The 84,442-nt window shown below is 32.6% G+C and carries 82 protein-coding genes and 1 riboswitch; of the genes, 20 read left to right on the forward strand and 62 right to left on the reverse strand.

Going from position 1 to position 84,442, the window contains the following annotated elements; all coding sequences use genetic code 11:
• The first annotated feature begins 52 nt into the window (after positions 1-52).
• The gene (locus tag HMPREF2715_RS04900) at positions 53-1,078 is read left to right on the forward strand and encodes a tyrosine-type recombinase/integrase (RefSeq protein WP_070839563.1); all 1,026 of its coding nucleotides are present in this window, start codon (positions 53-55) and stop codon (positions 1,076-1,078) included.
• A 481-nt stretch (positions 1,079-1,559) separates the two neighbouring features.
• Here the strand turns inward: HMPREF2715_RS04900 and HMPREF2715_RS04905 are convergent, their stop codons facing one another.
• From HMPREF2715_RS04905 to zapA, 12 genes are all read right to left on the reverse strand, one after another.
• The gene (locus HMPREF2715_RS04905) at positions 1,560-2,069 is read right to left on the reverse strand and encodes a YfcE family phosphodiesterase (RefSeq protein WP_070440215.1); all 510 of its coding nucleotides are present in this window, start codon (positions 2,067-2,069) and stop codon (positions 1,560-1,562) included.
• Positions 2,069-2,650, reverse strand: a complete 582-nt coding sequence (locus HMPREF2715_RS04910) for an XTP/dITP diphosphatase (protein ID WP_070581268.1) — start codon at positions 2,648-2,650, stop codon at positions 2,069-2,071. The genes HMPREF2715_RS04905 and HMPREF2715_RS04910 overlap by 1 nt, the downstream gene beginning before the upstream one ends.
• 16 nt (positions 2,651-2,666) lie before the next feature.
• On the reverse strand, positions 2,667-3,467 hold the full coding sequence (gene racE, locus HMPREF2715_RS04915) for a glutamate racemase (RefSeq protein WP_037549449.1): 801 nt from the start codon (positions 3,465-3,467) through the stop codon (positions 2,667-2,669).
• 177 nt (positions 3,468-3,644) lie between these two features.
• Positions 3,645-4,493 (reverse strand): succinate dehydrogenase iron-sulfur subunit, encoded by an 849-nt coding sequence (gene sdhB, locus HMPREF2715_RS04920; protein ID WP_070440219.1) that lies wholly within the window; start codon positions 4,491-4,493, stop codon positions 3,645-3,647.
• Positions 4,493-6,259, reverse strand: coding sequence for a succinate dehydrogenase flavoprotein subunit (gene sdhA, locus HMPREF2715_RS04925; protein ID WP_070581269.1), 1,767 nt, complete (start codon positions 6,257-6,259; stop codon positions 4,493-4,495). The genes sdhB and sdhA overlap by 1 nt, the downstream gene beginning before the upstream one ends.
• Positions 6,260-6,382: 123 nt before the next feature.
• A complete protein-coding gene (locus HMPREF2715_RS04930; RefSeq protein ID WP_011276091.1) occupies positions 6,383-6,997 on the reverse strand; it encodes a succinate dehydrogenase cytochrome b558 subunit in 615 nt (204 codons plus the stop codon).
• A 380-nt stretch (positions 6,998-7,377) separates the two neighbouring features.
• A complete protein-coding gene (gene uvrC, locus HMPREF2715_RS04935; RefSeq protein ID WP_070581312.1) occupies positions 7,378-9,165 on the reverse strand; it encodes an excinuclease ABC subunit UvrC in 1,788 nt (595 codons plus the stop codon).
• Positions 9,166-9,262: 97 nt separating this feature from the next.
• A complete protein-coding gene (gene trxA, locus HMPREF2715_RS04940; protein WP_011276093.1) occupies positions 9,263-9,577 on the reverse strand; it encodes a thioredoxin in 315 nt (104 codons plus the stop codon).
• 195 nt (positions 9,578-9,772) lie between these two features.
• Positions 9,773-12,124: an endonuclease MutS2 gene (locus tag HMPREF2715_RS04945; RefSeq protein WP_070581270.1), complete on the reverse strand. Its 2,352-nt coding sequence runs from the start codon at positions 12,122-12,124 to the stop codon at positions 9,773-9,775.
• Between the two features lie 9 nt (positions 12,125-12,133).
• On the reverse strand, positions 12,134-13,846 hold the full coding sequence (gene polX / locus HMPREF2715_RS04950) for a DNA polymerase/3'-5' exonuclease PolX (RefSeq protein WP_070581271.1): 1,713 nt from the start codon (positions 13,844-13,846) through the stop codon (positions 12,134-12,136).
• A 74-nt stretch (positions 13,847-13,920) separates the two neighbouring features.
• Positions 13,921-14,442 carry a CvpA family protein gene (locus HMPREF2715_RS04955; protein WP_070839566.1) on the reverse strand — a complete coding sequence of 174 codons (522 nt, stop codon included), beginning with the start codon at positions 14,440-14,442 and terminating at the stop codon, positions 13,921-13,923.
• Positions 14,443-14,709, reverse strand: coding sequence for a cell division protein ZapA (gene zapA / locus HMPREF2715_RS04960; protein ID WP_011276097.1), 267 nt, complete (start codon positions 14,707-14,709; stop codon positions 14,443-14,445). It lies immediately after the preceding gene.
• A 280-nt stretch (positions 14,710-14,989) separates the two neighbouring features.
• On the opposite strand from zapA, the gene rnhC reads away from it, so the two are divergent.
• Positions 14,990-15,922: a ribonuclease HIII gene (gene rnhC / locus HMPREF2715_RS04965; protein ID WP_070581272.1), complete on the forward strand. Its 933-nt coding sequence runs from the start codon at positions 14,990-14,992 to the stop codon at positions 15,920-15,922.
• 51 nt (positions 15,923-15,973) lie between these two features.
• Here rnhC and pheT read toward each other — a convergent pair whose 3' ends face one another.
• The 5 genes from pheT to HMPREF2715_RS04990 all read right to left on the reverse strand — a co-directional run bounded on the left by pheT (position 15,974) and on the right by HMPREF2715_RS04990 (position 21,550).
• Positions 15,974-18,376, reverse strand: a complete 2,403-nt coding sequence (pheT, locus tag HMPREF2715_RS04970; protein WP_070581273.1) for a phenylalanine--tRNA ligase subunit beta — start codon at positions 18,374-18,376, stop codon at positions 15,974-15,976.
• Complete coding sequence (gene pheS, locus HMPREF2715_RS04975; protein WP_070581274.1) at positions 18,376-19,434, reverse strand: phenylalanine--tRNA ligase subunit alpha; 1,059 nt, start codon at positions 19,432-19,434, stop codon at positions 18,376-18,378. Before pheS ends, pheT begins: the two co-directional genes overlap by 1 nt.
• Positions 19,435-19,797: 363 nt before the next feature.
• On the reverse strand, positions 19,798-20,538 hold the full coding sequence (locus tag HMPREF2715_RS04980) for a TrmH family RNA methyltransferase (protein ID WP_070581275.1): 741 nt from the start codon (positions 20,536-20,538) through the stop codon (positions 19,798-19,800).
• A 201-nt stretch (positions 20,539-20,739) separates the two neighbouring features.
• Positions 20,740-20,913: a 50S ribosomal protein L32 gene (gene rpmF, locus HMPREF2715_RS04985; RefSeq protein ID WP_002435373.1), complete on the reverse strand. Its 174-nt coding sequence runs from the start codon at positions 20,911-20,913 to the stop codon at positions 20,740-20,742.
• An 82-nt stretch (positions 20,914-20,995) separates the two neighbouring features.
• Entirely contained in the window at positions 20,996-21,550 is a 555-nt protein-coding gene (locus HMPREF2715_RS04990) for a YceD family protein (RefSeq protein WP_070581276.1), read from the reverse strand.
• 126 nt (positions 21,551-21,676) lie between these two features.
• Between HMPREF2715_RS04990 and HMPREF2715_RS04995 the strand changes: the two genes are divergently transcribed.
• Positions 21,677-22,819 (forward strand): nucleotidyltransferase, encoded by a 1,143-nt coding sequence (locus HMPREF2715_RS04995; RefSeq protein ID WP_070581277.1) that lies wholly within the window; start codon positions 21,677-21,679, stop codon positions 22,817-22,819.
• A gap of 125 nt (positions 22,820-22,944) precedes the next feature.
• Here HMPREF2715_RS04995 and coaD read toward each other — a convergent pair whose 3' ends face one another.
• Both coaD and rsmD read right to left on the reverse strand, forming a co-directional pair.
• Positions 22,945-23,430, reverse strand: a complete 486-nt coding sequence (gene coaD, locus HMPREF2715_RS05000) for a pantetheine-phosphate adenylyltransferase (protein WP_070440237.1) — start codon at positions 23,428-23,430, stop codon at positions 22,945-22,947.
• Positions 23,423-23,974 (reverse strand): 16S rRNA (guanine(966)-N(2))-methyltransferase RsmD, encoded by a 552-nt coding sequence (gene rsmD / locus HMPREF2715_RS05005; RefSeq protein WP_070440239.1) that lies wholly within the window; start codon positions 23,972-23,974, stop codon positions 23,423-23,425. Before rsmD ends, coaD begins: the two co-directional genes overlap by 8 nt.
• Before the next feature lie 69 nt (positions 23,975-24,043).
• Here rsmD and HMPREF2715_RS05010 point away from each other — a divergent pair, with 69 nt between their 5' ends.
• Positions 24,044-24,433 carry a DUF7147 family protein gene (locus tag HMPREF2715_RS05010; protein WP_070581278.1) on the forward strand — a complete coding sequence of 130 codons (390 nt, stop codon included), beginning with the start codon at positions 24,044-24,046 and terminating at the stop codon, positions 24,431-24,433.
• Positions 24,434-24,435: 2 nt separating this feature from the next.
• Here HMPREF2715_RS05010 and HMPREF2715_RS05015 read toward each other — a convergent pair whose 3' ends face one another.
• On the reverse strand, positions 24,436-24,687 hold the full coding sequence (locus HMPREF2715_RS05015) for a DUF2129 domain-containing protein (protein WP_037536213.1): 252 nt from the start codon (positions 24,685-24,687) through the stop codon (positions 24,436-24,438).
• Between the two features lie 167 nt (positions 24,688-24,854).
• Between HMPREF2715_RS05015 and HMPREF2715_RS05020 the strand changes: the two genes are divergently transcribed.
• Entirely contained in the window at positions 24,855-25,784 is a 930-nt protein-coding gene (locus tag HMPREF2715_RS05020) for a glycerophosphodiester phosphodiesterase family protein (RefSeq protein WP_070581279.1), read from the forward strand.
• 60 nt (positions 25,785-25,844) lie between these two features.
• On the opposite strand, the gene HMPREF2715_RS05025 is transcribed toward HMPREF2715_RS05020, so the two are convergent.
• From HMPREF2715_RS05025 to cyoE, 4 genes are all read right to left on the reverse strand, one after another.
• Entirely contained in the window at positions 25,845-26,282 is a 438-nt protein-coding gene (locus tag HMPREF2715_RS05025; RefSeq protein ID WP_070581280.1) for a YlbF/YmcA family competence regulator, read from the reverse strand.
• A gap of 27 nt (positions 26,283-26,309) precedes the next feature.
• Positions 26,310-27,368 (reverse strand): CAP-associated domain-containing protein, encoded by a 1,059-nt coding sequence (locus tag HMPREF2715_RS05030; protein WP_070581281.1) that lies wholly within the window; start codon positions 27,366-27,368, stop codon positions 26,310-26,312.
• A 195-nt stretch (positions 27,369-27,563) separates the two neighbouring features.
• On the reverse strand, positions 27,564-28,025 hold the full coding sequence (locus HMPREF2715_RS05035) for a DUF420 domain-containing protein (protein WP_011276111.1): 462 nt from the start codon (positions 28,023-28,025) through the stop codon (positions 27,564-27,566).
• 29 nt (positions 28,026-28,054) lie between these two features.
• Positions 28,055-28,966: a heme o synthase gene (gene cyoE / locus HMPREF2715_RS05040; RefSeq protein WP_070839569.1), complete on the reverse strand. Its 912-nt coding sequence runs from the start codon at positions 28,964-28,966 to the stop codon at positions 28,055-28,057.
• A 247-nt stretch (positions 28,967-29,213) separates the two neighbouring features.
• On the opposite strand from cyoE, the gene HMPREF2715_RS05045 reads away from it, so the two are divergent.
• Positions 29,214-30,128 (forward strand): COX15/CtaA family protein, encoded by a 915-nt coding sequence (locus HMPREF2715_RS05045; protein WP_070581283.1) that lies wholly within the window; start codon positions 29,214-29,216, stop codon positions 30,126-30,128.
• Positions 30,129-30,250: 122 nt separating this feature from the next.
• On the opposite strand, the gene HMPREF2715_RS05050 is transcribed toward HMPREF2715_RS05045, so the two are convergent.
• From HMPREF2715_RS05050 to HMPREF2715_RS05060, 3 genes are all read right to left on the reverse strand, one after another.
• A complete protein-coding gene (locus HMPREF2715_RS05050) occupies positions 30,251-33,700 on the reverse strand; it encodes a pyruvate carboxylase (protein WP_070581284.1) in 3,450 nt (1,149 codons plus the stop codon).
• Positions 33,701-34,046: 346 nt separating this feature from the next.
• Positions 34,047-35,273 (reverse strand): cell division peptidoglycan polymerase FtsW, encoded by a 1,227-nt coding sequence (ftsW, locus tag HMPREF2715_RS05055; RefSeq protein WP_037536194.1) that lies wholly within the window; start codon positions 35,271-35,273, stop codon positions 34,047-34,049.
• 324 nt (positions 35,274-35,597) lie between these two features.
• Entirely contained in the window at positions 35,598-35,876 is a 279-nt protein-coding gene (locus HMPREF2715_RS05060) for an Fpa/YlaN family protein (RefSeq protein ID WP_070581285.1), read from the reverse strand.
• A gap of 140 nt (positions 35,877-36,016) precedes the next feature.
• On the opposite strand from HMPREF2715_RS05060, the gene HMPREF2715_RS05065 reads away from it, so the two are divergent.
• Entirely contained in the window at positions 36,017-36,502 is a 486-nt protein-coding gene (locus tag HMPREF2715_RS05065) for a hypothetical protein (RefSeq protein WP_070581286.1), read from the forward strand.
• Position 36,503: 1 nt separating this feature from the next.
• Positions 36,504-36,695: a YlaI family protein gene (locus tag HMPREF2715_RS05070; protein ID WP_070581287.1), complete on the forward strand. Its 192-nt coding sequence runs from the start codon at positions 36,504-36,506 to the stop codon at positions 36,693-36,695.
• Between the two features lie 119 nt (positions 36,696-36,814).
• Here the strand turns inward: HMPREF2715_RS05070 and typA are convergent, their stop codons facing one another.
• A complete protein-coding gene (typA, locus tag HMPREF2715_RS05075; protein WP_070839572.1) occupies positions 36,815-38,659 on the reverse strand; it encodes a translational GTPase TypA in 1,845 nt (614 codons plus the stop codon).
• Between the two features lie 97 nt (positions 38,660-38,756).
• Between typA and HMPREF2715_RS05080 the strand changes: the two genes are divergently transcribed.
• The gene (locus HMPREF2715_RS05080; RefSeq protein ID WP_011276120.1) at positions 38,757-38,948 is read left to right on the forward strand and encodes a DUF5325 family protein; all 192 of its coding nucleotides are present in this window, start codon (positions 38,757-38,759) and stop codon (positions 38,946-38,948) included.
• 71 nt (positions 38,949-39,019) lie between these two features.
• Here HMPREF2715_RS05080 and HMPREF2715_RS05085 read toward each other — a convergent pair whose 3' ends face one another.
• Positions 39,020-39,835: an inositol monophosphatase family protein gene (locus tag HMPREF2715_RS05085; RefSeq protein WP_037536186.1), complete on the reverse strand. Its 816-nt coding sequence runs from the start codon at positions 39,833-39,835 to the stop codon at positions 39,020-39,022.
• Between the two features lie 179 nt (positions 39,836-40,014).
• Between HMPREF2715_RS05085 and HMPREF2715_RS05090 the strand changes: the two genes are divergently transcribed.
• Entirely contained in the window at positions 40,015-40,626 is a 612-nt protein-coding gene (locus HMPREF2715_RS05090; protein ID WP_070440256.1) for a YktB family protein, read from the forward strand.
• 466 nt (positions 40,627-41,092) lie between these two features.
• Positions 41,093-42,433 carry an Nramp family divalent metal transporter gene (locus HMPREF2715_RS05095; RefSeq protein ID WP_070581289.1) on the forward strand — a complete coding sequence of 447 codons (1,341 nt, stop codon included), beginning with the start codon at positions 41,093-41,095 and terminating at the stop codon, positions 42,431-42,433.
• A gap of 57 nt (positions 42,434-42,490) precedes the next feature.
• Here the strand turns inward: HMPREF2715_RS05095 and HMPREF2715_RS05100 are convergent, their stop codons facing one another.
• The 13 genes from HMPREF2715_RS05100 to HMPREF2715_RS05160 form a co-directional block, all read right to left on the reverse strand.
• The gene (locus HMPREF2715_RS05100; RefSeq protein WP_070440260.1) at positions 42,491-42,976 is read right to left on the reverse strand and encodes a DUF4064 domain-containing protein; all 486 of its coding nucleotides are present in this window, start codon (positions 42,974-42,976) and stop codon (positions 42,491-42,493) included.
• Positions 42,977-43,116: 140 nt separating this feature from the next.
• Positions 43,117-44,319, reverse strand: coding sequence for a lipoteichoic acid stability factor AuxB (auxB, locus tag HMPREF2715_RS05105; protein WP_070440262.1), 1,203 nt, complete (start codon positions 44,317-44,319; stop codon positions 43,117-43,119).
• 72 nt (positions 44,320-44,391) lie between these two features.
• The gene (locus tag HMPREF2715_RS05110; RefSeq protein ID WP_070581290.1) at positions 44,392-45,465 is read right to left on the reverse strand and encodes an ABC transporter substrate-binding protein; all 1,074 of its coding nucleotides are present in this window, start codon (positions 45,463-45,465) and stop codon (positions 44,392-44,394) included.
• The gene (locus HMPREF2715_RS05115) at positions 45,462-46,274 is read right to left on the reverse strand and encodes an ABC transporter permease (RefSeq protein WP_070581291.1); all 813 of its coding nucleotides are present in this window, start codon (positions 46,272-46,274) and stop codon (positions 45,462-45,464) included. The genes HMPREF2715_RS05110 and HMPREF2715_RS05115 overlap by 4 nt, the downstream gene beginning before the upstream one ends.
• Complete coding sequence (locus HMPREF2715_RS05120) at positions 46,271-47,083, reverse strand: ABC transporter permease (protein ID WP_070581292.1); 813 nt, start codon at positions 47,081-47,083, stop codon at positions 46,271-46,273. The genes HMPREF2715_RS05115 and HMPREF2715_RS05120 overlap by 4 nt, the downstream gene beginning before the upstream one ends.
• A complete protein-coding gene (locus HMPREF2715_RS05125) occupies positions 47,076-48,170 on the reverse strand; it encodes an ABC transporter ATP-binding protein (RefSeq protein ID WP_070581293.1) in 1,095 nt (364 codons plus the stop codon). The genes HMPREF2715_RS05120 and HMPREF2715_RS05125 overlap by 8 nt, the downstream gene beginning before the upstream one ends.
• Positions 48,171-48,185: 15 nt before the next feature.
• Positions 48,186-48,725: a helix-turn-helix domain-containing protein gene (locus tag HMPREF2715_RS05130; protein ID WP_011276130.1), complete on the reverse strand. Its 540-nt coding sequence runs from the start codon at positions 48,723-48,725 to the stop codon at positions 48,186-48,188.
• A 170-nt stretch (positions 48,726-48,895) separates the two neighbouring features.
• Positions 48,896-49,168, reverse strand: a complete 273-nt coding sequence (locus HMPREF2715_RS05135; protein ID WP_037535602.1) for a UPF0223 family protein — start codon at positions 49,166-49,168, stop codon at positions 48,896-48,898.
• Between the two features lie 187 nt (positions 49,169-49,355).
• The gene (gene lpdA / locus HMPREF2715_RS05140) at positions 49,356-50,762 is read right to left on the reverse strand and encodes a dihydrolipoyl dehydrogenase (RefSeq protein ID WP_053019394.1); all 1,407 of its coding nucleotides are present in this window, start codon (positions 50,760-50,762) and stop codon (positions 49,356-49,358) included.
• A gap of 3 nt (positions 50,763-50,765) precedes the next feature.
• The gene (locus HMPREF2715_RS05145; RefSeq protein WP_070440276.1) at positions 50,766-52,067 is read right to left on the reverse strand and encodes a dihydrolipoamide acetyltransferase family protein; all 1,302 of its coding nucleotides are present in this window, start codon (positions 52,065-52,067) and stop codon (positions 50,766-50,768) included.
• A gap of 202 nt (positions 52,068-52,269) precedes the next feature.
• A complete protein-coding gene (locus HMPREF2715_RS05150) occupies positions 52,270-53,247 on the reverse strand; it encodes an alpha-ketoacid dehydrogenase subunit beta (RefSeq protein WP_011276134.1) in 978 nt (325 codons plus the stop codon).
• A 3-nt stretch (positions 53,248-53,250) separates the two neighbouring features.
• Complete coding sequence (gene pdhA / locus HMPREF2715_RS05155; protein ID WP_011276135.1) at positions 53,251-54,363, reverse strand: pyruvate dehydrogenase (acetyl-transferring) E1 component subunit alpha; 1,113 nt, start codon at positions 54,361-54,363, stop codon at positions 53,251-53,253.
• A gap of 172 nt (positions 54,364-54,535) precedes the next feature.
• Positions 54,536-55,159, reverse strand: a complete 624-nt coding sequence (locus HMPREF2715_RS05160) for a YkyA family protein (protein ID WP_070581295.1) — start codon at positions 55,157-55,159, stop codon at positions 54,536-54,538.
• A gap of 130 nt (positions 55,160-55,289) precedes the next feature.
• Here HMPREF2715_RS05160 and def point away from each other — a divergent pair, with 130 nt between their 5' ends.
• The 3 genes from def to rnjA all read left to right on the forward strand — a co-directional run bounded on the left by def (position 55,290) and on the right by rnjA (position 58,224).
• A complete protein-coding gene (def, locus tag HMPREF2715_RS05165; RefSeq protein ID WP_011276137.1) occupies positions 55,290-55,841 on the forward strand; it encodes a peptide deformylase in 552 nt (183 codons plus the stop codon).
• A gap of 485 nt (positions 55,842-56,326) precedes the next feature.
• Complete coding sequence (locus tag HMPREF2715_RS05170) at positions 56,327-56,545, forward strand: DNA-dependent RNA polymerase subunit epsilon (protein ID WP_002448185.1); 219 nt, start codon at positions 56,327-56,329, stop codon at positions 56,543-56,545.
• Complete coding sequence (gene rnjA, locus HMPREF2715_RS05175; RefSeq protein WP_011276138.1) at positions 56,545-58,224, forward strand: ribonuclease J1; 1,680 nt, start codon at positions 56,545-56,547, stop codon at positions 58,222-58,224. The genes HMPREF2715_RS05170 and rnjA overlap by 1 nt, the downstream gene beginning before the upstream one ends.
• A 78-nt stretch (positions 58,225-58,302) precedes the next feature.
• Here rnjA and HMPREF2715_RS05180 read toward each other — a convergent pair whose 3' ends face one another.
• From HMPREF2715_RS05180 to HMPREF2715_RS05195, 4 genes are all read right to left on the reverse strand, one after another.
• Entirely contained in the window at positions 58,303-58,689 is a 387-nt protein-coding gene (locus tag HMPREF2715_RS05180) for a YbaN family protein (protein WP_037549350.1), read from the reverse strand.
• A gap of 158 nt (positions 58,690-58,847) precedes the next feature.
• Entirely contained in the window at positions 58,848-59,507 is a 660-nt protein-coding gene (locus tag HMPREF2715_RS05185; RefSeq protein WP_011276142.1) for a potassium channel family protein, read from the reverse strand.
• Positions 59,508-59,635: 128 nt separating this feature from the next.
• Complete coding sequence (locus tag HMPREF2715_RS05190; protein ID WP_053024630.1) at positions 59,636-60,652, reverse strand: cytochrome d ubiquinol oxidase subunit II; 1,017 nt, start codon at positions 60,650-60,652, stop codon at positions 59,636-59,638.
• Positions 60,652-62,004: a cytochrome ubiquinol oxidase subunit I gene (locus tag HMPREF2715_RS05195; protein ID WP_070581296.1), complete on the reverse strand. Its 1,353-nt coding sequence runs from the start codon at positions 62,002-62,004 to the stop codon at positions 60,652-60,654. The genes HMPREF2715_RS05190 and HMPREF2715_RS05195 overlap by 1 nt, the downstream gene beginning before the upstream one ends.
• Before the next feature lie 203 nt (positions 62,005-62,207).
• On the opposite strand from HMPREF2715_RS05195, the gene HMPREF2715_RS05200 reads away from it, so the two are divergent.
• Complete coding sequence (locus tag HMPREF2715_RS05200) at positions 62,208-62,441, forward strand: glutaredoxin family protein (RefSeq protein ID WP_070581297.1); 234 nt, start codon at positions 62,208-62,210, stop codon at positions 62,439-62,441.
• A gap of 110 nt (positions 62,442-62,551) precedes the next feature.
• Here HMPREF2715_RS05200 and ptsP read toward each other — a convergent pair whose 3' ends face one another.
• From ptsP to auxA, 5 genes are all read right to left on the reverse strand, one after another.
• Positions 62,552-64,267 carry a phosphoenolpyruvate--protein phosphotransferase gene (gene ptsP, locus HMPREF2715_RS05205; RefSeq protein ID WP_070839575.1) on the reverse strand — a complete coding sequence of 572 codons (1,716 nt, stop codon included), beginning with the start codon at positions 64,265-64,267 and terminating at the stop codon, positions 62,552-62,554.
• A 2-nt stretch (positions 64,268-64,269) separates the two neighbouring features.
• Positions 64,270-64,536 carry a phosphocarrier protein HPr gene (locus HMPREF2715_RS05210; RefSeq protein WP_011276148.1) on the reverse strand — a complete coding sequence of 89 codons (267 nt, stop codon included), beginning with the start codon at positions 64,534-64,536 and terminating at the stop codon, positions 64,270-64,272.
• 334 nt (positions 64,537-64,870) lie between these two features.
• Positions 64,871-65,413, reverse strand: coding sequence for a hypothetical protein (locus tag HMPREF2715_RS05215; RefSeq protein ID WP_053024628.1), 543 nt, complete (start codon positions 65,411-65,413; stop codon positions 64,871-64,873).
• Between the two features lie 57 nt (positions 65,414-65,470).
• Positions 65,471-66,643 (reverse strand): class I SAM-dependent rRNA methyltransferase, encoded by a 1,173-nt coding sequence (locus HMPREF2715_RS05220; RefSeq protein WP_070581299.1) that lies wholly within the window; start codon positions 66,641-66,643, stop codon positions 65,471-65,473.
• A gap of 189 nt (positions 66,644-66,832) precedes the next feature.
• Positions 66,833-68,128: a lipoteichoic acid stability factor AuxA gene (gene auxA / locus HMPREF2715_RS05225; protein WP_070581300.1), complete on the reverse strand. Its 1,296-nt coding sequence runs from the start codon at positions 68,126-68,128 to the stop codon at positions 66,833-66,835.
• 149 nt (positions 68,129-68,277) lie between these two features.
• Here auxA and graF point away from each other — a divergent pair, with 149 nt between their 5' ends.
• From graF to HMPREF2715_RS05240, 4 genes are all read left to right on the forward strand, one after another.
• A complete protein-coding gene (graF, locus tag HMPREF2715_RS12145; RefSeq protein ID WP_107609884.1) occupies positions 68,278-68,397 on the forward strand; it encodes a glycopeptide resistance-associated protein GraF in 120 nt (39 codons plus the stop codon).
• 286 nt (positions 68,398-68,683) lie between these two features.
• Positions 68,684-68,783: riboswitch (TPP riboswitch) on the forward strand.
• Between the two features lie 88 nt (positions 68,784-68,871).
• Complete coding sequence (locus HMPREF2715_RS05230; protein ID WP_053017839.1) at positions 68,872-69,447, forward strand: ECF transporter S component; 576 nt, start codon at positions 68,872-68,874, stop codon at positions 69,445-69,447.
• 12 nt (positions 69,448-69,459) lie between these two features.
• Positions 69,460-70,863, forward strand: coding sequence for an ABC transporter ATP-binding protein (locus HMPREF2715_RS05235; RefSeq protein ID WP_070581301.1), 1,404 nt, complete (start codon positions 69,460-69,462; stop codon positions 70,861-70,863).
• A complete protein-coding gene (locus HMPREF2715_RS05240; RefSeq protein WP_070440293.1) occupies positions 70,856-71,665 on the forward strand; it encodes an energy-coupling factor transporter transmembrane component T family protein in 810 nt (269 codons plus the stop codon). The genes HMPREF2715_RS05235 and HMPREF2715_RS05240 overlap by 8 nt, the downstream gene beginning before the upstream one ends.
• A 306-nt stretch (positions 71,666-71,971) precedes the next feature.
• On the opposite strand, the gene purD is transcribed toward HMPREF2715_RS05240, so the two are convergent.
• From purD to purE, 11 genes are read right to left on the reverse strand one after another with little or no spacing between them, the layout of a single operon-like run.
• Positions 71,972-73,210: a phosphoribosylamine--glycine ligase gene (gene purD, locus HMPREF2715_RS05245; protein WP_070581303.1), complete on the reverse strand. Its 1,239-nt coding sequence runs from the start codon at positions 73,208-73,210 to the stop codon at positions 71,972-71,974.
• Between the two features lie 34 nt (positions 73,211-73,244).
• Positions 73,245-74,723, reverse strand: a complete 1,479-nt coding sequence (gene purH, locus HMPREF2715_RS05250) for a bifunctional phosphoribosylaminoimidazolecarboxamide formyltransferase/IMP cyclohydrolase (RefSeq protein WP_070678564.1) — start codon at positions 74,721-74,723, stop codon at positions 73,245-73,247.
• Between the two features lie 15 nt (positions 74,724-74,738).
• A complete protein-coding gene (gene purN, locus HMPREF2715_RS05255; protein ID WP_070581305.1) occupies positions 74,739-75,305 on the reverse strand; it encodes a phosphoribosylglycinamide formyltransferase in 567 nt (188 codons plus the stop codon).
• Positions 75,305-76,336, reverse strand: a complete 1,032-nt coding sequence (gene purM / locus HMPREF2715_RS05260; RefSeq protein WP_070440301.1) for a phosphoribosylformylglycinamidine cyclo-ligase — start codon at positions 76,334-76,336, stop codon at positions 75,305-75,307. Before purM ends, purN begins: the two co-directional genes overlap by 1 nt.
• Complete coding sequence (gene purF / locus HMPREF2715_RS05265) at positions 76,329-77,813, reverse strand: amidophosphoribosyltransferase (protein ID WP_070581306.1); 1,485 nt, start codon at positions 77,811-77,813, stop codon at positions 76,329-76,331. Before purF ends, purM begins: the two co-directional genes overlap by 8 nt.
• On the reverse strand, positions 77,792-79,981 hold the full coding sequence (gene purL, locus HMPREF2715_RS05270; protein WP_070581307.1) for a phosphoribosylformylglycinamidine synthase subunit PurL: 2,190 nt from the start codon (positions 79,979-79,981) through the stop codon (positions 77,792-77,794). Before purL ends, purF begins: the two co-directional genes overlap by 22 nt.
• Entirely contained in the window at positions 79,974-80,645 is a 672-nt protein-coding gene (gene purQ / locus HMPREF2715_RS05275; RefSeq protein ID WP_070581308.1) for a phosphoribosylformylglycinamidine synthase I, read from the reverse strand. The genes purL and purQ overlap by 8 nt, the downstream gene beginning before the upstream one ends.
• A gap of 1 nt (position 80,646) precedes the next feature.
• Entirely contained in the window at positions 80,647-80,907 is a 261-nt protein-coding gene (gene purS, locus HMPREF2715_RS05280; protein WP_033079949.1) for a phosphoribosylformylglycinamidine synthase subunit PurS, read from the reverse strand.
• The gene (gene purC, locus HMPREF2715_RS05285; protein ID WP_070581309.1) at positions 80,907-81,611 is read right to left on the reverse strand and encodes a phosphoribosylaminoimidazolesuccinocarboxamide synthase; all 705 of its coding nucleotides are present in this window, start codon (positions 81,609-81,611) and stop codon (positions 80,907-80,909) included. Before purC ends, purS begins: the two co-directional genes overlap by 1 nt.
• A 3-nt stretch (positions 81,612-81,614) precedes the next feature.
• A complete protein-coding gene (purK, locus tag HMPREF2715_RS05290) occupies positions 81,615-82,739 on the reverse strand; it encodes a 5-(carboxyamino)imidazole ribonucleotide synthase (protein ID WP_070581310.1) in 1,125 nt (374 codons plus the stop codon).
• The gene (gene purE / locus HMPREF2715_RS05295; protein WP_037549288.1) at positions 82,726-83,208 is read right to left on the reverse strand and encodes a 5-(carboxyamino)imidazole ribonucleotide mutase; all 483 of its coding nucleotides are present in this window, start codon (positions 83,206-83,208) and stop codon (positions 82,726-82,728) included. The genes purK and purE overlap by 14 nt, the downstream gene beginning before the upstream one ends.
• 211 nt (positions 83,209-83,419) lie before the next feature.
• Between purE and folD the strand changes: the two genes are divergently transcribed.
• Entirely contained in the window at positions 83,420-84,277 is an 858-nt protein-coding gene (folD, locus tag HMPREF2715_RS05300; protein ID WP_070581311.1) for a bifunctional methylenetetrahydrofolate dehydrogenase/methenyltetrahydrofolate cyclohydrolase FolD, read from the forward strand.
• Positions 84,278-84,442: the final 165 nt, after the last annotated feature.

The raw sequence follows: 84,442 nt of genomic DNA on the forward strand, positions 1-84,442 counted from the left end.
TTATTGGGTACCTAGTACCCTTATTATTTTTTACCTTTTTAGGAGGGATAACATGCAAACACGATGTTATGACGGTAAAAAATGGCAATATGAATTTAAATATGAAGGCAAACGGTATCGTAAGAAAGGTTTCAGAACGAAACGTGAGGCTAATTCTGCTGGGTTAGATAAGTTGAATGAGTTAAAACAAGGCATCGAGTACGAACCTAATTTAACATTGTACGAGTATTTTAAAACCTGGTGTGAAACGTTTAAAAAATCAACAGTGACACCTAAAACATATAAGTCCTATACCTCTGCAATTGAACATATCAACAATCATCCTATCGGTAAAAAGAAACTGAAAGACTTATCCAGATATCATTATCAAGATTTTATTAATGAATTTTCAAAAAATCATTCTAAAGAGTCGATAAGGAAATTGAATGGTTATATTAGAACGTCATTAGATGATGCAGTATATGAGGGACTTATATCTAAGAACCCAACTTTTAAAGTGAGTTATAGAGCCAACAACCCAAATAAAAGTGAAGATAGCAAATATATCAATCTAAAAGATTACGAAGTGTTAAAACAGCATTTGATGACTAAAGATAATGCATCATCACTTGTACTATTTATCATGATATGTACTGGTTGTCGTATAAGTGGTGCTTTGAATCTAAAACGTGAATATATTAATCAAGTTAAAAGCGAAATATATATTGATGAGCATAAAACAGATTCGTCCCCTCGCTATGTATCTATTAGTCAAAAAGACATGAACCATATCATCAAATCAATTGATCAGTTACCTAGAACTATCGACGGTACTGTATTTGGAGAATTGACAAACAACGCAGTTAACAAACGATTGAAAGTATATTGTAATAATCTAGGTATCAAAGAAATTACTTCACATGCATTACGTCATACTCACTGTTCATATTTATTAGCAAAAGGCATTTCTATTTATTACATTTCTAAAAGATTAGGTCATAAAAATATATCAGTAACAACAGAAGTATATTCACATTTACTTGAAGAAACATATAAAGAAGAAGATGAAAAAGCAACACAAATTATAAGTGCAATGTGATTTTTAGGGACCCATTAGGGACTCGAAAGCCCATGAAACCCGTCGTTATAAGGTTTATAGTATCCCTCCCAGGACGTCATTAACTAAAAATTACATATATTTTTAGGTTGAGAACGCTGTTATGACGGCGTTCTTTTTATTTTGTCTTGTAACTAAGCTAAACTGCACCAAAAATAGAAAAACCCGCCATGTTATGACGAGTTTCTAAGATAATATTATTATGTTGTTAGTTTAAAAATTTTTGACACGTATTTGACACGTGATCAACAACTTTTTTACCTAAAAAATTTAGTTTTTAAATGTAAGTATTAAATTAATTATTGAAATGACCAAAGTGACTATTGCAAAATAAAACGTTAAAGACGTTAGTTTTTCACTTCTCAATTTAAAAACTCCATTCAATATTAATATTCTATTAACCAATATTATATGTATTGGAATAAACACTTAGGAGTTAATTAAATGCTTAAGTGTCTATATATCAAAGTTCAAATTCAATCGTTTCTATAATATGATTATCTCGATTTCTATAATTTAGAATAGCCCTACCATTCACTTCATCAATAATGAGTTCGGCAAACGTTTCTTCAATACCACTGCGAGATTGTGATATACTGCCTGGATTTATGACATGTACACCATCTAAATGCTCATATTTTGCAACATGAGTATGACCATAAAATGCAAATTGACATCCCTGAGATTTAGCTTTTTGTGCTAAATGCATACGAGTTTGATTTACTGAATACAAATGTCCATGAGTATATAGAGCCTTTAAACCTTTAATTTCCACTTCTTCTTCATTAGGAAATTCAGGATAAAAGTCACAATTCCCTTTTACTCTTCTATATAGGCTTAGTTCAGTATCATTATATTCAAATTCTGAATCCCCTAAATGTAATAAAACATCAGCATCCTTATGCGCTTCATATAAGTGATATAAAATACCAGATTCTGTATGATTGTCACTGACGATAAGCCACTTTGTCATTACTTTTCACTCTCCAAATAAGCATTCAATTTTTTAATTGCATTACCTCTATGACTGATTTTACTCTTTTCTGTTGCAGTAAGTTGAGCCATAGTTTTACCTTTTTCAGGCACATAGAAAATAGGATCATAACCAAAACCATGCTCGCCCTGTCTTTCAGTAGTAATCACTCCAGAAACAGTACCTTTGAAAGTTTGAGTAGTTTCATTAGGTGCACTCATACTAATGACGCAAACAAATTGTGCATCTCGATTTTCGATACTATCTAAATTCTTTAATAATTTATCAATATTAGCATCATCACTCTTATCTAATCCTGCATATCTAGCTGAATAAACGCCAGGTTCGCCATTTAGAGCAAATACCTCTAATCCACTATCATCTGCTATCACACGTTTATTCAATACTTTTGCAGCTTCTTCAGACTTTAATCGTGCATTCTCTTCAAAAGTTGTTCCCGTTTCCTCTACATCAAAGTCTTTTATTAGTTCTGATATACCTATCACATTGTCATTGGGAAAAATTGATTTAAAATCATTAATTTTACCTTTATTATTTGTAGCAATTACGATGTCTGTCATTCATATTCCTCCTTGATTATTCATCTACACTGATGCGTTCAACTTCAACATCTAATTTTAACCATTGTAGAATGATATTTTTAATATGTACTGTATCTCCAGTAGCAAAGAATCTATGCTCTGGATGTTGTGTATAGCTCGCATGTTCATTACTAAAAGTTAATAAAGCACTAACTTCACGTGCTGTTTCTAATCCAGAGGAAATAACTTTTTTCTCTCCTCCAAAATAATCATTTATAGGCTTATATAACAATGGATAGTGTGTGCATCCTAAAATTATCGTATCTGCATCAGTATTTCTCCACTGCTTTAACGTTTGATGAATGACAATACTTGTAATTGTAGGGTCATCGTAGCGCATTTGTTCAACTAGTGGAACAAACCCAGGGCAAGCTACACCATAAACATGTACGTTTGGGTTAATGCGCTTAATATGATGTCTATACGCCTCAGATTTAATTGTTCCTTCAGTCCCTAAAATTAAAACATTTTGATTTTTAGTAGTCATAATGGCTGTTCTTGACCCTGGCTCAATAACTCCAATAACTGGAATAGGCAGCAATTGTTGCAAATGTTCTAATGCTACAGCGGTAGCTGTATTACAAGCTATTACAAGCATTTTAATATCAAATTGCATTAATTTATTAGCAAGTTGAGTAGTAAATTGTTTAACTTCATCACCAGGTCTTGGACCATAAGGACATCTTGCAATATCCCCTAGATAGTAAATTGTTTCGTTGGGTAATTGACGCATGATTTCTTTAGCAACTGTCAAACCACCTACACCTGAATCTATAACACCAATTGGTTTGTTCATCTTCATTCATCCTTATAACACATAATACATTTATTTTATCATATACATGCTAAGAGTTTGACTAATCCGATTAAGCATTCATATACATATCTTAAAAAGCTTTATAAAGAAAAAAGTAGTTAATCAATTCAATTAAGAATCATTAACTACTTTTCAAATTATAATTAAATGTATATATTAATCTACTTTGTGGTCTGAACCGAAGAATGATTTAAACATATGGAATGTTGTTTCTCTATTCATAGCTGCGATAGAAGTTGTCAAAGGAATACCTTTCGGACAAGCATTTACACAGTTTTGAGAATTACCACATTCTTGCAAACCGCCAGCACTCATTAAAGCGTCTAATCGTTCGTCTTTAGTCATTGCACCAGTTGGATGTAAGTCGAATAAACGAACTTGAGAAATTGCCTGAGCACCAACGAATTTATTATTTTGAGTAACATTAGGACAAACTTCTAAACAAACACCACACGTCATACATTTAGATAACTCATAAGCTGTTTGACGTTTTTTCTCAGGCATACGTGGTCCTGGTCCTAAATCATACGTACCATCAATAGGAATCCAAGCTTTCATACGTTTTAAGTTATCAAACATTCTAGTACGATCCACTTGTAAGTCACGAATAACAGGGAAAGTACTCATTGGTTCAAGACGTATAGGTTGTTCTAATTGATCAACAATTGCTGAGCATGATTGTCTAGCACGTCCATTGATGACCATTGAACAAGCACCACAAACTTCTTCTAAACAGTTCATATCCCATGTAACAGGTGTTGTTTTTTCACCTTTATTATTTACTGGATTACGTCTGATTTCCATTAAACATGCGATTACGTTCATATTTTCTTTATAAGGAATTTCAAACGTTTCTTCATACGGTTTAGAATCTTGATTATCTTGTCGTTTGATAATCAACTTGATTGATTTTTGTTTTGGTTCTTTTTGCTCTTTTTCATTTGTATTATTATCGTTTTGGCGAAGTTCTTCGGGAGTGTCTTTTACTGATTGATTGTCAGCCATTATTTTTTACCTCCTTTAGACTTACTTGTATAGTCACGTTTACGTGGTGGAATTAAACTTACATCAACTGGTTCATAAGTGAATTTAGGCGCTTCTTCTCTACCTTGATATTCAGCTAATGTTGTTTTTAACCATTCATCATCATTACGGTCAGGGAATTCTGGTTTGTAATGTGCGCCACGAGATTCGTTACGATTGTAAGCCCCAATTGTAATTACACGTGCTAAAACTAACATATTCCACAATTGACGAGTGAAGAATACAGCTTGGTTACTCCAAGTTTGTGTATCTTCCATATCAATATTTTCATAACGTTTCATTAATTCAACGATTTTTTTATCTGTTTCTAATAATTTATCGTTTTCACGAACAACTGTTACGTTCGCTGTCATAATTTCACCAAGTTCACGGTGAAGTTTATATGCATTTTCAGTTCCACGCATATTTAATAATTTATCAAAGCGTTCTTGCTCTTCATCGACACATTTTTGATAAATGCTGTCATCTAATTCAGTATATGTTGTTTCTACATTCTCAACATATTTTATTGCATTAGGACCAGCTACAGTACCACCGTAGATTGCAGATAATAATGAGTTGGCACCTAAGCGGTTACCACCATGTTGAGAGAAATCACATTCCCCAGCTGCAAATAATCCTTTAATATTAGTCATTTGATCATAGTCTACGTATAAGCCACCCATTGAATAGTGAACGGCAGGGAAAATTTTCATTGGAACTTTACGTGGGTCATCACCCGTAAATTTCTCGTAAATTTCAATAATACCACCAAGTTTAACATCTAATTCATGTGGATCTTTATGAGATAAATCAAGGTAAACCATGTTTTCCCCGTTTATACCTAATTTCTGATTGATACAAACATCAAAGATTTCACGCGTTGCAATATCACGAGGTACTAAGTTACCATAATCAGGATATTTCTCTTCTAAGAAGTACCAAGGTTTACCGTCTTTGTATGTCCAAATACGACCACCTTCACCACGTGCTGATTCACTCATTAGGCGTAATTTATCATCACCAGGAATAGCTGTTGGGTGAATTTGAATAAATTCACCATTTGCATATTTAGCACCTTGTTGGTATGCAATTGATGCCGCTGAACCTGTATTAATCATTGAGTTTGTTGTTTTACCGAAAATGATACCAGGTCCACCAGTTGCCATAATAACGGCATCTGAACCAAATGATTTAATTTCAGAAGTTGTCATATTTTGAGCTACGATGCCTCTTGCAGCATTGTCCTCATCTTTGACAATTCCTAGGAATTCCCAACCTTCATACTTAGTTACTAATCCATCTACTTCAAATGAACGTACTTGTTCATCAAGCGCGTACAATAATTGTTGACCAGTAGTTGCACCTGCAAAAGCAGTTCTGTGATAAAGCGTACCACCGAAACGTCTAAAGTCTAATAGCCCTTCTTTTGTTCTACTAAACATAACGCCCATACGGTCCAATAAATGAATGATTGATGGAGCAGCTTCAGCCATAGCTTTAACAGGTGGTTGGTTTGCTAAGAAGTCCCCACCATAAACTGTATCATCAAAGTGAATCCAAGGAGAATCCCCTTCACCTTTGGTATTTACCGCACCGTTAATACCACCTTGGGCACAAACAGAGTGCGAACGTTTAACAGGTACAATTGAGAATAAATCTACATGCGCACCTTGTTCTGCAGCTTTAATTGTTGACATCAGACCAGCAAGTCCTCCACCGACAACAATAATTTTTTTCTCTGCCATAGAAAAGTCACTCCCCTAAAATATATCGATAGCTTAACGTAATTGCTTAAGCTCATTTGATAAGTACGTGATATAAATACTTATCTAAAATTCAACGTACTATATATGATTACAAATTGTGTTTTATACAAATGCGAAAATTGCAGATACTCCAATGTATCCTAGAACTAAGAATACGATTAAAGAGATCCAAGTAAATACACGTTGTGATTGTTTAGATTGTAAGAATCCCCATGTTACAAAGAATGACCATAAACCATTTGAGAAATGGAAAATAACACATAATACACAAACGATATATACGATAACCCAAATTGGATTTTCAAGTGTTTTGTGCATCAATTCAAAATCAACTGCTTTACCAAAGAAGTATTTTTGAATTGTAGTTTGCCATAAATGCATGAAGATAAATACGAATGTCACAATACCTGAAAATCTTTGTAATGCAAACATCCAGTTTCTAAATAAAGAATAATGACCGATATTTTCTTTAGCTGTAAATGCAATGTGAATACCATACAAACCGTGATATAAAATTGGAATATAAATTAATAAAAATTCAACTGCTAATAAAAATGGAATTGATTCCATAAAGCCAGCCGCCTTATTAAAAGCCTCTGCCCCTTGTGTTGCTTGATGGTTCACAATTAAATGAACAACTAAAAATGCACCAATTGGAATAATACCTAGTAATGAGTGAACACGTCTAAGGTAGAATTCATTTTTAGACTTTGCCAAAAGGAGTCCCCCCTGTAAAACTATTGATTTAAATAGTTTATTTATAAGAAAGTCTTTACAATCAAGAAACATCATAATGATTTACTATTTTTTTTAGTACTTGTCCATTGTTAAATTATTGTGACAATAATCAATAAATATCGGTTCAATTAAGAACTATGTAAACAAGTAGGACTTAAAAAAGTAAATAAATCATATTTGTTTTAATGAGGAATGCTAGTATTACATTAATCATTAATAAAAACACTTTAATGATAATGTTTCTCAATTAGAAAACGCTTCCATACTTTCTTAAAAAAATAAACTTTTTGTTAACTGTATTGTAACATTTTTTATATGTTTTTGGGCTATGAGAATAATTCTCATAGCCCTTTTTTTAATTAATCATTTGATAATGCTTGCTGCAAGTTTAGTGCAACCTTTTCAGGAAGTCCTGCTTTCTTCAAATCCTCTACACTCGCTTCCTTCATTTTCTTAATCGATCCAAATGTTCTTAACAAACTTGTCTTGCGTTTACTTCCAATTCCATCAACAGTGTCCAATACTGATTGTAATCCTGTTTTTTGACGTGTTTGACGATGGAATGTAATTGCGAAACGGTGTACTTCATCTTGAATTCGATGTAATAAATAGAATGCTTGACTATTCTTCTTCAATGGTACAACTTCTGCATTTGTTCCATAAAGTAACTCTGACGTTTGGTGTTTATCATTTTTTCTTAATCCAGCGACCGGAATATCCAGTCCTAGTTCATTCTCTAGAACATCTAATACACCTGACATATGTCCTTTCCCACCATCAACTATAATCAAATCAGGTAACGGTAAGCCTTCATTTAGAACACGTGTGTATCTACGACGAACAACTTCTCTCATTGATTTGTAGTCATCAGGTCCATCAACTGTTTTAATTTTATATTTTCTATAACCTTTTTTATCTGATTTTCCATCAACAAAGGTTACCATAGCAGACACAGGGTCTACACCTTGTATGTTTGAGTTATCAAATGCTTCAATACGAATAGGTGTTTGTATACCCATTCGTTCACCGAGCTCCTCTATTGCCTTTATCGTACGTGATTCATCTCTAGCAATTAGCTCGAATTTATTTTCAAGAGCGACTTCCGCATTATGGTTTGCTAAATCTACCATTTCTTTTTTTGTGCCACGAGCTGGCTGTACAATTTTAGTATCTACTACAGATTGAATCATATCTTTATCTAAATTTTTAGGAACATGTACTTCTTTGGGTAATATATGCTGATTTAAACTATAGAATTGACCTATAAATGTATAAAATTCTTCTTCTTCAGATTGCTGTTGTAAAGGAATCATTGTAGCATCTCTTTGTATCAAATTACCTTGACGAATAAAGAAGACTTGAATGCACATCCATCCTTTAGAGACACTATAACCAAACACATCTCGAATCGTATTATCAGATGACATAATTTTTTGTTTTTTAGTTAAATTATGAATATGTTGTATTAAATCACGATATTCTTTTGCACGTTCAAAATCTAATTTTTCACTAGCATCCATCATACGATCTTCTAAATTTTTAAGTATAGTTTTATCTTCACCATTTAAAAAATCACTTATTTCACGAGTCATTTGTGCATAAACTTGTTGATCAACATCATATACACATGGTCCCATACACTGTCCAATGTGATAATAAAGACATAATTTATCAGGCATTTTATCACATTTTCTAAAAGGATAAATACGGTCTAATAACTTTTTTGTCTCTTGAGCTGAATAAGCATTAGGGTATGGTCCAAAATATTTTCCAGTACCTTTTTTAACTGTACGCGTAACAATTAACTTTGGATGCTTTTCTTTAGTAATTTTTATAAATGGATAACTTTTATCATCTTTTAATAGAATATTGTAGCGAGGCTGATACTGTTTAATTAAATTTAATTCTAAAAGCAAGGATTCAGTTTCACTTGAAGTTACTATAAATTCAAAATTTTGGATTTCTCCTACCAACCGAGTAGTTTTTGCATCATGTGCACCTGTGAAGTATGAACGTAATCTATTTCTTAAACGCTTGGCTTTGCCGACATAAATCACTAGATCATTACGATCTTTCATTAAGTAACAACCCGGTTCAAATGGAACTACACTTAATTTATTTTTAATTTTCTCTTTGTAGTCTAACAACATTTATCCTCCTTCCCATAAAATTAACTACATATAAAAAAGACGGAGCTATTACATTCTATGTAATGCCCCAGTCTCATATACGTTCAAATTATTCTTAAAGATGTTTATCTAATACTTCAGCTAAGTTTTCTTTAGGTTGGAAACCTACTACTTTATCAACTGGTTCACCGTCTTTAAATACGATTAAAGTTGGGATACTCATTACTTCAAATTTAGCTGCTGTTGATGGATTTTCATCAACATCTAATTTTAAAATATCAGCTTTTCCATCATAATCTCCAGCTAATTCTTCTAAAACTGGTGCGATCATTTTACAAGGTCCACACCAAGTTGCCCAGAAATCAACTAATTTAACGCCTGATTGAATATTTTCATCAAAGTTTGAATCCGTTACTTTTACGATTGCCATAAATGCCAATCCTCCTTAAATTTTGAATGATGAGCAAATTATAACAGACTTTAGTAGTACGTGCATTGGAGTTGCTCACTTATTAACTGTCTGTCAATAATTATCGAATCTCACTCATTTCCTTTTATTTTCACTGGCTTAATTGTACGTTATTTTCTAAAAAAATCAACAACACTGCTTACACTTTATTATGCCTTATTTAAGTTCAGCTACTGTCACACCAAAACCACCTTCACTTGGCATACCACCACGATATGATTTAACACTTTTATGTTTTTTCAAGTGATTCTGTACGGCTTTTTGGAGTGCACCGGTACCTTTACCATGAATAATATAAACTTGCTCATAATTACTCAAGACAGCTTGGTCAATATATTGATCTAATTCGCCAACCGCTTCCTCATAACGATAACCTCGTAAATCTAATTCAGTTTTAATTGTTTGACGATTTTGTCGAGTTACCATCTTAGTTGGTTTCTCTTTTTTCTTTTTAGTTTTTTCAAGGTCTTCAATAGGTAATTTCATTTTAATAATACCCATTTGAACAACTGCTTCTTCTTCATTTACAAGTTCTAATACTTCGCCCTTTTGACCATATGATAATACTTTGACCTCGTCACCTTCATGTATTTCATCATATTTTTGTTTTTGTACATCTTGTTTTATTGATCTCTCTTCATATTGATCATCTAATTGTTTCTTTTTATCAATAAGTTCGTGTTCTTTGACATCTGCACCTTTTTGATCACGTAATGTTCTTAACTCTTTTAAGATTGAATCCGCTTCTTTAGTAGCAGATTTAACACGTTGATTTGCTTTTTCTTTAGCTTCATCCATCAATCTTTTCTCATAATTTTTATACTGCTCGTATTGTTGCTCTAAATCGTCATGTGTTATTTCGGCTTCTTTTAAAAGTCTATCTAACTCTATTCGTTGTTCATCAACACGTTTTGAATTCTTTTCAAGAGATTCAATCATTGAATTAATTTCTTGTTCATCTGTCCCAATCATGGTCTTAGCTTTATTAATAATACCTAAGCTAAGTCCTAATTTGCGGGAGATATCAAATGCATTAGAACGACCAGGTACACCCATCAACAATTTATACGTGGGACTTAACGTATTAACATCAAATTCAACACTAGCGTTCATGACACCTTTACGATTATAGCTATATGCTTTCAATTCTGGATAATGTGTTGTAGCCATTACTAATGAACCTATTTCACGAACGTGATCTAAGATACTCATCGCCAACGCTGCACCTTCACTTGGATCAGTACCTGCACCTAATTCATCAAATAAAACTAAACTATTTTTATCTGTCTCTTGCAAAATTTCCACAATATTCTTCATATGTGAAGAAAAAGTGGATAGTGATTGTTCAATTGATTGCTCATCACCTATATCACAATAAACATTTTCAAAGACACTTAACTGACTACCATCTAATGTCGGAATTAGCAATCCTGATTGTGCCATAATAATAATTAATCCAAGTGTCTTTAATGTAACCGTTTTACCACCCGTATTTGGACCTGTAATTATGACAGTTTCAATATCATCAACAAATTCAATTGTATTAGCTACAACCGTATCTTTATTTAATAGTGGATGATATGCATTAGGTAAATAAACGGTTCTATCTTTGTAAAACGTAGGTTTCGTTCCTTTAATTGAGCGTGCATATCGTGCTTTAGCTGTTAAAAAGTCAATTTGTCCCATGACTGATTCAGCAATTAAGCAACCATCTGCTTCGGCAGCAACCATACCTGTTAATTCTGTTAGAATTCGCTCACGTTCTACTGCCTCATCATTTCGTAAACGACTGATTTGATTATTCATTTCTACAATCGATGATGGTTCTATATAAAGCGTTTGTCCAGAGGCAGATTGATCGTGAACAATCCCTTTGAAATCTTGGCGATATTCAGCTTTAACCGGTATAACATTACGATCATTGCGTACCGTTATAATAGCATCAGATAATTTTTTCTGATTGGATTGGCTTTTAACGATACGGTCTAAATTTTGTCTTATGCGTTGGTTTGTACTTGAAATTTTACTTCGTATACCTTGCAATTCATAACTTGCGCTATCATATAAATCGTGTGTATCACATTTTTCATTTATCTCTTGGAAAAGATCCGATAAAATTGGTAATTGGTTCATTTTATCATTCAAAATTGGATACTTAACAACTTGTTCATCTTCTTCTAATAATTGATTATAAAATGTCTTAAATTGATTTTGAACTTGAATTAAACGTTTAACTAAATTTAGCTCTGTAACATTTAATACGCCACCTATATTTGCACGATGAATCAATGGTGAAATTTTGGCTAAACCACTTAAACTTGGCAAACGATGTTTATTATAAATTTGTGAAATTTCATCTGTCTCATTCATTTGAAATTCTACTGTTTCAAAGTCAGTGGCTGGAGACATCTTAGACACTTTTTCACGCCCTAAGTCACTTATTGTTTCCGAAGCTACAAATGACTTGATTTTATCAAATTCTAAGACGTCTAATGTTTTTTGTCTCATACAATCCCTCTATTTCTTCAACTTTTTATTATTTCCAACAAAATCCTTAAATGCTTGACGAGACATTGTGTTAATTACTCGATCTTTATTTACAAACCCTTTTTGAGCAGTGGCTACACCATATTTCATAAAGTCTAAATGATCAATATGATGAGCATCTGTATTAATTGTTAATTTTACATTAGGATATTTTTTAACTGTTTCAGCATTTAAGTCTATTCGCTTAGGATTTGCGTTAATTTCCATTATTGTATTTGTTTCTTCTGCTAACTTCATTAATCGATCGATATTCGGTTTGTACCCTTCTCTACGACCGATAATACGTCCTGTTGGATGAGCGATGTGTCGTACATATGGATTTCGACATGCATTTTCCAAACGTTTCATAATCTCTTCTTCTGATTGATTAAAGCTTTGGTGAATCGCAGCTATAACATAGTCAAGTTGTGATAACACATCATCATCATAATCTAACGAGCCATCAGGAAGAATATCCATCTCTGTGCCTGAAAAGATATCTATTTCTGCATATTCTTCATTTAGCTTCTTAATTTCTTCATTTTGACGTAATAAACGTTCAACTTGTAACCCATTTGCGACTTTAAGGCTTTGTGAATGGTCAGTAATCACCATGAATTGATAGCCTTTTTTTATATTTGCTTCAATCATATCTCTAATAGAAAAAGCACCATCACTATATGTGGTATGCATATGAATATCTCCGTTAATATCATCCAAAGTAATAATTTCACTTAAATCTTTATCAAATTCGCTACCGTCTTCACGTAAGGCAGGTGCAATCCATTCACTACCGAAATGTTGATAAATCTCTTCCTCACTCTGTAACTGAAGTAAAGTGCCATCTTGCTGTTCAATTCCATATTCACTTATTTTTTCATTTTGCGCTTTAGCCATTTGTCTTATACGAATGTTATGATCTTTAGAACCTGTAAAATGTTGTAATGTGTGATAGAACGCAACTGGCTCAATAAGGCGAAAATCTACGCCAATAGTCTCATCATCGTACGTCAACTCTAATGAAACTTTCGTTTGGCCAACAGCAACATCTTTAACTTTATTAGGTATATTTAAAAGTTGTTGTTGTACTTCGTCTGGATGCTCCGTACTAATAATATAATCCAAATCTTTACTCATTTCTTTATAACGACGGAAGCTTCCTGCTTCTGAGTATCTCTCAATACTATCAATTGTTTCTAAATAATCGATTATGATACGATTTAAACCTCGCATAGTGTCTATTGGATAGCTATCTTTTTTTGCTCCTAAAGCTTTAACTGCTTCAAGTATATTTTGTTCAGTTTTTTTAGCAAAACCACTTAGTTCGCTCACTTTTCCACTTTCACAAGCCAATTGTAAACTTTCTTTATCTGTAATATTAAGTTCTTTATATAATTTAGCTATTTTTTTACTACCTAATCCTTGAATCTTCATTAATGGAATCAAGCCTTCTGGAACAAGTTGTTGTAATTCTTTTAAATAACTTGATTCACCTGTTTTACGATATTCATCAATGACTTCCCCTACACCTTTACCAATACCTTTTAATTCAGTAACATCTTTAATATCATCAAGTGGTCGTTCATCAATTTCTAAGCTTTGAGCTGCTTTTCTATACGCAGATACTTTAAACGTATTTTCCCCATTTAATTCCATATATATAGCAATTTTTTCTAATAATTGAATTACATCTTTTTTTGTCATTCTAATCACTCCATAAAAAGAAGACCAGGACATTTAACAAAGAAGCCTTGTCCTGACCTTATATCAGTTTTGTTTTATAAATTTAAAATATAAGACGAGAAAAATGGTGTATGAAACAAGATAAGTTTGCCTATGTACGCATGTTGTAAATTGTGTTGTAACCACTCAATTGGATACAATGCTAACACATAGATTGATAACTGTATCGCAACAACTGCCATCACTACACTTATTAAACTACCAAATAGTCTACTGATTTGGTTAATCATTCGATACGTCACTATATTATCAAAAGTAATTATTATAAGATATAAAATCAACTTACAAAGTGAGGCAATTAGTAAAAATGCAATAATTGTATCAAAGCGTTGCTGCAAATCATTAAAATGAAATGCATACTTCATATCATATGCAATTGTCTTTGGAAAAGGTATAAATACAATTAACTGCGAACTAATTCGATAATAAAATTGATATGCTATAACTAATGAGACTATCGTTGAAAATAAATGTAAACTATTCAACCATCCCCCTCTTCTATACCCTATAATAAGACCATACACAATAATAATAGCTATCGTAAAATCAATAATCATCTATTCTTCTCGTTGTTTTAATTGTTGAATTTCTTGCAATAGTTTGCGGTTTTCTTCTTCTAATTTAACCTTTTCATGCATAATATTAACCGCTGTTAGGATTGATTTTCTTGTAGTATCTAATCCTGTTGATTTACGTCCCATTTCTTTTAACTTTTCATCAACTAAATGTGCTACGTAACGAATATGCTCGGGGCTGTCTTCACCAATGATAGTATAATTCTGATCGTTAATCGTGACATTGATTCGATTTCTAAATTCTCCCATAGCAATAACTCCTGACATTATTTATTCTTTAAGCCTATCAATGGTTACATGTAAATAACCACCTCATCTTGTACTTCAATTTAGTATGCACTTTACGCAATTTATGTAGTAGAATATCACAACTTATTATACATTAGGATATGTTGTTTGGTAAGTAGCTAACGCGTAATCATTTTAATTAATGTAAATTTGAACTATATAACTATTCTGATGAACGTCCTCAATATGTTATGCTTATCTATGTTTTATTATATTTTGAAAAGTGAGGATCAACTAGCCTATGGCAAATGTCGTTCATAAATTATCAGAATCAGAAATCCAACATCTCTTACAACAAATTACATTTGAAACATCTCAATTACCTCCAGGAATGAAAGCGAGAACTAAATACAAACAATCTGTGATAAATATTTATAATTCAGGCAAAGTTATGTTTCAAGGAAAAAATGCGGAAGCTGTTGCCCAACAATTACTTCCAGATCATACCACTACTTCCAAGAATTCATCATCTTCTAACCAATCTTCAGGTGAAACATTAGCTTATAATCATTATAATTGTATAGGAAGTGATGAAGCAGGAAGTGGTGACTACTTCGGCCCTCTAACTGTTTGTGCTGCTTATGTTTCTAAGGAGAATGTTAAAATTTTAAAAACACTTGGTGTGGATGATTCAAAAAAATTAAATGATCAAAAAATAATCGAACTTGCTGAACAATTGATTACATTTATTCCTCATTCACTTTTAACGCTTGATAATCCAAAATATAACGATAGACAGGCTATTGGTTGGTCCCAAGTTAAAATGAAAGCTGTACTACATAATGAAGCTATCAAAAACGTCACCCAAAAAATTAATTGCAATGAGTTAAATTATATCGTTATTGATCAATTTGCAGTACGTGGTGTTTATCAACGCTATGCTTTAAGTTCACTACCCTACCCAGAAAAAACTAAATTTGAAACGAAAGGTGAATCTAAATCATTAGCAATCGCAGCTGCTAGTATTATTTCAAGATACGCCTTTGTTAAACATATGGATCATATATCACATAAAATGAAACAAGTTATCCCTAAAGGTGCTAGCAATAAAGTAGATTTGATAGCTGCTCAAATTATTGATAAACATGGAATAGAAACGTTAGATATGATCTCAAAAAAACATTTTAAAAATCGAGAAAAAGCCCAAAATTTAGTGACTAAAAAATATAAATAAATTTATAAAGAGACGAATTCCATTAATACAGAATTCGTCTCTTTTACTTCATTATCTAATTGTAGCACCTTGAGCTTGTAATGCTTCCAAAATCTTATCATGAATTTTAGATACGCGTTCATCAGTTAAAGTGTCTTCTGTGTCTAAATAATTTAATCGGATTGCTACTGATTTTTTGCCTTTTTCTAAATGTTCACCTTCATAAACATCAAATACTAATGTACTTTGTAAGATGTCTTCACCATTATTATGAATAATTTGTTTCAATTCAGAAGAAGGTACATCATGATTAACTTCTAATGCAATATCTCTTGTCACACCAGGGAATTTAGGAATTTGTTTATAATTAATATATCCAACCGCTACTTGCATCATTGCATCATAATTTAATTCAAACACATACGTGCGTTTTAAATCATTATCTGCTGCAACTTGTGGGTGTAATTCACCAATGAAACCAATGTCTTGTCCTTCTAAAGATACAATCGCTGTACGTCCTGGATGTAAACCTTCAATTTTTCCAGCTTTATAACTAAATTCTAAATTTAATTTTTCCGCAACTCGGTCTACAACACCTTTAGCGATAAAGAAGTCAATTTCTTCCTTTTTACCTTGCCAAGCATTAACAACATATTCTCCAGTTAAAATACCACTTAAATATTCAACTTCATCTGGAAGTTCGCCTTCACCATTGCCAAAGAATACACGACCAACTTCATATAATCTAACATCTTTATTTTTACGAGCTACATTATATGCAGTTGCTTCAATTAAATGTGGTAATAAGCTCTGACGTAAAGTAGCATGTGCTTCGCTCATAGGCATTAATAAACTGATTGTTGAACGTTCTTGAAGTGCGAAGTCCTTAGCATGATCTTTAGAAACTAATGAATATGTGATTGCTTGGTTCAATCCAGCACCTTCTAGCGTTTCTTTAACGGTACGTGTTTTATGTTGACGATCCGTTAATTCCCCACTTGTTACTTCGCCAAATACTGGTAATGTTGAAGGGATTTCATCGTAACCATAAATACGTGCGACTTCTTCAATTAAGTCTTCTTTAATAGTAATATCTTTACGACGTGAAGGCACATTGACCGTTAATGTTTCGCCTTTTAATGTTGTTTCGAAACCTAATTGTCTAAAGATAGCTTGAATTTCGTCATTAGACAAATTAAAACCAATTGTTTTATTTACCTTTTCAGCTGTAATATCGATTGGTGTCACAAATGATCCTAAATCTCCTGAAGATACTCTATCTTGTAGTACTTCACCAGAAGCTAACTCTTGTAATAAGTAACATGCTCTGTCAACCGCTTCGTCAACAAATTCTGTTGCGATACCTTTTTCAAAACGACTAGAGGCTTCACTACGTAAGTTTAAACGACGTGAAGTGTGACGAATTGATACTGGGTCGAATATTGCACCTTCTATTACTACGTTGGTAGTTTGTTCAGTTACTTCTGAAAAGTCGCCACCCATTACGCCAGCTAATGCAATAGGTTTTTTACCATTAGAAATAACGATATCAGTATCTACTAGCTTGCGCTCATTATTGTCTAATGTAGTCATTGTCTCTTCATCTTTCGCTTGTCGTACAACAATGTCTTTAGAGCCGATATGATCTTGATCAAACATGTGTAACGGTTGACCATATTCTAATAAAACATAGTTTGAAATATCTACAACATTATTAATTGGTCGTATACCTGCTTTTATTAAACGTGCTTGCATCCAAATTGGAGATGGTTCTATACTTACGTTTTTAACAACACGCGCACTATAATAAGGGACTTTTTCAGGATTATTGATTGTTACTGATAATTCATTTGTTGCAGATTCTGAAATTTCATTACTTTTAGTAGTTGGTTTCGTCATTTCAGTTTGATACAACGCAGCTACTTCATAAGCTGTACCTACCATACTTAATGCATCGGCACGGTTAGGTGTTAAATCAAATTCCATCACTTGATCATTTAAATATAGTGCTGTTAATGCATCCGTTCCTGGCTCAACTTCTGTCGGAAAGACAAAAATACCATTTTCATATGCTTTAGGTACCACATTACTTGAAATACCAATTTCTTGTAATGAACAAATCATACCTTCTGAACGCTCACCACGTAATTTAGCACGTTTAATTTTAATGCCTCCTGGTAAGCGACCACCAACTTTCGCAACAATGACGTGTTGACCAGCATCTACATTGGGTGCACCGCAAACGATTTGAACAGGTTCTTCCTCACCAATGTCTACTTGGCAAATATTTAATTTATCTGCATCAGGATGCTTTTCTTTTGATTGAATATAGCCGACCACTAGATTTTTAATATCTTTTGTATAATCTATCATGTCATCTACTTCAATACCTGTACGGGTAATACGTTCTGCTAAATCTTCAACATTAACCCCTGCATCTACGTAATCTTTTAACCATTCATTAGAAATCAACATTATGCTTCACCTCTATCTTCAACAGCTTTAAATTGTTCAAGGAATCGAACATCATTTGTATAGAAATGACGAATATCTTCAATACCATATTTCAACATCGCGATACGGTCAGGACCCATACCAAATGCGAAACCAGAATACTCATTTGAATCGAATCCAGCCATTTCAAGTACATTCGGGTGTACCATACCCGCACCTAAAATTTCAATCCATCCTGTATGTTTACATACGTTACAGCCTTTACCTTTACATTTGAAACATGATACGTCCACTTCTACAGAAGGTTCAGTGAACGGGAAATAACTAGGACGTAATCGAATTTCACGGTCTGCACCGAATAATTTTTTCGCCACTAATTCTAATGTTCCTTTTAAATCACTCATTTTAATGTTTTTATCAACAACTAGTCCTTCAATTTGTGTGAACTGGTGACTATGTGTCGCATCATCTGAATCACGGCGATAAACTTTACCAGGACAAATAATTTTAACTGGTCCTTGTCCATTGCGTTTTTCCATTGTGCGTGCTTGTACTGGAGATGTGTGTGTACGCATTAAGATTTCATCAGTAATATAAAAACTATCTTGCATATCACGTGCCGGATGGGATTTAGGTAAATTTAAAGCTTCAAAGTTATAATAATCTTGTTCTACTTCATAGCCATCAACAATTTCGTAACCTAGACCTAAGAATAAATCTTCAATTTCTTCAACTGTTCGTGTTAAAGGATGTTTAGAACCTATACTAATTTGTCGACTTGGCAATGTTACATCGATTGTTTCTTCTGCTAATTGTTGATTTAATTTTTCATTTATTAACAATTCTTGCTTCTCATCTAATTCTTTTTGAATTGTTTGACGTAATTCATTTACTTTTTGACCATATGCTGGCTTTTCTTCATTAGGTAAATCTTTCATATTTTTCATTAATCCACTTACTGAGCCTTTTTTACCTAAGTATTTAACTTTAACATCTTGTAATTCGCGTTCATTTTGAGCTTCATTAATATCAACAAGTGCTTGTTGTTTTAATTCTGCCATTGAATCGTTTTGAGTCATTGACTTACACCTCTCACATTATATTCACTATTTATTGTTAACATTTTTTCATAAAAAAAGACTTCCATCCCAAAACTGGGACGAAAGTCTTTCCGTGGTACCACCCAAATTTATGCATATGCATACACTTGTAATCGTTGGTAACGAAGACGTACTCCGACCTAAATTTCTTTAAGTAACCAAAAAGATGAAAGAAACTAATACATGTTGGAGTAAATTGCAGTCACGTTTACTCTCCCTGTACAACACTTTATATCAGTTAAGGTCTTTTTATCGGTTATATTTTCAATTTTTATAACTTAAGTTATTAATTTACATTGATTATTGTGTACATCTAAGTATAGCCGATTTTATTTCTCAAGGTCAACCTTTCAAATGATAAAGTAAAATACTTCCAGCAATAGCTACATTTAAGCTTTCCGCCTTGCCGTAAATTGGTATTGTTAAATTTTGTGATGTTTCATTTAATAATGCATTGTTCACACCTTCACCTTCATTACCTAGTAATAAGGCAAATATATCTTGAGATGCTACCTCCTTATATGGTTGCGCATTCTCAAGCGCAGTACCATAAACTGGTCCATTAAAATCAGCGATAAATGTTTTCAAATCTGCGTTAATAACCGGAATATGAAATACACTACCTTGACTTGCTCGTAAAACCTTGTCTTGATATGGATCGGCTGTACCTTTTTCCATTACAATCAAATCTATTCCCGCTGCATCAGAAGTACGAATTAATGTGCCTAGATTACCCGGATCTTGAATGCGATCGATTAATAATACTTGTTTGGCTTGCGTAACATCATATTTAGGCTTTTCAATTACAGCAAAAAAACCTTGAGGTGTTATCGTACCTGATAATGATTCTGCAACTTTCATATTAATTTCAAATGTCTCTTCAGCATAATCCTTAAGCGCTTCATCTGTTCTATTTGGTTCAATTACAAATAGTTGCTTAATGACAATGCCGCTTTGGTAAGCTTCTTCGATTAAATGAATACCTTCAATCAATGCTTGTCCAGTTTTATCACGATCTCGCTTTTTCTTTAATTTATTCGCATTTTTTATCTTACTGTTTTGTGCTGACGTAATTTGTTCCATATAGTTCTCCATTTTATAGTAGCTATTATTGATGGTGTTTACTAATTTATATTAACATAACTAAATCGATCATAATGGAAACTTAAACATTATATGTATAACCATTTTTATCGTCGATTATTATAAAATTTGATTATTGATAAAAAAAGAAGCATCGAACAAAATTAAATTGTCCATGCTTCACTAAAATCATTAAGTCGATTATTTAGAAACGACTTCTTCACCGTTGTATGAACCACAGTTTTTACATACGCGGTGAGATAATTTGTATTCCCCACAACTTGGGCATTCAGTCATACCAGGTACTGAAATTTTGAAGTGAGTACGACGTTTGTTTTTTCTAGTTTTAGACGTTCTTCTTTTTGGTACTGCCATGATATATCCTCCTTAATATTAAACACATATCTTAAGTGTTAGGTCATTAAATCATTATACAATAATTTAAAACAACCTGCTATTACTCTTTATCGTATAATTGTTGTAATTTTTGAAGCCTAGGATCAACTTGTTGCGTTTGGGAATCATCATTGTCTTTTTCTTTTTCAAGTTCAATCATTTGATCTTCGTCAATAACTTCCCAACCATTACCTTCTGTAAGCATCTGATCGCTATTCTCAGAGAAAGCTCTCATCGGTTTCTCAATGATTACCAATTCTTCAGCAATGTCTCGAATATTAATCATACCATCAGTAGCTAGATGATAGTGTTCATCCTCTTCTACTTCTTCATCGGTATAACTGTCATAACCTTCCAAATCAAATATTTCAGATGTTCTTACATCTAAAGGAACTTCTACAGGTACAAGCGTACGTGCACAAGGCATTGTATATGTTCCAGTTAAATGAATATCTGCAATAACTTCATTGGCTTTAACGGTTAATTCACCTTCAACATTGATGTCTGATAAATCAATCAAGCCTAAAGGTTCTATTAAATGTTCAAAATTTGCCGTTTGATTGAATTCAAATGGCTTACCTTGATATTTTCTTAATTGCGTTATTGACCATTTCATATGGCTTCACCTCTAACAAACACAAAATTTATTTTAACTTTACAAGTATAAGTTGTCAAGATTTTTTCTTAACATACTTTTATCTGTTACAATACTAATAATGAATATCGAAAGGATGAATTGCAAATGAAAAGTGTTGGACTAATCACAGAATATAATCCATTTCATAATGGCCACTTATATCACGCTCAACAATCTAAGTTACAGTCCGACGCGGAGATAAGTATTGCAATTATGAGTGGCAATTTCGTCATGCGTGGCGAGCCAGCAATTTATAATAAATTCTTGAGAACAAAGATGGCTTTGTCAGGCGTTGATTTAGTTGTTGAACTTCCAGCGATTGCTAGTCTGTCATCGAGTGATTATTTTGCAACTTTTGCAATTAAAGTAGCTCACTATTTAGATATTGATACTATTGCATTTGGCAGTGAAATCAATGACATTTCACGTCTTGAAAACGTAGCATCTAATATTAACTCGCTTGAACAATCGTCATATTTTCAAGACTTAATTAAACAAGGGAACAGTTACGCCAAAATTGTACATGACCTAATTGATGATCAACAAGTGTTACGCTCTCCTAACAATATATTAGGTGTAGCATACATAAAAGCCATTAGCAATATAGCTCCAACTATAAGAAGAATCGCTATTCAACGTCAATCTACCGCACATCACGATCAAGAGATTAAACATGACAGTTTCGCAAGTGGCTCAGCTATTAGACACGCTTTATTAAATAAAGAAAACACCTGGAAAGATGTCGTACCAACAGATATAAAGCATTTATATGAAACGCCACACCTTTTGAAGAAGCAAACGTTTAATTTTATTAAATATAATATTTTAAGTCGCTCCTCTGAAGAATTATCACACATTTATACCATGTCTGAGGGCTTTGAACATCGTCTCAAATCAAACATTCAAAATGCGCAAGATTTCGACACGTTTATGTCTTTAATTAAAACTAAACGTTTCACATACACGCATATACAGCGCGTTCTGATGCAAATATTACTAAACATTAACAAAAGTGATTTTGATGATGAAATTTGGGGAGTGCGAATTCTAGGCATGAATCAAAGAGGGCAACAGTATTTAAAGTACTTAAAAAAACAATTCCCTAATCGCTATTTTGTTACAAATATTAACAAGGAAACTGCCTCTTTATTTAAAAATGAAATTAAAGCAACTCATATTTATAATTTAATATCTGGTCAAAGAGCTAATGATTTTAATACACCTGTAATAATTAATAAAAAGAACTAGGACTGAGAAATGCTTAATTTAAAGCTCTTTCTCAGTCCTAGTCGGCTAATGCGGAATAAATGTAGACCTATACAAATTAAATTTGCCTCGTACAGTTTTGAATGGAATTATTTTAACCTCATCTATTACTTTTTAAATTTTTCTTTTAATGCTTTCTCAACATTTGGAGGTACAAAATCTGATATATCAGCTTTATATTGCGCCACTTCTTTTACGACGCTCGAACTAATAAAAGAATAGTTTGTACTAGTCATCATATACATCGTTTCTACATTATTATTTAGTTTTTTATTCATTGATGTTAGTCTCAATTCATACTCAAAATCACTGACTGCTCTCAACCCTCTAATGATTGTTTGAGCACCAATTTTGTCACAAAAATCTACTAACAAACCGTTATAATTATGTACTTCAACATTTGATAAATGTTTTACAGATTCTTCAATTAATGTCATTCGCTCGTCAATATTAAACGTTCCAGTTTTATTACTATTCTTTAACACACAAATATGTAATTCATCAAAGCGCCCTGCACTTCTTTCGATGATATCGATGTGTCCATATGTAATAGGATCAAAACTACCAGGAATGACCGCCTTCGTTTTAGCCATTTTGTTCTCCTTTTTCTAGTAACAAAGTATCAGTAAGACCATAGTGATATTGTTTAATCACTTTAAATCCATTTGTGTTGATTTGCTCATGATTGCTAAACTCACAAATGATGATACCATTTTCTTTCAATAAATTAAACTCTGCAATTTGCTCTAAAGCTTTATCAATCAAACCTTTATTATATGGAGGGTCAAGAAAAATATAGTCAAATTGAATCTCTCTCTTTTTTAAAGCTTTCAATGCACGATCAGCATTATTTTTATAAACTTCAGATTGATCACGTAGGTCTAATTGATTTAAATTAGCTTGTATCACTTTAACAGCTTTAAAATTTTGATCTACAAATATGACTTTTTCCATACCACGAGATAATGCTTCAATACCTAATGCGCCACTTCCAGCGAATAAGTCTAAACCTAAACCATGTACTTCTTGTAAGCTATTAAATATACCTTCTTTCACTTTATCCATAGTTGGACGTGTATTACGACCTTCTAAACTTTCTAAGGCTTTACTTTTATGTTTTCCAGCAATAACTCTCATCTTGACTTACACTTCCATTTCTCTAGGTTATTTATTATAATTTGTTGTAAAAAGGAGAAGGATTATATTATGAAACAGTCATTTATCGTATTGGGAGAAGGATTAACAGACCTATTTGAATTTAATACCTTAATAGAATACAACCATCTCCGGATAAATAAAATTGTATACTTTCATACACCACAATCTTCAAAACAACTTTCATCAGTTGCAATGATTATGAATCCAACTTCAGGTAATCATTTCCAAGCTATGTACATCATGCTTGATGCGCTTAAATATCCATATCCTGACAGTAATAAAAAATTTGAACTCATTAATAATCAAGCAAATCAATATAATGTACCTATATTCGGTATAGATGTACAACCATCAGAAGCGTTCCACACGTTAGACCAATACTTTAAGTATTTGATAAGTGTATTACGACTACAAAATTGGATTCCACCCATGCAATAAAATTATAGAATTTCATGTTTTTCTTTTTCATAAGTTTTTTTCAAATATTTATAAGGTGATCCGTCTATATCCACAACGTATTTTAGTTTCATTAATTTATGAACAATTGCATCTGCGTCATTTTCATTAACATACAATACAACATATTTACGTTGCTTATTCGTATAAATAATATGTCCATACTTTCTAATTTGACGCTCATGCTTAATATGTTTTAAATAAACAATTAAACTCACTCTTGGAATTAATTCCATACTATACACACTCCATTTATTATGCATAATAACTATACCACGACTATTTATATTATAAAATCCTTTAATCCCATGAACTGTATCCCTGTGCATCAAACAGCTATTTACTTTTTCGTTGGTGTGAAGTTTGGTACGCTTAATTCAATAATAACAAGGAGGCAATATAAATGACGATCAAAAAACGATGGGTTCTTAATTTGAGCTTAGCGAGCGTTAGTTTTTTGGGTAGTTTATTTATTATAAATAAAGGTAATAAGGTAAATAAAACTAAAGAAATCCCTAAATTCTTTAATGGTAAGGCACCATACATTTTTGCACATAGAGGCGGCATGACAGTCAGACCTGAGCAAACCCAATTGGCATTCGATAATGCCGTCGCTTACAACTTAGATGGTTTTGAAACTGATGTTCGACTTACTAAAGATGAAAAACTAATTGTCTTTCACGATGCTACTGTAGATCGTACTACAAATGGTTCAGGTAAGGTAAGTGATCATAGAATTTCAGAATTAAAGCGTTTAGATGCTGGTTATCACTTTAAAGATATTAATGGCCAATTTCCATATCGTGGTCATGATGAAGCAAAAATATTAACTTTTGATGAGCTTTTAAAAATGTATCCTAATATGTATATTAATGTTGATTTAAAAGATGCACCAGATAGTTATGAAGGAACAGTTGCGCCAACAAAAATGTATGAAGATATTATTAATAATCAGGCACAAAATCGCGTATTAGTAACTAGCTTTTACAAAGAACAAAATGATCGCTTTAGAGAAATAAGTAAAGGACAAGTTGCTATTGGAGCAAGTCAAAAAGAAGTTGCAGAAGGATTTATCAAATTTAATTTAGGATTAGGAAATAAGTATCAACCCGTTGCTGATACATTTCAAATGCCTACCCAATTTAAAGGTATTCCATTGACTTCTAAACGTTTTATACAATGGTTAAACTTATTAAATATAGTGCCTGGATTTTACGGAATTAATAGCATTGACCTAATGACCGATTTATATCATAAAGGTGTTCATACATTAGTAACAGATCGCCCAGATTTAGGTAAACAATTCAAATTAAGTCTCAACATTGAGAAATAAACGCACTATAAAGTAAAAGGAGAAAGAAATCAAATGCAATATGATTTCTTTCTCCTTATTTTATGACAAACTACAATTACAAGTACCACCTGTCGCACATCCATCATGACCTGTTTTAAAGAATGGATTTCCCGCTTCAATTTTGACATTTTCCGAAACTGAAAATGCTATTTTACTTACTACTTCATCAATTAGATTTTGTAGAGCTACCTCTTTAGATTTGTAATCCATGACGACTGGTAACATTTCATAAGCTCTTTTACGTCTTCTTGTTTCTAACATAACCTTTTGATAATCAGGATGATATTTGCCAAAACGCATAACTTCATCATAAACAACTTTAGATTTCAAAAAAGCCTGATACATAAGATGTGCTTCATCATCATTGTTTAGTATCTCTTGTGCTGCGCGAAAATCATGATAAAGTTCAGATTGAACAATCATATCCGATAGTCCTTCTATATCATCAAGAATTGACATTGTTTCTTCTGTATACAATGTATGGTTCCCCCTTCCATTAATAGATTATTTTTCTAGAAAAATAAGTGAATAATAATCTTTCATAACTTCTCCACCCATTTCCTCATATTTAGTATTCAACATTCTAGAACGGTGCATATCAGAATTCATCCAACTGTGAATTAGTGTCGGTACATCATCAAAATCATATCCGACATTTTGGCTTGTAGAAATGAATGAAATGTTTTCGTTGCTTAATTGGCTTTTCAAAGCATCCTCAGTAAATTCAACATCATTAGAACCTGTTGCCTCATATAAGTTTACTGATGCAATGTGAGCTATATCTGAATTGACTTTTAGTGGTTTAATATTTTTTAACTTTCTCATCTCATTCGTAATTTCATATAGCGTCATTAATTGATTAGGATTTTGTTCATAAGGAAGATTATCTTTCTTAGCTTTATCAAAATCTTCTTCATTATAGTCATCATCAGATTCATTAGCTAAAGGATATGGCTTAAGAAATGCTAGTGCCTCTTTATCAAGAAAGCGAATCCCCATAATTTGATTCGATTGCTGATCCATGTAAACTTGTGCATAAACATTTCCATATTTAATCAATGTTTGTGTTTTTATATCTTCATCAGATAATTCGAAATTATAACTTTGACCATTCACTTTAATAGAAGGATCCGGGTTAATACTTGTATTTTCAAAAATATGTGATGCACTCTCATTAATTTTTAAAGGGGAAACATTAGCTTTACTTCCCGTTACATAAACTGATTTTATTTTATTCTCTTTAGTTGAAACAATGTAATATTGTTCATCTTTTTTAAATACGTAATTCATATAGTGCCCTTTAAATGGATATGTACGACTTGCTTGACCGAATTTATCAGTTAAATCATCTATATCTTTACTAATCCAAGTACCTACGCCCTCTTTTGGTGATGGATTTTCACTAGTGTTACGTGTCTTAGGCGTTTGTTCTGAATGATTAGTTGAAACAGTTTTATTTGGATTTTCTAATACATCAAATTTAAGTCTAGGTGAGTAAAATAAATATATAAGAAATAATATTAAAAATATTACACCTAAAACTTTAATTATTAATTTTGCCATCTTTCACCCACCTGTTTTGAATTATATCTATTGTACAAAATAACTATTTTACTAATCAAGACATACTACTTAGCAAGACTACTTTTACCAAGTCATCCTTTTACAAATAAATTGATATTGATGTTACAAAAAAGACTAAGACAATGATGTCTTAGTCTCAATCAATTTGTATTTAAGTTGTTACACTAAATTCGATTATAATCCCAATGTTGCTTTAATTAGCGAAGTCGTTTCTCCACCTGGGTAAAATACATATAAAAGTAAGTAAACTGCTACACCAGTGATAGCTGTAAAGAACCATATAACTGATGCAATTGGACCTGCTTTTCTATGCCATTTAAATTTATCTTTATATGCTGTAATAATTTGAATTAGCCCTAGAACGCCACCAATTGTAGCTAAATTAATGTGGAAAATTAAGAAAATTTTATAATACGTTCTAACTGAGTCTGGTCCCCCGAAATCTGTATTACCTATAAATATAGTTCTTGATGCATAGATAATAAAGAAAGTTAATGCAAAGATTGCTGCCCATAACATTGTTTTCTTGTGCTTATCTATATCTCTATGCCAGATTTGCCACCATCCAATGGCAACAAAGATAGCACTAATCACAATACAACTTGTACTAATCGTCGGTAGAATTGGTAAATTCATATATTTCATCCTTATTAAATTTGTATATTTTAAATCATTTTTATCAGTGAGATAACAACAACTAAAACGAAAAATACTACTAAATAATTTAGGGAGTAAATAAACATTTTTGTTGCCCATTTAGTTTGATCTGTCGCTTTCTTAAAAGAAGTTAAACCAACATAAAGCCAACCTAAATTAAGCAATGTCGCTAATACTACAAATGTTGCCCCTAGACTTGATAAAAGAAATGGTAGCGGAAGTAAAAAGACTAACCATATAAACATACTTATTCTAGTACGTTTAAATCCTTTAACAGATGGTAACATAGGTATATTTGCTAATGAATATTCATCACTTCGTTTAATTGCTAGAGCATAGAAATGAATTGGTTGCCAACAAAAAACAACTAAAAATAATACAATTGCAATAAGACTTATATTTCCATCAATAGCAACCCAACCAATTAATGGTGGTACTGCACCCGGAAAACTCCCTACTACTGTGTTCCAAGTTGTATGTCTTTTAGACCAAATTGAATAATAAGACACATAACCCACAATGCCGATGAGTCCTAATACACCTGATGGTACATTTAATAAGAATAAACAAGCTTCTCCTACTAACATCATACCAAAACTTAAAATTAATAAATTTTTATCTGAAATTCTATCATTAACTGTCGGTCTATTTTGCTTACTTGGCATTATTCTGTCAATATCTTGATCATAATAATTATTTAATGCACAAGCGCCACCCATAATTAATGTTGATCCAATCAACATTAATAGAATTTGAGGTATTGACGATAGGAAGGAATGATTGCTCATCACAACAGCTAACCAAGCACCTGCAAATGCAGGAATTAAGTTACCTTGAACTAAACCCATCTTAATAATTTGTTGTAACTCTTTAAACGATACACGGCTCGATGGTTGTGTCAAAGTTTGCTCTTTGCTCATGATCCCCCTCCTTAAAATTTTCATATAATACTATGATATAGCAATTACTAAAAATTGACTAGTTTATATCAAATTTAATTGTGACACTTTAACGACATTCTACTTCATTAATTTTTTGTTAGTTCCTATTGTTGTATAATTATTTTAATAATAAAATTGTAATAAAAATAGACATTAATTAAGAGCATTCAGTACTAATTTATCTACACTGTCAAAATACTCTTGATTAATGATGGGGTGTATAATATTGTTTAACAAACGAAACCTTAAGTGGTTATCTGTATTAGCAACTATCATAATGGCATTTGTACAACTTGGTGGTGCATTAGTTACTAAGACTGGCTCGGAAGATGGATGTGGATCTTCTTGGCCTTTATGTCACGGTGCATTACTCCCTCAAAATTTACCTATCGATACAATTATCGAATTAAGTCATCGTGCCATCTCTGGTTTATCATTAATCGTTGTACTGTGGTTAGCTATTACAGCATGGAAACATATTGGCTATATTAGAGAGGTAAAGCCATTAGCAATAATTAGTATTGCATTTTTACTAGTTCAAGCATTGATTGGTGCAGCAGCTGTCATTTGGCAACAAAATTCATACGTATTAGCACTGCACTTTGGCATATCTTTAATCAGTTTCTCTTCAGTGTTTGTTTTAATGCTTATCATTTTTGAAGTCGATAAAAAATATGAAGCTGATGAACTATATATCAGAAAGCCATTAAGAAGATTAACATGGATGATGACAGGTATTGTGTATTTAACAATATATACTGGTGCTTTAGTTAGACATGCAAAAGCAAGTTTAGCATATGGTGGCTGGCCTTTACCTTTCCATGACATCATTCCACATACAGAGCAAGATTGGGTACAATTTGCGCATCGTGGTATGGCATTTATAACGTTCTTCTGGATAATGATAACGTTTATTCATGCAGTTAAAAATTACTCTGAGAATAGAACAATTCGATATGGGTATACAACTGCATTTATCCTTATCATCTTACAAGTAATTACTGGTGCACTATCTGTAATGACTAATGTAAATTTATTCATTGCACTTTTACACGCTTTATTTATCACAATATTATTCGGTATGATAGCTTACTTTATTATGTTAATGCTACGTACCATTAGAAGTGAAAAAATTAAATAACCTATTAGTATAAAAGGAGATGTGAATGGTTCATTCACACCTCCTTTTTATTTTAAAATTTTATTAACGATGACGTTTATAAATATTTATTAATTAGCTCATTTTTAAAATATATTTTGATTTTAATCTGCTTTTTCAATTTCAATAAGTAAGTCACCTGTTGCAATCGCATCGCCGTTTACAACCGTTACTTGTTTTATAGTTCCATTGAATGGTGCTTGAATCGTTGTCTCCATCTTCATCGCTTCTGTAATTAATAAAGGTTGGTTTACTTTTACTTCTTCACCAACTGTAACTTTAACTTCAGTTACCGAACCAGGCATTTGAGCACCAATATGACTAGGATTTGATTTGTCAACTTTAGGTTTCAAGTTCGTATTTGTTTTAATATTTTCATCTTTTATAGAAATACGACGTGCTTGACCATTCATAACATAATAAATTGTTCGATAACCATTTTCATCCGGCTCACTAATTGTTTCAAGTTTAATAATTAATCGTTTACCAGTATCAATCTCTATTTCGACTGTTTCACCATTACGCATACCGAAGAAGAACGTTGGCGTATCTAATAATGATAAGTCACCATATTGTTGTTTTGTTTGCATAAACTGATCAAATACTTTTGGATATAATACATAACTGATTACATCTTGTTCAGTCACTTCACCATAATCTTTTGCTTCAAGTTCTTGTCTAATTTCATCAAAATTCACAGGATCTAAATACTCACCTGGACGTTCTGTTAGTGGTTGTTGACCTTTGAGGATGACATCTTGCAATTCCTTATTAAAGCCATTGACTGGCTGACCTATATCACCTTTAAAATAAGATACAACCGATTCAGGGAAGTCTAACTTATGGCCTTCTTTGATGACTGATTGCTCATCCAAGTCATTTTGCACCATATAAAGCGCCATATCACCTACAACTTTAGATGATGGTGTTACTTTTACGATATCGCCAAATAAGAAATTAACACGACGATACATATCTTTGACCTCGTGGAAACGTTCACCTAAACCTAAACTTTTTGCTTGTTGTCCTAAATTTGAATATTGTCCACCAGGCATTTCATGTTCATAAATTTCGGTATTAGGAGACTTAATGTCACTTTCAAAGTCACTGTAGTATGGACGTACAATACTCCAATAGTGACTGAGTTCTTCTAATCCTTCAATATCTGCTCTTAGATTTCGATTAAAACCATTTAATCCATAATACAACGAATTGGCGCTAGGTTGACTTGTTAAACCACTCATTGATGCAACAGCTGTATCAATGATATCTACACCTGCATCTATCGCTTCTTTATAGATAAGTAGACCATTTCCACTTGTATCGTGTGTGTGTAAATGTATCGGTAAATTTATTGCAGATTTTAATTCTCCTATAAGTTCATATGCTGCTTTAGGTTTTAACAATCCTGCCATGTCTTTAATTGCTAAGATATGGAACCCTTCACGTTCAAGTTCTTTTGCTAATTTCACATAGTATTCAAGTGTAAATACATTTGAACGTTCAGGATTTAATATATCACCGGTATAACAGATTGCACCTTCAGAAATCTTACCTGCATTTTGAACCGCTTCATTTGCAACTTTCATTTGATCTACCCAGTTAAGTGAGTCGAAAATTCTAAAGACATCTACGCCTGCATTCGCACTTTCTTTTACGAATTTTTCAATCACATTATCAGCATAATTTTTATAGCCAACTGCATTTGAAGCACGTAATAACATTTGGAATAAAGTATTGGGAATTGCTTTACGTAATCTTTCTAGTCGTTCCCATGGATTTTCTTTTAAAAAGTTGTAAGCGACATCAAATGTTGCGCCTCCCCACATTTCTAAAGAGAAACTATCTTTAAACACTTCAGCAGTTTTAGAAGCAATATTCATCATATCCTTAGTACGAACGCGAGTTGCTAAGAGTGATTGGTGTGCATCACGAAAAGTAGTATCAGTGACCAATACGTCGCTTTGCTCTCGTACCCAATTAGCTACTGCTTTAGGTCCTTTACTATCTAGCAGCTGTTTCGTTCCATTCAACGTATTAATTTTACTATGTGGCACTTGTGGTATAGCTGTCGATTCATAATCAGGTTTGAGTCTTTTTTCAACATTAGGGAAACCGTTAATCGTTACATTACCGATATATTCTAACGTTTTAGTACCACGATCTAGAGTCGGTGCAATATTAAATAATTCGGGTGTTTCTTCTATAAATTTAGTCGTATAATCCCCACTGCGGAATTGATCATTACGCATCACGTTAATTAGAAACGGAATGTTAGTTTTCACACCACGTATACGCATTTCACGAAGAGAGCGTTCCATCTTTTCTTCAGCTTGTTTAAATGTAACCGCATGTGTTGATAACTTAACCAATAGTGAATCATAATAAGGAGATATTTCTGCACCTTGGAAACCGTCACCAGCATCTAAACGTACCCCAAAACCACCACTAGATCGATAAGCGATAATAGTACCTGAATCTGGCATAAAGTCATTAGATGGATCTTCTGTTGTTATACGACATTGAATTGCATAACCTAATGTTTGAATTTCTTCTTGTTGTGGCATAGAAACGCGTTCATCAAATAAGTTAGCACCATCAGCAACTAAAATTTGAGTTTTAACAATATCTATACCAGTAATCATTTCAGTTATTGTATGTTCTACTTGAACTCGAGGATTAACTTCAATAAAGAAGAACTCATCCCCTGATACTAAGAATTCTACCGTACCTGCGTTAACATATTTGATATTATTCATTAATTGTAATGCTGCATTACAAATTCGTTCTCGTAATTCTTTTGATAAGCCAACTGAAGGAGCTACTTCCACTACCTTTTGATGACGACGTTGCACCGAACAATCACGTTCATATAAATGAACAATATTACCATATTCATCCCCAATAATTTGTACTTCAATATGTTTGGGATTATCTATGTATCTTTCAATATATACTTCACTATTACCAAATGACTTTTCGGCTTCAGATTTAGCTCGATGGAATGCATCTTCTAATTCTCCTTCTTCATGTACGATACGCATCCCTTTACCGCCACCACCACTCGTGGCTTTAATCATTAAAGGAAAGCCAGCTTCTTGAGCAAATGCTTTTGCTGCTTCAAAGTTTTCAATCGGTCCATCTGTACCGGGAATAACAGGCAAATTAGCATTTATTGCAGTTGTTCTAGCTTTGACTTTATCTCCAAACATATCTAAATGTTCTATATGCGGACCAATGAATTTAATTCCTTCTTCATCACAACGTTGTGCAAATTGTTTATTTTCACTTAAAAAACCATAACCAGGATGAATGGCATCTACACCAGCTCGTTTAGCCACATCTATAATACGTTCAATGTTTAGATAACTTTCGGCTGGTCCCAAATCCTTTCCTACTAAATAAGATTCGTCTGCTTTATATCTATGCAAAGCGTTTTTATCTTCATTTGAGTATATTGCCACTGTTTTAATATTTAATTCTGTTGCTGCCCTAAAAATTCTAATTGCAATTTCGCCACGATTAGCTACTAATAATTTTTTTATATTTTTCAAAAAAGGCACTCCCCTTTTAAAGTTTGAATATTCTAACTAATTAGATAATAAAATTTTATACTAACTCAAAAAATAAAGCTATATTTATTTATTAAATAGTTGTTGTAAAATTTGTAAAGTAACTATAATGAATGAAAATGATTTCCGTATTAATAAACTATTAAAAAATAAATATTTCTATGGTAATCACTAAAAATTATCATTAGTTATAATTTCATATTATCATTTTAAATAATAATACTCCACTTCCAATGACGTTGTATATTATATTTTCATAAAAATGTAAAAAACCTTTACATGAAATCAAGCTTATTTCACGTAAAGGTTATCATCCTTATTTAAGAGATTATCTAGTTATACCTAGTTTTTGTTTTCTAGCTTTTTGTGATCGTTTTTCATCAATTTTTATTTGTTTTGCGACTAACAATAGCAGACCCATTGCGATGCTTAAACTCAACATAGATGAACCACCAAAACTTATAAATGGTAGAGGTACACCAGTTAATGGAATCGTTGCTGAAATACCACCTAAATTGACAAAAGTCTGACTTCCAATATAACTAGCAACGCCTACACAAATTAATTTATAGAAATATGATGGTGTTTTAGTAGCTAATACGAAAGCACGATAAACTATGAAGAATAATAAGCAAATGACGAATAATCCACCTACTAAACCAAGTTCTTCACAAATGACTGCAAATATAAAGTCAGTATGTGCTTCTGGTAAATAACCAAGTTTCATAATTCCATTGCCTAAACCACGACCAAATAATCCACCATTTCCAATTGCCATCAATGAGTTGGTTAAATGATAACCTGTACCGGCTTCTGAACTAAATGGGTTCATTAATGTACTAAAACGCGCTTTCAAATAATGTGGCATCATTCCACTTACAATAAAGAGCAATGCAATCGCGATGAAACTTCCAGCAATAAGCAAAACCGGTCCTCTTACTAATTTTTGAACACCGATACCTGCAAAAATAAACATTGAAACAATAATAATCATGATTAACAATGTTTGCCCAATATCACCTTGCAACAATACTAAAAATAAGCATACGCCTATTAAAAAAAGTGGCGCAGCAATTACTTTAATTTTCTCTCTTACTTGCGGTAATTTTCTACTTATTACATATGAAATATATAATATGAATGCAATTTTCAATAATTCCGATGCTTGCAAGTTCATAAATCCAAGATTTATCCAACTTTTAGATCCGTTAATATTTTTACCTATAATAAGTGTTAAAAATAGTAATACGAAGATTATAATCATAATCCATTTTTGAATATTGGGTTGTTGTAATATTTTAATATTCAACATAAAAGCGATAAAAAATACGACAATAAAACTCATAATAACGTAAATGAGTTGTCTATTATAAAAATACGTGCCAGATACTTCAAGTCCACCTGTTAACGTCCCTTTAGTTGCAGCAACCATACTTGCACTATAAACCATGATTAAACCGAAAAGACATAAAACAACGTATGTAATTAATAATGGATAATCGATGAACTTAGCAGTTCTACCTATGTATCTAAATATATTTTTTAAATTACTCATAAAAATGATCATCCAATTCTAGAATTTTAAAATTATAATGGTAAATAAAATTACGTTTTAAACCAAATTTACTGTCTAAACTATTATATACTTTGTGCTCGTTGTTTAACAAATATAAACTAAATTTAAATCTAATTATTACTTTCAATATTTTTATATTTAATATGATAATAATGCTTAAAATATAAAATGACTGAAAATATTATAAACATAATATTTCAGTCACTATGGTGAGATAATTTGTATGTAATTAATATTACAAATAACTCAAATTTATAAACGAAAAGTAAATGAATAAACTTTACTTATATATTTAATCGATAGTTATTTTACATTTGTAAACGCTTCATGAAGTTTAGATAATTCCTTTTCTAAACGAAGCATTAAATTTTTGCCGTCTTCTTTATCAACTAAGCCAAGCTTAACTGCAAAATCAACTTCTTTTTGTAAACCAAACATTTGTGTGTCGAGAACTTCTTCATATAACGGGCATGAAGGTAAAGTTAAATTATCCATTTGAACTTTAATTAAACGTAAGATTCTATCAGCATCTTGATTTAATTGCTCATAAGCCACGTTACTCATCTTCGATTGCTTCGGCATCACATACTCCCCCTATCATTAAATATCTTCATATCAAAAGTTTATCTTACTACTTTTTAAAAAGCAAGTTTATTCAGTGAATACAAGAATTTAATTGTGATAAAATAATGACTAGAATGAAATTAGGGAGTGGGCAAAAAATGATTCAAATCAAAGGCTTAGTCAAGTTCCCTATCACTTTAGATAGTACAACTTGGATATTCGATGATAGAAAAGTAAAAATTGAAGACATTGAAAGTGGTGTGTTTGAAGGAACGAAACCAATTAGATTCGAAGATAATCGCGAATGGAATAGAGCGATTCTTGAAGGTCAAACGAATCCACCTACTTTAAACTCAGAGATAAAATATCGTAAGCGTTCTGTATTAGAAGATTCATATGCAATCAATATGACACCTTTCTTTAAAATTGCAGAACCAAAAGACGATGCTACTGCGATAAAATTATTTAATGATGAGTCCTCAATTGAAGTTCCAATAGAATTATTACCTTATCTATTTTTCCAATTTGCGAAAGATGGAAAGCGTATGTATGATGATAATGCAGTAGACAGCTTTGTTTTCAACCCAGATGAAAAAGGATACTCACATGAATTTAAGTATGTTACGCATATAGAGGTGATCTAATTTGCGTGAAGTTCAGTGTATCATTTGTGATACAAAGGTTTTAATTGATGAAAATACGGTTGAAGCCAAACGACTTCGAAATAATCCTATAAGAACTTTTATGTGCGATGATTGTAAAAGTCGTTTAGATAGACCAAAACAACGTCTTAATAAACACCAACCGTTTAACTTCGTTAAGAGTGAAGAATTGTAATTTTTTTAGTAAATTTAATTAGGTTTTACTCAAAAAAGCCAGTAAATGAAATGACAAAATTTCATTTACTGGCTTTCAAATTTGATGTTTCAAACTATATTTTACGTTATAAACTTTAATTACTCATCTTGCATCATTTGTTTAACACGTTTAGCTTCTTTTTCACGTAATGATTTATTTAAGATTTTCTTTCTTAAACGAATACTTTGAGGAGTAACCTCTACTAGTTCATCATCATTAATATATTCTAAAGCTTCTTCAAGAGTAAGAATTCTTGGTCGGTTCATAGTTTGTGTTTGATCTTTAGTTGCTGAACGTACGTTTGTTTGATGTTTCGCTTTAGTAATATTAACAGTTAAATCATTTTCACGATTATGTTCACCAACAATCATACCTTCGTAGACTTCAGTACCTGGCTCCATGAAGTTAACACCACGATCTTCTAAATTGATGATAGCGTATGCAGTTGCTTGACCTTGGTCCATTGAGATAAGCGCACCATTACGTCTACCTCCAATTTGTGCTTTAACACGAGGTCTGAACTCTTCGAATGTATGGTTGATAATACCATATCCACGAGTCATAGACATAAATTCAGTTGTGTATCCAATCATACCACGTGCAGGTACCATAAAGATTAAACGCGTTAATCCGTTATCAGTAGTCGACATGTCTAACATTTCACCTTTACGTGCACCTAATGATTCAATTACTGAACCTGCATTTTCAGAAGGCACTTCACATTGAACACGTTCGAAAGGTTCACTTAGAACACCGTCAATTTCACGTAAAATAACTTGTGGCTTAGATACTTGAAGTTCAAAACCTTCACGTCTCATATTCTCAATTAAGATAGATAAATGTAACTCACCACGACCTGCAACTACCCATGTATCAGGAGAATCAGTTGGCGTAACTTTTAATGAAACGTCTGTTTCAAGTTGTTGATCTAGACGTTCTTGGATTTGACGTGCAGTGACATAATCACCCTCACGTCCTGCAAATGGTGAATTATTTACTTTGAATGTCATTTCAAGAGTTGGTTCATCAATACGTAATACAGGGAGAGCTTCTTGGTGATCTGTAGGTGTAACTGTTTCACCTACGTTAATATCTTCCATTCCTGAAACCGCAATTAAATCACCAGCTTGTGCTTCTTCGATCTCTTCACGTTTCAATCCAAAATAACCGAAAATCTTAGTCACACGGAAATTCTTAACTGTACCGTCTAATTTAATAAGTGACACGTTATCACCGACACGCATTATACCTCTAAATACGCGTCCTACACCTATACGTCCTACATAATCATTATAATCTAATAATGCTACTTGGAATTGTAATGGTTCATCATGATTATCTAATGGCGCTGGAACATAATCTATGATTGTTTCATATAATGATTGCATGTTTTCATCTTGTTTCTCTGAATCAAGACTAGCAGTACCATTGACAGCTGATGCATATACTACTGGGAAGTCTAATTGTTCATCATTCGCTTCTAATTCGATAAATAAATCTAAAACTTCATCTACTACCCCTTCAGGTCTAGCTGATGGTTTGTCAATTTTATTTACTACTACAACGGGTTTTAAATCTTGTTCTAATGCTTTTTTTAGTACGAAACGTGTTTGAGGCATTGTTCCCTCGTATGCATCTACAACAAGTACAACACCGTCAACCATTTTCATAATACGTTCAACTTCGCCACCAAAGTCAGCATGCCCAGGTGTATCTAAGATGTTAATTCTTGTGCCTTTATAGTCAATCGCAGTATTTTTAGCAAGAATTGTAATACCACGTTCTCTTTCTAAGTCATTAGAGTCCATTGCTCTTTCGTCAACATGTTCGTTCTCTCTGAAAATTCCAGATTGTTTTAGTAATTCATCTACTAAAGTCGTTTTACCATGGTCAACGTGCGCAATGATTGCAATATTACGTACATCTTCTCTTCTATTAGTCATTTTATTATTCCTTTCTCGAGTAAACTCCCACTTTTAATTACAACTTTTTTATTATATCATATTATTAGTAAAAGATAACAAAAAGGTGGGGTATGGGATGGAAAAACCTAAGTCTAAAGGTATATTTTGGGTTCTATCTATTATAGCAGTAATATTTTTAGTGCTTTTTAGTTTCAGCGTTGGAGCTGGTAGTATTCCAATGATGATTTTAACATTTATACTTTTCATTGCAACTTTTGGCGCTGGATTCACGCTTAAAAAGAAATATCGTGAAAATAACTGGCTTTAATATAGAAAAATGTCTCGGTAGTAAAATTTGGAAGAAATTCACCTTTCAAAGTTGACTGACCGAGGCATTTTTTATTTTCTAAAACGTTGATGTAACTCTGTTAATACTTCATTATGAGGATTTAAATAATTTTCTAGTATCTCATTATGCGTTGCTTTATTTCCAACTAAAATAGAATTAGCACTTTCAATAGTGAGCGGTTCACCCATTAAATTACTTCCAATTCCACCAACTTCATTTAAAATAATCAAACCACCTGCAAAATCCCATGGTTGCAATCTTGGCGTGATATATGCAGCCAATTGTCCTTTGGCTACACTTATAATTTCTAATGCCGCACTTCCAAAAGCTCTACAACTTCTTGCTTGGTTTACAATCTCTGAAAAAATGGGTCCCATTTTTGGCTTAGTAACCCAGTTTGGATTAATTCCTATTAAACTTTGGTTAAGTTGCGTGTTATCAATGGTTTTTAATTCATGATTGTTTTCAAAAGCACCTTCGCCAACTTTAGCATGGTATAGTACATCCTTCATTACATCATAAACTAAACCTGCATATGGCTTGCCATCTCGATAAATACCTATGGAAATCGCAAATCCCTCTTGTTGATGAACAAAATTTAAAGTTCCATCAATTGGATCAACAACCCATACCACACCATTGACGTCTTCCATATGATGTCCATGTCCTTCCTCACCAATGACGCGATGATCAGGATAGCTTCTTAGAATTGCATCGTATATATAGTTTTCAGTTGCTTTATCAACATTTGTTACTAAGTCGTTTGGGTTCGATTTCGTTTCAATACTTAAATCTTCTTTCATCATTATTCTAACTTTGTTGCCCGCTTCTAGTATTAAACCTTGTGCAAATTCATATAGTGACATATCATCATCTCCTGTTGTCTTCTATTATACAAAATTTCTGGCATTATAATCTATACATCATTGTATACCTTATAATTGTGAGTTTAAACGCTTGAAACCTTAATTCTGCTTTTGGAATGATTGAGTCATTCTATGCTACAATAACTTTAAATTAATTATTCTGAAAAGGAGCAACGCTAATGACACAATATACATTTAAACCTAAAGATTTCAAAGCGTTTGAAGTTGAAGGCTTAGATGCTCGAATGGAAGCATTAAATGAATATGTAAGACCTCAACTTAATCAATTAGGAGATTATTTTAGTGAATATTTCACTTCTCAAACTGGAGAAACTTTTTATGCACATGTTGCAAAACATGCTCGTAGAAGTGTAAATCCCCCTGTAGATACATGGGTAGCTTTTGCTCCAAATAAACGTGGATATAAGATGCTACCTCATTTCCAAATTGGTTTATTTAAAGACCATTTATTTTTAATGTTCGGTGTTATGCATGAAGGTAAAGATAAAGCTGAACGTGTAAAAGTGTTTGATAAGCACTTTGATGTGCTTAAACAATTGCCTGAAGACTATCAAGTGAGTTTAGATCACATGAAACCTGAAAAATCCTTCATTAAAGATTTAAGTGACGATGAGTTACATAAAGCGATTGATCGTGTTAAGAATGTTAAGAAAGGAGAGTTCTTCGTTGCACGCTCCCTCTCTCCTAAAGATGCTGAATTAAAATCTGATAAAGCCTTCCTATCTTTTGTAAAAGAAACATTTGATGAATTTTTAAAATTCTATGAATAAATAAAACATTTAATTCAATATGAGTTGTAAACTATGTTTACCTTAAGTAAAAGCCTGGGCCATAATTCAATGACTCAGGCTACAAATATATATTGGCAATAGTTGACTGATTTAAAAATGTACTTGTAACAAGCTTTTTTAATTCTAGTCATCCTTGCCTGGTGGGCGGACCCCAACAAAGTGAATTTCCTAAAGAAATACTACAAACTAAGCAAGTTGGGGTTCGGGGTCCCAACAAAGTGAATTTCTCAAAGAAATTCTACAAGCTAAGCAAGTTGGGGTTTGGGGCCCCAGCAAAGAGAATTTCATTAAGAAATTCTACAAGCTAAGCAAGCTGGGGTTACAACGAAATAAATTTTGGAAAATATTATTTCTGTACCCTCCTTTTTTTACGCCTAATTTTATTAGGTTGACCTAAAAATAAAGTTGGATTATTATAAAATATATTAGTTTAAGGAGTTTTTTTATGGGTTCAATAGACAACAAAGAACAACGTAGTTTAGATGAAATTAATAGCACAATCGAATTTAATGGCTCGCAACGTACTAGTCAGAAATTTTTAGCTTTTCTAGGACCAGGTTTACTTGTAGCTGTTGGTTATATGGATCCAGGAAATTGGATTACATCAATGCAAGGTGGCGCACAATTTGGTTATACTTTAATATTTGTAATTTTAATATCTAGCTTATCAGCAATGTTGTTACAAAGTATGACTGTTCGTTTAGGTATCGCTACTGATAAAGATTTAGCACAAATGACTCGTCACTATTTAAACAAACCAACTGCAATTATATTTTGGGTGATTGCTGAACTTGCAATCATTGCCACTGATATTGCTGAAGTAATCGGAAGCGCGATTGCTTTGGATTTACTTTTTAATATTCCTTTAATCATAGGTGCTTTAATAACAGTTTTTGACGTATTTTTATTACTTTTTATAATGAAATTTGGTTTTAGAAAGATTGAAGCAATCGTTGGTACTTTAATCTTTACTGTACTGATGATTTTTGTATTTGAAGTTTACATTTCATCTCCAAATTTAATTGAAATACTTAACGGATTTGTTCCACATTATCAAATTATTGCTAATCATAGTATCTTGTATATTGCATTAGGTATTATTGGCGCTACAATTATGCCTCATAATTTATATTTGCACTCATCAATCGTGCAATCACGTAAGTATAATCGCCATAGCTTTACTGAAAAAGCCCAAGCGATTAAATTTGCAACAATTGATTCTAATATTCAATTAAGTATCGCATTTATTGTAAATTGCTTACTACTTGTTCTAGGGGCTGCTTTGTTTTATGGCGTCAATTCAAATAGCTTAGGTGGTTTCTATGATTTATATCAAGCTTTAAGAACACAACCTGTATTAGGTGTTGTAATGGGAAGTATAATGAGTACACTATTCGCAATAGCATTATTAGCATCCGGTCAGAATTCAACAATCACTGGTACACTCGCAGGTCAAATAGTTATGGAAGGGTTCTTAAAACTTTCTATACCAAATTGGATGAGACGCTTAGTAACAAGAAGTTTGGCTGTCATACCTGTTTTAATATGTCTTGTTATTTTCCAGGGCAATGAGTCTAAAATGGAACAATTGCTAGTATTTTCACAAGTGTTCTTAAGTATTGCACTACCTTTCTCATTAATACCTCTGGAATTAGCAACAAGTAATGAAAAATTAATGGGTCCGTTTAAAAATAAAAAGTGGGTTAATATATGTGCTTGGGGTTTAATCATCATATTGAGCTTCCTCAATATTTATCTAATAATAGAAACCTTTAAAGAATTATAAAAAAATCTAACGATTTAGCATTATAAATACTAAATCGTTAGATTTTAGTTTTATATTTTAATAAATATATGGATCATCTTTCTTACGTTCATTATATGATTTTTCAGTTTGCCATTCATCCATTTTTAATTTTGTTGATTTAGGTTTTTGTTTAGGTAGATTAGGATCCTTTTTAACAAATAGCATGATTGCTACAATAATCCACAATATTCCTGCAATTAAACTCATATTAAATATACCTACTAATGCTGCGACAATTAAAAGACAACCTGCTAAAATAGGACGACCTTTAATGATTAACATACCAATAATGCCTAACAACGTTGAAAAGATTAATGTTCCCATAGAAAAAGCCATAGCAAAGTTGACCATTTCAGGTGTAACTTTAACATCTTGATTTCCAAATTGTTTTATCATTTGTTGATATTGTTCAGTATTATTGTTATTCCTAACCATAAAGTAAGATAGTGATGACATAATTAAATAAATAATACTTAAACCACAAGCAATCCATCCAAGAATTAACTCTACTTTTCTACTCACTTTCTTAGCCTCCATTATTAAAGTATTTAATTAAATCATACTAAAATTGTAATATGTTTGCGACTAACTTCATGAATTAAATTTTGGATATTGACACAAAACGATTAAGCCATATATGACTTAACCGTTCTAAGTGTATATTAGTTTTTATTATCTTCTTCTTGGTTGTTGACGTCTTTCTCTGATTCGATGTCATCTTTATTCAAGATTTGTTTACGTTCTTCATAGTTCATACGACGTTGACTAACAGCACTTGGTTGATTTTTACGACGCTCTTTCATACGTTGATTATAAGCTTTGCGCTTTTCTTTTTTCTTAGCTTTAATTTCAGCTTTTTCTCTCTTACGTTGTGCTTTTTCTTCTCTTTTATCAACTTTTGGCTCAGTATCTACTACATTTTCAGCAAAATCGTAAGACTCTTCATCACTAGTGTTATCAAATTGTGATTTTTTATTCGCCTTTTTGTTGTATTTAGCCTGTCTAGAGAGTACTCCCGTTGCTTCAACATCATCAGCATCCGATTGATATTCTCCAGTAATTGCACGTTTTGGATATTGATTATATTTATCTTCCTCAGTATCAGTTGCTAAATCTTGCTCTTCATCATTACGAATCGTTGTTTCATCGTAGTTGTTATCTCGATAATTACTATCGATATCATCATTGTAATAAGGTTTTTTACGACGTGTACGACGTTCAGATATTTTGGTTTTACGTGGTGATTCAACATAGTCTTCATCATAATCATTATATTGATTATGATCGTCGTAATCATAGTCATCATTAATATTTCTATTAAATCCATAATAACGATCATCATATTCATCTCTAGGATAATATTGATTTTCGTAGCCGTGTGATGGACCATATATAGGCACTGTCTCGACCTTGCTCTTCCTTACAAACATCATGATTGCAATAATAAAGAAGAAAATAGGAATAATTAATGTTACGAATAATAATACTAATGGCAATGTAATAATTGAGGCAATTAAAAATAAGAATCCAGAAAGTATTCTCATATTCATAGATATAAGTGCTAAAAATGAAATAAGCAAACACACTATGAAATAAACGATAATTGCCCATACACCATTTTGTAACCAAATTACAAATTGTGTTGTATTTAAACTATTATTTGTTAAAATTTGCTGAATTAGTTCATTACTATTCATTGAGTTTTCAAGATTTTGAATTGATGTATCATTACTAAATGACACGAGTGCAATAAACATTGTAATAACCGTCAATATAAGTAAGAAAATCCAACTAAACCAACCTAAAAGTTTTTCAGTCAGACGACTCACAGGCCGTTTGATTTGCGTGTAACGTTCTCCTGACATGTATTACAACTCCTTATTTTACTTATCAAATAATTATATCTAATTCATTATAAAATAACTACTATTTATAGTCTATTTTAAAGACATTTTAAAGTTTAAGAAACTTTCGTTATATTCTCCTAAAGTTTTAGGACCTAAATCTTTGTAGACTTCTAATCGTGATTGCTCTTTTTGAGTAGGATAGAAACGATGATCATCTCTAACTTCTTTAGGTAACAACTGACGAGCCACTTTATTTGGTGTAGAATATCCGACCCATTCTGTATTTTGTTTATTATTTTTAGCATCAAGAAGGAAATTCATAAATTTATAAGCCCCTTCTTTATTCTGAGCGGTTTTAGGAATAACCATATTATCAAACCATAGGTTAGATCCTTCTTTTGGAATAACATAATTATATTTGTCACTATCTTGTACTAAAGGAGCTGCAACACCACTCCATACTACTGCAATATTCCCCTCATTTTGTTCAAGCATCATTGTGACTTCGTCTCCAACAACACCACGAACTTGTGGTGTAAGGTGATTCAAATCTTTCTCTGCTTCTTTTAAATGACTTGGATTTGTATCATTTAAACTATATCCTAATTTGTTCAAAGCTAATCCCATAATTTCTCGTGCACCATCAACTAATAAAATATCGTTTTTATATTTAGGTTGATATAATGCTTGCCAACTACTAAAGTCTCCATTTGGGTAAACCTCTTTATTATATAAGATGCCTACAGTACCAAAGAAATAAGGTAGTGAATACTTATTATGTCTATCATATGACATGTTCATGTAATCAGAATCTAAATTTTTTATATTTGGAATTTTACTATGATCTAGTGGTTCCAATAAATTTTCACGCTTCAATTTCTGAACGGTATATTCACTAGGAAAAGCCACATCATAATGGGTTCCACCATTTCTAATTTTAGCTTCCATGGCCTCATTAGAATCAAACGTTTCATATATAACTTGAATACCTGTTTCTTTCTCAAATTGTTTAATTAAAGCGGGGTCTATATATTCTCCCCAATTATACACGTATATCTTTTCACCAGTACTAGTATTATCCTGCGATTTAAACCAGTGACTTATACCTAAGCATATTAATCCAACGACAATTGCACCTAATATTAACTGTAAAAATCGCTTCACTGATTTACACCTCGCTTAGTTAATTGCCGTCTCTTAACTGTATGTTGTATTGCATAATAACCAATAATTCCTAATACAATAGCTGTAAATAAAATAGTTGAAATTGCATTTATTTCCATACTAATACCTTTACGTGCCATAGCGTAAACTTCTACAGATAATACACTAAAGCCATTACCGGTTACAAAGAAACTTACTGTAAAATCATCTAATGAGTATGTTAGCGCCATAAAGAATCCACCTATAATTGAAGGCATTAAATTAGGTATTAAAACACGTCCAAGTATTTGTGATTCGGTAGCACCTAAATCACGTGCAGCATTTAGAATATTATTATTCATTTCATATAACTGTGGTAACACTACGATAACTACGATAGGAATGCAAAATGCAATATGCGACGCTAACACTGTTCCAAAACCTAGTCCTAAACCAGTTAAATGTCCTATTGCTGTAAACATAATTAAAAATGAGGCACCAATAACTACATCAGACGAAACCATTAGCACATTATTAAGCGTTAATAATGTTACTTTAAATTTTTTATTTCTTAAATAATATAATGAAATGGCACCAAATGTTCCTATTATGGTAGAAATTGCAGCTGCTAATAGCGCAACTGCTACCGTATTAAAAATTACAGACATCAGACGATCATTCTGAAATAGACTTTGGTAATGTTCCAAAGTAAAATGCTCAAAATGAATCATATTTCCCGCTGAATTAAATGAATAAAACATAAGGAAAAATATCGGAATATATAATATAGCTAATAAAATGCCAATATATAATTTTCCATACCACTTCATTTAATTCGCCTTCTTTCGTCCGTGGATTTCGATTTAGTAATGATTAAAATAAATGCCATAAATACAATCAAGAATATGGCGATTGTAGAACCCATACCGTAATTCTGAATAACTAGGAATTGTTCTTCAATCGATGTACCAATATTGATGACTTTATTACCTGCAATTAATCTTGTAATCATGAATAGCGATAATGCTGGAATAAATGTTACTTGAATGCCTGTCATGACACCTTCTTTAGTTAAAGGTACGATAACTTTTCTAAATGTAGTAAATGGACTAGCCCCTAAGTCACTAGAAGCTTGTAACAAATTATTCGGGATAGCTTTCATACTATTAAATATAGGTAGAATCATAAATGGTATATAAATATAGCTTGCTACTAATAAAAATGCCCCCGGTGTAAATAATAGATTAGCCGAAGGTAAATGAATAAAATTTAGAAATCTATTTATTAAACCCTCATGGCTTAGTAAACCAATAAAAGCATATGTTTTAAGTAATAGATTTATCCACGTCGGAATAATTAAAATGAGCAACCACATATTTTGATTTTTTGACGAACGAATAAAATAAGCAGCAGGGTAGCTAATTAATAGAGTGATTATAGTAATTAATGCTGCATAAAAAATCGAATCCCACATCATTTTTAAATATTTCATTGATAATATTTGTTCATAGTTTGTAAAACTAAAATGACCATTTAAATCAGTGAATGAGAAATATACAAGTAAAATAACCGGCACCATTATGAATAACACCATCCATAATAAATATGGAATGATTAGCACTTTATTTATATTACGCATTGTCAAATTCCTCATAACTTTCAATACGTTTATCAAATTCCTCTTCTGTTTCACCTGGAACCATGATGTGTATTGCCTCAGGGTCAAAATAGAGTCCTACTTCGCTTCCAACTTCTGCTTTTTTAGTTGTCTGTATGACCCATTCATATCCTTTTCTATCAATGCAACAAATTTCATAATGAACGCCTCTAAATAACATTGAATCAACAGTAGCTTTAAATAGCCCTTTGTCTGCGTCTATTAATGAAATATCTTCAGGTCTAATGACGACTTCGACATTTTTGCCTGAAGGTATACCAGCATCTACACATTCAAAATCTTGACCATATATATTTACTACGAAATCCTCAACCATTTTACCCTCAACAATATTGGATTCGCCTATAAAATCAGCTACAAAGCGATTGACCGGTTCATCATAAATATCTGTAGGTGTACCAAATTGTTGAATTTTACCGTCTTTCATAACAAATATGTAATCGCTGAGCGCTAATGCTTCTTCTTGATCGTGAGTAACAAAGATGAAAGTAATTCCTAAACGTTTTTGTAATTCACGCAATTCATACTGCATTTCAGTTCTTAATTTTAAATCCAAAGCAGATAGAGATTCATCTAACAATAAAATTTCCGGCTCATTAACTATTGCTCTTGCGATAGCAACGCGTTGCTTTTGACCGCCACTCATTTCATTAATATTTCGTTGTTCATACCCCGATAATTTCACTAGTTTTAAAGCATTTATTACTTTTTCATCAATATCTTTTTTGGAATGCTTTTTCAACTTTAAACCAAAAGCAATATTGTCATAAACATTCAAATGAGGAAATAAAGCATAATCTTGGAAAACAGTGTTCACCTTTCTTTTATTTGCAGGCAAATCACCTATTGATTTATTTAAATATATAATATCTCCATCATCTGGTTGTTCGAATCCAGCTATAAGTTTTAAGATTGTGGTTTTACCACAACCTGAAGGACCTAGTAATGTATAAAAATGTCCTGACTCAATCTCTAAATCCATTTTGTTTAATATCGTTACATCGTCAAAACCTTTTGTCACACCTTTAAAAGATAACAATGACTCCATTACTATACTCCCCCTTTATAAATATGATGCTGTCGCAACAATTAAAATTTCAATTTCATCGGTTGTTTCATTATGTAATTGATGTATTTCATTAGCCCTAAAATATAAAACATCTTGTTCATTTGCCTGATATCGTGAATTTCCTAATGTAAGTGTTACACACCCTTTTAAGCAATAAATGAATGTATCTGACTCAGATGGATCAAAGTGTTTATAAGACGCACCTGGTTTTAATGATAATATGAGCGGTTCCATTTCAAATTCATTAGATTTCATTACCAACCAATTAAGGACATAACCTCTATCATATTCATCGTAAATAGTTCGTTCATTTTTAGTGTATAGCACTTTTTCTTTTGACTTCTCTTTAAAAAAATCACTAGGAGAAGTACCTAACACTTCTAGAATATTTAAAAATGTTTCCATACTAGGAGAAGCATGTTGACTCTCAATTTGAGATATGTACCCTTTTGATAAATCTGTTCGTTCTGCTAGCTCTTCTTGTGTTAAATTCTTTTGACGTCTTAAATTACGTAATTTATTTCCAATTTGCATCGCTAATCACCTTAAAAAAGCTATACTTTGTTTAGTAATATTAAACATTGTGTTTAATGCTTAATAAAAATAACAAAATATAGCTTTAACTTCAATACTTTTTTGAAATTAATTAAAATTAATGATGCAGATATTATGATTTTTAATAATTAACGTTAAATCGTTATAAGTTATTTTGCGCTGAATGATGTTAATTCAGGATTGTTCTTTACTTCTTGTACAACTTTATAACTATTATAATTACTTTTTTCTTCAAATTCTTTAAATAATTGCTTTTCTTCTGCTTTGCCGGGAACAATTTCTTTGAATCGTTTATAATGATTCATTAAGTCTTGACCGTTAACCGAGTTTTCATAATAATTTTCAATTTTATTAAAGAAAGCAATCACATCAACCATTTCTTCATTAGACCAATCTAAGTCTAGTGGATATTGGTATTCCATTTTATTCCTCCATTCATTGTGTTAGCCATTAGTAATCTATTACCCTTTTTGGTTAAATAATTATAAAAAAGGGGTGAAACCAAGTTCAAACATGAACTTGAGTTGCACCCCTCTTGGATGTCAAATAACCTCAATCAAATCTAATTAAAGTTATTCGATCTATATAGTTAGTCAGTTTGACTAAAAATTACATTGTGTGGATTGGCAATCCAATTGCTTTTTCAGCAGCTTCCATAGACATTTCACCTAATGTTGGGTGAGCATGTACTGTTAATGCGATATCTTCAGCATTCATACCAGCTTCGATAGCTAGACCTAATTCAGAAATGATATCTGAAGCGCCATTACCGGCAATTTGTGCACCGATAACAGTATCGTCTTCTTTAAGTGTGATAAGTTTAACGAAACCAGTTGTATCATCTAATGATAAAGCACGGCCGTTACCAGCATAAGGGAATTTAGAAGCTTTGTAGTCTAAACCTTCTTCTTTAGCTTGTGCTTCAGTGTAACCTACTTGAGCTAATTCTGGTTCAGTGAAACATACAGCTGGCATACCGATGTAGTCTACTTCTGATGCTTGACCAGAGATAGCTTCAGCAGCTACTTTAGCTTCATAACTTGCTTTATGAGCAAGTGGTAAACCAGGGACGATATCACCAATTGCATAAATATTGTCGATAGAAGTACGGCTTTGTTTATCTACTTCTAATAATCCACGATCTGCGAATTTAAGTCCTAACTCTTCTAAACCTAATTCGTCTGTGTTTGGACGACGACCAACAGTTACTAATACATAATCAGCTTCGATAGTTTTTTCTTCACCTTTAGCTTCATAAGTAACTTTAACGCCATTTTCAGTTTCTTCGGCATTTTTAGCCATTGCTTCAGTAATGATTTCAACGCCTTTTTCTTTCATGCCTTTTTTAACTGGTTGAACCATTTGTTTTTCGAATCCGCCAAGAATTTCTTTAGCGCCTTCTAAAATTGTAACGTCTGAACCAAAGTTAGCAAATGCAGTACCAAGTTCTGAACCAATGTAACCGCCACCTACAACGACTAATTTACCTGGAACTTCTTGTAAGTTTAATGCACCTGTTGAATCGATAACACGTTTACCAAACTCAAAGTTAGGAATTTCAATTGGTCTAGAACCTGTTGCGATAATAGCGTGTTTGAAATTGTAAGTTTGTGCACTTTTTTCATCCATAACACGTAAGCTGTTATTATCAACGAAATAAGCTTCACCTTTTACAATCTCAACTTTATTACCTTTTAATAAGCCTTCAACACCACCAGTTAATTTGTTTACAACTGATTTTTTGAATTCTTGAACTTTGTCGAATTTAAGTGATACGCTTTCAGCGATAACACCTAAGTTTTCAGAGTGTTGAGCTTCTACAAAGCGATGTGAAGCGTGTAATAATGCTTTTGAAGGAATACAACCAACGTTTAAGCATACACCACCTAAGTTACCTTTCTCAACGATAGTAACTTTTTGTCCTAATTGTGCTGCGCGAATTGCTGCAACGTATCCACCAGGACCTGCTCCGATTACAATAGTATCTGTTTCAATTGGGAAATCTCCAACTACCATGTTTTACCCCTCCATTAATAATAATTCTGGATTATTTAATAAGCGTTTAATGTGATTCATAGCATTTTGTCCAGTTGCACCATCAATTTGTCTGTGGTCAAAGCTTAATGATAAAGCTAATACTGGAGCTGCTACAATTTCACCATCTTTAACGATAGGTTTTTGAGCAATACGGCCAATACCTAAGATAGCTACTTCTGGGTGGTTGATAACTGGAGTGAACCATTGTCCACCAGCTGAACCGATATTACTGATTGTGCATGTTGCACCTTTCATTTCATCAGATGTTAATTTACCATCACGAGCTTTAACCGCTAATTCGTTGATTTCATCTGAAATTTGGAAGATTGATTTTCGGTCTGCATTTTTAACTACAGGTACTAATAAGCCTCTGTCAGTATCAGCAGCAATACCAATATTCCAGTAATGTTTGTGTACAATTTCGCCAGCTTCTTCATTGAATGAAGTGTTAAGTGCTGGGTATTTTTTAAGTGCAGAAACTAATGCTTTAACAACATATGGTAAGAAAGTTAATTTAGTACCTTGTTCAGCTGCAACTTCTTTGAATTTTTTACGGTGATCCCATAAATCTTGAACATCAATTTCATCCATTAATGTTACGTGAGGAGCAGTGTGTTTTGAGTTAACCATTGCTTTTGCAATTGCTCTACGCATTGCTGGGATTTTTTCAGTAGTTTCAGGGAAGTCTCCTTCAGGTACTGATTGAGTTTGAACTGCAGAAGTATCTTCTGATGTTGATGCAGCTGCACTTTCATTTGAAGCTGTTGCTGCTTGAGCACCACCACCATTTAAGTGGTTATCGATATCTTCTTTAGTAATACGACCATTTTTACCTGAACCAGCTACTGCTTTGATGTTAACGCCTTTTTCACGTGCATATTTACGAACAGATGGCATAGCTTTGATTTGTCTATTTTCATCTACTTCTTCATCTTGTGAAGCTGATGCTGCTGGTGCATCTTCAGTTTTAGCTTCTTCTTGAGTTGGTGCTTCTTCAGATGAAGCATCGTCATCGTGACCACCTTTAAATTGCATATCTTCTGCATCAGGTGCATCGATTTTGACAATAACATCACCTACAACTGCTACAGTACCTTCGTCAACTACAACTTCTTCAACAGTACCGCTAACAGGAGATGGGATTTCAACTACAGATTTGTCATTTTGAACCTCTGCTAATACATCATCTTCTTCAATTGTATCTCCGGCTTTAACAAACCATTTTACAATTTCACCTTCGTGGATACCTTCACCAATGTCGGGTAATCTAAATTCAAATGCCACGTTCTTGTCCTCCTAGATTTCTTATTCATCATTTAATAAATTTATAACATAGAGTAAGGACAGAATAATTTGAAAGCCTAAACACAAATTATTTTGCCCTAATTCTCTAGTTTACACTTACTTATTCACACATAGAGTAAAAAGTAAACATTTTACTTACTTCCTATAAGTCTGCTTGCTAGCTAATTGATAAGCTAAAATATTAGAATTCTAAAGTTGCTTTAGCTTTTTCAATGATGTCGTTTTTGTTTGGTAACCAAACATTTTCAGCTTGTGTAAATGGATATACTGTATCAGCAGCAGCCACACGAGCGATTGGTGCTTCTAATGAAAGAATAGCACGTTCAGCTAATTCAGCAGCTACAGTAGCACCAACACCAGCTTGACGTTGAGCTTCTTGAACTACTACAGCACGGCCAGTTTTTTCAACTGATGCAACTAAAGTATCGATATCGATAGGTTGTACAGTACGTAAGTCAATAACTTCAACTGAGTAACCTTCTTTTTCTAATTCTTCAGCAGCTTTTTCAGATTCTTGAACCATTGCACCGTAAGCGATTAATGTGATATCGTTACCTTCTTTTTTCACATTAGCTTTACCGATGTCAATTGTATATTCTTCTTCAGGAACTTCTTCACGGAATGAACGATATAATTTCATATGTTCTAAATATACAACTGGGTCATTAGATCTGATTGATGAAAGTAATAAACCTTTAGCATCATATGGACCTGAAGGAATAACTACTTTAATACCAGGTGATTGAGCTAAAATACCTTCTAAGTTATCAGCGTGAAGTTCAGGAGTATGAACACCACCACCAAATGGTGCACGGATTGTAACAGGTGCTACTTTTGAACCACCTGAACGGAAACGTGTACGAGCAATTTGACCTGCAACTTCGTCAAATACTTCAAATACGAAACCAAGGAATTGGATTTCCATTACAGGGCGGAAACCTTCAACAGTTAAACCAAGAGCTAAACCACCGATACCTGATTCAGCTAATGGTGTATCGAATACACGGTCTTCACCGAATTCTTTTTGTAAACCTTCAGTTACACGGAATACACCGCCGTTAACACCAACGTCTTCACCGAAAACTAATACGTTTTCGTCATTTTGCAATTCAGTTTTAAGCGCATTATTAATCGCTTGAACCATTGTCATTTGTGCCATGGCTTATTTCGACTCCTTCTCTTTGTAAATTTCATATTGTTCAGCTAAGTTTTGAGGCATATCTTCGTACATGATATCCATTAAGTCAATAACTGTTTGTTTTGGAGTATTGTCAGCCTCTTTGATAGCTTTCTTGATGTCGTCTTTAGCACGTTCAATAACTTCATTTTCTTTTTCTTCGTTCCATAATCCTTTGTTTTCAAGGAATTTTCTGAAACGAACTAATGGATCTTTTTTCTCCCAATCTGCATCTTCATCTGAAGTTCTATATCGAGTTGGGTCATCTCCAGCCATTGTATGTGGACCATAACGATAAGTCATAGTTTCAATTAATGTTGGACCTTCACCATTAATAGCACGATCACGAGCTTCTTTAGTAGCTTGATATACAGCTAATGCATCCATACCATCAACTTGGATACCTGGGATACCTACTGCAATAGCTTTTTGAGCTAATGAAGTTGCTGCTGTTTGTTTACTACGTGGTGTAGAAATAGCATAGTTATTATTTTGGATAACAAAAATTGCTGGTGCTTTATAAGCAGAAGCAAAGTTGATACCTTCATAGAAGTCACCTTGTGAAGAACCGCCGTCACCGGTGTATGTGATAGCAACTGCTTTTTTACCACGTTTTTTAATACCGAATGCTACACCAGCAGTTTGAATATATTGAGCACCGATAATGATTTGTGGACTGAATGCATTAACACCTTCAGGGAATTGATTTCCTTTGAAGTGTCCTCTTGAGAATAAGAAAGCTTCAGTTAATGGTAAACCATGCCAAATGATTTGTGGCACATCACGGTAACCAGGTAAGATGAAGTCCTCTTTTTCTAAAGCATATTGTGAAGCTAATTGAGAAGCTTCTTGTCCAGCTGTAGGCGCATAGAAACCTAAGCGTCCTTGTCTGTTTAATGAAATAGAACGTTGGTCAAGAATACGTGTCCATACCATTCTTTCCATTAATTCTACTAGTTGTTCATCAGTTAAATCAGGTACTAAGTCTTCATTTACGACATTACCATCTACATCCAAAATTTGAACCATTTCAAATTTCGACTGAGTATCATTTAATACTTTTACTGCATCGAATTGGGCTTGTAACTTAGGAGCCATTCAATTCACCATACCTTTCCCATATAATAGAAATTCATTTTATCCTCTCATAGTGTACCACAATTTATTTATACTGTTAAATATTTTAGTAAAGTTCTGTATTACTAAAAATGATACAGTTTTTTACAACTGTATCATTCCAATCAACTAATCTGTACTAATGCTTATATTGCTACAGATTATCAACATCTTGTTTTTCTTTATTTACTGTGTTCATAGCTTTTGAATAATCTTTAAATTTATTTTGGAAATTCTTCTGAGCCTTATTCAATGCATCATTTTTTTCATCAACTTGTGATTGAGTTACACCATCTTGTTTAATAAGTTCAAACAAGTCTTTTTCTTTTTGCAAGACATTTTTATACGCACTTGCATATTCATCATGTACTTTATATTTATTTTTTACAGCATCGTCTAATTGCTTAACTTCTTTTTTCTTATCATCACTTTTAATTTCATCAATATGTGACTCGCCTTTTTTAAACTGTTTTTCAGAATCATTTAAAGTTGATACTTCTTTATCAAATGTTTCTTGTCTCTGTTTGATATTTTCAAGAATATCATCAGCAGCTTTCTTACGAGTATCCTCATTATCACTATTAGCTTTTTTATATAAACCTTGCTTCTTTTCCTCAAGTGAGTTTAATTTTTTGCTAATGCTATTAATTGATTGCTCTTTATCAAAAGCTTTTTGAATATTTTCATTATACGCTTTAACTTCTTTTTTATCTGTTGTACAGCCTGCTAATAAAATAGTTGATGCTGCTACTACCGCAACTGTTTTACGTAGTTTCATTGAGTGTAAACCTCCTAGTAGTCATTCGACTGTAATAATATAGAATTATACTTTATAAATCAAATGAAATAAGATAATGTACTTATTATTCATTTTTCTGTTATATTTTATTGTAAGGAAGGTGTATGACATGTTAACTATGAAAGATATTATAAGAGATGGTCATCCTACGTTACGTGCTAAAGCTGAAGACGTAAGTTTGCCTCTTTCTGATGAAGATAAAAATACATTAAAAGAAATGCGTCAATTTTTAATTAATAGTCAAGATGATGACATTGCAAAAAAATATGGTTTACGTTCTGGTGTAGGTCTAGCCGCCCCACAAATTAATGTTTCAAAACGAATGATTGCTGTCTATTTACCTGATGATGGAAATGGAAAAGCTTATGACTATATGCTAGTTAATCCTAAAATTATGAGTCACAGTGTTCAACGTGCTTATTTACCTACTGGAGAAGGTTGCTTAAGTGTGGATGAAAATATCCCTGGTTTAGTTCATAGACACTTCAGAGTAACAATTAAAGCGTTAGACATTGATGGTAACGAAGTTAAATTGAGATTAAAAGGTTACCCTGCAATTATATTCCAACATGAGATTGATCATTTAAATGGTGTTATGTTCTATGACTATATTGATCAAGATAATCCATTAACTCCACTACCTGATTCTGTTGAAGTATAACTTTTAACAATTTTATTTTGCTCAAACTATTTTCAATGATGGAACTAGTTTGAGTTTTTTATTTGTATTATAGTTGTTAAATTAAATTTATTCCTTTTAATAATTTTAAAAAATATATAACGTTTATGAAGTAATGAAGAGATATAAACTGCTTTATTTATTTATATACATAATGTAAAATGAGTAGTAACTGAAATCTTAGTGTAACGCTAATTTTCAAATAATGAACGACATTAACAATTACCTTAGTGAAAGCTTGAGACTCAAATTTACAAGATATATATATGAATGTATATCATTAGGTCGACAATCATCAAGTGACTTTAAAACCATTATTTATACAGATAAATTTATCTTCTTATTTATGATTTATGAAGCAATTCCTATTGTCGTAATCAACTAGATTTGAAGTATCAAGTTAATAAATTAGGGTTCAGATTAATATAATCAATTTAGATGTTTAAATTTAGGAGGAACTATCCAATATGGCAGTATTTAAAGTATTTTTCCAACATAATAAAGATGAAGTAATCGTTCGTGAAAACACAAATACGATTTATGTTGAAGGTGAAACAGAAGAACAAGTAAGACGTTATTTAAAAGACCGCAATTACAATATCGAATTCATTACTAAATTAGAGGGCGCACATTTAGAATATGAAAAGGAACATTCTGATCATTTTAACGTGGAGAATGCTCAATAATGAAGCAATTACATGCTAACGAAGTAGGTGTATATGCTTTAGGTGGCTTAGGTGAAGTCGGTAAAAACACTTATGCTATCGAATATAAAAATGAAATTGTTATCATTGATGCCGGAATAAAATTCCCTGATGATAATTTATTAGGGATTGATTATGTTATTCCTGATTACACTTACCTCGAACAAAATCAAGACAAAATTGTCGGTCTATTCATTACACATGGACATGAAGACCATATAGGTGGTGTGCCCTACCTATTAAAGCAAATTAATGTACCTATCTATGGCGGTCCATTAGCATTAGGATTAATTCGCAACAAGTTAGATGAACACAACTTATTACGTAATGCTTCATTAAATGAGATTACAGAAGATAGTGTTATTAAGTCTAAACACTTTGAAATATCATTTTACTTAACTACACATAGTATTCCTGAAGCTTATGGTGTAATAATTGATACACCTGAAGGTAAGATTGTTCATACAGGTGACTTTAAATTTGATTTCACTCCTGTAGGCGAACCTGCGAATATTGCTAAAATGGCAGAATTAGGTAAGGAAGGCGTATTATGTCTATTATCTGACTCAACAAATGCATTAGTACCTGATTTCACATTAAGTGAACGTGAAGTAGGTCAAAATGTAGATAAAATTTTCCGTAACTGTAAAGGACGTATCATATTTGCTACATTTGCTTCTAACATTTACCGTGTACAACAAGCGGTTGAGGCTGCTATTAAATACAATCGTAAAATAGTAACATTTGGTCGTTCCATGGAAAATAATATTAAAATTGGTATGGAATTAGGCTATATTAAAGCACCGCCAGAAACTTTTGTTGAACCAAATAAGATTAACAATATTCCAAAACATGAATTACTAATTTTATGTACAGGATCTCAAGGTGAACCGATGGCGGCTTTATCAAGAATTGCAAATGGAACTCATAAGCAAATTAAAATTATACCTGATGATACTGTTGTATTTAGTTCATCACCTATTCCAGGTAACACTAAGAGTATCAATCGCACGATTAATGCATTATACAAAGCGGGTGCTGATGTTATCCACAGTAAAATTTCAAATATCCATACATCAGGTCACGGTTCTCAAGGCGATCAACAACTTATGCTTCGCTTGATTCAACCGAAATATTTCTTACCAATACACGGTGAATATCGTATGCTTAAAGCGCATGGACAAACTGGTGTCGACTGTGGTGTTAAAGAAGAGAACGTCTTTATCTTTGATATCGGTGATGTACTCGCATTAACACATGACTCTGCTCGTAAAGCCGGGCGCATACCTTCTGGTAATGTGTTAGTAGATGGTAGTGGAATTGGTGATATAGGTAACGTTGTTATTCGTGATCGTAAATTATTATCTGAAGAAGGATTAGTCATTGTAGTGGTTAGTATTGATTTCAACACTAATAAATTACTTTCAGGTCCAGACATCATTTCTCGTGGTTTTGTGTACATGCGTGAATCAGGTCAATTAATTTATGACGCTCAACGCAAAATTAAAACCGACGTAATTTCTAAATTAAATGCTAATCCAAATATTCAATGGCATCAAATTAAATCTTCAATCATTGAGACATTACAACCTTATCTATACGATAAAACTGCTCGTCGCCCAATGATTTTACCTGTGATTATGAAAGTAAACGAAGATTAAATATAATGATGTACTTCACATAGAGAAATCCGTAAATGAATTATAATATTCATTTACGGATTTTTTATGGAATTTCACCTATGAATCTTTTTCTTGATTAAAATTTGCTGGCAACGTTTTAACAAATGTAAATAATACAATTGTTTGAATCACGACCATTATCATTAATCCAATTCGAATATATAAGTTTGAAATCATAAAAATAGAAAAACCAACTACTATATATAAACTTATAAGTATTCTTATTTTTTCTTTCATAGTATACCCTTTGTATTTTTTAAAATTTTCAACATAATTTTTATAAATTTGAGTGCTTTCAAGCCATATTTTGAATTTCCGAGAACTATTAGTAAAACAAATCGCTGCTAAAATTAGAAAAGGTGTCGTAGGTAGTAATGGTAATACTGCCCCTGTAAACGCGATTACAGTAAATACTATTCCTAATGCTATTAATACATATCTCATGTAGTAGAATCATCACTCCATCATCTTATTCTCAAAAAATTGTTGCTGATTTTTAAATTCTTCTAACTGTTTATAAAAAAATCACAAATATCAATGTTACTAAATATGAAATCAATAGATTTTTATTTAGTAGTCATTAAATAGTTGTGATGCAACATTTATCTTACAATTTTCTTTTCAAAACGATTTAAATCATTATCGTGTCCGATCATAATCAATATATCTCCAAATTCTATATTCATAGACGGGTCTGGTGATACAACAATTTCCTTGCCTCGTTTAATTGCTATTATATTAATTCCAAATTGCGCACGAATATCCAAATCAATAATTGATTGGCCTGTCATTTTTTCGCTTGCTTTTAATTCAACTAGTGAATGCTCATCTGCTAATTCAAGGTAATCTAAAACACTAGCACTTGCGACATTATGTGCGATTCGTCGTCCCATATCTCTTTCAGGATGGACAACTGTATCCGCACCAATTTTATTTAAAATTTTAGCATGATAATCATTTTGAGCTTTAGCTGTAACTTTCTTAACTCCTAACTCTTTGAGAATTAGCGTAGTTAATGTACTTGATTGAATATTTTCACCAATCGCTACTATAACATGATCAAAGTTACGTATCCCTAAACTTTTCATCACTGCTTCATCAGTAGTATCAGCTACTACAGCATGCGTTGCAATATCACTATATTCATTGACGCGTGCCTCATCCCTATCAATTGCCATAACATCCATATCTAATGCATTTAATTCTCTTACAATACTTCCACCAAATCGACCTAACCCAATAACAACATATTCTTTCTCCATTTAATAGCTACCCCTATCTATAAAAAAAATAAGGAAAAAGCTGAAACAATCGACATCATGTAGATCACTATTAACCAAGTTAATGTACATAGATGTTAATTATTTCAGCCCCCCTTTTATTATTATAATTATTTTTTACCTTCAACATATTCTTTATCGAATACAAATAATCTTAATAATAATATTAACGATGGAACTAATAAAAGTAAACCTAAAATAAATACAATCACTAGTGCTAAGCCCATTGAAGCATTAACACCTGAATCACTCACTTTGATGTATGGATATAACAAGTAAGGTAATTTACTTATTCCGTATCCATAAAAAGCGAATGCCATTTGTAATATAACCATGATAAATGCTAGACCATGATATTTCTTGATGAAGTTTAAAATTCCGGCTACTACAAAACAAATGAAACTTAATGCGAACATCCACCAATAATTTTGAACTGCATTATTAAAATGATCTGCATTTTGAATTCTTAGAGATAAGAAAACAAATAGAGAAATAATAATCATTGGAGGTCCCCAGAAAATAAACCATTGTCGCATATATTTATAAGCTACTTCGTCTTTAGCTTTCGAAGCGTAATATGTTAAAAATCCAGAAGAAATATATAATACACTTATGATTGCTAGAAAGACGACTGACCATGCAAATGGACTTAGTAATAATTGGAACCAATCTAAATCAAAATGAGAACCACGTTCAGTAATATAGCCACCTTCCGATATAGTTAATACCGTTGCCAATGATGCTGGTATTAACAAACCTGTAAGTCCATACATGATAATCCATGGTAATTTAGTATCCTGACCATAATGTTCAAACGCGTAAAAGCTTCCTCTAATAGAAATTAAAATCAACGCAATTGAACCAGGAACTAATAGCACAGTACCAAAGTATAACGCTGAATCAGGGAAAAATCCTACGAATCCGACAAAGAAGAAAACAAAGAAAACATTAGTAACTTCCCAAACAGGATTTAAGTAACGCTCTACTAAATGATTTATCTTTCTCTCTTCCCCAGTTAATTTTGTGTGTAAGGTAAAGAAACCTGCACCAAAGTCAATTGAAGCAACAATGATATATAAGAATAAGAAAGTCCAAAGTACGGTAATACCTATAGTTGTGTAATCCATTAAGCATGACCTCCTTTTTCAATGACTTTATCTACATCATCTTGAGCAGGCTTGTCTTTGAACATGCGAATTAAAACATATGCAGATGTAAAAAGTAATACTAGATAAAGTAGTCCGAATAGAATTGTTACAAGTGTTATTCCTCCTGCCTGAGTAGCAGCTTCACTTACTCGCATATAACCTCTAACAATCCATGGCTGACGACCTACCTCAGTTAAAAACCATCCAAATTCGATTGCTAACATTGCAGCTGGTCCTGTAAGAAGAACTGCATATAGCATACCTTTATGCGTAACGTATTTACGCAGTTTTTTAATCATTAAAGTTAAAATAAAGGCTCCTGAAATAACAAAACATAACACACCCATAGTTACCATTAAGTCAAAGAAATAATGAACGATTAATGGAGGTAATTCATTTTTAGGGAAGTCATTAAGACCCTCTACTTTAGTATTTACATTGTTGTCTGCCAAGAAACTAAGCATACCTGGAATCTTGATTGCACCTTCGACTTCTTGAGTCTTTTCATTTAGAACTCCGAAAAATACTAAATCAGCCTTAGATTGTGTATCAAAATGCCATTCGTAAGCTGCAAGTTTTTCTGGTTGAACTTGATGTAAGAATTTAGCAGATAAGTCTCCAGCTAACATTGACAATAATGTTGATATGAAACCAACAATCATAGTCATCTTTAAGGCCTTTTTATGGTATTCTGCATCTTTGTTGTATTTATTTTTCAATAATTTAAAAGCTGCAATAGATGCAAGAATAAACGCCATTGTCATACCTGCTGTAGCTACTACATGAAACGCCCTAACTAGGAATGATGAATTGAACATTGCTTCAAGTGGTTGTACATTAACCATTTTGCCATTTTTCATTTCAAAACCTGCAGGTGTATTCATAAATGAGTTTACAGAAGTAATAAAGAACGCGGAGAATGAACCACCAATGATGACTGGTATACTAATAATGAAGTGTGTCCATTTATTTTTAAAGCGATCCCATGTGTATAAATAAATACTAAGGAAAATAGCTTCAAAGAAGAATGCAAAAGTCTCCATAAATAAAGGTAAAGCAATCACGTGCCCACCCATTTTCATAAATGTTGGCCAAATTAATGATAATTGTAAACCGATAATCGTACCAGTTACAACACCAACAGCCACAGTAATGGTATAACCTTTCGACCAACGCTTAGCTAGTGCTATATATTTAGGATCCTTGTTTTTAATTCCTAAAAATTCTGCGATTGCGAACATTAAAGGCATACCAACACCGACAGTCGCAAAGATGATATGTACTGCTAGAGTCATACCTGTTAGGAAACGACTAATTTCAACGGAATCCATAATTTTATCACCTTTTCTATATCTAATTTTTAAAAAGCAATTAATTTAAATTATATTATGTTCTAATTTCTAACTAAATCCTTTTGCTTAAATTTAAGAAAGATTTTTAATATGTAATTCACATAATTTTCACAGTTTGCAATTGGATCAAAAATTTTATATAGTAATTTTCATGATAATAACCAAATTGGGAGTGAACTAAATTGACGGAATTAGTTATTTATACTCAAAATGATTGCCCGCCTTGTACATTTGTAAAAAATTATCTTACAGAACACAAGGTAGATTACATTGAAAAAAATATCTCGAATAATGAATACCGTTCTGAGATGATTGATTACGATGCATTTGCTACACCTTTTATACTTATAGATGGTGAACCAATGTATCAAGTTGATTTGGATAAAATCAACACTAAGTGTCACATTAAATCATAAAGTCATCGCAGTAATAACCTAACACTAAAAAGGAACTATTTAGTTGTTAGGTTTATTATTTTGTAATACAAAAACACCTCAACTTAAGTTAAGGTGTTTCGAATACATCATTATTTAGAAATGTTATTAACTAAATCTTTTACTTCTTCTTGAGTAGCACAATTAATTGCACGATTTGCTAATTCAGACATTTCATTTTTACTTAAACCATTAATTTGTCTTCTAGCTTTTAAGATAGATGTCGCACTCATTGAGAATTCATCTAATCCTAAACCTAATAATAATGGGATAGCTGTTTCGTCTCCAGCCATTTCACCACACATACCAGTCCATTTACCTTCTTTATGAGAAGCTTCAATGACTTGTTTAACCAAGCGTAAAATAGCTGGGTTATACGGTTGGTATAAGTATGAAACGCGTTCTGACATACGGTCAGCTGCCATAGTATATTGAATTAAATCATTAGTACCAATACTGAAGAAATCCACTTCTTTAGCAAAGATATCAGCTAGAGCAGCTGTAGATGGAATCTCAACCATGATACCTAACTCAATTTCATCAGATACGTCATGACCATCATTTTTAAGATTTTCTTTTTCTTCTAAAAGAATGGCTTTAGCATCACGGAATTCATTGATTGTAGCTACCATTGGGAACATAATGTTTAATTTACCGTAAGCTGAGACACGTAATAATGCACGTAATTGTGTTCTGAAGATATCTTGTTGATCTAAGCATAGACGAATTGCTCTGTAACCTAAGAATGGGTTCATCTCTTTAGGTAGATTTAAATAAGGTAACTCTTTATCGCCACCAATATCTAATGTACGAACTACAACTCGTTTGTCTTTCATTGTTTCTAGCACTTTTTTATAGGCTTCAAATTGCTCATCTTCAGTTGGCATTTGATCTCTACCCATATATAAGAATTCAGTTCTATATAAACCGATTCCTTCAGCACCATTTTCCATTACACCGTATAAATCATCAGGTGTACCGATATTAGCAGCTAATTCAGCATGTTCACCGTCGATTGTTACCGTTTCAGCATCACGTAATTTTTGTAATTCTTTTTTATCTTCAAAGAAACGTTCACGTTTGTTTTGATAAGCAACTAACTCATCTTCTGTAGGGTCAACAATAACGTCACCTGTGATTCCGTCAACGATAACCATATCACCTTGTTTAACTTCTTTAGTAACTGATTTTGTACCAACAACTGCAGCAATTTCTAATGATCGACTCATAATTGCTGAATGGCTCGTACGACCACCAATATTTGTTACGAAACCTTGAACAAATTCTTTATTTAATTGTGCAGTATCTGAAGGCGTTAAGTCGTTACCAACGATAACAACACTCTCATCAATCATACTTGGGTTTGGTAATTCAACACCTAAAAGATGTGCTAGCACACGTTTAGATACGTCTCTAATATCTGCTGCACGCTCTCTCATGTATTCATTATCCATAGATTCGAAGATTGTAATAAATTGTGAAGTTACTTCATCAAGCGCTTCTGGGGCACTCACTTTTTCGTTCGCAATTTTGTCTTCGATTGGTTGAATCAACTCTGGATCATCAAGTACTAATAAATGCGCATCAAAGATTGCGGCTTTATCAGGACCTAATTGTTTTTCAGCATTATTTCTGATTTTAGTTAATTCAATTTTAGAAGCTTCTAACGCATTTCTGAATTTTTGGATTTCAGCATCAGTATCAGTGACTTTTTCATTAGTGAATGATAAATCAGGTTCTACTAATAAATAAGCTTTAGCAATTGCGACACCGTCTGATGCCGCAATACCATTAATTAATTTTGACATAATTATTCAGTTAAACCTTCTTTAGATAAGACATCACTGATAGCTTGAATTGCGTCTGCTTCATCGCTTCCATCAGCATAGATAGTGATTTCAGCATCTTTACCTACACCTAAACTCATAACACCCATGATTGATTTTAAGTTAACTTTTTTACCGTTATATTCTAATTGAATATCTGAATCAAATTTTGATGCAGTTTGAACTAACATAGTTGCAGGACGTGCATGAATACCAGTTTCATCGATAATTACATAAGATTTTTGTTCCATAATCTATTTCTCCTTCGCAAAGTTAGAATATTCAAATTTGTCATAATCTAACATAATTTTATACCATAACACTACCAAAATATAATACTAAATTCAATTCTAATAGGATTGAAAAACTATTATAATCGGTTTTTATAGAAATAAACAAGTGTTTCAAATTCTATAAATTAGATTCTAATCTTCAATATTTTTTACTTACTTATAATATGCACAAAACACTAATTAAAATCCCTATAACAACTTCGGTTTAAATGATATTTTAAGACAAATTTGTATGATAATTATTTTAGCTTTATCACTAAGCTCACTTCAATTATACTACAACATTTTCAATTTAAATAATATCATGAAGCACTTTTTCACATTTTTCAATATGTTCACGTCCAAGTTTATTCATGAAATAATAGCTTATTGATGCTGAGACAACTTGTCCCACAACTGGGAACCATTTAGTTTGTTTTGCTGCCGCACGTTTTGCCATATCTCTAATAATCACTTTTAGTACTGCACTAGACACTTTTCTACCAATAAATGAACTACCTTGTATAGCAGCTGCTGCAAGAATTCGTTCTTTCACATCATCGCCAAGTGTATTAACTTGTTTGTGATCTAAACCATAAATTTTATTAATATCTTCAATAATATCTCTCATTAATTTAATATCTACACCGAAATCTAATCCTGGAATTGGTACAACACTCATACCTGAAGATAAAAGTGACTTTTTCTTAACAATTGTTTCTGCTTTAGCTCTGCGCTCAGCTATTTCTTCTTTCGTTGTTGGTAAAATACTTTTTTCTTTAATTTCTTCAATGTTTAGAACTTTATTACCAACTTTGTTTGTAACTCCACTTGAAAATCTATTCATAATGCCCATTAATAGACACACCTTTCATAATTCATTCATTAAACATTTATACCCACTTTTTATTATTTAATGCTTGATATTAATGAATACAGCTTTTAAATATTTTGAGGGTTTATAGTGCGGATGTGTTTTAAAGTCCTTAGGTAAGCCCATTACTTCCTCAATTTCGTAAGTTACACTCGCTTCGTTAAGTGTTGTTTTAATAACATTTTTAAATGCTTTTAATGAGAAAGCACTTGAATTTGTACATAATAATAACGAGCCATTTGGAGCAAGTATACTTAATGCACCATTAATTAAATCATCATAATTCTTTTGTACTGAGAATGTTTTCTTCTTATTTCTTGCAAAACTTGGCGGGTCAATAACTATTGTGTCGTAAACTTTGCCATGTCGTGCAGCATAATTGTAAAAATCAAATGTATCCATAACATATATATATTGACTTTTAGGGTCAATACCATTTAAACCAAAGTTTTCTTCAGTTAAACTACGTGAACGGTTGGCTAAATCTACACTTGTCGTTGATTTAGCATTTTGACCAGCTACTACAGAAAACGCACCTGTATAACTAAATAAATTTAGTATATCTTTCTCTTTTGCAAAATGATCACGTAATTTCTTACGTACTTCTTTTTGATCTAAGAATATACCTGTCATCAAACCATCATCTAGGTCTACATTGTAAAATGTAAAATTCTCCTCTATAACTATTGGAAAATCAGGTGTTTCACCGAGTACATGTCCACCGGTGTATTCAGAGTCTTTAAAACGCATTTTTTCATAAATTGACTTAAATGGAAATACCTGTTGAATGGCTTCAATGACATTATAGCGAAACTTATATATCCCCTTTGAATACCATTGAATCAATAAGTGACCATCGTAATTATCGATTGTTAAACCTCCAACACCATCGCCTTCAGCGTTAAATAGTCTAAACGCATTGGTTCCTTCAATGTGATAGTAATAATCACGCTCTTGTAATGCAACTTGAAATTTTTTTTCGAAAAAAGAAGTATTAATGGCTTCGTTTTGATCATAACTCAATACCCAGCCTAAACCTTTATGTTGACGTCCTACATATGCAGTCGCAATGTACTGTTCTTGATCGTTCATAAGATAAAATAAATCGCCTTCTTTTAAATGATCATTGTTATAAATATCATCTTCATCCACAAGTGGATATTGATTTAAATACTTTGATTCCTTACCTCTATTTAAAGTTGCTATTTTCATTTGTTAACGCTCCTAATTTGAATGCTTTTGTAGTTTAAAGTTTATAAAAATTTCTAAATATTATTCGTTATTATTTTAACAAATATGAATTTGTCATTACACAAAATAACATAAACAAAAAAGGTGGATCGCGAAGTCTATTTTGTCACCATAGATTTCACGCTTCCACCTAAGTAAAAATTGAAATAATTAAGGTCTTTCTCTCAATTGTAACGTAAATGCGATAATAACCGCCATCAACATTAAGATTAGAGTTGGAGTAATAAAAATCGATAATAATAATCCGTGAATCATAATGTTTACGAATTCAGTTAACAATTTAAAGAATAGAATACTAATCATAAATAATTGTAAATAATAATATTTACCTCTTAAGAAATGTGTAAATGTAGTTGCAATGTATGTAATGATTACAAACATTAACAATAACAATGTTACCCATTCAACAACATATTGCGTTTGAGATAGTTCCCATTCACCAGAAACAAACAATGCGTTTCTGTTATTAAATTCGATAAATGTAAATAAGAATAGAATGAAGCCACAGAATATTTCTACATATGCTGGTTTAATCCATTTTGGACGTCTCATCCAATTTGGTATATCATCTTCTTCAATATTAAATACATTTTTGAATTTATTTTTAAATTTATCACGTTTTGATCTGATTTTTTCTAAATCGACACTTCTTCTCGTCTTACGTGCATATTCTGATGTTTTATCTTGAAGTTGTTTAAAATGAACTTTAGACTGATTCGAAACATTTCCCTTACTTGTTCTTGATAATTCAGGTTCTTCTTCACCCAATTCTTCTTTAGTTAATGGTAAAGCTCTTCTTAAGAATAGGAAATTCCATATTGAAGCTTGCGCTAATAACCACATAACTAAGAAAAATGTATTTACACTTAAAATATCTATTGGTGCAATTTCATTTGCATCAATTTTACCGTATAGAGAAATTTGAGTAATTAAATAACTTATTCCGTATGAAAAGATAATCCATAGATAATGGCTTTTTCTATTAGCAACATTAAGTTCATCTTTATATACAATGAAGCCTGTGTGAATTATAAAAGGAATAATAAAGATAATTGCCCAAAAACTGTACACTTGTGTCATTAAAGTAATTGAAATGAGGAAGTATAAAATCCCAATAATTAAAAAGAAAATTGAGATGTCGTAATCATATTTCGTAGTTCTAAATAATGCGTAACCAATAAGCATTACAAGAATACCAAACAGAATAATTATGACTGCACTAATAATAGGAAAGTTGCCTATGAACCTACTCATCACTCTAATAATTTCACTGAAGAATGCATTAAGAAAATCCCATAAATTATGAATTTTCAATTCAACTTTTTCTTTATCTTTTAATTGATTGATTAAAGGTAAGTTTATTAATATTATGAGACCCGTGAAGAGTGAAACGATACCGATAATATAACTAAAAATTATCTCGGTGTGTTTCTTAAGAAAAGACATACTGTTCACCTCAAAATTCATTATATAGTAAGATGTTCATCTTGTCTTTATTAAACAATAAAATACATCTCGAGACCTATATAGGTTTATCCTACTTTTAAATGGGTAAACTTATATTGTAATCATTAATCTATCAAGGAGTGTTAATTATGACAAACGAAGATGCTAAAAAAGCAAAAGAAGTTGAAGAAAAATTAAAAGAACAAAACGAAGAAAAATCAGATGATATTGAGCAAACTAAAAAAGATGTTCAAGACACTTTAGATTAATTATTAAGAAATCTCAATTCGCTGAAGTTGAGAACAATATAATATTTAACTGCTACACTGCTAAAAAGTAGTAGTTAACTAAAACTGAGAGAACGCTCTTTTCGAGCTTTTCCCAGTTTTTTTTTACTACAAGGTTTAAATATTCTAGAGATTTCACATGCTAAATGTATTAAGAAACAGCGTGTTCAAAGTAAAATCAAATCTAATCCTCCTTTTTATTTGTAACTTAGTAAAATCATCTTGACATTAAATCTTAAAAGTCATACATTTAAAATAAATTAAATATAAAACGCACTAGGGGTGTGTATACTGAGATGAGGTTTAACCTCGAACCCTTTGAACCTGAACTAGTTAAAACTAGCGTAGGAAAGTGTTGCTAATATAAATAATTGTGGTAAATACATATATCATTTTATTTAAATTCACGCACAACTTTCTACGGATGGTTGTGCGTTTTTTTTAGGAGGAAATAACATGTCAAAAGGTTTAAAGCTTTCAGAAATATTAGTAACTGTTCTGATTGCAGTAGTATTTGCAATTATTTATAATTTATGGTGGTTTGCATATAATGTGGCCCAAGTTGCCGGTGTTCACATTGAACAATTAACTTATGGCGTTTGGTTTATGGCAGCTATAGTTGCGTATTTAATAATTCCTAAGCCTGGTATTGCACTAATTGCAGAATTTGCTGCAGGCGCTGGTGAAACAATCGTTATGGGTAAATTTGATATTCCTACAATTGTATATGCTATTCTTCAAGGTTTAGCTTGTGAAATTATTTTTGCTATTTTCAAATATAAATCTAGATCATTAATGGTTGCTGTATTAGCAGGATTAGCAACTGCTTTAATATCATTCCCAGTTGATTATTATTATGGCTATTTAGCTGAAGTAGCAGGATGGAACCTTCTTTTATTCATTATCTTCCGTTCTATTAGTGGTATAGTAATCGCAGGTTTATTATCTTATCTGATTGTTAAAGCATTAGATCAAACAGGCGTAACGAAATTATTCCGCCCTGCATCTCAAAAAGACTACGACAACCTATAAGGGGAAATTAAAGTGTTAAAAGCGAAAAATTTACGTCTAAAATATCCTAACGGCGAACGTAAAATCTTCGATAATTTAAATATTGAAATTAAAGATAAAGAAAAAGTGCTTTTACTAGGTCCTTCTGGATCTGGTAAGAGCACATTGCTTAATGTTTTAAGTGGTATCGTTCCAAATCTAATTGAATTACCGATGAAATATGATGAGCTTGAAATTGACCCACACTCCGGCGTTATTTTTCAAGATCCAGATACTCAATTTTGTATGCCTAAAGTGTATGAGGAACTTGCATTTGTTCTTGAAAACAAACAAGTACCACGAAGTCAAATGGATCCACTCATTGAAGAAGCTCTTGCTTCTGTTGATTTAAATGTTACTGATAATACTTTTGTCAATCATTTAAGTGGTGGCATGAAACAAAAACTCGCTATTGTAGAAACTATTTTACAAGAAGCTAATACATTATTCTTAGATGAACCAACTGCCATGTTAGATGTAGATGCTACAGCTGATTTATGGCAAAGACTTATTCAACTATGGTCTGATCAAACTGTACTTATAGTAGAACATAAAGTTGAACACATCTGGGAACACGTGGATAGAGTCATTTTAATGAATTATGAGGGTCAAATCATAGCAGATGGAACACCAGATTATGTGTTGAAAAATTGCGAAAGTTTACTCACAGAATTTGGTGTATGGCATCCACAAGCTTGGGACCATGCCCCAGAATCATCTAAATTTTCACATAATACAGATGAAACGCTATTTGCCTATAAAAATGGTAATATTATTAGAGGAAAAAAACATTTGTTCCAAGTACCCGAATTAACTGTTCGTTCTGGAGAATGGATTACTATTACAGGGAAAAATGGTACAGGTAAAACAACATTATTAGAATCTATGATGCAACTAATAAAATATGAAGGCGTTATGTCATATAAAAATACTACGTTAAAGAAAATTAAAGACGCAGCTCAACATATGTATTTAGTTTATCAAAACCCAGAATTACAATTCATAACAAATTCAGTTTATGAAGAAATATATATTCATTATAATCATCAAGAACCATCAATCGCTGAAAAAGAAACGATGAAACTATTAAAGTTATTACATTTAGAAGCTGTTAAAAATCAACATCCTTTTGAATTATCTATGGGACAAAAACGACGACTTAGTGTGGCCACTGCACTTAGTTCACGAGCAGAAATCATCTTACTTGATGAACCTACATTTGGACTGGATAGCCATAATACTTTTCAATTAATTGAACTATTCCAGGAAAGAGTTTCTAATGGACAAACCATTATTATGGTTACTCACGATCCTGAAATCATACATCGTTATCCAACACGTCGTTTAATAGCTGAAGACAACCAACTCATCGAGAAGGAAGGTGAATCAAATGTTTGAACGTTGGAAGAAACATTATTCCTTTGTAGATGACGTTAATATCATTACAAAACTTTTACTTGGTGTATCATTATTTATTTTCATTATTTTTGTTCACAATTTTGATTATATGATTTATATAACAATAATTATGTTTATTTTTTTAATGGCATTTAATGGGACTCAATTTAAAATCACCGGTGCATTTATTTTAGCCTCTGTCTTGTTTGCCTTATTATCATCATTATTTATGATTCTTTATGGTGATGGTACGCATATGTTATTTAAATGGGGTATCATTCAAATTAGTACTGAAAGCATCGTACGTGGTTTACATTTATCACTAAGAACTATAACAGTCTCTATGTTTGGTATTTTATTAGCATTAACATCCGAAATTGTAATGATTTTTTACAGTTTGATGCAACATTTAAAAGTAAAACCAAAAATTGCATATGCATTTATGGCTGCAATTAGAATGGTGCCTCTCATTTTCACTTCATTAATTCAATTAAGACGGTCATTGAAAATGCGTTATCAAATGATTGATGCTTCAAATTATAGAGGTCTAAAACGATTAAAACATTTATTGATACCAATATTAAGTCAAAATATTCGTCGAGCACATCAATTGTCTGTTGCGATGGAATCTAAGGGTTTTAAGGACGGTCCTAGAACCTATTATTATAAAGCACCATTTTCTAATAAAGATATTTTATTTATTATTTGCGTTGTGGCTATACTAATTATCGCATTTTATCTTTCACAATACTTCCCTATAACAGGCATTACTGATGCACGAGTATCAGGTTATACATCATAGATACAAGGAAGTGGGACAGTAATAATATTTTTCAAAATTTATTTCGTTGTAACCCCAGCTTGCTTAGCTTGTATAATTTCTTAATGAAATTCTCTTTGCTGGGGCCCCAAACCCCAACTTGTTTAGCTTGTAGAGTTTCTTAATGAAATTCTCTTTGCTGAGGCCCGCCTACCAGGCAAGGTTGATTAGAATTAAAAAAGCTTGTTACAATGGCATTTTTAAATCAGTCAACTACTGCCAATATATAATTGTATAATTGTAGCCTGAGTCATTGAATTATGTCTCAGGCTACAATTATATATTCACTTATTTTAATGCTTTATTTCCAATATCACTACGATAAAATAGATTATCACTCTTAATTTTTTCTACATTTTTATAGGCTGCTTTTTGCGCTTCTTCAATTGTTTCTCCTTTTCCAACAGCTAATATAACTCTGCCTCCTGAAGTAACAAATGCATCATCTTCTTTACGCAATCCACTCACAAAATAAGTATCATTTAATTCAAAGCCTGTTACTTTAGCTCCTTTTTCATAAGCACCTGGATATCCTTTAGAAGCTAGCATAACTCCTACAACAAAATCATCTTGCCATTGAAATAGAATAGGTTCTTTACGATCTAAAGCAACAATTTGAGCCATTAAATCACTTTCCAAACGACTTAATAAAACTTGAGCTTCAGGATCACCAAAGCGCGCATTAAATTCAATTACTTTCGGGCCTTCTGACGTTAAAATAGCACCAATATAAAGTAATCCAAAATAATCATAACCTTCAGCTTTCATCGCTTTTGCAATAGGCTGTGCAATATCTTTATTTGTGCGTTCTAAGACATCTTCAGTAATATGTGGCACCGGGCAATATGCACCCATTCCTCCAGTGTTTGGTCCTTCATCATTATCAAAAGCACGTTTATGGTCTTGCGCAATACAATCAAATGGAACTGCATAATCCCCGTTAATAAATGTCATTAATGAAAATTCTTCACCCTCTAAAAATTGCTCAAAGACCACTTCACCATGTTCTTCAGGATAAAGTGATTCTACTGCTTTAATTGCGTCTTCACGTGTTTCAGCAATGATTACACCTTTACCAGCAGCTAAACCATCTTTTTTAACTACAATTGGTAAATCACAATGATTTACATATGCCAGCGCATCTGTTTTGTTATTTGTTTCTTTATATTTTGCTGTTGGAATATTATATTTTTGCATAATTTTTTTAGCGAACAGCTTAGATCCTTCAATTTGAGCTGCATCTTTATTAGGACCAAACACTTTAACTCCTGATTGACGTAATTTATCAGATAAACCATCAATTAATGGTTGTTCAGGACCAACAACCACCCATTCAACCTTATTTTCTTTAACAAAGTTTAAGATTGACTCATGATCAGACTCTGCAATCTCAGTATGCACTCTTGCAACATTAGCCATAGCATCATTACCTGGAATTACGTGCAATTGATCAATTAACGGTGATTGATGTAATTTATTTGCCAAAGCATGCTCTCGACCACCTGCTCCGATAACTAAAACATTCATTAATATTACCCCTTCCATTATTTTGAATGATTAATTAATGCTTAAAGTGACGCATGCCCGTAGTCACCATGGCAATACCATATTTATTCGCCATATCTATTGAGTCTTGATCTTTAATTGATCCACCCGGTTGTATGATGGCTTTGACACCATGTTTTGCAGCTAATTCAACCGTATCATCCATTGGGAAAAAGCCGTCTGATACTAAAGCAACATTGTCATTCATTTCTATAGCACGCTCTAAAGCTATTTTGGCTGAACCAACACGGTTCATTTGACCTGCACCAATGCCTACAGTTTGTTTGGTATTGCTCAATATAACAGCATTACTTTTAACAGATGGAATCACTTTCCAACCAAGTAGCATTGCATCCCATTGATCATCTGTAGGCGCTTTTTCAGTTACTACTTTCATGTCTTCTATAGCTACCTCAAAGTTATCTTTATCTTGAACTAAATACCCACCTGAAACTGAAACAAATTCTTCTTCACGATTATCAATCGTCATATCTATTTCTAATAGACGTATGTTTTTCTTTTTAGTTAAAATGTCTAAAGCTTCATCAGTAAATCTTGGAGCAATCACTACTTCTAAAAATATAGCATGTAATGTTTCAGCTAAATCAGCAGTTACTGTTCTATTTAATGCGATAATGCCACCAAAGATAGATTGATTATCTGCATCATAAGCATGTTTAAATGCAGTTTCAATATTGTCGCCAATACCAACACCACAAGGGTTCATATGTTTAATTGCAACGGCAGCAGGCTCTTTAAATTTCTTAACAAGTGAAAGTGCAGAATCAGCATCTTTAATATTGTTAAAACTTAAAGCTTTACCATGTAATTGTTTAGCACCTGCAATTGTGTGTTTGCTATTCGAAGTACGAACAAAACGCGCTGATTGCTGAGGGTTTTCACCGTATCTTAATTGTTCACTATCACCTTTGAAATAACTTACAATGGCATGATCATATTCGTTCGTATGTGCAAAAACTTTAATCATTAATTCTTTACGGAAATCCTCATCGAGTCGGTCTTCCTTTATGCGTTCAATGACTTCATTATAATCAGCTGGATGTACAATTGTAGTCACATGTTTAAAGTTTTTAGCTGCAGCACGTAACATTGTAGGTCCGCCAATATCGATGTTTTCAATTGCTTCTGTTTCTGTTACATCCGGTTTGGCGACTGTTTTTTGGAAAGGATATAAGTTAACTACTACCATATCGATTAAATCAATATGTTGTTCTGATAACTGTTCTAAATGTTCAGGTTTATCACGATCTGCTAAAATGCCACCATGTACTGCCGGGTGTAATGTTTTAACACGTCCGTCCATAATTTCAGGAAATTGCGTTAATTCTGAAACAGATTTCACCGTTACAGAAGCATCTTCTAAAGCACCTTTAGTTCCTCCAGTTGAATATAATTCATAATCTAATTTGATTAAAGATTTAGCAAACTCCACTATTCCACTTTTGTTTGAGACACTTAAAATTGCTTTTTTCATGATTAGATTAACTCCTTATTTAATAACTTTAGCTATAACACTTGGATAAAGTTCATACTCCAAACGCTTTACACGTTCTTCCAAATTCTCTTTAGTATCGTCCTGTTTTATATCACATTGTCGTTGTTCAATAATTTCTCCCGTATCCATACCACTATCAACATAATGTACAGTTGAACCAGTTACCTTATCGCCACTATTAAACGCTTGTCCAATTGCATCTTTCCCCTTATATTTCGGTAATAGTGATGGATGGATGTTTAAAATTTTACCTTCGTAAGCGTCTAATAAATCAGATCCAATTAATCGCATATAGCCAGCAAGTATTATCCATTCAACTTCTTCACGCTTTAACAGTTCTATTAAATGTTGTTCGTAATCTGCTTTAGTAGTGAAATCCTTAGGCTCATTTATATTAACTGTTACTTTTAAATGTTTGGCTCGTTCAACACAATAAGCATCGTGATGATCAGTATATAATGAAGTAATTTCTATATTGTTGAGCTCCCCTTTATCTGCTTTTAGCACAATATTCTCAAAATTACTACCTGATCCAGATGCAAATATAGCTACTTTAGTCACTATTCTACCCCCTCAAGTAAAATGGGTGACTCTGCATTGGCAATGATTTCACCTATTTCGTAAGAAGAAATACCTTGTTGTTTTAAGATATCAAGTGTTTGTGCAACGTCTTTTTTATCTACTATGGCTGTGAAACCAATACCCATATTAAAGACATTGTACATTTCATCCGTTCCAATATTAGCTTGTTGTTGTAACCAATCAAATACTTTTGGTGTAGGAAAAGCTTGTGTATAAATTTTCGCTGCTAATCCATCAGGTAATCCACGTGGAATGTTTTCATAGAAACCACCACCAGTGATATGATTCATTCCTTTAATTTGAACAGCTTTTTTCAAAGCAAGAATTGGTTTAACATATAATTGCGTTGGGGCTAAAAATGTTTCTAAGTACGTACGACCATCAAAATCGTCATTTAAATCAATACCAGATTCTTTAATTAATTTACGTACTAAGCTATAACCATTTGAATGTATTCCGTTAGAGGCTAAACCAATGATGGCTTGACCTTCTTGAATTGCTGATCCATCAATATAGTCGTCTTTCTCGACTGCTCCAACAGCAAATCCGGCAAGGTCATATTCACCTTCATGATACATTTCACCCATTTCAGCTGTTTCTCCACCAATAAGTGCAGTGTTAGTCTCTTCGCATCCATCACTTACACCTTTAACAATCTGTTCGATTACTTCTGGAACAACTTTGTTCGTTGCAATATAATCTAAGAAATATAATGGTTCAGCACCAGTAGTCAAAATATCATTTACACACATTGCTACTGCATCTATTCCGATTGTGTCGTGTTTATCATTATCAATAGCCAATTTCAATTTAGTACCAACACCATCTGTACCAGAAACTAGTACAGGCGCCTTCATATTTAATTGAGACAAATCAAAGGTAGCACCAAATCCACCTAAACCACCTAGTACCTCTTTACGCATTGTTCGTTTAACATGACTAGACATTCTCTCAACCGCTTCATAACCTGCATGAATATCAACACCTGATTGTTCATAAGCTTTAGACATGAATATTACCCTCTCTATCAAAGTAGTGTTTATGATTATTAATATAATCCTGTTGACGTTGACTTAAGTTATTATAATATTTATCTTCGTAATCAAATAGTCCTGCTGGATAATCACCTGTAAAGCTCTCTACACATAAACCACTATACGGTGCGTCATAATTTAATCCAATCGATTCAATTAGACCGTCTACGCTTAAATAAGATAATGAGTCTGCACCAATATAATCACAAATTTCTTGTGGTGACTTACTTGCAGATATGAGTTCAGCAGTCGTTGAAACATCTATTCCGTAAAAGCTTGGGAACATAAATTCTGGAGAAGCGATTCTTACATGAACTTCTTTTGCTCCGGAGTCTTTTAACATTCTGACAATACGTTTACTCGTTGTTCCACGCACAATTGAATCATCAACTAAAACAATTCGTTTACCTTCTACGATATCCTTGACTGCCGATAATTTAACGCGGACACCTTGTTCTCTTAACTCTTGAGTCGGTTGGATAAATGTACGAGCTACGTATTGGTTCTTCACCAACCCCATTTCATAAGGTAGGTGGCTTTCTTCAGCATACCCACTTGCAGCTGATAATGATGAGTTGGGTACTCCAATAACCATATCTGCATTTGCAGGGCTTTCTTGTGCTAATTTTTTTCCAGATGCTTTACGAACAGCATGAACATTTTTGCCAGCAATAGTAGAATCAGGACGAGCGAAATAAATATATTCCATAGCTGAAATGGCTGTATTTGTATGACTCGTATATGATTTCACTTCAATACCTTCATTATTAATAACAACATATTCTCCGGCATGGATATCTTGCACGTATTCAGCACCTAATACATCAATGGCACATGTTTCACTAGCTAAGATGTACGTGTCATCTTGCATTTTACCTACTACCAGTGGACGGATAGCATTAGGATCTACTGCTCCATATAATGCATCTTTAGTAAGTATTGCAAATGTGAATCCGCCTTTAATTTGTCGCAAACTCTCTTTTAACGCTTCTTCAAAAGTTGGTGCTTTACTTCTGCGTATTAAATGCATAATCACTTCAGTGTCAGATGAAGAATGGAAGATTGCACCATGTTTTTCCAAATATTGACGTAACGTCTGGGCATTAATTAAATTACCATTGTGGCAAATCGCAACGCTCATATCGTAAAAGTGATATAAAAATGGTTGTATATTTTCAATCCCTTTATTACCTGATGTGGCATAGCGAACATGGCCTATGGCGTTGTGTCCATCTTTAAGTTGATCCATTTGATCACCTTTTATTGCTTCTGTTAACAATCCAAGACCACGTTCACCTTTTAAAACTTCTCCATCTGATACAACAATACCTGCACCTTCTTGACCACGATGTTGTAAACTGTGAAGTCCCATATAGGTTAATTGAGTGGCTTCTGAATGATTCCAAATGCCGAACACACCACATTCTTCGTTTAATCCACTGTAGTTAAACATTGTGCAATTGCTCCTTCCCAACTTTCTTTAATCTCTGAGACTTTTTCAACAATCGAACTTTGAGCATTAGTAACTTTAAATTCATCAACATCTGTTAATTGACCAATTTCTACAGCTCCCTCAATATTTAACGTCTGTCCATCTTTAACAGCAATAATATATCGACCTTGCGTTTCACTAAACAATTGTGCATCTGAAAGGTCAATTGAAGCTTCTAGTCCTAAACCATAATGAGCACTGATACGCGCTAAACTGATCAATAAACCACCTTTACCAACTGTTTGTACGTGAGAAGCAACGCCACTTCTAATCGCATTCTTGACTGCTTCTCCTTTATTAACTTCATCACTTAAATCAATCGTTTCAAATTCATGATTGACTTTACCGTATAATAATTTTTCAACTTGACTACCACCAAAGTCATCTCTTGTTTCACCAACTAAATATAATTTATGACCAGCTTCAGGATGGAAATCATTCAGATAATCAATATCCTCTATTAAACCAACCATTCCTACGACAGGCGTTGGGAAAATGGATGTACCACGTGTTTCGTTATAGAGTGATACGTTACCTGAAACAACCGGTGTTTTTAATACTTCACACGCTTCTGACATACCTTTCGTTGAATCAATTAACTGCTGATAGATTTCTTTCTTTTCAGGAGAGCCATAATTTAAGCAATCCGTCATAGCAAGTGGTGTTGCACCTACTGCTATTAAATTGCGATAGGCTTCAGCTACGACCATTTTTCCACCTTCATAAGGCTGATTAAACACATAACGCGCTTCACCATCAATTGTAGAGGCTACAGCTTTATTCGTACCTTCAACACGAACAACTGAAGATTGTAAACCTGGTTTAATGATAGTATTGGCACCAACTTGTTGATCATATTGTTCATACAAATAATGTTTTGAGGCAATCGTTGGATGTATTAGAAGTTTCTTGAATGTTTCTTCGACATTTATAGAACTATAGTCATTTTTAGATGTGTTATACTCTTTCACTTCACCTTCTAAAACATAGACCGGCGCTTCATCTGCAAGTGATTGAACCGGTATATCCGCGAATACTTCATCTTCATATTTAAGTACGAAGCGGTCAGTATTTGTTACTTCACCAATAACTGCACTATCAAGTTCATGTTTTTCAAATAAATCTAAGAATTTTTGTTCAGTACCTTTTTCAACTACTAATAACATTCTTTCTTGTGTTTCAGAAAGCATCATTTCATAAGGTGAAATACCTGGTTCTCGTGTAGGCACTTGATCTAAATGTAATTCAAGACCACTGCCACCTTTAGCTGCCATTTCTGATGATGAAGATGTTAAACCAGCGGCTCCCATATCTTGAATACCAACTAATTCGTCGAAAGTAATCGCTTCTAATGTGGCTTCCATTAATTTTTTACCTACAAAAGGGTCCCCAATTTGAACAGATGGTCTTTTACTTTCACTTTCTTCAGTTAATTCTTCGGATGCAAAAGTTGCACCATGAATACCATCACGGCCTGTTTTTAAACCTACATAAATGACTGAGTTACCTTCACCTTTAGCAGTCCCTTTTTGAATCATGTCATGATCAATAACACCTACACACATGGCATTAACCAATGGATTTCCATCGTAACAATCATCAAATTCAATTTCTCCAGCTGTTGTAGGTATACCGATACAATTTCCATAACCGCCAATACCACGTACTACACCTTTAAGTAAACGTTGGTTCTGTTTAACTGACAATTCACCGAAACGTAGACTGTTTAACAGATTGATTGGTCTAGCTCCAATTGATACGATATCTCTAATGATGCCACCTACACCAGTTGCAGCACCTTGATAAGGTTCGATAGCTGACGGATGGTTATGTGATTCAACTTTAAATACTACTGCTTGATTATCACCAATATCCACAACACCTGCGCCTTCACCTGGTCCCATTAAGACATGCTCACCAGTAGTTGGAAATTGTTTTAAGAATGGTTTAGAGTGCTTGTAAGAACAGTGTTCACTCCACATAACCGAGAAGATGCCTATCTCTGTAAAATTAGGTTCTCTTCCTAATATTTCACAAACTTTGTTATATTCTGCGTCACTCAAGCCCATATCTTGATATAATTTTTCAAACTTAATTTCTTCAATACTAGGTTCGATAAACTTAGACATTTTGTTCCCTCCAACTATTAACCATTGCTTCAAATAATTTCACGCCACTGTCAGTTCCAAGAATTTTTTCAAGCGCACGTTCAGGGTGTGGCATCATTCCGCAAACATTACCTGCTTTATTTACAATACCTGCAATATTTTCATGAGAGCCGTTTGGATTATCTTCATATGTTAAGATAATTTGATTATTTTCAACTAATTCGTTATATATGTCATCTGTACAATAATAATGACCTTCGCCATGCGCTACTGGATAAACTACAATTTCATTCTCACCATACAAATTTGTAAAAGAAGTTTGATTATTAGCAATTTTTAGATTTTCATTTCTGCTAATAAATAAATGAGAATCATTATGGAGTAATGCACCAGGTAATAAACCAATCTCAGTGAGAATTTGGAATCCGTTACATACACCTAGAACGGGTTTGCCATCATTAGCCAAGCGTTTTACTTCGTTAATTATTGGTGCTACACTCGCCATTGCACCTGAACGTAAATAGTCTCCAAATGAAAAACCACCAGGGATTAATACGCCATCATAACCTTCCAATGATGTCTCACGATAATCAACATAATCTGCTTGCGCACCTGACTTAATCGCTGCGTTGTACATATCTCTATCACAATTAGATCCTGGGAATACGAGAACTGCAAATTTCATTTTATGCATTCTCCTTTTCGTCAACGATTTTATAACTATATTCTTCAATTACAGTGTTTGCGAATAACTTTTCACTTAATGTCGTCACAATGTTATCGACCGCTTCATCAGTTGCTTCGTCAACCGTCATGTATAAAACTTTACCTACACGAATATCATTAACTTGTTTATAACCTAAGTCGTGAACAGCTCGATTTAGTGCTTGTCCTTGAGTATCTAACACCTGTGGTTGTAATGTAATGTGAAGTTCAATAGTTTTCATTATTTTAATTCCTCCAATTTATTTAAAAATGTTGTATATGTGTCAATAAGTGAACCTGTATCATTGCGATAGACGTCTTTATCAAAGTTAGAATCAGAATATTTATCCCAAATACGACATGTATCTGGAGAAATTTCATCAGCTAATAAAATTTTACCGTCAGAAGTTTTACCAAATTCAACTTTAAAATCAACTAATCTTAAATCCATCTCATCCATCAATTGAACTAATACTTTATTAATATCTTTAGCCATAGTTTTTAGTGTTTCAATTTCACTATCGCTCGCTATTTTTAAAAGTTTAACGTGATCATCCGTAATTAACGGGTCATTTAAGTCGTCATTTTTATAGAAAAATTCAACTAACGGTGCTTCGAATTCGTAACCTTTGTTAAAACCTAAACGTTTCGTTATAGAACCTGTTGCTATGTTACGTACTACAACTTCTAGTGGAATGATTTTAACTTCTTCAACTAATTGTTCCGTTTCAGAAAGCTGCTTAATAAAATGACTCGCAATTCCATGCTGAGCTAAATATTCAAATATTATAGAGGTAATTTGATTATTTAATCGTCCTTTACCTTCCATTTTGTCTTTTTTTGCACCATTACCAGCCGTAACTTCATCTTTATACTCAACTCTCAATTGACCTACATTGTCTGTTGAGAAAATTCTTTTCGCTTTTCCTTCATATAATAGCGCCATTAACTATTCTCTCCCTTCAAACTGTTTGAGCATATCTTTCTCAGTTTCATCGACATTATTCGTTAAAATTGTCATATGTCCCATTTTACGATTAGGTTTACGTTCAGGTTTCCCATAAATATGAACATGCCATTCTGGATGATTAGCGAACTTATCTTCTAATAAATCTAAATCGCGACCCAACAAATTCATCATCACTGCAGGTTTTAAAATCTCAATTTCTTTTGGAAGATTTTGTCCAGTAACTGCTAATATATGTGTATCAAATTGTGAATAATCACAAGCTTCAATTGAATAATGTCCTGAATTGTGTGGACGTGGTGCAATTTCATTTACATATAAATGATTTGATTTATCGATGAAGAATTCGACTGTAAACGTACCTACAAAATGTACTTCATTAATAATTTTATTTACTTCATCTCTAGCTTCTTGTTCCTTATCACTTCTCGCAGGCACAATGGTTTTAAATAATATTTGATTTCGATGTTCATTTTCTTGAAGAGGGAAATACGTAATTTGTTTTTGGTTACCAATCGTAACAGTTAAAGAAACTTCGAGTGCAATATCAAGAAATTGTTCTGCTACACACTCATGTTGTGAAATGAGATCTTTAGCTTCTTGAATGGATTCTTCATTTTTAACTAATACTTGTCCTTTACCGTCGTATCCACCAAAACGCGTTTTAACTATAAATGGATATCCTAATTGATTAATCACAACATTTAGGTCTTTTTCCTCTTTAATAGGTAAAAAAGGAACAATTTTAGATCCTGCTTGTTGTAATGTTTGTTTTTCAGTTAAACGATCTTGTAGTAATTGAATAGCTTGATAACCTTGAGGAATATTGAATTTTTGAGTTAGACGAATAAGTTGTTCAGCTGAAATATTTTCAAACTCATAAGTGATTACATCAGATTTCTCACCGAGTTCATGCAAAGCTTCTTCATCGTCATAAGCGGCAGTTATAAATTCGTGAGCTACTGATTTACACGGACTATCAGGGTTAGGGTCTAAACAAATGACTTTAAAGCCCATTTTTTGAGCAGATTGAGCCATCATTTTACCTAATTGACCGCCTCCAATAATACCAATCGTGTCACCGAACTTTAATTTACTGAAGTTCATTTTGCATTTCACCAACTTTATCTACTAGACTTTGCTCATATTCATCTAAATGTTTACGAACTGATTCATTACTAATACTTAAAATTCTCGCAGCTAATATCCCAGCATTTTTTGCACCTGCATTACCTATTGCAGTTGTAGCCACCGGAATACCTCCTGGCATTTGAACAATCGATAATAAAGAATCCAATCCTTTTAAACTTTTTGACTCAATCGGTACACCTATAACTGGTATTGTTGTCATTGATGCAACCATTCCTGGTAGATGTGCAGCACCACCTGCACCAGCAATAATGACATCGTATCCATGTGTTCTAGCTTGACTTGCAAATTCATACATTAATTTAGGCGTACGATGTGCCGAAACGACTTTCTTATCGTACGGTATTTCGAATTTATCTAACATCGCACAACTTTCTTGCATAACCTTCCAATCTGAAGAACTACCCATAATAACCGCTACTTTCACTTTGTACACCCTTTCAAAAGTTTGAAATTTAGTTACGATAAGTTGTATATTACAGATATAGCATAACAATCATGAGATGCTTTTTCAATCAAAAATCGAACTTTAACTTAATTTTTGCTTTTAATTTACGTCTTTCAGCTATCGATTGACGTGACAGAAGATTTAAAGTTAAGGTAAAAGTATGATTTAAACAAACAAGGAGGAATTTTTTGTGGTTGCAAAAATTTTAGATGGGAAACAAATTTCTAAGGACTACAGACAAGGTTTACAAAATCAAGTTGAAGCATTAAAAGAAAAAGGTTACACACCAAAATTATCCGTAATCTTAGTAGGTAATGATGGTGCGAGTCAAAGCTATGTAAACTCTAAAAAGAAAGCTGCTGAAAAAATCGGTATGATTTCTGAAATTGTTCATTTAGATGAGGATACTTCTGAAGAAGAAGTATTAAAAGAATTAGACCGTTTAAACAATGATGATTCAGTAAGTGGAATATTAGTTCAAGTACCTCTTCCTAAACAAGTAAGTGAACAAAAAATCTTAGAAGCGATTAATCCTGAAAAAGACGTTGATGGCTTCCACCCTTCAAATATCGGTAAGTTATATATTGATGAGCAAACTTTTGTTCCATGTACGCCACTAGGCATTATGGAAATTCTTAAACATGCTGATATTGATTTAGAAGGTAAAAATGCAGTTGTTATTGGTCGTAGCCATATTGTCGGTCAACCAGTATCAAAATTATTATTACAAGCTAACGCTACAGTAACTATTCTACATTCACGTACTAAAGACATGCATAGTCATTTGAAAGATGCTGATGTTATTGTCAGCGCAGTTGGTCAACCAGGTTTAGTAACTAAAGATGATGTAAAAGAAGGCGCTGTTATTGTTGACGTTGGTAACACTCCAGATGAGAATGGTAAATTAAAAGGTGACGTTGAATTTGAAGAAGTTAAAGAAGTTGCCGGTGCAATTACGCCAGTTCCAGGTGGCGTTGGCCCATTAACAATTACTATGGTGCTTAATAATACATTATTAGCTGAAAAAATGCGTCGTGGCATTAAATAATATAATTATTCTTACTTAAACTATATGTATGTTGAGAAACTCGTTTAAATTTCAATTAAATAAAGCGAAATAAAAGCACATAGATGATGTTTATTAAATATCATCTATGTGCTTTATTCATTTATAATTTATGGCTCTATAATAAATTGGACTGATGACTAAAAA

The organism is Staphylococcus sp. HMSC062A01, from assembly GCF_001836805.1.
Taxonomy (GTDB): domain Bacteria; phylum Bacillota; class Bacilli; order Staphylococcales; family Staphylococcaceae; genus Staphylococcus; species Staphylococcus haemolyticus.

Excerpts from the sequence above, each read along its gene's own strand:
- HMPREF2715_RS04900 (WP_070839563.1), top strand. The coding sequence starts at position 53 with ATGCAAACACGATGTTATGACGGTAAAAAATGGCAATATGAATTTAAA.
- HMPREF2715_RS04905 (WP_070440215.1), bottom strand. The coding sequence starts at position 2,069 with ATGACAAAGTGGCTTATCGTCAGTGACAATCATACAGAATCTGGTATT.
- HMPREF2715_RS04910 (WP_070581268.1), bottom strand. The coding sequence starts at position 2,650 with ATGACAGACATCGTAATTGCTACAAATAATAAAGGTAAAATTAATGAT.
- racE (WP_037549449.1), bottom strand. The coding sequence starts at position 3,467 with ATGAACAAACCAATTGGTGTTATAGATTCAGGTGTAGGTGGTTTGACA.
- sdhB (WP_070440219.1), bottom strand. The coding sequence starts at position 4,493 with ATGGCTGACAATCAATCAGTAAAAGACACTCCCGAAGAACTTCGCCAA.
- sdhA (WP_070581269.1), bottom strand. The coding sequence starts at position 6,259 with ATGGCAGAGAAAAAAATTATTGTTGTCGGTGGAGGACTTGCTGGTCTG.
- trxA (WP_011276093.1), bottom strand. The coding sequence starts at position 9,577 with ATGGCAATCGTAAAAGTAACGGATTCAAACTTTGATGAAAATATTCAA.
- HMPREF2715_RS04945 (WP_070581270.1), bottom strand. The coding sequence starts at position 12,124 with ATGAGACAAAAAACATTAGACGTCTTAGAATTTGATAAAATCAAGTCA.
- polX (WP_070581271.1), bottom strand. The coding sequence starts at position 13,846 with ATGACAAAAAAAGATGTAATTCAATTATTAGAAAAAATTGCTATATAT.
- HMPREF2715_RS04955 (WP_070839566.1), bottom strand. The coding sequence starts at position 14,442 with ATGATTATTGATTTTACGATAGCTATTATTATTGTGTATGGTCTTATT.
- zapA (WP_011276097.1), bottom strand. The coding sequence starts at position 14,709 with ATGGGAGAATTTAGAAATCGAATCAATGTCACGATTAACGATCAGAAT.
- rnhC (WP_070581272.1), top strand. The coding sequence starts at position 14,990 with ATGGCAAATGTCGTTCATAAATTATCAGAATCAGAAATCCAACATCTC.
- pheT (WP_070581273.1), bottom strand. The coding sequence starts at position 18,376 with ATGTTGATTTCTAATGAATGGTTAAAAGATTACGTAGATGCAGGGGTT.
- pheS (WP_070581274.1), bottom strand. The coding sequence starts at position 19,434 with ATGACTCAAAACGATTCAATGGCAGAATTAAAACAACAAGCACTTGTT.
- HMPREF2715_RS04980 (WP_070581275.1), bottom strand. The coding sequence starts at position 20,538 with ATGGAACAAATTACGTCAGCACAAAACAGTAAGATAAAAAATGCGAAT.
- rpmF (WP_002435373.1), bottom strand. The coding sequence starts at position 20,913 with ATGGCAGTACCAAAAAGAAGAACGTCTAAAACTAGAAAAAACAAACGT.
- HMPREF2715_RS04990 (WP_070581276.1), bottom strand. The coding sequence starts at position 21,550 with ATGAAATGGTCAATAACGCAATTAAGAAAATATCAAGGTAAGCCATTT.
- HMPREF2715_RS04995 (WP_070581277.1), top strand. The coding sequence starts at position 21,677 with ATGAAAAGTGTTGGACTAATCACAGAATATAATCCATTTCATAATGGC.
- coaD (WP_070440237.1), bottom strand. The coding sequence starts at position 23,430 with ATGGCTAAAACGAAGGCGGTCATTCCTGGTAGTTTTGATCCTATTACA.
- rsmD (WP_070440239.1), bottom strand. The coding sequence starts at position 23,974 with ATGAGAGTTATTGCTGGAAAACATAAAAGTAAAGCCTTAGAAAGTTTA.
- HMPREF2715_RS05010 (WP_070581278.1), top strand. The coding sequence starts at position 24,044 with ATGAAACAGTCATTTATCGTATTGGGAGAAGGATTAACAGACCTATTT.
- HMPREF2715_RS05015 (WP_037536213.1), bottom strand. The coding sequence starts at position 24,687 with ATGGAATTAATTCCAAGAGTGAGTTTAATTGTTTATTTAAAACATATT.
- HMPREF2715_RS05020 (WP_070581279.1), top strand. The coding sequence starts at position 24,855 with ATGACGATCAAAAAACGATGGGTTCTTAATTTGAGCTTAGCGAGCGTT.
- HMPREF2715_RS05030 (WP_070581281.1), bottom strand. The coding sequence starts at position 27,368 with ATGGCAAAATTAATAATTAAAGTTTTAGGTGTAATATTTTTAATATTA.
- HMPREF2715_RS05035 (WP_011276111.1), bottom strand. The coding sequence starts at position 28,025 with ATGAATTTACCAATTCTACCGACGATTAGTACAAGTTGTATTGTGATT.
- cyoE (WP_070839569.1), bottom strand. The coding sequence starts at position 28,966 with ATGAGCAAAGAGCAAACTTTGACACAACCATCGAGCCGTGTATCGTTT.
- ftsW (WP_037536194.1), bottom strand. The coding sequence starts at position 35,273 with ATGAGTAATTTAAAAAATATATTTAGATACATAGGTAGAACTGCTAAG.
- HMPREF2715_RS05060 (WP_070581285.1), bottom strand. The coding sequence starts at position 35,876 with ATGCCGAAGCAATCGAAGATGAGTAACGTGGCTTATGAGCAATTAAAT.
- HMPREF2715_RS05065 (WP_070581286.1), top strand. The coding sequence starts at position 36,017 with ATGATTCAAATCAAAGGCTTAGTCAAGTTCCCTATCACTTTAGATAGT.
- typA (WP_070839572.1), bottom strand. The coding sequence starts at position 38,659 with ATGACTAATAGAAGAGAAGATGTACGTAATATTGCAATCATTGCGCAC.
- HMPREF2715_RS05080 (WP_011276120.1), top strand. The coding sequence starts at position 38,757 with ATGGAAAAACCTAAGTCTAAAGGTATATTTTGGGTTCTATCTATTATA.
- HMPREF2715_RS05085 (WP_037536186.1), bottom strand. The coding sequence starts at position 39,835 with ATGTCACTATATGAATTTGCACAAGGTTTAATACTAGAAGCGGGCAAC.
- HMPREF2715_RS05090 (WP_070440256.1), top strand. The coding sequence starts at position 40,015 with ATGACACAATATACATTTAAACCTAAAGATTTCAAAGCGTTTGAAGTT.
- HMPREF2715_RS05095 (WP_070581289.1), top strand. The coding sequence starts at position 41,093 with ATGGGTTCAATAGACAACAAAGAACAACGTAGTTTAGATGAAATTAAT.
- auxB (WP_070440262.1), bottom strand. The coding sequence starts at position 44,319 with ATGTCAGGAGAACGTTACACGCAAATCAAACGGCCTGTGAGTCGTCTG.
- HMPREF2715_RS05115 (WP_070581291.1), bottom strand. The coding sequence starts at position 46,274 with ATGAAGTGGTATGGAAAATTATATATTGGCATTTTATTAGCTATATTA.
- HMPREF2715_RS05120 (WP_070581292.1), bottom strand. The coding sequence starts at position 47,083 with ATGCGTAATATAAATAAAGTGCTAATCATTCCATATTTATTATGGATG.
- HMPREF2715_RS05125 (WP_070581293.1), bottom strand. The coding sequence starts at position 48,170 with ATGGAGTCATTGTTATCTTTTAAAGGTGTGACAAAAGGTTTTGACGAT.
- HMPREF2715_RS05130 (WP_011276130.1), bottom strand. The coding sequence starts at position 48,725 with ATGCAAATTGGAAATAAATTACGTAATTTAAGACGTCAAAAGAATTTA.
- HMPREF2715_RS05135 (WP_037535602.1), bottom strand. The coding sequence starts at position 49,168 with ATGGAATACCAATATCCACTAGACTTAGATTGGTCTAATGAAGAAATG.
- lpdA (WP_053019394.1), bottom strand. The coding sequence starts at position 50,762 with ATGGTAGTTGGAGATTTCCCAATTGAAACAGATACTATTGTAATCGGA.
- HMPREF2715_RS05150 (WP_011276134.1), bottom strand. The coding sequence starts at position 53,247 with ATGGCACAAATGACAATGGTTCAAGCGATTAATAATGCGCTTAAAACT.
- pdhA (WP_011276135.1), bottom strand. The coding sequence starts at position 54,363 with ATGGCTCCTAAGTTACAAGCCCAATTCGATGCAGTAAAAGTATTAAAT.
- HMPREF2715_RS05160 (WP_070581295.1), bottom strand. The coding sequence starts at position 55,159 with ATGAAACTACGTAAAACAGTTGCGGTAGTAGCAGCATCAACTATTTTA.
- def (WP_011276137.1), top strand. The coding sequence starts at position 55,290 with ATGTTAACTATGAAAGATATTATAAGAGATGGTCATCCTACGTTACGT.
- HMPREF2715_RS05170 (WP_002448185.1), top strand. The coding sequence starts at position 56,327 with ATGGCAGTATTTAAAGTATTTTTCCAACATAATAAAGATGAAGTAATC.
- rnjA (WP_011276138.1), top strand. The coding sequence starts at position 56,545 with ATGAAGCAATTACATGCTAACGAAGTAGGTGTATATGCTTTAGGTGGC.
- HMPREF2715_RS05180 (WP_037549350.1), bottom strand. The coding sequence starts at position 58,689 with ATGAGATATGTATTAATAGCATTAGGAATAGTATTTACTGTAATCGCG.
- HMPREF2715_RS05185 (WP_011276142.1), bottom strand. The coding sequence starts at position 59,507 with ATGGAGAAAGAATATGTTGTTATTGGGTTAGGTCGATTTGGTGGAAGT.
- HMPREF2715_RS05190 (WP_053024630.1), bottom strand. The coding sequence starts at position 60,652 with ATGGATTACACAACTATAGGTATTACCGTACTTTGGACTTTCTTATTC.
- HMPREF2715_RS05195 (WP_070581296.1), bottom strand. The coding sequence starts at position 62,004 with ATGGATTCCGTTGAAATTAGTCGTTTCCTAACAGGTATGACTCTAGCA.
- ptsP (WP_070839575.1), bottom strand. The coding sequence starts at position 64,267 with ATGTCAAAATTAATTAATGGTATTGCGGCATCAGACGGTGTCGCAATT.
- HMPREF2715_RS05210 (WP_011276148.1), bottom strand. The coding sequence starts at position 64,536 with ATGGAACAAAAATCTTATGTAATTATCGATGAAACTGGTATTCATGCA.
- HMPREF2715_RS05215 (WP_053024628.1), bottom strand. The coding sequence starts at position 65,413 with ATGGGCATTATGAATAGATTTTCAAGTGGAGTTACAAACAAAGTTGGT.
- HMPREF2715_RS05220 (WP_070581299.1), bottom strand. The coding sequence starts at position 66,643 with ATGAAAATAGCAACTTTAAATAGAGGTAAGGAATCAAAGTATTTAAAT.
- auxA (WP_070581300.1), bottom strand. The coding sequence starts at position 68,128 with ATGTCTTTTCTTAAGAAACACACCGAGATAATTTTTAGTTATATTATC.
- graF (WP_107609884.1), top strand. The coding sequence starts at position 68,278 with ATGACAAACGAAGATGCTAAAAAAGCAAAAGAAGTTGAAGAAAAATTA.
- HMPREF2715_RS05230 (WP_053017839.1), top strand. The coding sequence starts at position 68,872 with ATGTCAAAAGGTTTAAAGCTTTCAGAAATATTAGTAACTGTTCTGATT.
- HMPREF2715_RS05240 (WP_070440293.1), top strand. The coding sequence starts at position 70,856 with ATGTTTGAACGTTGGAAGAAACATTATTCCTTTGTAGATGACGTTAAT.
- purD (WP_070581303.1), bottom strand. The coding sequence starts at position 73,210 with ATGAATGTTTTAGTTATCGGAGCAGGTGGTCGAGAGCATGCTTTGGCA.
- purH (WP_070678564.1), bottom strand. The coding sequence starts at position 74,723 with ATGAAAAAAGCAATTTTAAGTGTCTCAAACAAAAGTGGAATAGTGGAG.
- purM (WP_070440301.1), bottom strand. The coding sequence starts at position 76,336 with ATGTCTAAAGCTTATGAACAATCAGGTGTTGATATTCATGCAGGTTAT.
- purF (WP_070581306.1), bottom strand. The coding sequence starts at position 77,813 with ATGTTTAACTACAGTGGATTAAACGAAGAATGTGGTGTGTTCGGCATT.
- purL (WP_070581307.1), bottom strand. The coding sequence starts at position 79,981 with ATGTCTAAGTTTATCGAACCTAGTATTGAAGAAATTAAGTTTGAAAAA.
- purQ (WP_070581308.1), bottom strand. The coding sequence starts at position 80,645 with ATGAAATTTGCAGTTCTCGTATTCCCAGGATCTAATTGTGATAGAGAT.
- purS (WP_033079949.1), bottom strand. The coding sequence starts at position 80,907 with ATGAAAACTATTGAACTTCACATTACATTACAACCACAGGTGTTAGAT.
- purC (WP_070581309.1), bottom strand. The coding sequence starts at position 81,611 with ATGGCGCTATTATATGAAGGAAAAGCGAAAAGAATTTTCTCAACAGAC.
- purK (WP_070581310.1), bottom strand. The coding sequence starts at position 82,739 with ATGAACTTCAGTAAATTAAAGTTCGGTGACACGATTGGTATTATTGGA.